The organism is Pseudomonas sp. BF-RE-22 (genome assembly GCF_019956155.1).
In the GTDB taxonomy this organism is placed as follows: Bacteria; Pseudomonadota; Gammaproteobacteria; order Pseudomonadales; family Pseudomonadaceae; genus Aquipseudomonas; species Aquipseudomonas migulae.
In genome coordinates, this window is sequence record NZ_JAHBDD010000007.1 from 1 (window position 1) to 113,237 (window position 113,237).

The following is a 113,237-nucleotide window of genomic DNA, read 5'->3' on the forward strand; positions in this document are numbered from 1 at the left end:
GCTTTTGATCTGAGCGCCCCCTCGAGAGGCCGAGCGCAGGTTCTGCGCAGTGGGCAACCCGGCATGGATGCCGGGTTAGCCGCCCCCGGCCATGGATGGCCGATGGCGGCGGGCCCACGGAGCAGGACCGGAGCGAGGGCATGGCGAGCATTAGCGAGCCACCGAACGAAAGGGGCAAGAGCCCTTGGTTACTTGGGGCTTTTCCAAGTGACTCGCCGTAAGGGCGAAACCAATAGCCGCCATAACCCCAGAAACGGATATACACACCAACACAGCAGACAAAAAAAACGGGAGCCCAAAGGACTCCCGTTTTTCAAACTACCGCCAACCCATCACTTAGCCTGGTAAATGATCCCCGGGCTGCACTGGACCATCTGGTAATGATCCGGCAAACCGTTCAGCGCTTCAGACGCGCCAAGGAACAGATAACCGCCCGGCTTCAACGTGCTGTGGATGCGCAACAGGATGTCTTTCTTCACCTCGGCGGAGAAGTAGATCAGCACGTTGCGGCAGAACACGATGTCGAACTTGCCGAGGCTCGCGTAGCTGTCCAGCAGGTTGAACGAGCGAAACTCCACCCGACTCTTGATCGGCGCCTTGATGGCCCAGCGCCCCGGCCCTTTCGGGTCGAAATAACGCTGAAGACGCTCAGGCGACAACCCGCGGCCGATGGCCAGGCTGTCGTACTCGCCAGTCTTGCAGTTGGTCAGCATGGTGCCGGACAGGTCAGTGGCAACGATCTGCACACCCATCTTCAACTGGCCCATATTGACCCGCTCGAACTCGTCGATGGACATCGACAGCGAATACGGTTCCTGACCCGACGAGCAGGCCGCCGACCAGATTCGCAAGCGTTGCCCCGGAGCCGCCTTGATCGCTTCGGGCAGTACCTTGTTCTTCAAGACTTCAAACGGATAGGTGTCACGAAACCACAGGGTTTCGTTGGTCGTCATGGCATCGACCACCAACTCGCGCAAACCGCTGCGCGGCTGGGTCTGGATGCGCTGAACCAGCTCACCCAGGGACTTGATGCCTTGCTGTTCCATCAGTTTGTTGAGACGGCTCGAGACCAGGTACTGCTTGTTTTCACCGAGCAAAATGCCACAGGCTTTTTCCAGGAAGACCCGGAACTGTTCGAAATCCAAATTACCCGTAGACAAAGATGCCGCCTCTTAAATCGTGTTAATCACCAGGGGCAAAAGGCCCCTAGCTGATGTCTGCTGCTTTGATCCGGTCAACTACCCGGGATGCCAGGTCATCAGGACGGAATTTGGCCAGGAAGTCATCGGCACCGACTTTCTTGACCATCGCCTGATTGAACACACCCGACAACGAAGTATGCAGGATGATATGAAGCTTTTGCATGCGAGGGTCGTTGCGGATCTCGGCCGTCAGGGTGTACCCGTCCATCTCCGGCATCTCGATGTCGGAGATCATCATCAGGAACTCTTCTTCCGGCTTCTTACCCTCGTCGGCCAGTTTGCGCAGGTAATCCAGCGCTTGCCGTCCGTCGTTCAACGCCACCACTTCAACGCCTACCGTTTGCAGGCAGCGCGTGACCTGCTTGCGCGCCACCGACGAGTCATCGACCGTCAGCACCCGCAGCGACAGCGCCTTGTGCTGGGTCTCGACATCGACCACGCCGACGGAAATCGCTTCCGGTGTCGGCGCCACTTCCGCCAGGATCTTCTCGACGTCGATGATTTCGACTAACTGATTGTCGACCCGAGTCACAGCCGTCAGGTAATGATCGCGTCCGGTGCCCTTGGGAGGCGGATGAATCTCCTCCCAGTTCATGTTGACGATGCGTTCCACCGAGCGCACCAGGAAACCCTGGGTCTTGGTGTTGTACTCCGTGATGATCACGAAAGGATTGCTTTGATCTTTAAGCGCCCCGGAACCAGTCGCCATTGCCAGATCAAGGATCGGAATGGTCGCCCCCCGGATATTTGCCACACCGCACACGACAGGACTGGACTTGGGCATCAGGGTCAGCTTGGGGCATTGCAGCACCTCGCGAACCTTGAACACGTTGATCCCGTACAGCTGCTGGCCGTCGAGACGGAACAACAACAGCTCCAGGCGATTCTGCCCTACCAGTTGCGTGCGCTGGTTTACCGAATCCATTACACCAGCCATGCCCAGACTCCTACACCAACGCTAAGTGTGTTGCGACGCACATTCATCACTAAACGGCACGGCGCTTGCTTTTTAACTTTTATGAACACAGAACCGACATTTTTCCGACGCCTGACATCACCTATCCGCAGATTGCTCTGTGCAGTGTCGGCCGTTTGCCTGTTCAACGCTGGCAGCCCTGCCTTTGCTGACGCAGTTACCTTGCCTGACATGCTTATCGGCGTCACCCAGGGCTTTCTTGAATTCACCGTAGAAGACTATCTGGCTACCAGTCAAACGGAAGGTCGCTACGAAATCCAGGTCAACCAGCTCGACCAGCGACTGCGCATGCCCATGTGCGACAAGGAATTGACAGCCAGCCTCGAGAGTCCAGCCAAGCCGCTGGGCCGGGTCACGGTCAAGGTTCGCTGCGAGGGGGCATCGCCCTGGACAGTCTTCGTACCCGCTCAAGTCCGCCTGTTTCGCGACGTTGTGACCGTCACCCGGCCCCTGCGCCGCGCAGGGATTGTCGAGCCCGATGACGTGACGCTGCGCGAGCGTGACGTCAGCCTGATTGGCCAGGGCTACTTCACATCCGTAGACCAGGCGATCGGCCAGCGACTTACCCGACCAATGGTCACCGACCAGGTGATTACCCTGGTTCATCTCGAACAGGCGGAAGTCATTAGCAAAGGCGATCAGGTGGTGATTACCGCCCGCAGTGGTACGCTCAGCGTGCGAATGCCCGGCGAGGCCCTGTCCAACGGCGGCATGGCCGAGCAGATACGGGTGAAAAACCTCAATTCCAAACGGGTCATCAAGGCGCAGGTTACCGCGCCAGGTCAGGTGGAAGTGTCCATGTAGGATTCTCTGTTCGTGAAGATGTGGCGTTGCCCGAGGCTGTTCCCTAAACTGTGCCGCATGCAGGAGAAGTGCTGGCGCATGCGGGCCCATTTGATAAATGGGTCTAAAGTTTTCACAGGGAGAGCCGAAAACATGGCAAGCGTCCAAATACTCAGAGGTTTTTTACCATGGTCATCGATTTCAGCCGTTTGAACAGCTCCTCGCCACTTACGGGCAGTACACGTACCAGCGTTGCCAAGGAAACTGCCGATGCCGGCAAATCCGCGCCGCTGAATACCCCGGCCGAACAGGCCACTGCCATCAAAAGCGGGGAATCGGTACACCTCAGCAATGAGGCTCAACAGTTGCAACAGGTCACTGACAAGCTGCGCGATCAGCCTGCCGTCGACAACGCCCGTGTGGCCGAGTTGAAAGCAGCGATTGCCGATGGCAGCTATAAAGTCGACAGCAGCCGTGTAGCCAGCAAACTGCTCAACTTCGAAGCCCAGCGCTAGGCTACGGCCCGCGCCAGGCTTTTGGACGCTTAAAACCCAAGGCCAGCCATGCAAGACACTAATTTACTGCAACTGATCACCGACGACTTTGCTCCAGCGCAACACTTGCTTGAGTTACTGCAAACCGAGTCCCTCGCCTTGCACGGTCGGGACATGCCACTGCTCGAAGAGATTCTGGCGCAGAAACAGGCATTGATCATTCTGCTTGAACAGCATGGCCGCAAGCGCAGCGAAATCCTCGCCAGCCTCAACCTGCCGACCAATCGCAACGGCCTGGAGCAACTCGCCAGCCATTCGAGCATTGGCGAGCAGTTGCTGGCCCAGAGCGATGTGCTGACCGATCTACTGGCTCAATGCCAAGCGGCGAACGCCAATAATGGCCAGTCCATCCTGGTCCAGCAGGCCGCCACGGCCAATCAGCTGAAAATCCTGACCGGCGGTGAACCGCCAGCGCTTTATGATGCCCGCGGATCAACCGCCAAGCTTGCGAAGCCGCGCCCGCTCAGTCAGGCTTAAGCCCGCAAATGACCGCGCCCTATCAAGACTCGCAACATGCTGGCAATATACTGGCCAGCCGTAGTCATATTTTGTCTGGAGATTGATGAACCGTGTCCAATGCCTTAAACGCGGAAGATGCCCCGCAGCCACCCAAGGTGCTCACCACACCGTTGGAAATCTCCGGCAACCTGCGCCAACTGCAAGAAAGCCATGATCCGCTGATCATCACCTTTCATGAGCGCACCCAGCGCTTCCAGAGCTATCTGGTGGACGTGGACCGCGAGCGCGGCACCATCGCGCTCGACGAAATGATCCCGCGTGACGGTGAACGCTTCATGCTGGCCGGCGAACCGTTCAAGGTCGAAGGCTTTCACGAAGGCGTGCGCATTGCCTGGGAAAGCAACGGTCAACTGACCATCGACGAGTCCGGTGACAGCCGCTGCTATCGTGGCCCGCTGCCGGATGAAGTGGTTTATCACCAGCGCCGCAATGCCTTCCGCGCAGCCTTGAAGCTGGCCCAACTGGTCAACGTCGATCTGGACGGTGAAAAGCTCAAGGCGCCGATCAGCGGCAAGCTGTTGGACATCTCCGCCACCGGCTGCAAGTTGCGCTTTGAAGGCGACATCACCGGCAGCCTGCAATTGGGCCAGGTCTACGACCGCTTCGCCGCCGCCCTGCCCTTTGGCAAAATGACGGCACCGGTCGAACTGCGTTACCTGCATTTCGAAGAAAGAATCTCCACCACCTTCGCCGGCATCCGCTTTCATAACATGAGCGGCCTGGTGCAGCGTCAGGTCGAGCGTTTCGTCTACCAGCTTCAGCGCGAAGCACGACGTTTCGACAAAGACGACCTGTAATTCAAGCACCCATAAAAAACGGGCAGTCCCTTGCGGTGACTGCCCGTTTTTTTATGCCCCGATTTAAGGCCTGGCCTCGGTGAAGCTTTGCTCGCGGCCCGCGTCAGGGTCCTCCGGAGGTGGAGTGGTGGGTGTCTCGGCCTCCGACTCAGGAGCCGGATCAGGATTGGCCGGGCTCTGCATCTGGTCCTGCACCACTTGCTCATCAACCCGTGGATCAAGGCAAGCCACCAGCGGCGAACTCGACATGCTGTCCGGCATGGCGACGTGATGCAGCGGCGCATCGTCCACCTGATGCAGGTTGGTCACCGCTTTCGGGCGGATCCGCCACACCAGCACCAACGCAAAGAAACTGAAGAAGGCGTAGAGCATCTGACTGCCGAACATCTTCATCAGTACCCCGGCGACCAACGGTCCGATACTCGCGCCGACACCGTAGGTCACCAGCAACATCGCCGTCAGTGACACCCGCCGATCAGCCTCGACGTGGTCATTGGAAAACGCGACCGCCAGCGGGTACAGGCAAAACTTCACCAGCGAGCAGATAAAACCGGTGATGAACAACACCTCCAGCGGCACCTGCTTCATGATCGCCAGCGGCAACGCGGCGAGGGCCAGTACCAGTGCAAAACAGCGAATCAACAGTGCCCGGTCATAACGGTCGGACAACCAGCCCAACGGCCACTGCACCAACAGGCCGGCAAAAATGCAGCTACCCATGAACAGACCGACCTGCTCCGTGGACAACCCTTGCTGCGAGGCATACAGCGGCGCCAGACCGTAGAACGAGCCGATGATCAGCCCCGCCCCCAGCACCGTACTCAACGACTGCGGCACGCGCTTGATAAAGAAGCGCGGCTCCATCGGCGCCGGATGCAGCGGCGCCGGGTGAATCCGCCGTGTCAGGGCCACCGGCACCAGGCACAGGGCAAAGCACAGGGCGACCAGCATCAGCAGCTCCAGACCGAGGCCCGGGTGCATGACCAGAATCAGCTGCCCCAGCACCAGGCCAAGATAAGAAGCGATCATGTAACCGCTGAACACCGTGCCGCGCTGCGAGGCTTCGGCCTGCTCATTGAGCCAGCTTTCGATGACCATGTACTGGCACATCATGCCGAGACCGACGATGACCCGCAGGAATATCCACGCCGGCAGCCAGTCCACCAGACCATGGCCCAGCACCGCCGCGCCGACAATCCCGGCACAGGCCGAATAAGCCCGGATATGCCCGACCCGGGCAATCAACCGGTGACCGATCTTGCCCCCCAGCACGAGGCCGAAATAGTTGGCCGCCATCAACGCACCGACCCACAGGCTGTCGACATGGTCGGCCGCCAGGCGCAAGCCCAGGTAAGTACTCAGCAAGCCAGAGCCGATCAACATCATCAGCGAGGCGAAATACAGCGCTCGAAAGGGTTTCCAGATTTGGCGCATCGGCGTTCCGAGCGGCTCCTTGCGGTAAGAAACGGGCTATCCGAAAGATAGCCCGAAGACGAAGGTTCGTCAGGCCTGGGCGGCTAAAACACGGCGCTCCCAGGGCGTAATTTCATCAAAGAAGCTGGTCAACTCCATGGTCTTCGAAGCGACGTAGCCTTCGATGAACTCCTTGCCGAACAGTTCCTTCGCCAATTGGCTACGTTTCAGACGCTCGAGCGCGGCATGCAAGGTACACGGCAACGAAAGATTATCCGGCACCTCGAATTCGCCCTGGATCGCGTCACTCGGCTCCAACCTGTTTTCAATGCCATACAACCCTGCCGCCAGGCTCGCTGCAATCGCCAGATACGGGTTGGCATCAGCCCCCGGCAGGCGATTTTCCACCCGACGCGCCACCGGCGAGCTGGCCGGGATGCGCAAACCGGCTGCCCGATTGTCGTGGGACCAGCAGGCATTATTCGGTGATGCGAACGGATGGCACAAGCGCTGATAGGAGTTCACGTTCGGTGCAAATAATGCCGTGAAATCCGCCATGCCGGCCTGCTGGCCACCGATGAAGTGACGGAAGGTCGCCGTCGGCTCGCCGGCCTCGTCGCTGAAGACGTTACGCCCGGTGGCGATCTCGACGATGCTCTGGTGAATATGCATCGAGCTGCCCGGCGTGTGCGCCAGTGGCTTGGCCATGCAGACCACCGTCAGCCCATGCTTGAGCGCCACTTCTTTAAGCAGATGCTTGAACAGCAATGTCTGGTCGGCCAGCAACAAGGGATCACCGTGCAGCAGGTTGATCTCGAACTGACTGACGCCCATCTCGTGCATGAACGTATCGCGCGGCAAACCGAGGGCCGCCATGCACTCATAGACTTCACTGAAAAACGGCCGCAAGCCGTTATTGGAACTGACACTGAACGCCGAATGACCGTCCTCGCGCCGCCCGTCCAGGCCTACCGGCGGCTGGAACGGTTGCGTCGGGTCGGTGTTGGGCGCGAAGACGAAAAACTCAAGCTCGGTGGCCACCACCGGCGCCAGCCCAAGGGCGGCGTAACGCGCGATAACTGCTTTGAGTTGACCACGAGTCGACAGAGGGGAGCTTTCGCCAGTCAGTTCGTCCGCATCGCAAATGGCCAAGGCACGCGGCTGTTTGCTCCAGGGCAAGCGATGGATCTGCGCAGGGTCGGGCACCAACGCCAGGTCGCCATCATCGCTGCCGTAAAAACGTGCTGGCGGATATCCGCCCATGATGCATTGCAGCAGCACACCCCGCGCCATCTGCAAACGCCGCCCCTCGTGAAAGCCTTCGGCCGTCATGACCTTGCCACGAGGCACGCCGTTCAAATCCGGCGTAACACATTCAATCTCATCAATGCCCGTCAATCGCTGCGCGAGTGAGCGCTGGCCACCGGTTGTCATGACGCAATCCTTTGTAGTTGTGCAAGCCGCGAACGGCGACCGTACAAAATAGGCTCCGCGTGTTCGGAATATCAAGCAGCGACGTACAAATACACCCTCACGGATCACGCCCACTCCCTGTAGGAGCGAGCGGTGCGGCGATCCGACTTGCCCGCGAAGGCGTTGTACCAGCCAATACTTGAATTAACTGACACATCGCCTTCGCGGGCAAGCCTCGCTCCTACAGGGGGATGCGGTGTTTTCAGGGGAGATAGAGGCTGAACACACCACCGCCCAACGGGCCACCGTTGCTGATTTCTGTGCGCCCACCGATGCCGTTGCGCTGATGCAAGGCGGCAATCCGTCCGGCGAAATACAGACCCAGGCCGGTGCTGCCGCTGCTGTGGTTGATGCCCTGCACGTAATCGGCCTGACGCTCGATCATCTCGGCCGGGTAACCCTCGCCATCGTCGTTAATGGTCAACACCAATTGCCCGGCCTCGTCGCTCACCGTGATCAACAATGCGTGACGGGCGTAACGGATGGCGTTGTTGATGCTGTTGGCCAGCACCGACGCAATCAGCTCACGGTCGAAAAAACCCAACGGGCTCAGCGGGTCCACTTCATAGGTCGCCATGATGCCGCGACTGGCGAACACGTCCTGATGGCAGGCCAGTTGCGCTTCGATGAAGTCATCCAGTTCGTGGTAAGCCGGCTGCAACGGCATCTGGTTGACGCCGAGTTTGTACAGCCCCAACAACTGCACCAGCATGCCGTTGAGGTGGGCGAACTCGAACTCGATCACGCCCTGCTCCGGGGTGTGCCGCTCCGGGTCGGGCAAGCGCGCCAGCCATTGGCTGTGTGCCTGCATCAGCATCGCCAGAGAGTTCTTCATGTCGTGCACGGTGGAAGCAATCACCGTGGAGAAATCCAGTGCCGGGTTGTCTTGGTTCATCCGCTGAACGCCTTGATTTTCAGTTTCTGATAACGCGCATATCGCGCATCGGTATCGGGCATCAGGCCGACCGTTTTCAGGCAGGCGCGACATTCTTCAAGCTCCGCCGATGGCGCGCTGGTGTCGGTGCCATGCAGCAGCGATTGCGCCATGTTCAACGCAATACTGATGTTCTTCGGTTGCAACGCCAGGGCTTTGCGGAACACCGCCCGCGCCTCCACCAGGTTGCCGGTCTTGTACACCCGCACGCCTTGACGGTTGAGTTCCGCCGCATCGTTGCCGGAGTTGAGGATGCTCGGGTCGTCGGTCAGCTTGGCGATGCCCTGCATCACTGTCGGATCGTCACCGTAGATTTCTGCGCAGTTTTTCAGCATCGACTTGCCTGCATCAGCCTGCCCGAGCATTTGCAGCTGCTTGGCCACCAGCAGCGCGGCTTCGGCACTCATGAATTGCTCCATGCCATCGAGGCGCAACATCGCCTGCTCGGTGAGCTTTTCCGCGGTTTCGGCGTCGTTGAGCAACAGGCTGGTGGCCTTCATCAGCCGCGCACGAATCTGCAGGCCCGGGTCGGAAGGGTTTTCCTTGGCCACGGCACTCAGCGTGGTGTTGATTTCCAGCCGGGTCCGGGTGTCCAGGCCCTTTTCGCTGCCCTTGCTGATCAACGCATGGGCGAGGCCGAGGTTGCTTTCGGCGTCCTTGAAACGTGACTGGGCACCCTGGCTGACGGCCTGACGATAAGCTTTGGACGCGGTATCGAAATCTTCGTTGGTCATCGCCAGCTTACCCAGCAGCGCTTGCCGGCGTACGGCCAGCGGCGACAAACGAATCGCCTCCTCCAACACCTGTTGCGCAGCCTTGGTGTCGCCCTCGGCGACCAGCACATCGGCCATGCCGTCATAGAGCGCCGGCATCATCGGGAACACTTTCAACGCTTTTTCGTAGACGCCCTTGGCCTGGCTGACCTGACCCCGCTTGAACAGCAACTGGCCCAGCCCGGCAAAGGCCCATGGCAAAGGCCGATCGGCAATGATGCTGTCGTAGAGTCGCTCCAGCGCTTCGTTCTGATTCAAGTCGCGCAAGGCATCGGCCCGGTAGCGCAAACACAGCGGCGAGTAGCGGATGTCCTGCTTGCACAAGGCGATGCAGGCATTGAGCACTTCAACCGGTTTACCGCGATCGAGCGCCTGCAGGATCGGCTTGAGCAAGGTCTTGCGCTGCTCCAGACGCTCCAGGCGCTGGGCCAGTCCGGAACGGTTGAAGGGTTTGGTCAGGTAAGCATCGGGCTCGTGTTCCAGGGCGCTGAGCACCATCGCCTGACTGGTCTCGGCGGTGACCATGACAAACACGGATTCGTGGCTGATCAGCTTCTCGACCATCAGGTCTTCGAGAACCTGCTGACCGTTCTTCTTGCCATCGCCGAGGTGGAAATCCTGGAGGATGAAATCGTAGGACTTCTGCGAACACATGCGCAGCGCCTGCTCGCCGGTGTCGGCGGTGTCCACGTCCTTGACGCCCAGCTCACGCAGCATGGACCTGACGGAACTGCGGAAATCCGAGAAATCATCGACGATCAAAAAACGCTTTTGGTGATACGACAGCATCGAAGATTTCCAGGCAATTTTAAGAAGAAGATCATGACTGTCCGGGTTATCGGCCAGCAGGGCCATTCACTTGAAGAATTGGAATGCATTTGCGCCGCTGGAGTCCAAATTTTAAAGGGCCGCGAATGCGGGCTAAATATTTGAAGGCGTTATTGAAAAACGGGATTATCCTGATTTATTGCAACGCGTCTGCTACCCCTCTTTCAGACCCAGACGCTCCCGTCGTCGGCACAGGCATAAGTTATGACCACCACCCCCAATCGCTCAGCGAATTCCAATGAGCGAAAGACCCTGATCCCCAGTACCCTGGATTTTCCGGTGGTGGGAATTGGCGCGTCGGCAGGTGGGCTGCAAGCCATCAAGCTGTTCTTCGAAAACATGCCACAGGACAACGGCATGGCGTTCGTGATCATTCTTCACCTCTCCCCCGATCACCAGAGCATTGCCGACAGGATCGTCCAGGAATCGACCGCGATGCCGGTTCTGCAAGTCACTGAAAGGGTGTCCATCGAGAAAAACCATGTGTACGTCATTTCACCGGCGCAACGCCTGTCGATGAACGATGGTTTTCTTGAGGTCAGTACCAGCGATACACGGGAATCCCGGCACGCCTCGATCGATCTGTTCTTCCGCGACCTGGCCGATGTCCATCGGGAACGAGCGTTCTGCCTGGTGCTGTCGGGCACCGGCTCCGACGGTGCCGTCGGTCTTTCGCGCATCAAGGAACAGGGCGGCGTCACGCTGGCGCAGGCACCGGAAGACGCCGAGTTCGACGGCATGCCCCGTGCCGCCATCGATACCCGCATGGTTGACCTGGTTTTGCCGGTCGTTGAAATGCCGCAAAAACTGCTGGAGCTGTGGCGTAACTCTCAGGAAATCAGCTTGCCCATTGCCAACGACCCCGAACCGCAGACCATTGTCGCCATCTCCGAACGCGAAGCGCTGGTGGCGGAGCAAATGCTGCACGACATTCTGATCCAGCTGCGCACCGGCACCGGCCATGATTTCAAACACTACAAACGCGCCACCGTGTTGCGGCGGATCGAACGGCGGATGCAGGTCACGTCTCAACCGGATCTGGCCTCCTATTTCCATTACCTGCAAAACAATCCCGAAGAAACCAAGGCCCTGCTCGGAGACATGCTGATCGGCGTGACCAACTTCTTCCGCGATCGCGAGGCCTTCGAAGCGCTGGAGCGCGATGTCGTGCCGCAACTGGTCAGTGCCGCCGTGTCGGCACAGCCAGAGAAAGAAGAAATTCGCGTCTGGTCTGCGGGTTGTTCCACCGGCGAAGAAGCCTACAGCCTGGCGATGTTGCTCAGCGATCAGTTGCAACTGGACGCCAGTGCGGCATCGCTGCAACTGTTTGCCACTGACATTGACGAGCGCGCCATCAGCGTCGGCCGGGCCGGGTTGTACCCGCAAGCCATCGTCACCGACGTGCCGCCCACGCGACTGCGGCATTACTTCCTCAAGGAAGATGACCACTACCGGATTCGCAAGGAAATCCGCGAAAAAGTCCTGTTCGCCAAACACAGCCTGCTGTCCGATCCGCCGTTCTCGCAGATCGACCTGATCGTGTGCCGCAACCTGCTGATCTATCTCGATCGCGAAGTGCAGCGCGAAATCCTGCAAATGTTCCACTTTGCCCTGCGCCCCGGTGGGTTCCTGTTTCTCGGCTCCTCAGAGAGCGCGGACGCGTGCCACGAACTGTTCGCCCCGGTGGACAAACGCAACCGGATCTTCCGCGCCAAGACCGGCACGGCCAACAGTCGCCGCACGCCGACCATGCCGCGTGGAGGCTACGTGCGGACCAACATTTCCCAGCAGCCGACGCACAGCGGTGTGCAGCGCAAAACCTCTTTCGCCGACATCCATCAACGTGCCCTCGAACAGTCGGCGCCACCGAGCGTGATCGTCGACGCCAACGCCGACATTCTGCACATGAGTGAAAGTGCCGGGCGTTTCCTGCGGCACGTCGGTGGTGAGATGTCGCGCAATTTACTGACGTTGATCCTTCCAGAGCTGCGCCTGGAACTGCGCACCACGTTGTTCCAGGTTCAGCAGAGCAGCCTGTCGGTCAAATCCCGCGAGGTGTCGATCAAGCGTGATGAGCGGCGTTATCTGATCGATCTGGTCGCTCATCCCTACAAGGATGAAGGCTCGGACAGCGAGTACGTGCTGGTGATTTTCGAGGAGGTCGAAGTCGATCCTTCAGAACTGGCGGCGACCACCGTGCTGCAGAACGAAAACCAGGTGCTGTCCAACCTCGAACGCGAACTGCAACGCACCAAGCTGCATTTGCAGGACACCATCGAACAATCGGAAGTCTCCAGCGAAGAGCTCAAGGCCTCCAACGAAGAAATGCAGGCGATCAACGAAGAACTGCGCTCGGCCACCGAAGAGCTGGAAACCAGTAAAGAAGAGCTGCAATCCATCAACGAAGAGTTGCTGACGGTCAATTTCGAACTGAAAACCAAGGTCGAAGAAACCGACAAGATCAACGACTACCTGACCAACCTGATCGCCTCCACCGACATCGCCACGGTGTTTGTCGATCGCAGCATGCGCATCAAGTGGTTCACCCCGCGTGCCACCGACATTTTCAGCATGCTGCCGGTGGACACCGGGCGCTCCCTGCTCGACATCACCCACCGCCTGCATTACGACAACCTGGCCGGTGACGCAGCGCTGGTGTTCGAATCGCTGAACATGATCGAGCGTGAAGTCAGCAGCACCGACAATCGCTGGTACATCGCCCGCCTGCTGCCCTACCGCTCCAGCGAAGACCACATCGACGGCACCGTGTTGACCTTCATCGACATCACCAAGCGTCGGGCGGCCGAAGAAGAGCTGCGCCTGGGCGAGGAGCGCATGCGCCTGGTCGCTGAAAGCACCCGCGACTACGCGATCATCACGCTCGATGAACAAGGTGTGATCACCACCTGGAACAAAGGCGCGGAGTTGATCTTCGGCTACAGCAAGGCCGAGGCCGAAGGCGCCTACTATGACTTCATTTTCTCTGCGGAGGACCGCGCGGCAGGCGTGCCGGAAAACGAGCTGCTGACGGTGCGCAACCACGGCCGCAGCGACGATGAACGCTGGCATTTGCGCAAGGATGGCAGCCGCTTCTTTTGCAGCGGCGAAGTGACTCTGCTCAGCGGCGATAACCTGCAGGGCTACGTGAAAATTGCCCGCGACCTGACCGGCCATAAACGCCAGCACGAAGAACAGAGTCAGGAGCTGGCCGAGACTCGTAACACCAATAACCTCAAGGACGAGTTCTTTGCGGTCATGTCCCACGAGCTCAAGCACCCGCTGAACCTGATCCAGCTCAACGCAGAATTGCTGCGGCGCTTGCCGGTGACCAAGTCGCTGGCACCGGCGGCCAGGGCGGTGAACACCATCTGCGACGCGGTCACCAGCCAGGCGCGGATCATCGACGATCTGCTGGATGTCGCCCGGGTCCGCACCGGCAAGCTCAAGCTGCAAACGGTCGCCGTCGACCTCGCCAGTGTGCTGCGCGATGTCCACACTGTCGTGCTCAATGACCAGCATGACGTCACGGTCGAACTGCTGGTGCCGTCCGATGCGTTGATGGTCCAGGCCGACCCGACACGGCTGGAACAAATCATCTGGAACCTGGTGAACAATGCACTGAAATTCACCCCGACCAAGGGGCGTGTGCAATTGATCGCCAGCCAGGCCGGGGACATGGCGCGGCTCGACATCAAGGACAATGGCGTCGGCATTGCCCCGGAAAACCTCGATCACGTGTTCGACCTGTTCGGCCAGGCCGAAAAACAACATGCCACCCATAACCGTGAAGGGCTCGGGATTGGTTTGTCACTGGTCCGTCAGTTGACCGAGGCGCAACGCGGTGCAGTCGAGGTGAGTTCTGCCGGCGTAGGCACGGGCTGCACGTTCACCGTCTACCTGCCATTGGCCAAAACCGCCGGCGAAGCGCAAGCCACTGCCCAGACCGAAGAGGCCTGCGGCAGACTGAGCGGACTGACGATTCTGTTGGTGGACGATTCTGCGGACGTGCTGGAAACCCTGAAAATGCTGCTGGAGATGGAAGATGCGCAAGTGATTGCCTTTGACCGCCCGGTGGCGGCGCTGGACGCGGCAAAAAGCACCCGATTCGACCTGATCATTTCCGACCTCGGCATGCCGGTCATGAATGGCCACGAGTTGATGAGCGCACTGCGTGAGTTGCCACTCGCGAAGGATGTACCGGCCATCGCCCTGACCGGCTACGGGGCTCACAGCGACATTCAGAAATCGCGACAGTCGGGCTTTGACCAGCATGTTGGCAAACCGGTGTCCTACGATGACCTGATCCAGACCATCGAGACGCTGCGCAACCAGCGCTGAAGCGCGCTCAGTTCAGATAGTCGCGCTGCACGCAGGCGCGCCGATCAATCGCCTGCCTGAGCCGCTCCTTGTGATCGGCCCAGGCCATAGGGTCAACCTTGGTGGAGCGCATCAAGACGAGCATGGCCTCCTTGGCGGCCAGGTACTCTGACCAGGCATCGGCAGACCTGAGCTTCAAGCGTTCACGCTCGGTCATCTCCATCCGGCGCAACGCGACGACCGACTCATCGGTAATCACCGGACTCAACGTCAGTTGCACCCGGTGCGGCGCGACGAACTCCTGAGTGTCCGCCACAATCTCCCTCGCCCGCTGGGTACCCCACTTCAATGCGGCGCAGTAATGCTCACCCGCCTTGAGGTCATGATGCTCCTCGCAAATCGGCCAGCCATCAGCGCCGTAGACACCTACAAAAATCTGGGTAACCCCTTCAACACTGATCCGCGCATGCACCTCGATTTGCACGCCACTGCCCAGCACTTCTTCGTGGGTGTGCAGAGGCAATCGTGTGTTGGTCCACAACCAGAATTGGGCGCCCCTGCGTCGCATCGATTTCGCTCCCTGTGTGGTCTTTGGAGTAAGGCACAGCAATGCGCGTCTATCAAATGTTGGTCGTCAGGTGATCGCACACGAAAAAGCCCCGCCGGATGCGAGATCCTGGCGGGGCTTTTTTGACAGCCACAGGGCTGGAAATTGATGGTGTCCCAGGGCAGGTTCGAACTGCCAACCTTCCCCTTAGGAGGGGGATGCTCTATCCAATTGAGCTACTGAGACACAAGTCGCCCGCGAGAAATGCGATGCGATGGACGGCGTGCATGTTAACGGGCGGGTCTGATTTTGTCATGTCGTCCGTAGGCTTTTTAAGTGTAGGCAGATGCCCCTCTACAGCACGGGATTTGTTAACCGTGCAAATTGCATCACCGCAAAAAGCCATCATTGCAAATTGCAATGAGACCACCTTGCACGATTATCTTAATTCTTTGTTTTTAAAGGATTTAATAGCCGTTAGACTCTTGGCACGTCGGCTGCTTCAGCTGTTCTCAAAGAACAACGGAGGTCAGCCCTCATGAACCGCGCCCTTTTACTCTCGAACGCGATCGCTTTGGCGGTTTTTTTGGGTTTTCATTTTGTCCCGCAGAGCGGTGCCGAGCCGGTTGCCCAACGAATGCCTCATTACCTCCAGGTACAGAAGGCACCTCAATTGGCGGTGTTGGGTAATCAGCAGGGTTTTGTCGGTCAAGAAGTGAGTCAGGAAAATGTCCTGCTGCCAGCGCAGTCTTCAGAACGCCTGGCATTTTGAACAACCCATCAGGAGCACAGCATGTCCAAATCAGCCGCAGGATTTTTCGTCCTCGCCCTGCTCAGCGGCATTCTTCATTTATCACTGGTAGAAGACGCAATCGTCACCCTGCCGTTGATTGCCTGCGGCGTTTTCAGTGCTTTGTTTGTGCTGGCGCTGGTCGCTGGCCGCAAGATCAAGTTTGATCCGGTGTTGCGCTGACTTGTAGCAGCTTCAACAGGCCGGCCACTGTGTCCGAAAGTTCGCCTGAATTGTCGAGTCGGTGGATAAGCGTCTCACCGACTGAGGCGTCAGCCGTGAACAGTTCATTTCTGCGCAATCTCGCCTCAATCTCCGCCAGACTTTCACGCCCTCGCCGCAGCAAGCGCTCTCGCAGCACGTCCTCCTTGACCGTCAACAGAATCGGCACCAACGCTGGATAGCGGCGTAGCGCCTGGGCCAAGTGCCCGCGGGAGCCGTTGATCAGGACATCCCTGCCCTCCTTGAGCCATTGATCGATCACGACGGGAATACCGTAATCCAGGCCATTGGCATGCCAGCACAGCGCAAAGTCGCCCTCTTCTTTGCGGCGCGCGAACTCTTCACGGGAAACACCGATGGCATCCTCGCCCACGGATTCGGCTGAACGCGTAATGACCCGACGCACCACTTCGCAGTTGATTGCCTGCAAAGGCGCACGAGCGGCCTCGATGAGACTGTCCTTGCCGGATCCGGAAGGCCCCATCAGGTAAATCAGTCTGCCATCCATCCTGAATTAGCCCCCCATGTCGTGGTTGCCACTAGTAAATCGGCCAATTGCCACTATTCTGTACGAAGTAAGGAATCGTGATCGAAATCCGCACAGCATGCACCTTCAGGCGTCCCAGGACATCTCCTGTCGTGCAATAGGACGCGGTCAGCGATACGGACATGGGTAGTCTTTTCAAACCAGTCCGCATTTCTGATAATTGGTGCTGGCATAACGCCTTTATCCAGTTCAATATTTGTCACAGAATTGACGCCAATGATCTGGCTTCTTTGAGGCATGATGCGAGCCTCTATCAATTCAGGTTGAACATTTGGCCAGAGTCCTTGTCCTATCAGACATCGCGCGGCCAATCCCGAGAACCGCTCCCCTGAACTAACCGGTTAAATATATGCGCCCATTGAAACAGGCAATTTATTCCAGCCGTACGGCTGACAAGTTCGTCGTACGTCTGCCAGACGGAATGCGTGAACGCATTGCCGAGGTGGCTCGCAATCATCATCGCAGCATGAACTCCGAAATCATTGCGCGCCTTGAGCAGAGTCTCATTCAGGAAGGCGCACTGGGTGAAGAGTTGAGCATGCGACTGGACAGCCCGGAGTTGTCACTGCACGAACGCGAACTGCTGCAGCGCTTCCGCCAACTCTCCCACCGTCAGCAGAACGCACTCGTTTCGCTGATTGCCCACGACGCCGAAATGGCCGCAGACGCCTCCTGATTCATCCGAACGCTCAAGCCAGCTTAATCGCTGGCTTTTTTTTGCCTGAAATTCAGCCACAAAAAAACCCGCCGATTGGCGAGTTAATTGATCTTGTAGGAGCCAGGCTTGCCGGCGAAGGCGGCCCTGAGATCGCCTTCGCCGGCAAACCTGGCTCCTACGAGCTGATTCGCGGGTTGCAGGCAGAGGGTAATCAGAGCAGGAAGATGGTCGCCAGCCCGAGGAAGATGAAGAAACCACCACTGTCGGTCATGGCCGTAATCATCACGCTGGCGCCCATCGCCGGATCGCGACCCATCTTCGCCAGGGTCATGGGGATCAACACCCCCATCAACGCCGCGAGCAACAGGTTGAGCGTCATGGCAGCGGTCATCACCACACCAAGGGACCAACTGCCGTAAAGCAGGTAGGCCACCGCACCAATCACCCCACCCCAGACCAAACCGTTGATCAAACCGACGGCCAGCTCCTTGCGCATCAGACGCGAGGTATTGCCGGTACTCACCTGGTCCAGCGCCATGGCGCGAACGATCATGGTGATGGTCTGGTTACCCGAGTTGCCACCGATGCCCGCCACGATCGGCATCAAGGCCGCGAGCGCCACCAGTTTCTCGATCGAACCTTCGAACAATCCGATCACGCGAGAGGCAATAAAGGCGGTGATCAGATTGATTGCCAGCCAGGCCCAGCGGTTGCGCAGGGATTTCCAGACTGACGCGAAAATATCTTCCTCTTCACGCAGACCCGCCATGTTGAGAACTTCGTTTTCGCTCTCTTCACGAATCAGGTCGACCATTTCATCGATGGTCAGACGGCCGATCAGCTTGCCGTTCTTGTCGACCACCGGGGCCGAGATCAAGTCGTAACGTTCGAACGCTTGTGCAGCATCGTAGGCGTCTTCGTCCGGGTGAAAACTCACCGGGTCGCTGGCCATGACTTCCGATACTTGTTTTTCCGGGTCGTTGACCAGCAAACGCTTGATCGGCAGCACGCCCTTGAGCACGCCGTCGTAATCGACCACGAACAGTTTGTCGGTGTGACCCGGCAGCTCCTTGAGCCGACGCAGGTAGCGCAACACCACCTCGAGACTGACGTCCTCACGGATCGTCACCATCTCGAAGTCCATCAGCGCACCGACCTGCTCCTCGTCATAGGACAACGCGGAGCGAACGCGCTCACGCTGTTGACCGTCGAGGGTTTCCATCAGCTCGTGGACGACGTCTCGCGGCAGCTCGGAGGCCAGGTCAGCCAGTTCGTCGGCATCCATGTCCTTGGCCGCCGCCAGGAGCTCGTGATCGTCCATGTCGGCGATCAGGGTTTCACGTACCGAGTCGGACACTTCGAGCAGGATGTCGCCGTCGCGGTCAGCCTTGACCAATTGCCAGAGCGTCAGACGATCGTCCAGCGGCAAGGCTTCAAGGATGTAGGCAACGTCGGCGGAGTGCAGGTCATCGAGCTTGCGTTGCAGCTCGACGAGGTTTTGCCGGTGAACCAGGTTTTCAACCCGGTCGTGATGCGGACCTTCCTGGCGATGAGTCAGGTCTTCGACCACCCGCTGACGCTGCAACAGCTCAATCACTTGAGCGAGGCGGTCCTGCAGGCTTTCTTGCGTTTTCTTTACTTCAACTTCGGACATAGGCGAACTCCACTCCCAGCAGCAGGGCACGCCGGAAGGATCAATCAGTCAATTCATGATTGGAAAAGCGGTTTACTGAATTACTACTGGGTAAGTCCATGGAGGTATTCCACAAGCCCCGGCGGGGCTGACGGGCGCAATGATACACCGCCCAACGGTTTTAAATGTTAAAAAATCGCGGCTGAAACAAGCGCTTGCGAGACAAACCTGAGCGCCGTCCTGATCCGTGAAAATGCGACGACTCATTCTGAAAAGAAAACACACCAGCGCTGAAAAATGTAGCGGCTACCCTTGAGTCAGACCGTCATGGAGGACGTTTGATGCCATTGAATGCCTGTTATTTTCTGCTGATCGCCCTGCTCTGCCTGCCGCCCCTGGCACTTGCCTCAACCGTTCACCGCTGCGAAGCAGCAAACGGCCGCATCACCTTCACCACGCTGAGTTGCACGACCGGGGAAAGCCTTTCGCTCCAGGAAGTGCGCACGCTTACCCCCGGCAGCACGGTGTCGCTGATGCCGGAAGCGGACTTTCGTGAAACATCACGTATGAATATCAAAAGGAGGGAGCCGACAGTCGTCGGCCAGGCAGAGGACAACTGTGGAAACCTGATCGATGCCCGGGAGCGCAGGGAAGCAATCATCAATCAACGGATTGTCGCCGGCATGACCCGGCAAGACGTCGAAAGCGCCCTCGGCAAGCCAGACAGGATCAGCATTCGCAATTCGGCCACGAGCTACCGATACGACACCAAGCGAGGTCGTAGCGCACACGTCGAGTTCGATGAGAGAGGTTGCACCAGAGGAAAAGCCAAATCCCAGACGGCAAAAAGCCCGCGTTAAACGCGGGCTTTTTGTTGTTTGGTGCACTCGACAGGATTCGAACCTGTGACCGCTCGGTTCGTAGCCGAGTACTCTATCCAGCTGAGCTACGAGTGCAATTTGTGTTTTTAGACCAGATCACAACTGGTTGAAACAGAGTAGCTCACATCACTGCAAACAACTCTTAAATGGTGCACTCGACAGGATTCGAACCTGTGACCGCTCGGTTCGTAGCCGAGTACTCTATCCAGCTGAGCTACGAGTGCATTTGTTGCCGCGCATTATAGGCCGTCGAATCTTTTTGTAAAGCGCTTTTTTCTAGTAATTTCAACAACTTACCGAAGAAGCCAGATTACAACGTACTACGCAAATAATGGCGGAGAACGGGGGATTCGAACCCCCGACACCCTTTTGAGGTGTACTCCCTTAGCAGGGGAGCGCCTTCGGCCACTCGGCCAGCTCTCCGCAACACGGGGCGTATATTAACCAGCTTCTTCCCCGTTTGCAAACATAAAAAACGATAAAAATTAATGGCTTGGTTCTTCGTCCTTCTCTTTCTTTATACGCAGGTAAATTTCCTCACGGTGGACCGCAACCTCTTTCGGGGCGTTGACACCGATACGCACTTGATTTCCTTTAACGCCGAGCACGGTCACGGTGATTTCTCCATCACCAATAATCAGGCTTTCTGCGCACCGACGAGTCAGAATCAGCATACCTTTCTCCTCACGCATTTCATTTCAGGGACAACAGTCTGCAAAAAAAAGGCACTCGACCTACAACCTGAAAGATCGCAGCCCTACATGCCTGAGTATTGACCAGCGCGGGCAAAAGAACAGCTTCAGGCCGCACCATTCAAAAAAACAAAAGGGCGCGGTCAGACCGCGCCCTTCGGCAAACGCATCACTCGCCCGTTCGGGCCGGCGCGTCCAGTTCGAAAGCCGTGTGCAGGGCGCGCACAGCCAGTTCCAGGTACTTCTCTTCGATCACCACGGAAACCTTGATTTCCGAGGTCGAGATCATCTGGATGTTGATGCTTTCTTTCGCCAGGGATTCGAACATGCGGCTGGCCACACCTGCGTGGGAGCGCATGCCGACACCGACGATCGAGACCTTGGCGATCTTGATGTCGCCAACGACTTCACGGGCACCGATCTCGCGAGCGGTGTTTTCCAGCACGGTTTGCGCGGCCTGGAAGTCGTTGCGGTGTACGGTGAAGGTGAAGTCGGTGGTGTTATCGTGCGCAACGTTCTGCACGATCATGTCGACTTCGATGTTCGCGGCGCTGATCGGGCCGAGAATCTTGAATGCAACGCCCGGGGTGTCTGGCACGCCACGGATGGTCAGCTTGGCTTCATCGCGGTTGAAAGCGATGCCGGAAATGATCGGCTGTTCCATGGTTTCCTCTTCATCAATAGTAATGAGGGTGCCCGGACCCTCCTTGAAGCTGTGCAGTACGCGCAGCGGAACGTTGTACTTGCCGGCGAATTCCACCGCACGGATCTGCAACACCTTGGAACCGAGGCTGGCCATTTCCAGCATCTCTTCGAAGGTAATCTTGTCCAGGCGCTGGGCCACGGACACCACACGCGGGTCGGTGGTGTAGACGCCGTCGACGTCGGTGTAGATCTGGCATTCGTCAGCCTTCAAGGCTGCCGCCAGCGCCACGCCGGTGGTGTCGGAACCGCCACGACCGAGGGTGGTGATGTTGCCGTGCTCGTCGACGCCCTGGAAACCGGCGACAACCACCACACGACCTGCTTTCAGATCACCGCGAATCTTCTGGTCATCAATCTGCAAGATACGCGCTTTATTGTGCGCGCTATCCGTCAGAATCCGTACCTGGTTGCCGGTGTAGGACACCGCTGGCACGCCGCGCTTGATCAGCGCCATGGCCAACAGGGCAATCGTCACCTGCTCACCGGTGGAGACGATCACATCCAACTCACGCGGAACCGGTTGACCGTCGCCACTGATTTGCTTGGCCAGATCGATCAGACGGTTGGTTTCGCCGCTCATTGCAGACAGCACAACCACCAGGTCATCGCCGGCATCGCGGAATTTCTTAACCTTGTCGGCGACCTGCTCGATTCTCTCGACAGTGCCGACCGAGGTGCCTCCAAATTTCTGTACGATCAAAGCCATTTCAAAGCCGCCTCTGCCCATGAAGGGCGCCCAAATAATCACTCAAACAGCGTTCCGGCCCACCACTAGACTGTGGGCCGGACACACTGCCTTATAAACCCTGCTCTACAAATGGAACAGTCAGGGCCAATGCCGCATCCAGTGCGCCAGCGTCAGTACCACCGCCCTGCGCCATGTCTGGACGACCACCGCCCTTCCCGCCCACTGCCGCAGCGGCTTGCTTCATCAAATCACCGGCTTTGAGTTGGCCAGTCAGGTCTTTGGTTACGCCTGCAACCAGAACGACCTTTTCCTCATGGACACTGCCGAGCAGGATCACTGCGCGGCCGAGTTTGTTTTTCAGTTGATCGACCAGCGCCAGCAGCGCCTTGCCGTCCTGACCGTCCAGACGCACGGCCAGTACTTTCACGCCTTTGACGTCCAGGGCGGAAGCCGACAGATCGTCGCCCGCCGCACTGGCAGCCTTGGCCTGCAACTGCTCGAGTTGCTTCTCCAGCAGACGGTTGCGCTCCAGCACAGCCGACAGCTTGTCGATCAGGTTGTCGCGGCTGCCCTTGACCAGGTTGGCCGCTTCCTTGAGTTGTTCTTCGGCAGCGTTCAAGTATGCCAGCGCTGCAGCGCCGGTGACCGCTTCGATACGACGCACACCGGAAGCCACACCGCCTTCGCTGATGATTTTCAGCAGGCCGATGTCGCCGGTACGGTTGGCGTGGATCCCGCCGCACAGCTCGACGGAGAAATCACCGCCCATGCTCAGTACGCGCACGTTGTCGCCATACTTCTCGCCAAACAGCGCCATGGCGCCTTTTTGCTTGGCGGTTTCGATATCGGTTTCTTCGGTTTCAACAGCCGTGTTCTTGCGAATCTCGGCGTTGACGATGTCTTCCAGCGCCTTCAGTTGCTCAGGCTTGATGGCTTCGAAGTGGCTGAAGTCAAAGCGCAGGCGCTGACTGTCGACCAACGAACCTTTCTGCTGAACGTGATCGCCCAGCACCTGACGCAATGCCGCGTGCAGCAAGTGAGTGGCCGAGTGGTTCAGCGAGGTCGCGTGGCGCACGTCGGCTTCGACGTGGGTCTCGACCGGCGAACCGATAGTCAGGCTGCCCAATGCCTGCACACCGTGGTGCAGGAACGCGCCACCGGTCTTGGTGGTGTCGCGCACGTCGAAACGGCCGATGTTCGATTGCAGGTAACCGCAGTCGCCAACCTGACCGCCGGATTCAGCGTAGAACGGGGTCTGATCGAGAACGATCACGCCCTCTTCGCCTTCACTCAAGACGTCGACGGACTTGCCTTCCTTATAGATGGCGACAATTTTCGCCGAACCACTGGTGGCCTTGTAGCCGGTGAACTCGGTGGCCACGTCAACCTTGACCAGCGTGTTGTAGTCCAGACCGAACGAACTGGCGGAACGGGCACGGACGCGCTGGGCTTCCATTTCGCGTTCGAAGCCGGCTTCGTCGACGGTCAAGTTGCGCTCGCGGGCGATGTCCGCGGTCAGGTCCATCGGGAAACCGTAGGTGTCGTAGAGTTTGAACACCACGTCGCCTGGCACCACGGTGCCTTTGAGTTCCAGCAGATCCTGCTCGAGAATCTTCAGGCCGTGCTCCAGGGTCTTGGAGAACTGCTCTTCTTCGGCCTTGAGCACGCGCTCGATGTTGGCTTGTTGCTTCTGCAGTTCCGGGAAGGCTTCGCCCATCTCGGCAACCAGCGCCGCGACGATCTTGTAGAAGAAGCTGCCGGTCGCGCCCAGCTTGTTACCGTGACGGCACGCACGACGAATGATCCGGCGCAGCACGTAGCCACGACCTTCGTTGGACGGCAGCACGCCGTCGGCAATCAGGAAACCGCACGAACGGATGTGATCGGACACAACCTTCAGCGAAGACTGATCGTCATTGGTGCAGCCAATGGCCTTGGCCGATGCGCTCAGCAGGTTCTTGAACAGGTCGATTTCATAGTTGGAATGAACGTGCTGCATCACCGCACTGATCCGCTCCAGGCCCATGCCGGTGTCGACCGACGGTGCTGGCAGCGGATGCAACACGCCATCGGCGGTGCGGTTGAACTGCATGAACACGTTGTTCCAGATCTCGATGTAACGGTCGCCGTCTTCTTCCGGCGAGCCCGGTGGGCCGCCCCAGATGTCGGCGCCGTGATCGTAGAAAATTTCGGTGCAAGGACCGCACGGGCCGGTATCGCCCATGGTCCAGAAGTTGTCGGAGGCGTAAGGCGCGCCTTTGTTGTCGCCGATGCGGATCATGCGCTCGACCGGCACACCGATCTGCTGGGTCCAGATGTCATAGGCTTCGTCATCCGAGGCGTAGACCGTTACCCAGAGTTTTTCCTTGGGCAGCTTCAGGACGCCGGTCAGGAAGGTCCAGGCGTAGGTGATTGCGTCGTGCTTGAAATAGTCACCGAAGCTGAAGTTACCCAGCATTTCGAAGAAGGTGTGGTGACGAGCGGTATAACCGACGTTTTCCAGGTCACTGTTCTTGCCACCGGCACGCACGCATTTCTGGCTGCTGGTCGCACGGGTGTACGCACGTTTTTCCTGGCCCAGGAAACAGTCCTTGAACTGGTTCATCCCCGCGTTAGTGAACAGCAGGGTTGGGTCGTTGCCCGGAATCAAAGAGCTGGAGGCTACACGAGTGTGGCCTTGCTCTTCGAAGAAGCGAAGGAAGGCTTCACGGATTTCTGCGCTTTTCATTAGGTTCTTCCACGGAGGCTGCGGCCAAAGGCCTGTGCGAAACGTCAACAGACGAAGCGACGGCAAAGGGCCGCATTATATCGGCCCAGCGCGCGGGGTACAGCGTGTTTATACGATAGAAACGGTCAATTGGACGGCTAACGCTGTCAGTTGCGCGAAAACTCGACGAATGTCGCGATGACTTGCTCGATTTGCGCGCGGCTCACGTCCATGTGCGTGACCATTCTAAGACGACCGGCGGCGCTGAGTTTGATCCCGCGCTCAGCGGCAAACGCCTTGATCGCCTCGGCCTTGTCGCCCATCTGCACATAAACCATGTTGGTTTGCACCGGTTCGACTTCGTAACCGGCTTTTCGCAGTCCGTCCGCGAGGAATTGCGCGTTGGCATGATCGTCCGCCAGACGCTGGACGTTGTTATCCAGTGCGTACAACCCCGCTGCCGCCAGAATCCCGGCCTGACGCATGCCTCCGCCGACCATCTTGCGCAGACGGCGCGCCTTGCCGATCAACTCGACCGAGCCGCACAACACCGAACCGATCGGCGCGCCCAGCCCCTTGGACAGGCAGACCGACACCGAATCGAAATGCTGGGTGATTTCCCGGGCATCGACACCCAGTTTGACTGCCGCGTTGTACAGGCGAGCGCCGTCGAGGTGCAGTTGCAACCCGTGTTCGCGAGTGAAACTGCGCGCCCGGGCCAGATACTCCAGCGGCAGCACCTTGCCCTGCATGGTGTTTTCCAGCGCCAGCAAGCGGGTGCGGGCGAAATGGAAATCGTCCGGTTTGATCGCGGCAGCCACCTGAGCCAGGTCCAGCGAGCCGTCGGCCTGCACTTCCAGCGGTTGCGGCTGGATCGAACCGAGCACCGCCGCGCCGCCACCTTCGTACTTATACGTGTGCGCCTGCTGGCCAACGATGTATTCGTCACCGCGCTCGCAGTGCGCCATCAGGCCCAACAGGTTGCTCATGGTGCCGGTCGGCACGAACAGCGCCGCGGCAAAGCCCAGGCGTTTCGCCAACTCGGCTTCCAGGCGATTGACCGTCGGATCTTCACCGTAGACGTCGTCACCGGTGGCCGCGTTGGCCATCGCGTCGAGCATCCCTGGAGTCGGCTGAGTGACGGTGTCGCTGCGAAGATCGATAACGCTCATGAATCTGGCCTCGGTAAGCAGGGGAAAATCCCTTTCGGAATGGAATTACTGCGGTCATGTCGACGAATAATCAACCCTTGGGCGAGGAAAAGACGCAGCAAGTGAGCGAAAAAGTCGATAGCAATCATCAGATAGCAGCAATGCACAGCTGAGAAATATGTGTTAAAAACGCTGCGCCGCCAGACAATCTGTCGGCAAAACGTTCTCAGGGCGGGGTGCAACTCCCCACCGGCGGTAATTGCGCGCAATGCGCATAGCCCGCGAGCGCTTGGCGACAGGCACGGCTTCGGCGGTGTTTGACGGCAAGGTCAGCAGACCCGGTGTGATCCCGGGGCCGACGGTCATAGTCCGGATGAAGAGAGAACGGGATTGGCGCCAAAGGGTCGTCCGCAGGCATTCTTGCGAGCGTGCGTACCCTTAAATCCCATTCGATTCATATGCCCTGTTTTATACATAAACAGGAGTCAGAACATGCAACCCACCGCAATCGACAGCAAAAGCAAACACCATCAGGGCGAGCGCGTTGCGTTCATCCAGGCCTGCTGGCACAAGGAAATCGTCGATCAGAGCCGTAAGGGCTTCGTCGCAGAAATGATTGCTCAGGGTTATCAGGAATCCGACATCGACTTCTTCGAAGTCGGCGGCGCCTTTGAAATGCCCCTGCACGCCAAGTTGCTGGCCAAGACCGGCCGTTATGCCGGTATTGTCGCGGCAGCCCTGGTTGTGGACGGCGGGATCTACCGTCACGAATTCGTCGCCCAGTCTGTGGTCAGCGGCCTGATGCAGGTTCAATTGGAAACCGAAGTGCCGGTGTTCTCGGTGTCCCTGACCCCGCACCACTTCCATGCCGGCGAAGAACATCAGAAGTTCTTCTTCGAGCATTTCGTACACAAAGGCCAGGAAGCAGCGAAGACGTGTGCGGATACGCTGAGCAAGATTCGGGCGTTGCGTCGTACTGAGCCACGCGCAGTAGCCGTCTAAACACCGCTCCTACAGAGTCAGCGTCGTCAGTTAGGCCAGGTTTTCGTCGGTGGTCGGCACGATCAGGATGCCGGCGCGCAGGCCGTTCTTGACCTTGGGGTTCGGGAAGATAATCCGCGCGCCCTCTTCTTCGATGATCCAGCGCGTCTGGGCGATGTCTTCGGCCAGCAGATAACCCACTTCCAGTTCCGAAAAGTTCTCGATGTCCGCCGGCAGGTTCAAGCGGAAGCTATCGCTGTGCTTGATGATTTCCCGTGCCACGCTGAACAACTGCAACCCATTCAGCGCCTCTTCGGTCAGTTCCGGCTCTGTGCCTTCGATGATCTGTTTAAGGCGGGTTTCAAGCAGGGAGACGTTGACCCCGTCGTTCTGCCCGAACGGCCGCGCCTTGCCCAACTCCAGGGTGAAAGACTCGGCACCCAGCTTGTCGTAGGTGTAGGAACTGAAAACGATGGACGGCTTGTTTTGCAGCAGCACCGCTTCCATGCCGGCAGCGCGCAGGCGAGCCAGTTCCTGACGGGAATGCTGGCGATCCTCTTTCCACGGATACAACGCAAACTGCTCGATCTTCGAGCCACGAATCGCCGTGTGCAGGTCGTAATGCAGACGATCGCGATCCGGCAGGCTGAAGAAACTGGCCGCCAGCCGCTCCAGTTCACAGGCGCGCAGGGCTTCGGAGCCGCTGGTTTGTTCGTGACGGCCGTTGAACAGCCGATTGACGTCCTGCTCGATAAAGCGCTCGCCCTTGCGAATCGCTTCCGGGTTGCCGAACAGGAACAGAATACGTGCGCGCGGCTTCAAATCGCCGCGAGCGATGTCATGCAACAGGCGATCGAGCAACTCGATCGGCGCTGTTTCGTTGCCATGGATCCCGGCTGACAGCAGCAGGTCCAGGCCATTGTCGCGAGCTTCAGGTGGCCGGACTTCCAGCGCACCTTCGCTCAACCAGCGCATGCGTACGCCTTCGACAGTCAGTTGAGTCTTCTCCGCCGGTTCGCGGCCGGCGAGGGTCAGTTCAAGCAGTTTGCCGAGGGCGAGCATAGAGCGGTTTCCTTAGTGGTCGTGGGCGCAATCCGGGCCGTGCACGTGGTCTTCGTCGCCGACTTCAGCCGGCTCCATTTCCAGTTGCAGACTTACCAGATTAGTCGCCAATGGGCGCAGCAGCAGGTTGGCGTATTCAGCGTCACCTTCTTCGACGTCCACGCCGATCAGCAATTGGCCGCGGCCATCGTGCTGAATCCACAGCTCTTTGCCTTGCCAAATGACAGCGACGCGGGTGCAGGAAGTTTCCAGTTGCGTGCCGTCGGTGTCTTCAAGGATCAGCTGCAGGGTATCGCTCATGTGTTTTACGCTCTCGACGTTCAATTGATCTGGAATGGATAAACCGCGCCCAGTTTAAGGATTTGCGTCAGTTCATCCAGTGCCGTCCGGCACTCAAGCAGCAATTGCGGGTCCGCAAGGTCGGTTTCGGCCATGCGGTCGCGGTAGTGCTTTTCGACCCATTCGGTCAGCGTGCCGTACAACGGTGCCGTCATGATAACCCCTGGGTTGACGGCCGCCAGTTCGGTTTCATTCAGTGCCACGCGCAAACGCAGGCACGCCGGGCCACCGCCGTTCTGCATGCTTTGCTTCAGATCGAAGACTTTGACTTCGCGGATCAGGCCGCCAGAACTGGTCAGGCTTTGCAGGTACTGCCAGACGCGTTCGTTGCCACGGCACTCTTCCGGCACGATCAACAGCATCGAGCCGTCAGGACGCGACAGCAACTGGCTGTTGAACAGGTAGGAACGCACCGCGTCTTCCACGGTAACCGCCGAACGGGGTACGCACACCGACTGGAATTTGCCGCCGACCTTGGCGAGTTTGCTTTGCAGCTCGGCCAGCATCTGCTCGGTGTCGAGGAACGCGTCCTCGTGATAGAACAGCACCTCGCCGTTACCCACCGCGATCACGTCGTTGTGGAACACGCCCTGATCGATCACCGCAGGATTCTGCTGGGCGTAGACCACGCCGTCATCGCTCAAACCGTGCAGACGAGCGACAGCTTGCGAGGCTTCGAGGGTCTGGCGCGCCGGGTATTTCTGCGGTGCCGGGTAGCGGTTATCGAACGCGCTGCGACCGAACACAAAGAACTCGACGCCGGCTTCACCGTATTCACGGCAGAAACGCGTGTGGTTGGCTGCGCCTTCGTCACCGAATTGCGCCACGGCCGGCAACGCCGCGTGGTGAGCGAAGTGCTTCTGGTCAGCGAACATTGCACCCAGTACACGACTGGTGGTCGGGTGCTCGATGCTGCGGTGGTATTTGCAGTTGAGGTTGGCGGCGGTGAAATGCACGCGACCGTCGGCGGTGTCGGCACTCGGGCTGACCGTGGCGGCGTTGGCCACCCACATGCTCGACGCCGAGCAACTGGCGACCAGCAACGGCATCGCGTCTTTCGCCGCTTGCTCGATCACTTGCGCGTCGGTGCCGCTGAAGCCCAGGCGACGCAGGGCGGCGACATCAGGACGCTCTTGCGGGGCCAGAACGCCTTGTTGAAAGCCCATTTCCATCAGCGCTTTCATTTTCGCCAGGCCTTGCAGCGCAGCTTCCTTCGGGTTCGAAGACTGCTGGCTGTTGCTCTGGGACGCGACGTTGCCGTAGGACAGGCCGCCGTAGTTATGGGTCGGCCCCACTAGACCGTCAAAATTGACTTCATAGGATTTCATCAGCGAGGCTCCACGAGAATCTGTTTTTATAGGCTTCAGTTACTGTTCAGTACGACCGCGTTGCGGTCATCGCCAGCAGGCTGGCTCCCACAGTGATTGGGTGGTACACAAAATGTGTGAACACCACCGAACCTGTGGGAGCCAGCCTGCTGGCGATGGGCATCACGCCATCTTCACGCCTGGCGTCAGGGCCGCTGGCAACGTCAGGCTCGGCGTTTCCAGCGAGGCCACCGGGTACGCGCAGTAATCTGCCGCGTAATAGGCGCTGGCGCGGTGGTTGCCCGAGGCGCCGACGCCGCCGAACGGTGCGCTGCTCGCAGCACCGGTCAGTTGTTTGTTCCAGTTGACGATACCGGCACGGCTTTCCAGCCAGAACTGCTGATAACGCGCTTCGGAATCCGACAGCAAACCGGCCGCCAGGCCATAGTCGGTGTCGTTGGCTTCAGCGATGGCCGCTTCAAAATCAGCGTAGCGGATCACTTGCAGCAACGGGCCGAACAGCTCTTCGTCAGGACGATCGGCAACGGCGGTCACGTCCAGAATACCTGGGGTCAGCAACGCGGCTTGTGCCTCAGGCTGAGTCATTTCCAGCAACGCCACGGCGCCATTGGCCAGCAGATGTTCCTGCGCATCCATCAGCGCTTTTGCCGCGCCAAGGGAAATCACCGAGCCCATGAACGGCGCTGGCTGCTGATCGAACGCACCGACTTCAATCGTCGAGCTGACCGCCACCAGACGCGCCAGGAGCGTGTCGCCCCAGGCGCCCTGCGGCACCAGCAAGCGGCGGGCACAGGTGCAACGTTGACCGGCAGAAATGAAAGCGGACTGAATGATGGTGTACACCGCTGCATCCAGATCAGCGACCTCATCGACCACCAACGGGTTATTACCCCCCATCTCCAGCGCGAGGATCTTGTCCGGACGACCGGCGAACTGCTGGTGCAGGTGATTGCCGGTGCGGCTCGAACCGGTGAAGAACAGACCGTCGATACCCGGGTTCGCCGCCAGGGCGATACCGGTTTCGCGAGCGCCTTGCAGCAGGTTCAACACGCCGGCTGGCAGGCCGGCTTCGATCCAGCACTTGACCGTCAGTTCGGCGACTTTCGGGGTCAGCTCGCTCGGTTTGAACAGCACGCTGTTACCGGCCAGCAGCGCCGGCACGATGTGACCGTTGGGCAAGTGACCCGGGAAGTTGTAAGGACCGAACACCGCGACCACGCCATGTGGCTTGTGGCGCAATACGGCGGTGGCGTCGCCCAGCGGGCCGCTCTTCTCGCCGGTGCGTTCGCGGTAGCTCTGCACCGAAATCGCAATCTTGTTGACCATGCTGGTCACTTCAGTCGCCGCTTCCCACAGCGGTTTACCGGTTTCTTCACCGATGCAACGCGCCAGTTCGTCAGCGTTGTTTTTCAGCGCGCCAGCAAAGGCTTCCAGCACCGAAATACGTTCTTCCAAAGTACGACGGGCCCAACCCGGAAACGCCTGACGCGCGGCTTGCACGGCAGACTCAACCTGAGCAGCGGTAGCGCCCTCGCCGGCCCACAGCACTTGCTGGGTCACCGGGTTCAACGATTGGAAGGCTTCACCCTGACCGGCCAGCCATTCACCTGCGATGTATAGCGAATTCATTATTTCGACTCCCGAGCAGCAGACAACGGAACGGCGCGCACTTGATCGCCGGCGTTGAGTTGAAGACGTTTGGCGGTCAGCGGATCGACTACCAGCGTACCGGCGGCAAGACGTGCGGGAGCGGCAGTGATCCGGCAGTCTTCGCGCTTGCGGTTGTGAATGATGAATGGCGTGGCGTCGTCACCCGGCGTGCCAACGGCCAACACCAGCGCCTGACTGTCTCGCACGGCGCGGATCTTGCCGGTTTCGCATTCGATGGCCGGGCCGGCGTCGAAAATGTCGACGTAACCCTGGTAGCTGAAACCTTCGCTCTTGAGCATGGCCAGCGCCGGCTCGGTGTCCGGGTGAACCTGACCGATCACGTTACGTGCATCCGGCGACAGGAAGCAGGTGTACAGCGGGAATTTCGGCATCAGTTCGGCGATGAACGCCTTGTTGCCCACGCCGGTCAGGTAATCGGCCTGGCTGAATTCCATTTTGAAGAAGTGTCGACCCAGGCTTTCCCAGAACGGCGAACGCCCTGCTTCGTCGGAGACACCGCGCATTTCGGCAATGATCTTGTTGCCGAACAGTTGCGGGAACTCGGCGATGAACAGCATTCGCGCCTTGGACAACATGCGGCCGTTGAGGCCGGTGCGGAAATCGGCGTGCAGGAACAACGAGCACAATTCCGAGTTGCCGGTCAGGTCGTTGGCCAGAAACAGCGTCGGGATTTCGCGGTAGATGTTCAGCTCTTGCGAAGCGCTGACCGTCAGGCCAACCCGGAAGTTGTACCAGGGCTCACGCAGGCCGACGGCGCCGGCAATGGCGGAAATGCCCACCACACGACCGTTGTCGTCTTCGAGGACGAACAGATAGTCCGCATCGCCGCGCCCGGCCTCGCCGCGAAAGGTCTTCTCGGCCCAGCCGACCCGATGGGCCAGACGCTCTTCGTTGGCCGGCAAGGTGGTCAGGCCGGTGCCGGTGCTACGGGCCAGGTCGATCAGAGCGGGTAAATCGCTGCTGCGTACGGGACGAACGATCATGCTATCTCCTCAAACGGGCCGCTTGCGCCACCCGCGAAACACTTGCTGCTTTCCAGGTTGAAAGCAGGCGTTAAACCGCCACCAGGCGCACGCTTGCACCTTCACCGACGCCCAGGGCTTCGGCCGCTTCCAGATCCAGGGTCACGGGTTTGCCCGGCGCGTAATCGAGCTCGAGCAACACGGCGCGGTAATCCTGCAACTGCGCATTGGCCACCAGGTACTGACGCCCTGCGCCTTTGACCGGCTCACCGATTTTCACCGGCACGACACGGCTCTGGGCGATCGAACGGATCCCCGAAACACGCGCATGCAACGTCGGGCCGCCGTCGAAAATGTCGATGTAGTGATCGGTCTCGAAGCCTTCGCGCATCAGGATGTCGAAAGTGATCTGCGCCCGTGGGTGCACCTGGCCCATCGCTTCTTGCGCGGAGTCCGGCAGCAACGGCACGTAGATCGGGTAATGCGGCATCAGCTCGGCGAGGAACGTGCGGCTCTTCAGACCGCACAGACGCTCGGCTTCGGCGTAGTTGAGGTCGAAGAAGTTGCGACCGATGGCGTCCCAGAACGGCGAGTCGCCATTTTCATCGCTGTAACCGACGATCTCGGTCACCACGGAATCGGCAAAGCGCTCCGGATGGCTGGCCACGAACAGCAAGCGGCCACGGGAGTTGAGCTCGGCCCACGGCGAACCCACCAACTCGCGCTGCACGTAGAAACTGGTCAGCAAGCTGTTGCCGGTCAGGTCGTGGCACTGGGAGAGCACGTGAATCTTGTTATGAATCTTCAGCTCGCGGGAGGCGTGCACGAAGGTTTCATTGCGGAAGCTGTAGAACGGCTCGGAATAACCGGCCGAGGCAACGATGGCCGAGCAACCGGCCAGTTTGCCGGTGGCGGTGTCTTCGAGGACGAAGAAATAGCTCTCTTCACCGTTGAAGCTGACTTCGGCAGCAAACGAGGCTTCGCTCGCGGCGATCTTGTCGCTCAGGCGTTCAACGTCATCCGGCAAGGAAGTGACACCAATCGGGCTGTCCGCAGCCAGACGCTGTACCTCGCCCAGATCAGCCATTTGCGCGGGGCGCATCACCAGCATGGTGTCACTCCTTTCTCTAAACTCTTTGAGGAAAATAAACCGGCCCGGTCTTTTGAAGACTTGGGTAGGAGCGAAGCTTGCTCGCGAAGGTGTGTCAGTCGACATCACTGTGACTGACACACCTTCGCGAGCAAGCTTCGCTCCTACAGAAAAGCGGGGCCGGCATCAAAATTGGGTTCGACGCCTGAAATCATCAGGCGTCGAAGGGTCTATCAGGCTTGCGTCAGTTTTGCTGCAGCGCGCTCGAAACGATCCAGGCCGGCATCGATATCGGCGTCTTCAACCACCAGGCTTGGCGCAAAACGCACCACGTCCGGGCCGGCTTGCAGGACCATCAGGCCTTCGCGCTCGGCGGCGTTGAAGATGTCCTTCGCCTTGCCTTTCCAGGCATCGCTCAGCACGCAACCGATCAACAGGCCCATGCCACGAACCTTGGTGAACAGGCCGTATTTCTCGCCGATCTGCTCCAGGCGAGCCTTGAACTTGTCGTGCTTGGCGTTGACGCCGGCCAGAACTTCAGGGGTGTTGATCACGTCGATCACCGCTTCGGCGACGGCGCACGCCAGCGGGTTACCGCCGTAGGTGGTGCCGTGAGTGCCGACGACCAGGTGTTTGGCCAGGTCTTCGGTGGTCAGCATGGCTGCGATCGGGAAACCGCCGCCCAGGCTCTTCGCGCTGGTCAGGATGTCCGGGATCACGCCGTAATGCTGGTAGGCGAACAGATGGCCAGTACGGCCCATGCCGGTCTGCACTTCGTCGAAGATCAGCAGCGCGTTGTGCGCGGTGCACAGGTCACGGGCGCCTTGCAGGTATTCGAGTTCGGCCGGGATAACACCGCTCTCGCCCTGGATCGGCTCCAGAACCACAGCGCAGGTCTTGTCGGAAATGGCGGCTTTCAGCGCGGCCAGATCGTTGTACGGCACATGGGTGATGCCGGTGATTTTCGGACCGAAACCGTCGGAATACTTCGACTGGCCACCGACGTTCACGGTGAACAGGGTACGGCCGTGGAAGCTGTTGAGCGCGGCGATGATTTCGTACTTCTCGCTGCCAAACCGATCATGGCCGACACGACGGGCCAGCTTGAAAGCGGCCTCGTTGGCTTCGGCGCCGGAGTTGCAGAAGAACGCACGCTCGGCAAAGGTTGCGTCGATCAGCTTATGCGCCAGGCGCAGGGCAGGCTCGTTGGTGAACACGTTGGACACGTGCCACAGCTTGTTCGCCTGCTCGGTCAAGGCACCGACCAGCGCCGGGTGCGCATGGCCCAATACGTTAACGGCAATCCCGCCGGCGAAGTCGATCAGCTCGCGGCCAGACTGGTCCCAAACGCGGGAACCGGCGCCACGCACAGGAATGAAGGCGGCAGGCGCATAGTTGGGAACCATTACCTGGTCGAAATCGGCGCGTTCTACCGCAGCGTGCTCAACGGACATCGGAGTCTCCTGAAGAGGAACACTCGCCGGAAACTGGCGAGCGATGGGGGGATTGTAAGGACAGTTTTCAGCCCGGCCTTGCCGCCAAGCGACAACTTCTTATAGCGCAAACCCCGGTTTCAGCCGGGTTTACGGCAATGCGACATATAGCGTCGCAAAGGCGCAGTTTAAACCGGCGGCACAGGTTATAGGCAGGCTTGTCGAACGGTGCGGTAAATATGTACCGCACACCGTGCTTCATCGTTTGTTTTCCTTGGGTTCCATCCAAACGCTAACGGACTAGCGCCATGATTCAGCATGACCCCGAGCTTACCGCTCAGCCAGACGCGCATTTCCAGCATGCGTTCCACAATCTGCCCGACTGGCTATTAACAGCATCGCCCGCTACGCGCACTGCACTGAAAAGCGCGCGGCTGGACCTCCCGGAATGGCACGCCCAGGCAACCCGCCAGCAGCACCAATCATTGAAAGCGGCCAGCACGCACTATCTGGCCCAGCGTAACCACCTGGAATCCATGCTGGATAAACTGCAGAACGCCCGGGACTTTGCCGAACCGCTTCTGCGTGACGCATTGAAAACCCGGTACGGCCTGGAACTGGACGTCAAGACGACCTTCCTGCGCCTGTACATCCCGCAGACCGTTCCGTGGTTCCCGATCAAGACCGGTGCCGCGCGCACCTGGACGGTCTCGCTGCTCGACGCCGCCCTGCACAACTTTCAGGATTCGGAAACCGAAGCGCAGGCTTACGAATCTGCCTCGACGTTCATCACCGAACCCTCGTCCACCGGGCAATTCGATACATTGCCGGCGATCAAGCGCCAACTCTCCATTCAGCACTTCACCCGGTTGTGCAGGGAACTGGATATCGGCGCTCGATACGAGGCCCACCTCAAGGAAAACCTGGGGTTTACCAACCCGGTCGCCGCTGCCGTGTTGAAGTCGAGCGTGATCAAGACGCACAAGGCCGCCCTGCTATCAGCCCTGCATCTGGCCCAGGTCCGTGGCGACCTGCCGCTGGATGCAGGGCAATCGATTCTCGACATGATCGAGGGCCGCGAAAACGTGGGGCTGGACAACTGGCGACTGCACTGTCACGACCTGAGCCTGATGTCTTCATTGCTGACCGGCATCGTCATTTTCGCGCCGCGACTTGAACTCACCTCCCAACGCTCGCGAATCATCGCCTACATCCCCGACGATCCGGAACACCCGCTCAAACAATACCCCGACACCCTGGCGTTCATGACCGAGCTGACCCGCAAACTGCGCTCGCCTGCTTACCAGGCGTTCTTCAGCCGGTTCATCGATCATCAGGAACGAGGCCACTTTTTCGCCGACCTCAACAGTCGCCTCCGCGCCGTGACCTGGCATGAACACCTGCGCGGCGATCCGCTGCCGAGCTGGCGCGACACCCCCATCGACAAGCCCAACCTGCAATTCTCGGTGAACCCGATCAGAAACGATCTGTGGACTCACCTCTACCAGCAGCAATTGAACAAGCTGCTCAATGACGCACGCACCCTTGCGGTTTCTACCGCCAGCGCCGACCGAGCAGCGCGATGGGCGGCGTGGGACGCCTTCAGCAATGTCGCCAAAAAGATCCTTGAAGTGGCGTCGTTCGTGGCCCTGCCCTTTGTTCCGTTTCTGGGCGAATTGATGCTCGCCTACATGGCCTACCAAGTGCTCGACGACACGTTCGAAGGCATCATCGACTGGGCCGAAGGCCTGAAAACCGAAGCGTTCGGACACTTGATGACGATCGCCGAGACGGTGGTTGAACTCGGGACGTTCGCGGTGGGCGGTGTCATGGCGGCCGGTGCGTTCAATGGCCTCATGTCTCGCGAGGCGGTGACGCTGATTTCCCCGCTCAAACCCATCAAGACAGCCGCAGGTAAAACCCGATACTGGAAACCGGATCTCACCCCTTACGAACAGTCCGTTGATCTGCCGGACGCTGCCAGCCCCGACCCTCTCGGTTTGTATCAGCATGAGGGCAAAACACTGGCGCGCGTTGAAGGCAAACTCTACTCGGTAAAACCGGACAGCAAGACTGGCCGCTTTCAGATTCAACACCCGCGCCGGGCCGACGCCTATCAGCCGGCCCTGCGACACAACAACCACGGCGCCTGGCAGACAACACTGGAGCGACCGCTGACGTGGGACCGGGAAACCGTGCTACGCCGCCTCGGCCAGAGCGTCGAATCGTTCAATACTGCCGAGCGTGAGCAACTCCTGCAGATCAGCGGTTTTCACGACAACGTGTTGCGCGAGATCCACGTCGAGAATCAGCGCCCGCCTTCGCTGCTGACCGACACGATCAAACGCTTCAGGATCGACCGTGACATTCAGGCACTGGTCGAGCAGACCGGCAGTGACCATCCCGACCGCTATCAGGCGCTGAACCAGCGCAGATCGCTGTTCCAGTCTCGCTACCGTGAACTTGAAAAAACCGACAATCGCCATGTTCAGCTACTGCAAGGCGAAGTACAGGGACTGCCCACGGACATCGCACAAGAACTGGTGAGCAACGCAAGCGGCACCGAACTGAAGCAAATGCACAACGGCCGCTTGCCCCAGCGCCTCAAGGATGTAGCGCTGAAAGCCATGGACGCGGTGCGTGTCGCCAGAGCCTATGAGGGGTTTTATCTGGAGGACATGGAAACGGTGGACACCCATCGCCTGGCCCTGCATAGCCTTGAGTCACTGCCCGGCTGGCCTGCCCGCCTGCGCATCGAAGTCAGGGAGTTCACCCATGAGGGGACGTTGCGCGACAGCATCGGAGACCCCGATGCGCCGACCCTCAGAACATTGGTGTACGCCGAGGACCACACGTATCAGGTCCATGAAAACATGGCTCTGCCGGGCGACTTTTATCAGGCCCTCCTGCAGACACTTCCCGACGCTGAACGCACGGCATTGGGTCTTTCTGCCGAAGACGGTCAACTACTCAAACAACGCATTGCCGAGCATGCGCAGAACAATCCCGCATTGCGCACGCTACTGGTGAAGCATCCCAACCGAAAACCCTTCTATGACCCGGCAACCATGCGCCTGCCCGGCGGATCGGAGGGTTACAAGCGAACAGGTCGTCCCATCCCCACACTGGATGACAGGGTTCGCGAGGTGTATCCAGGCCTGCCCCAGGAAGAACTACGCGCCGTCGTCGCCCGCCTGCAACGCCACCCCGATGGCGCTCGCGTGGAGCTTTCACGCCTGAGCAATGAACTCGAACGGCTGCATGAAGACCTGGATACCTGGATAAAGGAAGCCCCCACCGTCCACCCCGAAACCGGACAGCCATTGAGCGAGCTGGAGCAACAGGCCCAGCATCACAACCGCCGGTTGCTGGCTCAGGAAATCCAGCAGAGCTGGCGTCGGCAAACGCCACGGGACCTCGAATCGACAGAGCACAGTGATCGCTATGTATTGCGGTTTGCCGAGCCGATTCTGGGTGAGCTGCCGGTGCTGACGGCGGACTTCAGTCACGTATCGCTGGTCGCCCTCGAAGGCAGTCACGCGGAACAAGGTGTTCACGGTTTCCTGCAAAACTTCAGCGACCTTCGTCGTCTCGACTTGCGGCGCTTCTCCCTGACCACCCTGCCCGACGCCATCCCACGGATGATCAACCTCGACACATTGGTGCTGAACGAATGCGCGATCAGGATTGATGCCGACGCGTGGTCGAAACTGTCCTCTTTGAACAAACTGGTGATGCTGGACCTGTTCCGTAATCCGGTTGATGTGGTACCCGATGTCGGCGCATTTACCGAGCTCGTGCACCTGGACCTGAGCGCAACCGGGCTGACTGAAATCCCCGTCAGCGCTATCACGCACCCCAGACTCGATACGCTCATGCTGATCAATAACCGGATCACCGAGCTGCCCGAAGGGGTGTTCGACAGCGTGGTCTACGACAAGCGCGGCGTGCACCTGTCGGACAACCCGCTCGTCGACAGCGCTCGACAACTCGTCAAGCTTCAATACTTCGAAACCTCATACGATCTGGGCGTCTATGCCCCCGAGGCGGATATCGAACGAGCCAGGGCGCTCTACCCGAACATGGAAGTCGAGCAGGCCAGCGATTTCGTCTACGAACTGCCTGGCACACTGGAAGAGGGCCGAGAGGCGCTGACCCAACTGGAGGAAGAACTGGCTCAATTGAGCAACGATCTGACGACATGGACAGCCGATCTGCCACCGCGCCATCCGCTAACGGGTGAACCCTTCAGTGACATGCAACAGTTTGTCGAACACGCCAATCGCGATGAATTCAAAGAGGCAATGGAACGCTGCTGGCGGCATGACGCAGACCTGGATGATTTCAATGAGTCGCTTGAGCCGACATTCGAACTCTCCATCCGCCCGGTCATCACCGGGGAACTGCCGACCCTCAGCGCTGACTTCAGTCATGTCTCGGCGCTGGAGCTGCACTGTGTCGATGGCGTGACGCGCATCGGGCGTTTTCTGGAATCCTTCCCGAACCTGAGAAGCCTGAGGCTGCGCGACTTCAACCTCGGTGACATTCCCGATGCGGTGTTCAAGATGGGGCGACTCAGGTCGCTGTCGATTCCCAACTGCCGCGTCAGTCTGTCAGTGCAGTCGGTCGGCGCATTGGCGGGAATGGAACAGCTCGAATACCTCGATCTGGGCCTCAACCCCTTGGGGCTGACACCCGACCTGAGTCAGATGCCGGACCTGGCGACCATTCTGCTCAACGACAGCGGCATCACCGACATACCCGATGGCCTGCTACAACTGGCAGAACTGGACTGGGCAGACTTGAGTGGCAATGCAATCACCAACGTATCCAGCGACCTGTTGGAGTTGCCCGTGGAAGTGGCCGAGAACATTACGCTGAGGGGCAATCCGTTTACGGAGGAAAGCCTGTTGCGGCTGATCAGTTACTTCGAACGCACACGTGCCGACTTTGGCGTGGAAGAGGTGATCAATCGAGGTGAAATGTACGTATCCACCTCCGAGGGTTCCGAGATCGACGAATAGATCAGCCGCGCTCGGACGGCACTGACGACAACTCGAACGGGCTGCTGCTGCGCCGCTGGTTACGATCTTCCCGCGGCGTGGCGCCGAAGAAGTTGCGGTAGGCGCTGGAGAAATGTGGCCCCGAGGAGAAGCCGCAGGACAGGCCGATCTGGATGATCGACTTGCTGGTTTGCATCAACATCTGCCGGGCCTTGTTCAGGCGCAGCTCCAGGTAGTACTGGCTCGGCACACGGTTGAGGTATTGCTTGAAGATCCGCTCCAACTGGCGACGGGACACGCACACGTGTTGGGCGATTTCGTCGGTAGTCAGCGGCTCTTCGATGTTGGCTTCCATCAGCAACACCGCCTGGGTGAGCTTCGGATGGCTGGAACCGAGGCGGTTCTGCAGCGGAATGCGTTGGCGTTCGCCGCCTTCGCGGATGCGCTCGACCACCAGTTCTTCGGATACGGCGCCAGCGAGTTCGGCGCCGTGATCACGGGCCAGCACCGCCAACAACAGATCGAGTACCGACAGGCCACCGCACGCCGTCAGGCGATCGCGATCCCAGTCGAACAGATGGCTGGTGGCGATGACTTTCGGGAAACGTTCGGCGAAATCGTCCTGCCAGCGCCAGTGCACGGCGGCGCGATAACCGTCGAGCAAACCGAGTTGCGCCAACGGATAAACACCGGCGGACAAACCACCGATCACGCAACCTGCACGCACCAGTTGTTTCAGCGCACTGCTGAGCGCCGGCGCGAGGGTGGTCGGCGGCTCATCGGCGAGCAGGAACAGTTTCTGCAGGTTTTCGAGCTTGCCGGCCCAGGGTTCACCCGGCAATTGCCAGGCGCCTTCGGTCGACGGTTCGGCCTGCAGGAACGACAGTTCGTAGACCACGTCCGGATGCACACGCTGGGCAACACGCAAGGCCTCCTCAGCCAGCGCAAGCGTCAGTGCTTTAGTGCTGGGCCAAATCAGGAAACCAATTCGATGGGCAGTCATGGCGGGCAATCCGAAACGAAACAGTGATGAAGGCATGGGCCAATGCTAGCCCGTAAATGAACGCAAATCTCAAAACCAACGCAGATCAACTGTAGGAGCCGGCTTGCTGGCGATAGCGGTATGTCTGTGCCAGATATTTAAACTGACCCACCGCTATCGCCAGCAAGCCGGCTCCTACAAATCGGGGCCGGCCTCTAAATTGCGAAGCATGCACTATCCCGGTGCACAACGGCAGTCTTGATTATTTCAGGCTGCCAGAGAGGAATTGTTGCAGACGTTCGGACTGTGGATTGACCAGCACCTCACGCGGGTTGCCGCTTTCTTCGACGACACCTTTGTGCAGGAACACCAGCTGGTTCGACACTTCACGGGCGAAGCCCATTTCGTGGGTCACCACCACCATGGTCCGGCCTTCCTGGGCCAGGGCCTGCATCACCTTCAGCACGTCGCCGACCAGTTCCGGGTCGAGGGCCGAGGTCGGTTCGTCGAACAGCATCACCTCAGGTTCCATCGCCAGCGCACGGGCAATCGCCACGCGCTGCTGCTCGCCACCGGACATGTGGCCAGGGTAAGCGTCTTTACGATGTGCCACACCGACCTTGTTCAGGTAGTGCTCGGCTTTCTCGCGGGCTTCGGCCTTGGACATGCCGAGCACGTGGACCGGCGCTTCCATGATGTTTTCCATCGCGGTCATGTGCGACCACAGGTTGAAGTGCTGGAACACCATCGACAGACGCGAACGCATGCGTTGCAGCTGTTTCGGGTCAGCGGCTTTCAGCGCGCCGTCCTTGTTGGCAACCAGTTTCAGCTCTTCGTTGTTGAGCAGGATCTTGCCCGCGTGCGGCTGCTCCAGCAGGTTGATGCAGCGCAGGAAGGTACTTTTGCCGGAGCCACTGGAGCCGATGATGCTGATCACATCGCCAGCCGCCGCTTTCAGGGACACGCCCTTGAGCACTTCGTGACTGCCATAGCGTTTATGCAGGTCTTGGACTTCAAGTTTGTACATGCGGTCGGTTCTCACAAAAACAGTCAGTCAGTCGTTGAGCAAGCGCCCGTGACGCAGCGCTTCGCGCCCCGCCACCTTGGCCAGCCAGAAACCGGGTTGGGCATAACGCAGCCGTTCAATGGCAAACAGCACCCCGGACGTACCAGCACACACCGTGCTGACCCGATCCGATAACGGATCGATCACTTCAAAAATCTCGTCGCCGGCTTCGATCCACTCACCGGGTTTACGCAGAAAACTGATCACACCCGGATGCGGCGCGAACAGCAATTCGGTGCCTTCGAACGGCATGCCTTCACACGCGTCCTGCGCAGGTTTCGGCCATTCGCCGCTGATCAAGCCTTGCTCGGCGAGGAACGCGAGAATGCCTTCGGCGTGAGCCTCGGCGTCAGCGCGAGCGGTATCGGCCTGCCCCCCTAATTCAATAGTAGTCGCCAGGCACGCCAGTGGAATCTGCGCCTCAGGAAACTGACGGGACAGACGCAACCATGGCAGCGAGCAGGCTTCGTCGAAGGAGCTGCCGCCGGAATCTTCCGCCAGCAGGCCCACTTTCACATTCAGGTGCGCGGCGAGCGAACGCCATTGCGGCCAGTGTTGCGGCAACGCGTACATGTGCAGCGCGGCTTCGGCATCGCAGTGCAAATCGAGCACCACATCGGCGGTGCAGGCATGGCTGAGCAACACGCGCTGCATGCCTTGCAACTGGCTGCTCGCCTGCGGCAATGCCGCCAGGTGATCGCTCATGGCCTGACGGATCAAGCGGATGTTGGCGTGCGGATCGTCACCCAGATGTCCTTCGAGTTGGGCGGCCACTGGCGCGCTCAGTTCGACGAAATCGCGGTTGAAGTTCTTGCCGCTGCCCGCTTCGAAACGCCCTTGATGACTGCCTTGCAACAGTTGACCGAGGCCCAGTGGGTTGGCCACCGGCACCAGTTCAACCACACCGTTGAGCAAGCCTTGGGCTTCGAGTTCGGTCAGGCGCTTTTTCAGCTCCCAGGCCGTGCGCATGCCCGGCAATTCATCGGCGTGCAGGCTGGCCTGGATGTAGGCCTTGCGCTCGCCGCTACCGAAGCGGAACACCGAAATCTGGCGTTCGCTACCGAGATGGCTCCACGGCAATGGATGATCGATGCGTTCCATATCAGTGCTTCCGCGGGGCCAGGTAGCCCAGCCAGCGGCGCTCGGCCAGTTTGAACAGTTTCACCAGAATGAAGGTCAGGCACAGGTAGAACACACCCGCGGTGATGTACGCTTCGAACGGCAAGTAGAACTGAGCGTTGACCGTGCGCGCGGCACCGGTGATGTCGATCAGGGTCACGATGGACGCCAGACTGGTGGTCTGCAGCATCATGATCACTTCGTTGCTGTATTGCGGCAGCGCCCGGCGCAGGGCCGATGGCAGCAGAATCCGCTTGTACATCTTGAAGCGCGACATGCCCATGGCCTTGGCCGCTTCGATCTCACCGTTCGGCGTAGCGCGCAGGCTGCCGGCGATGATTTCTGCGGTGTAGGCGCTGGTGTTGATCGCGAAGGCCAGGCACGCACAGAACGTCGCGCTGGACAGCCACGGCCACAGGAAGCTTTCCCGCACCGCCTGGAATTGCGCCAGACCGTAGTAGATCAAAAACAGCTGCACCAGCATCGGCGTGCCGCGGATCACGTAGGTGAAGAGCCAGGCAGTCATATTGACGGCCGCGTTCTTCGAGACGCGCATCAGCCCCAGCGGCAAGGCCGCCAGCAGACCGAAAAACAACGACAGTGCGAGCAATTTGAGGGTGGTCACCAGGCCGCCGAGGTACAGCGGCAGGGCCTCCCAAATGACGTTGTAGTCGAAGATCATAGATCAGCCGCCCTTACGCCTACCGAGTAGCGCTTCTCAAGGTGACGCAATGCCAGCAATGAGACACTGGTGATCACCAGGTACATCGCGGCCACTGCGAGGAAGAAGGTGAAAGGCTCGCGGGTGGCATCTGCCGCCTGCTTGGCCTTGAACATCATGTCTTGCAGACCCACCACCGAAATCAGCGCGGTGGCCTTGGTCAGTACCAACCAGTTGTTGGTGAAGCCCGGAATCGCCAGGCGAATCATCTGCGGCACCAACACCCGGAAGAACACCTGGAAGCTGCTCATGCCGTACGCCATACCGGCTTCGGCCTGACCCTTCGGAATCGCCATGAAGGCGCCACGGAAGGTTTCCGACAGGTACGCACCGAAGATGAAACCCAGGGTGCCGATACCGGCGGCCAACGGGTTCAGGTCGATGTAATCGTCATAGCCGAGCATCGGTGCGACGCGGTTGAGCAGGTCCTGACCGCCGTAGAAAATCAGCAGGATCAGCACCAGATCGGGAATCCCGCGGATCACCGTGGAATACAGATCGCCCAGCCAGGCCAGCCAACGCACCGGCGACAGACGCAGCGCAACGCCGATCAGCCCCAGGACGATGGCCAGGGCCATGGACGACAAGGCGAGCTGAAGCGTCAGCCATGCGCCATCGAGGATGACAGCCCCGTAGCCTTTCAACATGATTCAGATCCTCGAAAGTTGGGATGAAAAAATGGCGCAAACCTCAGAGATCCTGCTGCTTGCGCCATTCGGACTTGTCGCCGGGACGTGTTACTTGCCGTAGATATCGAAGTCGAAGTACTTGTCCTGGATCTGCTTGTACTTGCCGTTCTCGCGAATGGCGGTGATCGCGGTGTTGACCTTGTCTTTCAGCGCATCACCCTTGCGAACAGCAATACCTACGCCGTCGCCAAAGTATTTGACGTCGGTGAAGGCCGGGCCCACGAAAGCAAAACCTTTGCCGGCGTCGGTTTTCAGGAAACCGTCATTCAGCAGCGTAGCGTCTGCCACGGTGCCGTCGAGGCGACCGGCAGCGACGTCGAGGTAAATTTCGTTCTGCGAACCGTACGGCTTGACCTCGGCACCCAGCGGGGCCAGGACTTCGCGGGCGAAACGCTCGTGGATCGAACCACGCTGCACGCCGATGTTCTTGCCCTTCAGCTCGGTCAGGCCTTCGCTGACTTGAGTGCCGGCCTTCATGACCAGGCGAGCCGGGGTGTTGTAGTACTTGTTGGTGAAGTCCACGGACTTCTTGCGGTCTTCAGTGATCGACATGGACGACAGGATGGCGTCGATCTTGCGCACTTTGAGTGCCGGGATCAGACCGTCGAACTCTTGCTCGACCCAGACGCACTTGACCTTCATCTCTTCGCACAATGCGTTGCCGATGTCGTAGTCGAAACCAACGATGCTGCCGTCCGGTGCTTTGGAAGCAAACGGAGGGTAAGCCGCTTCGATGCCAATTTTCAGAGGCTTTTCATCGGCGAAGGTTGGCAGGGACAGCACGGACAGTGCCAGGGCGCCAAGCAGCACGAGTTTCTTCATCTTGGGACTCCATCGGTAAAGGGCTAAAACGGCAGAGTGAGCAACAGCCCATTATGCGAATGAGTAAAACCGGAAAGCGGTTGCTGCGTCCTGGGAAACCGGCGTTGTTTTCAACGCGAGCAACGACGAGCGAGTGATCGGCATTCTAACGACAGGCCCGAAGCCGATATTTCTTCAATGCGACAACAAATTACAGAAGCACCGAGAAAGCCGTTTAGGCACGTTGACAGCCTTGCAATTTCATGCAAGAGCAAAAGACAGTGAACCGATCTATATTGCAAATTGCGGGCCTATTATTCGCAAAGCCTTCTAATCCGGCAAGCGCAGCGTGGGTTCTTATTTTTTTGCGGGGCTGAAATGCACGGATGCGAGGTTATGGCGTTTCGCAATGCCCCGTATCGGCGCGGGCGGTTACACATTCAGTTACTTGAAGGGTGGCGGGTAACAGTGGGAAATGGACTACAGGGGAAGCCGATAATTATTGGGCGTTGTTTATGCGGTGTCTGACAGTCCGCCTTCGCGGGCAAGCCTCGCTCCTACAGGATTCAGGTACACCTCCCCCCCTGTAGGAGCGAGGCTTGCCCGCGAAGAGGCCCTAACTGCCAATACAAAACCTCAGGCAATAAAAAGCCCCACCAGACTCATCACCTGGCAGGGCTCCAATAACGCCAAACGCTACTTACGCAACATTCATCGTCTTGTGCGTATCAATCAAATGCTGCACCACACCCGGATCCGCCAGGGTCGAAATATCCCCCAACCCATCATATTCAGCAGTCGCAATCTTGCGCAGAATCCGGCGCATGATCTTGCCCGAACGCGTCTTCGGCAGCCCCGGCGCCCACTGGATCACATCCGGCGAAGCAATCGGGCCAATCTCTTTACGCACCCAGTTCTTCAGCTCCAGACGCAATTGCTCGCTCGTCTCTTCGCCAGCGATCAAAGTGACGTAGACATAAATGCCCTGCCCCTTGATGTCGTGCGGTACACCGACCACGGCGGCCTCGGCGACTTTCGGGTGCGCAACCATCGCGCTCTCGATCTCGGCGGTGCCCATGCGGTGGCCGGACACGTTGAGCACGTCGTCCACACGGCCGGTGATCCAGTAGTAACCGTCCTCGTCACGACGCGCACCGTCACCGGTGAAGTACATGCCGCGGAAGGTCTTGAAGTAAGTGTCGACGAAACGGTCATGGTCGCCATACAGCGTGCGTGCCTGGCCTGGCCACGAATCGAGGATCACCAGGTTACCCTCGGCGACGCCTTCGATGATGTTACCCAGGTTGTCCACCAGCGCCGGCACCACGCCGAAGAACGGACGTGCCGCTGAACCAGGTTTCAGCGCGTGAGCGCCTGGCAACGGGCTCATCATGTTGCCGCCGGTTTCGGTCTGCCACCAGGTATCGACGATCGGGCAACGGGATTGACCGACGTTTTTGTAGTACCAGTCCCACGCTTCCGGGTTGATCGGCTCACCGACCGAACCCAGCAGACGCAAGCTGCTGCCGTCAGCACCTTCAACAGCGGCCTTGCCCGACGCCATCATCGCGCGGATCGCGGTCGGCGCGGTGTAGAGGATGTTGACCTTGTGCTTGTCGACGATCTTCGCCACCCGGGTGATGTCCGGGTAGTTCGGCACACCTTCGAACAGCAGCGTGGTCGCGCCGTTGGCCAGCGGGCCGTAGACAATGTAGCTGTGGCCGGTGACCCAGCCGACGTCGGCGGTGCACCAGTAGATTTCGCCCGGGCGGTAGTCGAACACGCGCTCGTGGGTCATGGCCGCGTACAACAAGTAGCCGCCAGTGGTGTGCTGCACGCCCTTCGGCTTGCCGGTGGAACCGGAGGTGTAAAGGATGAACAGCGCTTCTTCGGCGCCCATCTCTTTCGGCGCGCAGACACTGCCCGCCACTTTCATCAGGTCTTCAAACCAGATGTCGCGATGCTGGTTCCACTTGATGTCGCCACCGGTGCGCTTGCACACGATGACTTTCTGAATGCTGCTGGTTTCCGGGTTGGTCAGCGCGTCGTCGACGTTGGACTTGAGCGGGATTTTCTTGCCGGCACGAATGCCTTCGTCCGCTGTGATCACAACTTTGGAGCGGCAGTCGATGATGCGACCGGCCAGGGCTTCCGGCGAGAAACCACCGAACACCACCGAGTGAATCGCGCCGATCCGGGTGCAGGCCAGCATGGCGACCACGGCTTCGGGGATCATCGGCATATAGATAGTCACCACGTCGCCGCGGTGCACATCCTGGCCGCGCAAGGCGTTGGCGAACTTGCAGACTTGTTCGTGCAGCTCGCGGTAGGTGATGTTGCGGCTTTCGGAAGGGTCATCCCCTTCCCAAATGATCGCGACTTGATCGCCGCGCTCGGCCAGATGACGGTCGAGGCAGTTGTAGGAAACGTTCAGGGTGCCGTCGGCGAACCATTTGATGTCGACATGGTGATCGTCGAAGGACGTCTGCTTCACCGTGGTGAAAGGCTTGATCCAGTCGAGGCGCTTGGCTTGCTCGCGCCAGAAACCGTCAGGGTTGACGACCGACTGCTGGTACATGGCTTTGTAGGTTGCCTCGTCGGTCAGCGTGTTGGCTGCTACCTCGGGACGAACGGGATACAGAGAAGCCGCACTCATCTTTCTTACCTCGGTGGAATAGTTGTTTTTGTATGGCCCTGTTGTAGCCCGGGCCGGGCCTATAGAACCATTCGACGATGGTAGTAACAAGCCCCTACAAATTATCGTGATAAGCCCCAATTGCCTCCGCTAAACCCTGTAGGAGCCGGCTTGCTGGCGATCATGACGACTCGGTTTATCAGATACGCCGCTATCGCCAGCAAGCCGGCTCCTACAAGGTGATGATCGTTCCGCCAACAGGTTATTCGGTGATTGTTACGAAATCTGTCAAAGGTGTTTATCAAAACCCCACCTATATGAATGCCACCCCCACGCCTAAAATCCACCTCGCCAACAAGGCAAACCCTGATTAACCAAGTTGCAGCCCCCACGAAGGCAGTTAATCAAAAACCCGGTAACCAAGTTCCACACGCAACCCCAAAAAGGTTGCGTGACCCCACTCGACCTCTAAAAGGTAAAACCGAAATGAAAGCTTTATTAGTTCTGGCCCTCTCCAGCCTGTGCGCAACCGCCATGGCAGACGAGGTCCCGACTGATGTCGCCCAGCAACAACCGGTCATCGAGGAATACACTTACTCCACTCACCTCGATATCGCCAAAGTTGTCTCCATGAGTGAAATCCCCAATGTGTGCGAAGTTGTCCCCATGAAAATGGAATACGACGACTCCAAAGGCCAACGCCACATCCTGCGCTACAGCATCATGGGTAACGGCTGCTCCAACGGCTGATCACCCGCACTCCCCTAAACGGTTCGACCCAATGCCCGATCATCACACCGACCTGTAGGAGCCAGCTTGCTGGCGAAAGCAGTCGACGCAATGTTCCAGGCAGTCAAAGCGCCGAACCGTATAGATCGATTTATACGATAGCTTTAAGCATTTATTTGCGCTTTTTAATCGAATCCATCGGCGTAGTATGAATTCCACACCAAGGCACACAACGCCAACGAACCTGGAGCAACGACCATGAAAACCAAACTGATCCTCGCCCTGACCCTGTCTGTACTGGCCGCCAACACCTTCGCCGCCGACGGTTACGACCGCACGGGCTCGGCCACTTTCACCACCGAAGCCGCTGTCGCTTCTGACGGTTACGACCACACCGGCTCGGCCAAAGTCGCCGCCGATGGTGCCGATCACGTCGGTGCAGGCAAACTCGCTTCCGATGGCTTCGATCACACCGGCGCCGCCAAAGTCGCTGCCGATGGTGCCGAGCATGTCGGTGCAGGCAAACTCGCCGCCGATGGCGCAGACCACGTCGGTGCCGCTCGCCTGAGCTGATCATCGAGCGTGACTGACAGCCCGACTTCGGTCGGGCTTAGTTGTGTCTGAGGCCAGCGAAAACCGACTCAAAACACAACATGTAGTGAAAAACCCGATTTTTTGGCTATTTTTTGAACAAAAAAGTAGCACGTCAAAATTTAAGAAAAAAAATCTGCGCCCGCGATCTCCAGCCAAAGCCCTGTAAACCCTCGCTCCGACCGAAAAACCCTCCTTCTCGACCGCTCCATGCGCGGATTCGCCCCACCACGGCCGCAAAAATTTCCCTATAATGCCGGCTTAAACGGGCCTGCAATATTCCCTTACAGGGATGACAGCCAGTCCGAAGCCCAGGCCGACGTCGTCAACGACTGCAGCGCCATCAGCGGCTCTCGGAACCCCGTACAAAATTATGTTTATTTGCCTGCGTGTACCGCTGCAAAAAACGCTATCAAACGCGGCCAGACCGGTCGTGTGAAAAACCAACCAATCAGTTTTCACACGGGCATCTGGCCCTCACGCAGGAGACGACACGTCATGCTGAGCTGGGACGAATTCGACAAAGAAGACAGCGGCGAGACCGTGGTAAAAGGCGCCAACGCCGGCCACGCGACTGAAGCCAACATGGACCGCCTCGACACCGCCGGTGGTGTTGCCGCTCAAGAAGCTCGCGCTGTAACCGCGTCCGACTCCGCCGCCATCGCTCGCGCCAAGGCTGCCCTCGACAACCTCGACATCGCCGAAGGCCTCGCCGAACTCGAAGGCGCCTCCGCCCGTGTCGCCGTTGACGAAAAGCGCATGATCAACTGCCGCGCCGACCTCAACCAACTCGTACCGTTCAAGTACGACTGGGCCTGGCAAAAGTATCTGGACGGCTGCGCAAACCACTGGATGCCGCAAGAAGTCAACATGACCGCCGACATCGCCCTCTGGAAAGACCCGGAAGGCCTGACCGACGACGAGCGCCGCATCGTGATGCGCAACCTCGGCTTCTTCTCCACCGCCGACTCCCTGGTTGCCAACAACCTGGTCCTGGCCGTGTACCGCCTGATCACCAACCCGGAATGCCGCCAGTACATCCTGCGCCAGGCGTTCGAAGAGGCGATCCACACCCACGCCTACCAGTACTGCATCGAATCGCTGGCCATGGATGAAGGCGAAATCTTCAACATGTACCACGAGATCCCATCGGTCGCGAAAAAAGCCACCTGGGGCCTGAAGTACACCCGCTCGATCTCCGATCCGAAGTTCGAAACCGGCACCGTCGAAACCGACAAAGAACTGCTGCGCAACCTGATCGCCTACTACTGCGTTCTGGAAGGCATCTTCTTCTACTGCGGCTTCACCCAAATTCTCTCCATGGGCCGCCGCAACAAAATGACCGGCGTCGCCGAGCAGTTCCAATACATCCTGCGCGACGAATCCATGCACCTGAACTTCGGCATCGACGTGATCAACCAGATCAAAATCGAAAACCCGCACTTGTGGGATGCCGAGATGAAGGAAGAGGCTTCGCAGATGATTCTGCAGGGGACTCAGCTGGAGATTGAATACGCTCGGGATACTATGCCTCGCGGTGTGCTGGGGATGAATGCGGCGATGATGGAGGATTACCTGAAGTTCATCGCTAACCGTCGTTTGTCGCAGATTGGTTTGAAGGAAGAGTATCCGGGGACTACTAACCCGTTCCCTTGGATGAGCGAGATTATGGACTTGAAGAAAGAGAAGAATTTCTTTGAGACTCGGGTTATTGAATACCAAACCGGTGGTGCGCTTAGCTGGGATTGATTTCCGAGCTCGCCACGATTTGATGATTGCAATCTGAATCGTCGAATCGAAAAAGCAAAAGCCCCGATCTGATCGGGGCTTTTTTGTTGGGGGATGAGTAATCCTTTTTAATCCCTACGTCGCTACGCCAAAACTCCTACAGATCTTCCAGCCACTTCCGCATTGATGCCCATTCAAAGCACCTCTAAGCTCAATTGCAGGTGCCTAAGAAACGCCCAACGTAGAAGCTACTCCGTCAAACAGTAATCGCGCATGTCTCGAAGACTTACGTACGATTTTCTGTTTGAAGAGAACGCTTGTTGGGATTTTTTTAAGTCCTCTACGTCGGGTTTTGGCCCTCTCAAAATTCACACGTAGAGGTAATGGATATGCCGACACAAAGACCACTCCGCTCATCCTCCTTCCCGGAGATCGGTCATGTCTGATCCGATCATTCCAACACGTTTCGTACGCCAAAACCTCCACCTCCATGCGCTCCTTTTGGAAAACCAGCCATGGCTCTGCGCCCGCGATCTGGGTCGGCTGATGGGCTTCCATCTGAGTGATCGTGTAGTCAACAAACTGGATCAGGATCAGCGGCGGACCTTGCGGATTGAATATTACGGACAATTTGAGCAGCGGTTAATGCTCAGCGAATCCGGGGCTTATGCGCTGTTGGTGTATCACTACGCGCCGGGGAACCGGTTGTTGCGTGAGTGGTTGACCCACCAAGTGGTCCCGGCCTTGCGCGATGCGGGCCAGCCGAAGAATACGGATCGGCCAATGTTAAGTTTGTTGGATTGGCCGGAGATGTCGTTGAGTCTGTTGCATTGGCAGGATGAAGGTTGGATTCGGCTGCGGGACATGCCCTACCTCTTGCACGATAAGCCGCAACTACAAGTTATGGGGGTTGATCCTTGGTGGCGGAGGGTTGTGCAAATGCTTCTATCGTCGAAGCATTTACCTAGGTTAAATCGTCGAAAACCCATCGACCATTGAGAAGACCTTTCAGTTGCTCAACGCTCAGCAACTGTTGGGGTTTCCTATGAACAATCGCGTGGCAATTCGCACAGAGTGGGATCAAGTCAGTCGCTGGATCGACAACCTGGTCCTCGTCAAATTCGGAAATGGGCTTCACATGGTGCACATGAATAAAGCCTTTTGCATGTGCGCCATACGCTTTCTCGAAATCAAAATCACAGGCTTTGCATCGAAGCCCATGAATAGCGATTGCCTGAAGCCGAAGCTTTGGGCTGCGCTCATACCTCACACCGTAATAGGCGATTTTTTTCCCTTCAGTCCCGATAACACTAGTCTCAAATTCCTGCGCACTATCGATTAGGCTGAAATCGAAGGCCTGCTCCACCTGTAGCTTCGCATGGGAACAGATGTCGTCAAACACCATCTGGTCAATAAACCGGACACCATTACGCCAGTAATTACTCTTCAGTTTTTCGGGAATCTGCTCGAGGTATTCTCCGTCGAGTTTAATGGGAACCGCAGATTCAAAGCGCCTGAAGCCCTCAATGACAGCGAACAAATCACCTCGTGTGCTGTTCTCATCCGCATGAACCTTTCCGATTCGAGCAACACCAAAATAATGAGGGCTGGCACTCAGACGCTGATCCGAAAAAGCCTTGTTTATCATCTTCCCTTTGTAATACAGCACCGCCGTTCCTTCAGTCAGAATTGCTCGATACTGTTTCGGAAAGTGATATAGGACACCGGTTTCATCGGCCCACTTCGATTCATCATTTTCGGCAATGACAGCTGGCATCCACTCATCCCCCTATAAGAGGATGAAGACTACCAAAATTACGGAATTCTCCTACACGATTAGCGGAAAGATTTCGCAATCAGTTCAATCCAGAATCTCGAGAGCAGCGGCGGCGCATACGTCGCACCTACAGCTCTCACCAGGCTATGACATCGTGTGGAAAATGAAGATGTTGGCGCGACTAAGATGAATTAAAAGGTGCGCCATCACCCGCCTCCCGCTATTAATACCCGTCCCCACTCAAGGACCCGAGCCCGCCATGAAATTCGACCTCGCCTACTGCCTCAGTCTCGACGACAAGTTGTCGATCTATGACGTGCGCGATTTGAATTTCGACGAGACCATGGATTTCGATTCCGCCAAGGAACATTTCCAATGCCCCAATGACGCATGCAGGGCGGCCTTCGATGCGGCAAACGTGCTGACGACGTTCAACGCCAAAAACGTGAATTACGTTCGCACCCCGCACTTCAAGAACACGCCCAGCACCCGGCATGCGGCGGATTGTCCATATGTCAGTCTCAAAGCGCCTGCGTCGGGTGTGGACGCGGACGGTGCGGAAACGGATGACAGTCGCGAGGAGCATTTTCCGTCGGAGTTGTTGCTGACTCGACGTCAGTATGTACGTAAGCCGTCGACCCCGGCGGTGGCGGCAGATTTCACGCGGGACGATCCGAAACCTCTTACAACGCCCAGCGATACCGAGCACCCAAGCCACGAATCAGCGCCGGACAAGACCAGCGTCTTCGCTCACCCGGTGGAGTGCTTTGTGTCGAACTTCGAGGACAAGGAGCTGCTCAAGCGCGTGCCGCTGAAGATTGGCGAGCACACGGCGCCTTATGGGTCGTTCTTCAAGAAGATCGAATACCTGACAGACAACAAGGGGCTGATTTACTGGGGCAAGATCAAGGAGATCAAGGATTACACGCAGAGCTTTCGCATCGATTTCGAGCAGAAGGTCTGGTTCAAGCAAGGGGATGAGGCGAAGAAGAAGCCTTATTCGGTCAACGTTTACCTGAGCAAGAAGTTGATCGAGAACTACCGCAAGCGCAAAGCGTTTCTGGAAGAGATCAAGCACGCCATTGAGAGTGAAGCGGAGTTGTTTTGTTTCTTTTATGGCGTGACGCCGGAGTTGAAGCAGGTGCCGAGCAAGAAAAAACCCGAGCAAACGTTCGGGGTGTTCAGTGCGAATATCGAGAACCTGGATCACTTTATTATTCGTGAGGCGACGGGGTTGGCTGATAAGTAAATTCGTCTCAGGGCAGTTGCAGCGCTACGCCACCGGGGTGTTGTTTGACGAGGTTGTAAGGCAGGACGCCCCAGCCAATGTTTCGGCACACGGCCGCCACGTGAGGGAAGGATGGCTCTAACTTGATGCCTTTTTCGGTGAAGTACCAACCCGGATAGTGCCACGGGTAATCATCGTTGTAGCCGCAATCGTTCTCCCCCTCTGGCGTTGTCGTCATTTCAGTGGGATAGAGCTTAAGCAGTTGTGCCACCAGCCACGGCGCCAGCTCTTTATTGCGGTAATCAGAATAAGCAGTGGATGACTCGGACGAAGAGTTATAGACGTCGTAGTCTTCCTCGTAATGCATTGGTTTGCCCTGCCCCACCCACAGCACATCTTCAAGCGTCAGGGATTTGCCCGTTTTGGTATCGAAGTTGATTGAGTCATTGACCTGATCCGGATAAGCACCGCCACAAAAGTACTCGGTTGACACCCGAACGCTCATCACGGACGGCGTCATCCACAGAGGCTGACTGATCTGTGAGTAATAGGCATCAGCGTAATTGGCGAAACATCCGTAATACCCCACGACTTCTCGCCACAAACGGCCCATCAATTGCTGGTTGATTTGCTGACGCTCTTCGGCGCTGTAACCCGAAATCACTTCAAATAGCTCGGCGTTTGATTGTGGCTCGCTCCACCATTGCAGCGTGTATCCCATGAAGGTTTCGGTCTTGCCTGGGATGAGCTTCATACCTTGTAAGCGCAGGTATTCGTAAGGCGCCTTGTCGTGAAGTCTGACGAGATAGGGCAAGGTATCAGCGGGAACCGGAGGAAGGTTTGCTGGCTGCAACTGGACCTTCAAAACCTTCCCTTTAGGGCTGACCCATTCACCGGACCAACCGTTGGATTCGGGCTGTAAGCGAATTGTCGGAAGAGGTTTGTACTCTCCATAACGCTGGTCACCTTCTTCGAGCACCAGCGTTTCCCCTTCCTTTGAGCCACTAAGCACCAAGTCCTTGCGATACTTTTGGTAGAAGTAGCGGCCCTCACTGCCGTCGGCGTTCACTTCCAACACAATCGGCATTTTGCCCAGCGTCCCGGTGTAGACCTGCTTGCCGCTGTCCGCCCACAACAGTGTGGAAAACGTTGAGCACATCAACACGACAATGCCAGGCAGACGAATCAATCCTTTAAACATCAAATCATCCTTGAATGCAGCGAACATTGGTTCGCGGGAAATAGCCGCGAATTATGGCGAAGCTTCGTCTGCGAATCGATGAAAAGCTAGCTTGATAGCGATTAACTCCAACACATGCTGACCATCACCAACACCAACAAACCAATATAGATACGCGCATGTATCCGATCCGGAATCCGCCCGATCCACGGCGTGGCCAACCGAATCCCCACCAACGACCCCATCGTCAAAACCGCAAACGCCAGCAAATCCACATAACCAACAAACCACGCCCCCAAATCAAAATCGCTAAACCCCGCCATCGCCATGTAAGTCACCGTCCCGGCCAACGCCACGGGCAGGCTTAGTGGATTAGCCATCGACGTCGCCTGACTCATGCTCAACCCACATCGCCGCAACAACGGCACGGTCATGACGCTGCCGCCTACACCGAGAAACGTGGCGATGGCGCCGATTCCTACGCCGCCACAAGACACTTCCGCCCTCCCCAATCGCCGTGGGATTCCATTACCTGCGTGTGTAAGAAAACCGCGTCTGAACAGGCAATCCACAATGGTCACGCCCAGGTAGGCAATGAACGCATACCGAATTACCTCACCACTCACCCACATCGCCGCCACGGCACCGACCACCGCGCCCAGCCCGATAAACCCGCCCAACGGCCACAGGTAATGGCGAATCAGATTACCTGCTCGGTGATGTTTTCCAGTGGCGACCAGGGCGTTGACGATCATCACGCAGGTCGAGGTGGCGACGGCGATGTGCATCGCCGATTGGCCGATGGGGTCGTCGGCACCGTGGCTGGCCATGAGCATGCGGTACAGCAATGGCACGACGACGAAGCCGCCGCCGAAGCCGAACAGCACGGCGGTGATGCCGGTCATGCAGCCGAAGAGTGTCAGCAGGAGGTAGAACATTGCGCGTCGTCCGTTGGTTGAGAGTGGTCGACGATAGAGCGATGTGGCTTGGCCTGCTTCAGCAAGTCAGCCAATAATGTTTGTGTTTACGCCAACTGCTGGAAGCCGCTTGATGCGCAATGTTTCGATTAATGTGCTGGATGACACGCCACGGTCGGTGGTGGCGATCGGTACGGATTATTCCTACGGGCATGTGTTGCCTAGTCATACACACCGACGGGCGCAGTTGTTGTACGGCGCCACCGGGGTGATGCAGGTCGGCACGCACGATGGCAACTGGGTGGTGCCGCCGCAGCGGGCGGTGTGGATTCCGGCGGGGGTGGCACATGAGGTGTTGATGCTGGGGGTGAGCACTCGCAGTTTGTACATCGAGCCGGGTGCAGTGGATTTGGGCGAGTGTTGTCAGGTGATCAGTGTTTCGCCGTTGATGCGGCATTTGCTGATGGAGGCGGTGGAGGTTCCGCTGGCGTACGACGAGGCCGGGCGCGATGGCGCGTTGATCGAGTTGCTGCTGCATGAGCTGGCGCGCAGTGCTCACCTGCCGTTGCACATTCCGCTGCCGGTCGATGCGCGGCTGCTTGGGTTGTGCCAGGGCTTCTTGCAGCGACCCGATGTTCATCAATCGCCGCAGCAATGGGCGGATCAGATGCACGTCAGTCTGCGCACGTTCAATCGGCTGTTCCGCCAGCAGACCGACCTGAGTTTCAGCCAGTGGCGCCAGCGCGCCTGCGTGGTGCTGGCGTTGGCGCGATTGGCGGTGGGTGAGCCGGTGACGCGGATTGCGCTGGATTTCGGTTATGACAGCCCGGCGGCGTTTTCGACGATGTTTCGTCGTGTGTTGGGTCAGGCACCGTCCGTCTGGTTGGCAGGGGCGAAATAGCAGAATTCAAAAAATGAGTTTGATCCGGGCGCAAAACAACTGTACAAAAACACAGTACATTTTGAATCAGCACTCTCGAGCCCGGAGAACACCATGGCCTCTTATGCGATGAAAATCACCCTGGAACGTATCGCCCTCTTCCAATTCACCCCCACCCATTGCGCCCAGGCCCGGGCGATGTTGGGTTGGAGCGTTGATGAGCTGTCTCGGGAGTCTGGCGTTTTGGTTGATGTGATTGAGCGATTTGAGGCCAAACGTGAGGTGCCGGATGCTGATCGACTGGCGCTGGCGTATCGGTTTGAGTCGCAGGGGTTGGTGTTTTTCCCGGGGTTTGCGCCGGGGCGGGGGATGAGTGTTAGAGGGACTGAGTCGAATTCGGTGGGGCGGGCGGATTTTGCGATGGTTGAGTGAGGTGTCGGCACGAGCCGCTTGCATCACAAGCGGCCGGGCTTCAATACGTCATGCGTTCTGGACTTCCACCTGATCGCTGACGTTTTCCATCCCCAACCACCAAGCACTCCCCCGCTGCGGATACATCACGTTAAACGCCTCACCCATCTGCGGCGTGGTAATCGAAACACTGCGCTCCCAGGCCAATGCCAGTATCCGGTCAAACGGTTCAAACCAGGCGTGCATCGACAGATCGAAGGTGCCGTTATGAATCGGCAGTAACCAGCGGCCTTTCAGGTCGATGTGCGCTTGCAGGGTTTGTTCGGGTTGCATGTGCACATGCGGCCACTCGACGTTGTAGGCGCCGGTTTCCATCAGTGTCAGGTCGAACGGGCCGTACTGTTCGCCGATGCGTTTGAAGCCGTCGAAGTAGCCGCTGTCGCCGCTGAAGAAGATTCGTGTGTCGGCGTCGATCATCACCCACGAGGCCCACAGTGTGCTGTTGCCATCAAACAGCCCACGGCCGGAAAAGTGCTGCGACGGGGTGGCGACGAATTGGATGCCGTCGACTTCGGTGCCTTGCCACCAGTCGAGTTGGCGCACTTTGCTGGCGTCGATGCCCCACTTGATCAGGGTGTCGCCGACGCCCAGCGGCGTGAGGAAGTATTTGGTTTTGTCCGCCAGTTTGAGCACGGCCTGATAATCGAGGTGGTCGTAGTGATCGTGGGACAGGATTACCGCTTCAATCGGCGGTAGTTCTTCGAGGCTGATCGGTGGTTGGTGGAAGCGTTTCGGGCCGGCCCATTGCACCGGTGAAGCGCGTTCGGCGAAGACCGGGTCGGTGATCCAGAATTTGTCCCGCAGTTTCAGCAATACCGTGGAATGACCGAGGCGATAGACGCTGTGGTTGGGCGCCGCGATCAACGCGTCGTGGGTCAGGCGTTGTACCGGAACAGCCGCCGTCGGGCGGGTGTTGCGCGGTTTGTGGAAGATCATGTTCCACATGATGCGCACCATTTTGTGCAAGCCTTCTCGTTGCACAGGCGCATGGTTGCGGAAGTGCCCTTCGGCCTGACGGGACGCTTCAGGTGCAGAAACGTTAATGGAATTGGCCATGACTGAATGACTCCAGGAAACCGCACGATGTGCAGTTTCTACGGTGGGACGATAAATGGCCAAGGCACGCACGCATCAGCCGAACACTCTATTTTTGGCTGCGCAGGATTAACGAAACATTACACTGCACAGTGTAGTTTCTAGGTTGCATCAAAGCTGATCACAAGTAAACTGCCAAGTGTAATTCTTAATTTCTTCTGCCGAAGCGTACTTATGACAGCTCCACAGCGCCTGACCGACCGAAAACGCGAAGCGATCATTCAAGCGGCGATTGCCGAATTCCGGGCCAACGGTTTCGACATCACCAGCATGGACAAGATCGCCGCCACCGCTGGCGTGTCGAAGCGCACGGTGTACAACCACTTCCCCAGCAAGGAAGAGTTGTTCGCCGAAATCCTCAATCAATTATGGGCCCGGGTGACGGCGGAACAGGAAACAGCCTACCGCCCTGACTTGCCGCTGCGCGAGCAGATGCGCCGCATGCTGATGGCAAAATTGCAGATGCTGGGCGATGACAATTTTCTCGACCTGGCGCGGGTCGCCATCGCAGCCACCATTCATTCCCCCGAGCGCGCGCAGAACATGGTCGAGAGAATGGGCAAGCGCGAAGAAGGCCTGACCGTGTGGATTCGCGCCGCTCAGGCCGATGGGCGATTGAAGCCGGTCGACCCGGAGTTTGCTGCGCAACAGATTCAGGGGATGCTCAAATCTTTTGCGTTCTGGCCGCAGATTTCCATGGGGCTGCCCGGCCTGTCGCCTGAGATGCAGACCACCGTCGTGGACTCTGCGCTGGACATGTTCCTCGCCTGCTACCAGCTCTGAATCAAGCGCCTGCAAGCATTACAGCAATTTCAACGCCCGCCCCAATTCATCGAACAACGTCACCACCGAACGCAAGGCGCGACAGTCCGGGCGAGTCAGCAACCACAGCGCGGTGTCGTAACCGTGCAACGGCTCACTCAACGGTTGCAGCCCGTCATCGATCAGAAAGTCCGGCAATGCCGCGACACCGAGCCCGGCTCGCACCAGCTCAGTCACCGACAACATGCTGTTGCAACGATAACCCGGTGTGACGCCGGGCAATTGCTGACGACGCCACGCGACGGTGGGGTGATCGGGGAGGAAGTCGTCCGGGGCGATCCATGTCAGCGCGGCCAAGTCTTCGGCATCGACCGTTTTCAGATACGCCGTGCTCGCACAGACGCGATACGACACCTGCGCCAGACATCGGCCCACCAAGTGTTCCGGCGGATTCCGGGTCAGGCGCAAGGCGATGTCTGCGTCCCGCCGGCTGAGATTGGCGAAGTCGTTGGACGTGCTCAACTCGATCGTCAGCGCCGGATAGCCGGGCATGAACTGCGCCAGCGCCGGCAGCAACAAACCTTGTAAAACCGAATCGGTGCAGGTCAGGCGCACGGTGCCGCTGATGACTTCACCGCCCTGCTCCACGCCGATGCGCGCTGCCTCCAGCGCTTGTTCGGCGCGCTCGGCCTGTTCGGCCAAGGTCTGCGCAAGACTGGTGGGCAAGTAGCCGGCGCGGCTTTTTTCGAACAGTTGCTGGCCCAGCGCGGCTTCCAGTCGGCGCACGGCGCGGAACACGGTCGAAACGTCGACCTTCAACAGTGCCGAGGCCCGGGCCAGTGAGCCGCCGCGCACGAGGGCGAGAATCAGGGACAGGTCGGGGTAGTCCAGTCGATAGTGCGTCGCTGCATTGATCACTTGGGATAACGCCAATATTGAGTGCGTGAACGCCAATCTATAGTGGGCTCCAGGAATCAACAAGCGACGAGAGCCCTCATGGAAAACAGCGCCATCCACATCGCCCTGATCGGCGATTACGACCCGCAAGTCACCGCCCACCAGGCAATTCCCGTCGCCCTCGGCATGGCTGCCGAACACGCCGGACTGGACGTGCAGTTCCAGTGGCAGGCCACCGACGGCATCAACGACGACAAGCCGCTGCAAGACTTCGACGGCTTTTGGTGCGTGCCCGCCAGCCCTTACCGCAATGAAGACGGTGCGCTGCGAGCGATTCGCTTTGCCCGCGAACAACAGCGACCTTTCCTCGGTACATGTGGCGGTTTTCAGCACGCGGTACTCGAATACGCCCGCAACGTTCTGGGATGGGGAGATGCCGAGCACGGCGAGACATCACCCGATGCCACGCGAGCGTTGCTCACGCCGCTGACTTGCTCGCTAGTGGAAGCCGTCGACAGCATTCATCTGGTTGAAGGTTCGTTGATCGCCAAGGCGTACGAAAATTCGGAGATTCGTGAAGGCTATCGCTGCCGTTATGGTGTGAATCCGCAGTTTGAGCGGGATTTGCTAAGCCTGGAATTATCCGCGGTGGGACACGATTCGACGGGGGATTTGCGAGCGGTGGAATTACGCGGGCATCCGTTTTTTGTCGCCACGTTGTTTCAGCCTGAACGTGCCGCGCTCAAAGGAATTGTGCCGCCGCTGGTGAGTGCATTGATCGACGCGTGTGTGAGGCAGAAATCATGATTGCCCAGACACCGAAACCGCCCTACTACGCGGTGATTTTTACTTCGTTGCGCACCGACGGCGATCAGGGTTACGCCGAGGCTGCCGAGCGCATGGTTGAACTGGCGCGTGAGCAGCCGGGATTTCTCGGTGTGGAGTCGGCGCGGGGTGAGGATGGGCTCGGGATTACGGTTTCCTATTGGGCCAGTGAAGCGGCGATTGTGGCGTGGAAACATCATCCCGAGCACAGCGCGATTCGTGAGCGTGGGCGCTCGACCTGGTATGCGGCGTGCAGTACGCGGGTGTGCAGGGTTGAGCGGGCCTATGAGTTCAAGCAGTAACAGTTGCGGTGTCCTTTAAGCCGCCTTCGCGAGCAAGCCCGCTCCCACAGGTTTTGCGAATGACACATATCCCTGTGGGAGCTGGCTTGCCAGCGATGAGGCCATAACAATCACCGCAAACCATCACCCTTGCACCAAACTCCGCACCGCCGAAATCTCCGGCACTTCCCGCCGATTCATGTACACCCGCAACGGCTCGGTAATGTTGATCCGGTCATCGATGTTCTGGTCCAGCAACAACTGAATCAACTCGCGCTTCAGCGTCATGACCTGCTCCGGCCCCGACGCCCAGACGAATTCACTCACAGGAATGATGCCGTCATCCGCCACGTCCATGCCGAAGGAGTCTTCGCTGAAACGCACGATGTATTGGCCGGTTTTGCGATTGAGACCGACGAAGCCTTTGAGTTGGTCGGCGGCCTGGCAGATGAGTTCGGAAGTGATGCGCATATAAACCTCACACAAGTGATCGATGGTTTACACGCAGGGCAAGATGAAGGGCGTTCCCTCTGCCGGGGAAGCTGCCGGGGCCAAGAGTACTGCAAAGAACCGCACAAATGTGCTGAAAAAATCCGCTTTAAACACGTTTATGTCGGTCTCGCGATAGCGCAAGCAGCGTTCAGTTGTTAAAAGGGACGTCTTTGAAAACACTCTGCGAAAGGATCTCGACCATGCCTGTAACTTTCACCAAGAGCGCCCTGCTGCTGAGCATGCTGCTCGGTCTCGGCCAGGCGCAGGCCGCCAGCGAGCCAAGCCCAACTTCACTGGCCACACATGCAGGCATTCCGCACCCGGCGGTGATTGCCCACCGTGGCGCGTCCTTCGATGCACCGGAATCCACCGCCGCCGCCTACAAACTGGCGCGCGACCTGGGTGCCGATTACCTGGAACTCGACCTGCAACGCAGCAAGGACGGCGTGCTGTTTGCCCTGCACGACAACAACCTGCAACGCACCACCGACGTCGCCAGCAAGTTCCCTGAGCGCAAGGACAGCCCGGCCAATGCGTTCACCATCGCCGAGCTGAAAACCCTCGACGCCGGCAGCTGGTTCAACACGGCTTACCCGGATCGTGCGCGTCCTTCCTTTGCCGGTCTGAAAATTCTGACCCTCGATGAAATCATCGACATCGCCCAGGGCAATCCGCTGCACAAGCCTGGCCTGTACATCGAAACCAAGGAGCCGAAGCAATTCCCCGGCCTCGAGCGTGACCTCAAGGATAAATTGCAGGATCGCGGATGGCTGAGCCCGGCCGGTTCGAAACTGGCGAAAAGCGAACTCGCCGTCGGCCAGGGCAAAGGTAAGGTGGTGCTGCAAACCTTCGAGAAGAGCAGCCTCGAACTGCTGGAAAAGGAAATGCCGCAAGTGCCGAAGATCCTGCTGTTGTGGGTCGGCGAAGGCAGCATCGAGCCCAAGTCCAAGGTGACGTTCGCCGAGTCCGGCGACAAGGACAAAGCCACGTACTACGCCAAACAGGAACCGAAGGACAAAGCCGAATTCCAGCAATGGGTCGAGTACGCCAAGGCTCAAGGCGCGATCGGCACCGGCCCTTCTGCCGCACTGACCAAGGGTGGCGATCAGAGCTACTCGGACCTGGTCAAACCATGGATGAACCAGTACACCCACGATCAGGGTTTGCTGGTGCACGTCTACACCATCGATGATGCGGTGGATTACCAGAAGGTCATGGACGCCGGGGTTGATGGCATCTTCACCAACCGTGCCAGCGAGTTGTTGAAGTTCTACAAACGCCCGGCGGCGGGTACGGTTGCGCAGTTGTTGCAGAACAACGGGTATTGATCCGCGGCAACAAATGCACCGCGAAGCTTTTACAAACGACACGTTATGGGAATTAAGGGTGAATTAAGTTGCCCCGGTTAATCTGGCGCCACTTAAACAGCTCACCAAGGAAAGAACCTCATGAAGACTTTGACTGCCCTGTTCACCGCTGCCGCCCTGACCCTCACTGCTGGCCTGGCGCAAGCTGATGTTCGCATCGACCAGATCCCTGAGCTGGTCAAGAGCGGCAAGATCAAGCCGCTGGAAGAAATGAACCAGGCTGCCCTGAAACTGCACCCGGGTGCGACCATCACCGACACCGACCTGGACAACCACTTCAATGGCTTCGAGTACGAAGTGGAACTGAAAACCGCTGACGGCAAAGAATTTGACGTGGATTTCGATGCCACCACTGGCAAAGTCCTGAGCAACAAACAAGACACCTGATACGCGCACAACAAAGCCGCACGATTTTCGGATCGTGCGGCTTTTTTGTGTTCCGTCGAAGCGACTCGCGACCTGCCTCGATTTCAGCACCGACACAACATCTCCTGCACATTCGAAAAACCGTCACAAAACTGTCAAGACGCCTTGCGATGATGCGGCTCAAGTGAACCTGTGAAACCCGCGACAGGCCGCCTCCTCACAGCGAGACCTCATGAACCACAGCATCGACCAAAGCCATCGCGACCCGGACCTGTTCGGTCTGCTGTACGGTTTCAGTTTTCGTCCCGGCGAACGCGGTCGGGAAATCGATTCGGCCATGGCGTTGCGGTCCCTGCAACAACCGGACGACAGCGACGAATTTCTCTGGCTGCACCTGAACCTCGCTCATGCCGCGTGCGAGCGCTGGATGAAAAGTCATCTGGAATTGCCCGACGAGTTTTTCGAAGCCTTGCATGAAGGCTCGCGTTCGACGCGCATCGAGCATGTCGATTCGGCGTTGCTGGCGGTGGTCAACGACGTGGTGTTCAACCTCAGCAGCATGGTCTCTTCGGATGTGTCGACGCTGTGGGTGTGTGCGCGCAGTCGGCTGATCATCAGCGCACGCCTGCAACCGCTGCACTCGGTGGACAAGTTGCGTTCCTCGGTGAAGGCCGGTGAGCGTTTTCGCTCGCCGCTGGAATTGCTCGTGCATTTGCTGCGCGACCAGGGCGAAGTGCTGACGCAGATCGTGCGCAAGACCAGCCTCAGTGTCGATCAGATCGAAGATGAATTGCTGTCCTCGCGGCTGTCGACCAACCGCGCAGAGCTGGGCGCCAATCGCCGGGTGCTGGTGCGCTTGCAACGGCTGCTGGCGCTGGAGCCGGGCTCGTTGCTGCGCCTGCTCAATCGCCCGCCGCAATGGTTGCAGAAGGAAGACGTGAAGGAGCTGCGCAAATCCACCGAGGAGTTTGCGCTGATCATCAACGACCTCACGGCGCTGGGTGAGCGGATCAAGCTGTTGCAGGAAGAGATTGCCGCCAACCTCAACGAGCAAAGCAACCGCACGCTGTTCACCTTGACCGTGGTCACGGTGCTGGCGTTGCCGATCAACATCATTGCCGGTTTTTTTGGCATGAACGTGGGGGGCGTGCCGCTATCGCAGGACCCGGAGGGGTTCTGGATCCTGGTGGCCTTGGTCGCGACGTTTACGGTGATTGCGGGGCGTTGGGCATTCAAAAAACGCGAGGATTATTAAGCAACCACCCTGCCCTGTAGGAGCGAGGCTTGCCCGCGAATGGAACACCTCGGTTTAACTGAATGACCGCGTTATCGTTCTTCGCGGGCAAGCCTCGCTCCTACAGGGACGTGTGTGTTCGGATCGGTGGTATCGGCAAAAAACCCAAACACTGACCCAACGCAGCCTCCCTGTAATATTTAGCAACGATCATGACCGACACACTTCCCTCCTCAGGATTGTCCGGCATGGCTACTCCTTCCTTTTCCGCTGCCCAGGCGCCCGCCAGCAGTGCCAGACCGCAGCTCGACAAGAAACCCAACCTGTTCACCCTGGTGATTTTCTTCGGTGTGCTGGCCAGTGGACTGTTGTTCACCGCGTACAGCCTGATGCACGACATGAGCGAACTCGGCACGGTGGTCACCACCTGGACGCCGTTTCTGTTGCTGGGCGTGGCGCTGCTGATCGCGCTGGGCTTTGAGTTCGTCAACGGTTTCCACGACACCGCCAACGCGGTGGCCACGGTGATTTACACCAACTCGATGCCGCCGAATTTCGCGGTGGCCTGGTCCGGGTTCTTCAACTTCCTGGGGGTGTTGCTGTCCAGCGGCGCGGTGGCGTTCGGCATCATCGCCCTGCTGCCGGTGGAGCTGATTTTGCAAGTCGGTTCGTCCGCCGGGTTCGCGATGATTTTCGCCCTGCTGATCGCCGCGATCCTGTGGAACCTCGGCACCTGGTGGCTGGGCTTGCCGGCGTCGTCGTCGCACACGCTGATCGGTTCAATCATCGGTGTCGGCGTGGCCAATGCCCTGATGCATGGCCGCGATGGCACCAGCGGCGTGGACTGGGCGCAGGCCACCAAGATCGGTTATGCGCTGTTGCTCTCGCCGCTGGTCGGCTTTGGTTTTGCCGCGCTGCTGCTGCTGGCCTTGCGCGCCTTCGTCAAGAATCGTGCGCTGTACAAGGCGCCAAAAGGCAACACGCCGCCACCGTGGTGGATTCGCGGCATGCTGATCGTGACCTGCACCGGCGTGTCGTTTGCCCACGGTTCCAACGATGGCCAAAAAGGCATGGGCCTGATCATGCTGATTCTGGTCGGCACGCTGCCAATGGCTTATGCGCTGAACCGCACCATGCCGGCCGATCAGGCTTTGCAGTTCGCCGCCGTCGCCGAAGTCACCCAGCAAGCGCTGGTGAAAAACTCGCCGCTGCCGGCACCGGCCGACCCGCGTGCGGTGTTGTCCGACTACGTGCGCAGCAAGGAGGCCGTGCCGCAACTGATCCCGGCACTCGCCGCGCTCACCGGCCGTATCGGCGCCGAGGTCAAGGGTTACGGCTCGTTGTCCAAAGTGCCCGCCGAAGCCGTGGGTAACGTGCGTAACGACATGTATCTGGCCAGCGAAACCATTCGCCTGATGGACAAGAACAAGGTCGGCAACTTCGACGCCGACACCAGCGGCAAGCTGCAACTGTTCAAGCAGCAGATCGACAATTCGACGCGGTTTATTCCGCTGTGGGTGAAGATCGCGGTGGCGATTGCCCTGGGCCTGGGCACCATGGTCGGCTGGAAACGCATCGTGGTGACGGTCGGCGAAAAGATCGGCAAGACCCACCTGACCTACGCACAAGGCGCCTCGGCTGAAACCGTGGCCATGCTGACCATCGGCGCGGCGGACATGTTCGGGCTGCCGGTGTCGACCACCCACGTGTTGTCTTCAGGGGTGGCCGGGACCATGGTCGCCAATGGCGGCGGCTTGCAGATGAAGACCATCCGCAATCTGCTGATGGCGTGGGTGTTGACCTTGCCGGCGGCGATTGTGCTGTCGGGCAGTTTGTACTGGTTGTTCACCCAAATCTTCTAGTTTCAACACTCCCCTCTGTAGGAGCGAGGCTTGCCCGCGAAGGCGGTGTGTCAGTCGACAACATTTGTTGAATGACACACCGCCTTCGCGGGCGAGCCTCGCTCCTACAGGGGATTTTTTTGTCTGGAGAATGCTTTTCGTCGCAAATTCAGGGGATTGCGCTTTTATTGGTCCTCCGCCCACCGGATTGCACTTCAGTTTGCTAACGTGTGGCCGACTCTTAAGAGACTCGATGTATTCAGGAGAGGAACCGTGAATCTGTACATCAATCAGCTTCAACACAAAGCTGACTTCAAAGAAGCCATCTATGGCGGCGACATCTTCCTGAACACACAACTGCGCGCCGCCAAAGAGCTGTGCGCGTTCGCCCAGGAAAGCATCACCGCTGCCTTCGACGGCGAGACCAACCACCAGGCGCTGCACACGCTGATGCCGGTGGAAGAATTCGTCGTACTGGTGACGCGCCTCAAGGGCCAGTTCACCAACAGCCTGCGTGCCAAAGAACTGATTCGCAGCTTCACCGAAGAGATCGGTGCCGCCCCCGAAGAATTCATCTTCGACGTACCGCGCATCCGCGTCGTGCCCAACTACGACTACCTGCATGCGGGCGTCAGCTATGCCTACAAGCCGCATCGCGATACCTGGTACGGCGGCGTCGATTGCCAGATCAACACCTGGATGCCGGTCTACACGATCCAGCCTGACCAGACCATGATGATCAACCCGGCCTACTTCGATGCCCCGGTGAAAAACACCTCGGCGCAATGGAGTCTGTCGGACTGGATTGGCGTACAACGTCAACGCGCCAAGGACAACGTCAAGGAAGAGGCACGCCAACACCCGGTGCCCACCGAAGCGATCAACACCGCGTCCGAAATTCGCATCGCCGGCAACACCGCCGAGATGCTGGTTTTCTCGGGCTCACACCTGCACGGCACGGTGCCCAACTACACGCAACAAACCCGTTTCAGCGTGGATTTCCGCCTGATGCACCTCGACGACCTCAAGCACAAGCGCGGCGCGATCAACGTCGACAGCGCCTGCCCTGATGTCGGCGCAGGTTTCAAAGACTATTTCCACGCCCACGACTTTTCTAATTTCCAAGGAATCGAAGCATGACCAAGCGTCGCATCACGCCTGCCGAGGCCCAGTACAACGAAACCCGTGCCAACGTTCTGAAACGGGTCGATGCCGAGTACGTGGCCGACGCACCGTTCGTCTTCGCCAACCGCATCGGCGTGACCGCTGCACTGTCGCGTATGGAACTGTTCAAGAAAGTCGCTGAAGTACCGGGCGCGATCATCGAGTGCGGCGTGTACAAGGGCAACTCGCTGATGCTGTACATGCACTTGTCGATGATCCTGGAACCGTACGCGATCAACCGTTCGATCGTGGGCTTCGACACCTTCGAAGGCTTCCAGAGCATCGACAAGAAAGAAGACCCGGCCGACGTCAACGAGACCATGTTCGCCGACACCGACCAGTCGCTGATCCAGGACATGATCGACGCCAACGACCTGCTGCGCCCGGTCAACCGCATCCCGCGTTGCGAACTGGTCAAGGGCGACATCGTCAAGACCGTGCCGGAGTGGGTCAAGACCCGTCCGGACCTGGTTGTGGCCATGCTGATCCTCGACACCGACCTGTACGAATCGACCAAAGTCGCGCTGGAAACCTTCCTGCCGTACATGCCAAAAGGCGCGATCGTGGTGCTGGACGAAGTCGCTTACCGCAACTTCCCGGGCGAAACCAAGGCCCTGCGTGAAGTGCTGGACCTGAACAAGATCGAGCTCAAGCGCCTGCCGTTTGACAGCTGCGTAGGCTACTTCCACGTCTAACGCTCCCTTGTAGGAGCCAGCTTGCTGGCTCCTACAGGGTTTGTTTTCAGGTTTCGCAAGACTCTCGCATCACCATTCGTTCGCGCACTACGTCATACACCCAGTGGTAAACGTAGGTGTACGGCAGGAAAAACAGCAACACCCCGATATCCAGCAAGAACGCCTGCCACAGGCTGACGTTGAGCCACCAGGCAATCAGCGGCACGCCGACCGCCACCAACCCGCCTTCAAACAGCAGCGCATGAACGACTCGCGTCCAGGCGTTGTGCGCAATCTCGAATCGCGTCAGCACGCGGTCAAAAATCCCGTTGAAGATCACGTTCCAGGCCAGGGCCAGCGCCGCAATGACAACGGTGACGACGCCCATGTCGAGCATCGGCTTGTCCATGATCCACGCCAGCAACGGGGTGCAGATCACGATGGCCAGCAGCTCAAAGCCGATGGCCTGGAAAATACGTTCAGTGATGGATTTGTTGGCGTTCATGAGCAGAACTCCCTGAGTGACTGTGGTTGCCATGATCCATCCTCACGCCGATACTTCATAACCAATAACCATCGATCAAGGCGATAGTTCATGGCCTCTCAGGAAGTGTTGCAGGCGTTTGTGCAAGCGGCGACCCAAGGCTCGTTTTCCGCGGCGGCGCGCAAACTGGGGCGCAGTCAGTCGACCATCAGTGCTGCGGTGGCAAGCCTGGAGATCGATCTGAATCTGGTGTTGTTCGACCGCAGCAGCCGCAAGCCCACGCTGACGCCGGCCGGGCACGTGATGTTGCAACGGGCCGAGGAAATCCTCGCGGCCACCAGCCGCCTGGAAATGACCGCCAGCCAACTCTCTCAGGGTGTCGAGCCGAAGCTGACCGTGGCGATTTCCGACACCTATCAGTCCGACCGTTTCGAAGCGGCGCTCAGTGCATTCGAGCAGCGTTACCCGGACCTGGAACTCGAATGCCTGATCGCCGAATGCGATGACCTGGTGGCGTTGGTGCAAAGCGGTCGGGCGCATGTGGCGTTCGCCGAGCAACAGGACAGTTACCCGCCGGACCTGGTCAGTTCGACGGTGCAGGAACGCACGGAAATCGCTTTGTTCGTGTCGCGTGAGCATCCGCTGGCGACCCTGACTGGAATCGATCAGGAGCTGTTGCAGCAGCACCGGGAGCTGCGTCTGGCGACCATCGTCAATCCGTATGAAAGCCGGGCGAAGGGGCGTGTGTGGTCGGCACCGAGTTACTTGATGCTGCTGGAAATGGCTCAGGGTGGATTCGGCTGGGCGCCGTTGCCGCGATGGCTGGTGGGGCGGTTTGATGCCGGGACGTTGCAGGAGTTGAACGTGCGAGGGTGGCCGAAGCCGCTGTTCGTCGATGCGTTGTGGTCGCGGCTGCATCCGCCGGGGCCGGCGGGGAGTTGGTTGTTGGGCAAGATGCTGGAATAGCGGTGCGGCCATTCGCGGGCAAGCCTCGCTCCTACGAAAGGTGTGATGAACCTGTAGGAGCGAGGCTTGCCCGCGAAGGGGGCCGGCAAATTCACCTCACTTTAACGCCCTGATCCGCGCCTCGATAAACCGCCGCTCCGGCATCTGCTGCGTCAATTCCAACGCCCGCTCATACGCCGCCCGCGCCTCCTCCACCCTGCCCAACTGCCGACAAAACTCCGCCCGCGCCGAATGCGCCAGGTGGTAATCCAGCAATTCGCCGCGATTCAGAATCCCTTCAACCAACGTCAACCCCGCCAACGGTCCATCCCGTTTGGAAATCGCCGCCGCGCGATTCAGCTCAATCACCGGTGAAGGCACCGCCGCCAACAGCACATCATACAAACCCGCAATCTGCGCCCAGTCCGTCTCCCCCGCCGTCGGCGCTTCGGCATGCACCGCCGCAATCGCCGCTTGCAGGCAGTAAGGCCCGAATCGCCGCGAGGTCAACGCCCGCGCAATCAGCGCGCACCCTTCGGCAATCAACCCGGCATCCCACAGCGTACGGTCCTGCTCATCCAGCACAATCAGCTCGCCACTCGCCGACGTTCGCGCCGGGCGTCGTGACTCATGCAACAGCATCAGCGCCAGCAGGCCCATCACTTCGGGTTCGGGCAGTAATTCCATGACCAATCGGCCGAGCCGGATGGCCTCGCGGGTCAGATCCTCGCGAGTCAGTTCAGCACCGATGGACGCCGAGTAACCTTCGTTGAACACCAGGTAAATCACCCGCAGCACGCTGTCGAGACGCTCGGGCAATTCCGCCAGGGTCGGCACCTGATAAGGGATTTTCGCGTCGCGGATTTTCGCCTTGGCACGCACGATGCGCTGGGCAATGGTGGCCGGTGCCGAGAGAAACGCCCGGGCGATTTCTTCGGTAGTCAGGTCGCAGACTTCGCGCAACGTCAGCGGCACTTGAGCATCCGCCGCGAGTGCCGGGTGACAGCAGGTGAAGATCAGGCGCAGGCGATCGTCTTCCACGTCTTCGTCACTCCAGTCGGCCTGCTCCAGCGCTTCCAGTTGCGCGATCAGCATCGGCCGGGACGCGGCAAACCGCGCGCGCCGACGCAAGCCGTCGATGGCCTTGAAGCGCCCGGTGGACACCAGCCAGGCACGCGGATTGTCCGGCACACCGTCACGCTGCCAACGTTCGACCGCGATGAAAAAAGCCTCGTGCAGGGCCTCCTCGGCCAGATCGAAATCACCGAGCAAACGGATCAGGGTCGCGAGGATTCGCCGCGAGTCTTCGCGGTAAACCTGCTCGACCCGAGCCTTGACCGACACGTCAGCCATCAGTGCCGATGGCCTTCAATCACCCACATCACCACGCAAACCTCCTTATCAGGGATTCAATTGACGAACCGGTCGCACCTCGACACAGCCGACTCGGGCCGCCGGAATGTTGCCGGCAACCTGGAGGGCTTCATTGAGGTCCTTGGCGTCGATCAGGTAGAAGCCGGCCAACTGCTCCTTGGTTTCGGCGAACGGGCCGTCGGTGATCGACACTTTGCCGTTGCGCATGCGCACGGTGGTCGCGGTCTGCACCGACTCCAGCGCTTCGGCGGCGAGCATGCGGCCGCTGCCCTGGATCGATTCGGCGTAGGCCATGCACTCGGCGTCGTTGGGACTTTCGGGCAGCGAGTGCAACTCCTGTTCGTTGCTGTAGACCAGGCATAAATACTTCATGGGGCTCTCCGGATCGAACTGATCAACTATGGCTGCAGTTTGGCGCGTGGGGGGCACTTCCCGACGATCAGGGCTGCAGACCGAACAGCGCGGTGCCGCTCGTCATGTCGAACGGTGCCGACCAGTGTTCGTGGACGATGCGCCATTGCCCGACCTCGCGCCGATAGCAGCCGGTCACGCGCATCCAGCAGGCCTGGGTTTCGCCCTTCTCGTTGGTACCGCCGCAATGGGCCAGCCAATGGGCGAAGGCGATGTGCTCGTCGGCCACGATGTTCATCTGGTCAAAATCAAAGGTGTGCGGGCCCTGGCACATTTCCATGCATTCCAGCCAATGCGCGCGGTAGGCCGCCTTGCCGCGAAACTGCAGTGCCTTGACCGCGTCGTAGGAGACGATGTCCTCGGCATACAACGCCATGATTTTCTCGAGATCCTTGGTGATGACCGCCTGACGATAGGTGTCGATCAGGGTCTGGATTTCGTGGGTAGCGTTCATGGTGGTTCTCCGTGTTTTTTGTTGTGAAGACACCCTTAGTCGCCTGGCAAAACGCCAAATCGACAGTCAAATTAAAAATAATCCATGGGCGCAAACTCGCTAGAATCCGAGGCTCATTTCTGTTGGAAAAAGGACACTCCAGTGACAACCCGACTCGTGCCTTACGAAAGCCTGAACGCGAAGCAGCGCCAGGAGGTGGAGGCCATCGAAGTTCACCAGGAACAGATCAAGTTCTCCGGTGACATCCACGGTGCGTTGCACACCCTGCTGTCCAAACCTGGCCCCGGCGTCAAAGGATTCGCCCTGCTGGTCGAGGATGTCCCGGTAGCTTTCCTGCTGCTCAAACGCCCGCCAGTGCTGCCGGCCTGGGCCGACGAACACAGCGCCACCCTGCATGCGTTGCAAGTCGATCAGCGTCATCAAGGCAAAGGTTATGGCAAGGCCTGCCTGCAAGCCTTACCGGAGGTCGCGCGTCAGGCGTTTCCGGAAATACGGGGGCTGGAGTTGTCGGTGGATGCGGACAACGAAGCAGCCATCGCGCTGTATGCAAAATTCGGCTGGGTCGACAGCGGCGAGGCCTACAAGGGCCGGATCGGTTACGAACGGCGGATGGGACTGATTTTCTGAGGTGGTTATGCTCGACAGCATCGAAGCACTGGAAGCAATTTACGGCCAACCCCACGAACGCGCGGTACGCAAGCAAATCGCCTTTCTGAACGAGGATTATCAAGCGATGGTCCGCGCCTCGCCGCTGGTGATCATCAGCTCGGTCGGCCCCGACGGCCTGGACGGCTCGCCGCGCGGAGACACACCGGGTTTCGTGCGAATCATCGATGAGCGCACCCTGGCGATCCCGGATCGCCCGGGCAACAACCGCATCGACACGCTACGCAATGTGGTGTTCGATCCGCGGGTGTCGCTGTTGTTCATCATCCCGGGGATCGGCGAAACCTTGCGGGTCAACGGCGCAGCGCAGATCAGCAATGAGCCGGCCTTGCTGGAAAGCTTCGCGGTCAACGGCAAATCGGCGCGTACGGTGATGCTGGTGACGGTGGAGGCGGCGTTTTTTCACTGCTCGAAAGCGATTGTGCGTTCGGATTTGTGGAACCCGCAGAAGCACCTGGATCGCTCGGCGCTGCCGACGGTGGGGGCGTTTCACAAGCGTTTGAATGATGGGCAGTTTGATGCAGAGACGTATGACCGGGAGGCGCCGGTGAGGGTGCGGGACAGTCTTTATTAGATCGATGTGGCGACTTTTGGATTGCCTTCGCGGGCAAGCCTCGCTCCTACAGGTTCATGGTGAATTCAGGAGCACACCAAACCTGTAGGAGCGAGGCTTGCCCGCGAAAGCATTTCACACCACACCGCATCAATCAGAGCACCAACACCATCTCATGCCACGCCATTCCGCCATGGTCCGATGCGGAAGGTTTGACGTAGGCAAATCCAAACCCGGCGTACAGCGGAATATGCCGCTCCTTGCACATCAGGTTGATGCTGGCCTTGCCCTGCGCACGCATGCGCTCGATGAACTCGCCCATCAGACGTTTCGCCAAACCCTGCCCCTGATAATCCGGATGCACCACCACCGACATGATCACCACGTGCGGGCCGGCCGGGTCGTGGCCGATCAGTTCCTTGAACGCTTCGTCCGACATTTCCACCTGAAACGCAGCACCGGAGTTGATGAAACCGGCTACAACGCCGTCCACTTCGGCGACGATAAAACCTTCAGGCCAGGTGGCGATGCGCGTGGCGATTTTTTCTCGGGTGGCAGCTTCGTCACCTTCGTAGGCAACGGTTTCGATGGCGTAGCAGCGGTCCAGGTCAGCGGGGGTGACGTGGCGGATGACGGTGTTCATGGCGGCTCGGAATCAGCGGGGAAAGGCTGGGGATCATAAATCAGCCTGGGCATGACATCGAGAGGCGCATCGTTGATCCGCCTCCCGACGTACACTTCACGCTTTGATCGGCACCCAGATTTCCAGTTTTCCGGTGTTGAGCTTCGGGTTGAAGTCTTCGCTGTAGCGCTCATATTCCGGAGCATCCAGCACTTCATGCCCGGACTGCGGTTGCCAGGTGCCGAAGATGTGCTGAAACAGCTGCGGCAATGCATCTAGCGGCCCTTTATGCTCGAACACCGCGTACAGCTGAGGCTGGACTTCTACCCAACGGTACTGATCCGGCAAGTCGTCGAGCTTGCTGATCTCGACGCCGGCGATGTAGTCGAAGCCGCCCTTGCCATCGAAATTGCAACACACGCCGTAGGTCACTTCGCCCTTCTGGCCCGGAACGTTTCCGATGTGCGGAATGAATTTTTCCCAGAGCGCTGGAATGCCCTGGGTGGTTTGCTGAGTAAACCGTCCACCAAGCCCCGCAATGAGCAGGAAGTGCCCATGTTCGAAGCGTGGACCCGGGATTTCGACGCTATTTTTATCATCCATGACTCGGCTCCTGGTACAAAAAGTGGGTTCGGCTAGGAGTATAGAAGCCAAACCCGATTCGCCCAATTACAGCGTATGCAACGCCTCGGCGGCGCCAGCGCCAATAAACTCGTTGTACCCCGATAGGATCACGTACACCGCGAAATAGCAGAAGATCGCCGCCGATGCCATGTACGAATAACGCAGCAGCTTGTCGCCCAGCAACTTGCCGCCATGGCTCGCGGCGAAGCACAGGCCTGCCGACCACAACAGTCCGGCACAGAGAAATCCGCCGAGGAACAATGCCGAGCTGAGCGCCCCGCCACCGCCAGACCGCGCGATCAGTGTGCCGCCCACCGCCGCGAACCAGAGAATGGCGCTGGGTGACGACATGGCCAGGAAGATCCCGCGAAAGAACTCTTTGCGGTGCGAGTTGTGGCCCACGTCGGCGGTCTCGGCCAACAGTGCCTCATGGTGGATCGCCGAATAGATCATCTTCGCCGCGAAATAGATCAGCAACGCCGAACCACCAATCCACAACACCCAGCGCACGGTTTCGTACTGCAGCAAAACGGTCATGCCGGCCAAGGCCAGCACGGCGTAGATCAGGTCGCCGACACAGGTACCCAACCCCAGCGCAAAGCCTTGAAAATAGCCGCGCTGCATGGCCAGCGTGATCATCGCGATGTTGGCTACGCCGATGTCCAGGCACAGAGAAAGGCTCAGCAGAAAGCCGCTGCTAAATTCCATCGACCGATTTCCTTCGGAAAAAAAATTATTTACGTGGAGGCTGGACAGTCTGCCACAGCTGCCCTTACATTCCGCCACAGGTCACCGCAGTGACCAGCGTCGCTCGGACGGTTCCGGGCGCTTACGTTATCCGAGGCAACAATGGCCGAACAAGGTTCGCCGCGCCGCTTTGCGCGCATAGATCGACTCCCCCCTTACGTATTCAACATCACCGCCGAGCTGAAGATGGCCGCCCGTCGTCGTGGCGAAGACATCATCGACTTGAGCATGGGCAATCCCGACGGCCCGACGCCGCCGCACATTGTCGAAAAACTCGTCACCGTCGCCCAGCGCGAAGACACCCACGGTTATTCCACGTCCAAGGGCATTCCACGTCTGCGCCGGGCGATTTCCAACTGGTACAAGGAACGCTACGAGGTCGACATCGACCCGGAAAGCGAAGCCATCGTGACCATCGGTTCCAAGGAAGGCCTGGCGCACTTGATGCTCGCCACCCTGGACCAGGGCGACACCGTGCTGGTGCCGAACCCGAGCTACCCGATTCACATCTACGGTGCCGTGATTGCCGGCGCCCAGGTGCGTTCGGTGCCGCTGATTCCGGGCGTGGACTTCTTCGCCGAACTGGAACGGGCGATTCGCGGCTCGATTCCAAAACCGAAAATGATGATTCTCGGCTTCCCGTCCAACCCCACCGCGCAGTGCGTTGAGCTGGATTTCTTCGAACGGGTGATCGCCCTCGCCAAACAGTACGACGTACTGGTGGTGCATGACCTGGCCTACGCCGACATCGTCTACGACGGCTGGAAAGCCCCGTCGATCATGCAAGTGCCCGGCGCCAAGGACATCGCGGTGGAATTTTTCACCCTGTCCAAGAGCTACAACATGGCAGGCTGGCGCATCGGTTTCATGGTCGGCAACCCGGAACTGGTCAACGCCCTGGCGCGGATCAAGAGCTACCACGACTACGGCACTTTCACACCGCTGCAAGTCGCGGCAATTGCCGCACTGGAAGGCGATCAGCAGTGCGTGAAAGACATCGCCGAGCAGTATCGGCAGCGGCGCAACGTGCTGGTCAAAGGCCTGCATGAACTGGGCTGGATGGTGGAAAACCCGAAAGCGTCGATGTACGTCTGGGCGAAAATTCCCGAAGCGTATGCACACCTTGGCTCGTTGGAGTTCGCCAAGAAACTGCTCGCCGAGGCCAAGGTCTGCGTCTCGCCGGGTGTCGGGTTCGGGGAATACGGGGATGATCATGTGCGCTTCGCGCTGATCGAAAACCAGGACCGGATTCGTCAGGCCGTACGCGGGATTCGCGGGATGTTCAGGGCGGATGGTTTGGTCAGCAAAACCACCGGCTAGAGAAACCAACTCGGGAGCGGCCACGTCCGTGTCCACTCCCGATTTGATTCAATTGTCTTCAGGCATTATTAGAAAAAACCTGTCCCTGAAAGCAAACGGTTAGCCGACAACAGTAAAGGTCCGCAACTCTGTCCACTCCGAATCGACGCCCCCCACGTTTTGTCTAGCCTTGACTTGGTACTTCCCCAATTTCCACGAAGAAGGTGAAGTCACTAGCCATTGACCTGAAGACATCACGTCAACCGACCCCTGCACCGTTCCGTCACGTAGCGCAACAGTTACCTTCCCCCCGACGGTCCCCGTCCCAATAAACCTTGGTCTTAGATTCTCCTCAGCACCTTCAATAGGAAGGGTAATTTGGGGTTTCTCAACAATCGGCGTGCTCATAGAGTCTGCTCCTCATCCATGATTCAACGATCAAACAGGAACCCGTGACTGGCGCTCCTTTCAAGAAGGGATGTTCGACGTGTCTATGCGGGGCGTCTACCTGTGAGAAATGACAGTTCCGACAACCGGTTGTGTCATCGGTACCCAAAAGATTTGGCTTGTCGCAGATTCCTGCCCATAAAAAAAACCGCATAAATGCGGTTTTTTGTTATCGGGAATGATCGAAACCAGCGTCTACGGGGGTTCGACAATCCATGTAGGAGCCGGCTTGCTGGCGATGCAGGCCACTCGGTTTAACTTCTTGACCGAGTCGATGCCATCGCCAGCAAGCCGGCTCCTACACATGCGTTGCGGTGTTGCTTAGACGAACAACGACAACAGCAGGATAAAGCCAAGGCCAACCACGGACAGGATGGTTTCCATCGCCGTCCAGGTCTTGAAGGTTTCCGCCACGGTCATGTTGAAGTACTGCTTCACCAGCCAGAAACCCGCGTCGTTGACGTGAGACAGGATCAACGAACCGGCACCGGTCGCCAGCACCAGCAGTTCACGGTTCACACCCGGAATCATCCCCACCACCGGCACCACGATGCCTGCGCCAGTAATGGTCGCCACGGTCGCCGAACCGGTCGCAATACGGATCACCGCAGCCACCAGCCAGGCCAGGAGGATCGGCGAGATTTGTGCGGCCACCGCCATGTTGCCGATGACATTACCCACGCCGCTGGTCACCAGCATCTGCTTGAAGCCACCACCGGCACCGATGATCAGGATGATCGCGGCGGTTGGCGCGAGGCTCGCATCCAGCCATTTGAGCATCTGGTTGGAGCCAATGCCCTGCTTGTAACCGAAGGTGTACAGCGACAGCAGCAACGCCAGCAGCAGGGCCGAGATCGGGTGACCGATCAGGTCCATGAAGGTGCGGAAGAAGTTGCCGTCCGGCAGCACCACGTCGGCGAAGGTCTTGAGCAACATCAGGAACACCGGCGACAGCACGGTGATCAAGGTGATGGAGAAGCTTGGGAGATCGGCAGAATCGTTCTCACGCGCCAGTTGATCCACCAGTTCCTGGTTGGGATGACCGGGAATGTATTTGGCAATGAAAGTGCCGTAGATCGGGCCGGCGATGATGGCCGTCGGCAGAGCAACGATCAGGCCGTAGAGAATGGTCTTGCCGATGTCGGCACCGAACACGCCGATGGCCAGCAATGGACCCGGGTGCGGCGGAACAAGACCGTGCACGGCGGACAGACCGGCCAGCAGCGGGATACCGATCTTGATGATCGACACGCCGGTACGCCGGGCGACGATGAACACCAGCGGGATCAGCAGCACAAAACCGATTTCGAAGAACAGCGGAATGCCGACCAGGAACGCGGCGAACATCATTGCCCACTGCACTTTGTCCTTGCCGAACGCGCGAATCAGCGTCTGGGCAATCTGATCCGCCCCGCCCGACTCGGCCATCATTTTGCCGAGCATCGTGCCCAGCGCGAGGATGATGCCGACGAAACCGAGCACGCCACCGAAGCCGTCCTGGAACGCCTTGATGATGGTGCCGATCGGCATGCCGGAAGTCAGCCCGAGAAAGGCTGCGGCAATGATCAGGGCAATGAACGGGTGAAATTTGAACTTGGTGATCAAGACGATAAGCCCGATCACCGTGACCACTGCATCGAGCAGCAGGAACGTCTCGTGGGACATGCCAAACATTAGGGGTGTCTCCTGGTTGTTGTTGTTATTAAAACGGGTAATTCGAAAGCCATAAGGACAGCGCTATCTCTTCAAGCAAAATTTAACCGGCGCGTTTCAGGCCGTGTTCCAGCCACCAGGCGTGGGCTTGCTTCGCCAACTGGTCGACGCTGTGGTTCGAGGCGTCGAGGGCCAGGGTCAGCGGCTCGCCAACCGGGGATTCAAGGGTGGCGAACTGGCTGTCGATCAGGGTCGACGGCATGAAATGGCCCGGCCGATGGGAGACGCGATCGGCCGCCACTTCAGGCGTGAGCTCAAGAAACACAAAACCCAGGCCCGGCAAGGCGCTGCGCAAAACTTCGCGGTAACTGTGTTTGAGGGCCGAGCAGGTCAACACCGGGTGCTGGCCTGTGGCGTCGACGCGGCGCAATTCATCGCACAGGCTGTCGAGCCAGCCGGCACGGTCGTCGTCGTTCAGGGGGATACCCGCGCTCATCTTTTCGATATTGGCGGCAGGGTGGAAAGTATCGCCTTCAATGGCAGTCGCGCCGCTGAGCTGGCACAAGGCTTCGCTGACGCAGGTCTTGCCGCAACCGGCAACGCCCATGATGACCAGGGCGGTGATGGGATGATTCATGTAACACCTCAGCGCGCAGACAGCGCTACCTTTGCCAGTTATGACACTAGACGAAAAGTAGAAGTTGCCGACGCCTTCTTGTCATTTTTGTGGGTTGCAGCATGTTCGTTCCGGACGCCGAAAAGCGAGGTTCAGGCAAAACTCGCTTACGCATTTGCAGCTGCATCGGGACAGCGCTACCTTAGTGCCTTGAATTTTGTTTGGCAAGCCGCCCGATGACCTCTCCTAAAAACGATAAAAATACGCGAACCACTGGCCGTCCTACCCTCAATGAAGTAGCCCGACTGGCCGGCGTCAGCCCGATTACCGCCTCCCGCGCCTTGCGCGGCGTGAGCACGGTGGCCACCGAACTGGTGGAAAAAGTCCAGAAAGCCGCGCTTGAACTCAACTACGTGGTCAACCCCGCCGCCCGTGCGTTAGCCTCGGCCCAGAGCCATTCCGTGGTGGTTTTGGTGCCGTCGCTGTCCAACTTGCTGTTCATCGACACCCTGGAAGCCATTCATCAGGTTTTACGACCGAAGGGCTTCGAAGTGCTGATCGGCAACTTCCATTACTCGCGTGACGAAGAAGAAAACCTGCTGCGCAATTACATGGCCTATCAGCCACGCGGTTTGCTGCTGACCGGGTTTGATCGCACCGAAAGTTCGCGGCGGATGATCGAGGCGAGCAATATTCCCTGCGTGTACATGATGGAACTCGACAGCGCTGCGGGCCTCAATTGCGTGGGTTTCTCGCAACTGGCGGCCGGCGAAACGGCAGCGGAGCATTTGCTGTCCCGTGGTCGCAAGCGCCTGGCGTACATCGGTGCGCAACTGGATCAGCGCACGTTGCTGCGCGGCGAAGGGTTTCGCAAAGCCCTGCAAAAGGCCGGTCGCTATGACCCGGACCTGGAAGTGTTGACGCCCCGCGCCTCCTCCGTCGGCCTGGGTGGCGAGCTGTTCCTGCAACTGATCGCCAGTCATCCCGATGTCGACGCAATATTCTTCGGCAACGACGACCTGGCCCAGGGCGCGCTGCTGGAAGCGATGCGCTGCGGAATCAAAATTCCCGAACAAGTGGCAGTCCTCGGTTTCAACGACCTGCCGGCCTCGGCGCACATGGTCCCGCGCCTGAGCAGCATCAACACCCCGCGCGAGGCGATTGGCCGGCGAGCGGCAGAGCAGATGCTGACGTTGATGGCGGGCAACACCGTGGCGAAACCGGTGCAGGACATGGGGTTCGAATTGAAGGTGCGCGAAAGCACGTAGCCCTGTAGGAGCCGCCCACAGCAAGCCGGCTCCTACAGGGGTATTCTGATCTTCCGGAAGCATCGAATCGCTAAAGGAGCCGTTCCATGGAACATGCACTGAAGATTCTCGGCAAAGCCTCATCCATCAACGTCAGAAAAGTCCTGTGGACCTGCGACGAGCTGGGCCTTTCCTACGAACGCGAGGATTGGGGCAGCGGGTATGCGTCGACCCACAGTCCCGAATTTGTCCGGCTCAACCCCAACGCACAGGTGCCGGTGATCATCGATGAGGCCGGCGTGCTGTGGGAGTCCAATACTATCTGCCGCTATCTGGCCGGCAAACACCCACACGCTGAACTGTTGCCGCACGAACCGGCGGCGCGCGCCCGGGTGGAGCAGTGGATGGATTGGCAAGCCACCGATCTCAATTCGTCCTGGAGCTACGCGTTCACGGCGCTGGTACGCAAAGACCCGGAGTTCCAGGACGCGCACCGGATTGCCACGGGCTTGCGCGGCTGGAATCAGAAGATGGGCATCCTCGAACATCAGCTCGCGACCACCAAAGCCTATGTTGCCGGGCCACGGTTCACGCTGGCCGATATCGTCATCGGGCTGTCAGTCAACCGTTGGCTGATGACGCCGATGGATCGACCGGACTTCCCGGCCATCGACGAATATTTCCAACGCCTGGCGCAACGCCCCGGGTTCCTCAAACACGGCTGCAACGGCCTGCCTTGATCGGTCGACCTCTGCCGTCGGGCGGCAAAGGTTGACCGCAACGCTTTCGTTTTCTGCACAAGCAAAAATATAACCAATTGAAAATAATAGGTTTTATTGCCTGGGCACGCTAATTGCTCAGGTCGCTGCACCGCAAACACCTACAAGGTCTACTCATCATGTTGGTCAGTGCAAAGCAAAACCTAGTGACGCCGCTTCCCAAAAAGCCGGGCGACGAACCGAGCGCGGACGCCGCCGCAGGTCTTCAAGGTGGCCTGCAAGCCGCGTTGATGCAGAGCGTGCAAAACAATATCCAGCTGCAGAACGTGAAGAATGCCGGGATGGTCCAGGCGTCTGCGTCCAAGCTCGCCACGGAACAGGTCAACGCCGCCAATAAAATCAGCGACAACGTCGATGAAGCGTTCGCCAAGACCCGTGTCGCGCTGCAAGCCACCGATGCCTCGACAGTGCCAAAGGCCGGTGAAAGCACCGCCATGGCCGACTTCAAGGACTACATGAGCAAAACCCCGGAACAGCGGTTGCGCGACAGTATTCTGAAAGAGATGGGGATTACCGAAGAAGACCTGAAAGCCATGCCGCCGGAGAAACAACTGGCGGTCGGTAAAGAGATTGCCGAGCGTCTGCAAGACAAGATAAAACTGGCGCAGGCCGAGAAAGAAAACGGCAGCAGCAGTGAGAAAAGCGGCGCCCAAGTGGTCGACAAGTTCCTCGCATCGCTCTGACCACGCGAATGCTTCTGTAGGAGCGAGGCTTGCCCGCGAAGAGGCCGTCACATTCAACATTAATGTCGACTGACGCACCGCTTTCGCGGGCAAGCCTCGCTCCTACAGTTCATGGGTGAACCCACAATCCAGAATCCGTTACGATTCCCTGTAGGGGCGTTTCAATTCAATTGCAGCGTTGAATTGAACTGGCTGATCGCGTCCACCACATGCCGCGAGCCTTGCTGGATTTCCAGGATCACCTCCCCCGCCTCGTTCGCCAGTTCCACCCCAAGGCCAGTGCGGCTCAAACTCGACTGCATGCTCGACACCGCGCTCAACGACAAATCGTGGTTTTTGCGCACCACGTCGACAATCTCCAGCGTCGCCTGGCTCGTGCGTGCCGCGAGGCTGCGAACCTCATCCGCCACCACGGCAAACCCTCGGCCGTGCTCCCCGGCCCGCGCCGCCTCGATGGCCGCGTTGAGCGCCAGCAGGTTGGTCTGGTCGGCAATGCCGCGAATGGTCTGAACGATGGTGCCGATGATGTCGGACTGTTTGCTCACCGCATCAATGCTCAGCGCCGCTTCGTTCAAGTCCCTGGAAATGTCCTGGATGATCTGCACCGTCTGCTGCACCACCTGAGATCCCTTCTGCGCGCAGGCGTCGTTCTGCACCGAAGTGCTGTGGGCCGACTCCGCAGCCGTTTGCAGCGTGGTCACTTGCTGCGTGATGTCGCTGGCGAACTTCACCACTTTGTACAAACGGCCCTTGGCGTCGAACAACGGGTTGTAGGACGCTTCGAGAAAAATCGTATGACCATGCTTGTCTCTGCGTTCGAAACGGTGCGAGTGATATTCGCCGCGATTCAGTGAAGCCCAGAACCCTTTGTAAGACGGCGATTCGGCTTCGGCGCGGTGGCAAAACAGGCTGTGATGCTGACCGACGATTTCGTTGAGCGCGTAATGCGTGGTCTTCAGGAAGTTTTCATTGGCGGTGATTACATTGCCAGCGGGGGTGAATTCGATCACCGCCATCGAACGACCGATTGCCGCGAGCATGCTTTCGTTTTCGTGTTCCTTGTTCACCCTGTCCGTAATGTCGGTGGCGACTTTGATCACACTGCTGACTTGCCGGTCGGGACCGATAACCGGCATGTAACTGGCTTCGAGCCAGATCTCCTTGCCGCCCTTGTTCAAGCGCAGGAAAGTCCCGCTGAGCGACTCGCCACGGGCCAGGTCACGCCACAATTTGGCGTAGGCTTCGCTGCGATAAAACGTTTCCTCGCAAAAGATCCGGTGATGTTTGCCGCGCACTTCTTCGGCGCTGTAACCCATGGCTTTGCAAAAGTTGTCGTTGGCATCGAGCACGATGCCGTCAGGGGTGAACTCAATCATCGCCATCGAACGACTGACGGCCGCCAACTTGGCGTTGGCCTCGGTCAGCGCACAGCTGTAGCGCTCGATTTCCTGCAGGTCAGCCTTGTGATGTAGGTTAAACATGGTCGTATCACCCTAAGCGCGGTCGTTTGATTGATGAAAGTTCTTCGGTCTTTCAACGTATCCACCACAACGTTCCATGGAACAGGCACACGCATTCCTCCACGGGAGGAACTGTCAGGTGATCAATGATGTTGAATCGGAGAGTCCATGTGGCAACGCTCTTATCAAGACATCCGTCTCTTGATAGCCCGGGACCGGGCCAGCCCTAACGTTTTCATAAGTAACTCCCTTTATCGTAAAACTCCTTGCCGCTCGCATCGGTGCCTTGGGGTGCGCACTCTGAAGCGTGCATGCCGGCCTTCACATGGCGACCGACATGGTTCGTCAGGACTGAGCATAGCCAGCCGCAATAGGCTTGCAAGGCCACTAGTCGGCCAGTATTGAGGACAAAAACGGTTCAGCTTGATTCAGTGTTCAGCCAGCATGCTCAACAACGCCTGCACCGCTGCCGAGGGTTGTTTGTTTGCGGCGACCACCAAGGCAAACTCACGATCGATACGCGGTTTGACCGGCACCACACGCAGCCCCTGGAGATGGCTGGGCAAGGTCATTTCCGGCACCAGGGTGATACCGATGTTTTCGCGCACCAGCGTGAACGCACTGCTCCACTCGCGGACCTCGACCCGAACGTCGCGCAATTGCAGACCGGCATCGGCGGCCAGGCTGCGGGCGTTGGTTGAACAGCCGCCCGTGGCCAGCACAAACGGCTGGTCTGCCAACTCCGCGAGGGTGACGCCTTGTTCAATCGAGCGGCGCGCCAAGGGATGGCCGCCGGGCAACACCGCGACCCAGGCATCGCGCCCCAAACGCCCGGCATTGCGCTCCGGCGCCGGGTTCAGCACCACACCCACATCCACCAGGCCGGCGCCGAGCAGTGCTTCCACTTCATCGTCGCTGACTTCCAGCGCGACCACCTGAATGCCGGGGTAAAGCCGGCTGAATGTGCGCAGCAGCGGCGGCAGAAAGGTTGCCAGCACCATGGGAAAACTCGCCAGGCGAATCGTCCCGCGCTGGATGTCTTTCGCGGCATCGACGGTGCTGCGGATGTTTTCCAGGGCGCCGAGCATGGTCCGGGCCTGCTCGATGACCGGCAGGCCGATAGCGGTCGGCAACGTTTGGCGATTCTCCCGAGTGAACAGCTGAACGCCGAGGGTTTCTTCGATCAGCGCCAACGCTTGGCTCGCGCCTGACTGGGTCATGCCGACCCGTTCGGCCGCGCGGGTAATGTTGCCCGTATCGGCCACTGCCACCACCATTCGCCAGTGCATCAGATTCATCATGGCAGTAGCTTTCCTTATGGCAGTTTTCTGAAAGATTAATTTTACCGAGGGCGCCGCGCACTATGACACTGGCGCAAATCCCCAACCAGAGCCCTGCCGATGAAGTTGTATTACGCCCCTCAAGCCTGCTCGCTGGCACCGCACATTGTGCTGCGTGAACTGGACCTGCCGTTCGAGTTGATCCGCGTCGATAACCACACCAAACGGACCGCGAACGGTGCCGATTTCCTCGCCATCAACCCGAAGGGTTACGTCGCGGCGCTGCAACTCGACAACGGTGACGTGGTGACTGAAGGCCCGGCGATCCTGCAATACCTGGCGGACCTGCGACCCGAGGCGAACCTGGCGCCCGTGAACGGGACGTTCGAGCGAGTGCGGTTGCAGGAGTGGCTGAATTTCGTTTCGACGGAGATTCATGGCGGGCTGGGTTGGCTGTTCAACGCGCAGTTCCCCGAGGAGGTGAAAGCGCTGATCAAGGAGAAGTTGTTCAAGCGCTTTGCGGTGTTGTGTCAGACGCTGGAGCGCCAGGATTATCTGCTGGCGGATGGGTTCAGCGTGGCGGATGCTTACTTGTTTACGGTGTTGCGGTGGGCGCCGTTGTTTGCGATAGATTTGGATCAGTGGCCGGTGTTGGCACGGTTTCAGGCGCGGGTTGATTTGCGCCCGGCGGTGCAAGCGGCGTTGGCCGTGGAGTTGGTGTAAGGTTTTAGATTGATTCGCGGGCAAGCCTCGCTCCTACAGGATTAACGATACCTTTGTAGGAGCGAGGCTTGCCCGCGAAATCGATGTAACAGACGCCGAAAAATTACAAACTTGCACTCACCTTGGTCGCCACCTCACCCGGCACCCAACCCTTCCAGATCTGCGGCTGATCGCGCAAAAACGCTTCCGCCACCTGACGCGGTTGCTGGCGTTTTTCGCTCATCTGCGCCAGCGTCTGGTTCAGCAGATCGATCGGGAAATCGACTTTCTCGAAGAACGATACCAAGTCCGGATACTGCGTCTTGAACGGTGCAGACACGCCGATCGCCAGGCTCGCCGGCATCGAGCGCGTGCCTTTGGGGTTTGGGTTGTTGGCATCGGCCAGGGTCTTCCAGGCTTCGGCGTCGAACGGCGGTTCTTCGAGTTTCACCAGTTTGAAGCGCCCCAATAACGGCGTCGGCGACCAGTAGTAGAACAACACCGGTTTGCCGCGACGGATCGACGAGGCCACTTCGGCATCCAGCGCCGCGCCGGAGCCGGTGCGGAAGTTGACGAAGCTGGTGGTCAGGTCGTAGGCCTTGAGTTTCTGACTGTTGACGATCTCCGAAGTCCAGCCGGTCGGGCTGTTGAGGAAGCGTCCGCGACTCGGGTCTTCGGGGTCGCGGAACACGTCTTTGTAGCGCGCCAGATCGGCGACGGATTTCAGCTCCGGCGCCAGCGGTTTGATCCCGCGTTCCGGGTCGCCCTTGATCACGTATTCCGGCACCCACCAGCCTTCGGTGGCGCCTTTGACGGTGTCGCCCAGCCCGAACACTTTGCCTTCCGACGCAGCCTTGACCCACGCCGGACTGCGCCCGGCCCACTCTTCGCCGATCACTTGAATGTCGTTCTTGGCCAATGCCGCTTCGAGGCTGACGGTGCTGCCCGGCAAAGTGTCGGTCGGGTAGCCGTAACCTTTTTCGACGATCAGCCGCAGGATCTCGGTGATCAGGCTGCCGCTTTCCCAGGTGATGTCACCAAAGTGGATCGGCTTGGTTTGTTCCGCGGCGGGAACGTGGGTCGCCACAAGGCTCAGGGCCAGCAGCGAACTGCCGAGCAGGGTTTTGATCGATTTCATGCGGACCTCTGGTGCAAGGGTTCATTGGCGCTGTGCTGGGCGCACAACGCTTGGGAGCGGGTCATGTAGACGCTGACCGAGCGCTGGGAAATGCCCAGTTCGGCAGCGATTTGCGGGTACGTCAGGCCATCGATGCGCGACAACAGGAACGTCGCCCGGACTTTGCCCGGCAAACGCTCAAGCGTTCGGTCGAGGCGGTGCAACGCCTGGGTCAGTTGCAGCAATTCCTCGGGCGAGGACGCTTGGGGCTGATCGAGGTGTTGCAGTTGATCGAGGTGCTGACGCTCCAGATCGCGGCGGCGCCAGAGCTGATAAATCAACCGGCGGGCGATGGTGGTGAGCAAGGCGCGGGGCTCGCGGATCGGGGTCAGACCCGGCGATTCGAGCAGTTGCGCGAAGGTCTCGGCGGCGATGTCTTCGACGCTGGAACTGGCCCCGAGAAACTGGCGCAACCGAGCGCAGAGCCAGGGGTAATGGGCGCGGAACAATCCGCCCACGTCGTTTCGATGGGATACGTCGGTGCCGGACATAGAGGCTCCAAGGGTTAGGGTCGCTGAATGTCCGGTGGTCCGGTGAGGCGAATCCTAGCAAGGAGCCTTATTCTTTAATAATACTTAAAATGCATTTTTATATTCATTTAAGGAATTAAAGTGGAATTTGATGGATCGCCTTCGCGGGCAAGCCTCGCTCCTACAGGATTTGTGTCGATCTCTGGATTGATGATCGACACAAAACCTGTAGGAGCGTGGCTTGCCCGCGAAGGCGATCTCTACTCAACGCAACCGCCCAAACCCCAACGCCTCAGCTTCCTGCTGATAATTGAGAACAACCTGATAGTCACTCTCGCTGGCCGGCAACACCTCGTGCAACCCGAGGACTTCGACGACATCGGGCAATTCCCGCAACGTCTCGTTCATCACCTGCCGCAGCGCCTCTACCTGTTCATCGGTCGCCGTCGCAACGGTGATATACGGCAAGGTCGGGCTGAACGCGCTACGCACCACCACGCGCAATCCCGCCACTTCCTCTTCGGCGTGCCGCGCCAGGTAGGCGAAGGTCACGCTGTCGATGGCGGCGAGGTCGGCTTGATCTTCACGCAGCCAGCGTAGGCTCTCGCGGTGGCTGCCGCTGATGCCGACGCCGGCGAAAAACTGCCCGTCGCGGTGCAACGGCGCGAGTCGTTGACGCAGCAGGTTCATGCCGCTGTTGGAGTCTTCGCCGTTGATCACGCCACGGCTGCCGAAAAACGCGGGCAAGGTCCGGCGTGAATCATCGGCACGGCTGAGCAGCAGGCTGCAATGGTTACCGCCGCTGCTGTCCGGCAGTTCGTAACGAGGCCGGCCGATGACCCGAACCTGGCCGCGCAATGCGGTCATCAGCGGATAGCCGCAGGTTTGGGTCAGCAGCAACTGCGGGGACAGCCACAGGTCCATCAGCGACAGCCCTTCGGCGTTGCGGCGGGTGGCGCCCAGACGTTCGAGGATTCGCGTCAGCCAACGCTCGTTGGCCTGGCGGATGGGTTCGGGGGCGACGTACATCAGTAATTCGGTGATGTGTTGAGTCATCAAAATCTTCCCATACAACAAAATTCCCCGTGTAGGAGCCGGCTTGCTGCGGGCGGCGTTCCGACGATAGCGGTGTGTCATGTTGCATTGATGGGACTGATACACCGCCATCGCCAGCAAGCCGGCTCCTACAAGGGGATGCGTTGGCAATCAGTGGAAGGGGTGTTTCGGGCTGTCGATCGCCTTTATCCCGTTCTCACGCCACAACTGAGCATAACCCTGCACCAGAAACCCGCCGCTGCGCGCCACCCATTGCTCGCGGCGTGCGTGGTAGGCGCGGGGCAAGTCGTACCAGGGCAGGCCCGGCAAATCGTGATGCACCAGATGAAAATTCAGGTTCAGGAACAGCCAGCGCCATGGCCAGCCGGCTTCATTGAGCACGGTGCGTTGCTCGGGTTGCGCATGGGGACGGTGCTCATAGTAGGAGCGGATCATTGCAATCGATAGCGCCGGCACGCTGATCAGCAACAGGTAATGCCACACCGGCACCACGCTGTAATGGGCGATGAACAGCAACATCGACACGGTCAGTGCGCCGTGGGTCAGCCACATCAACCAGGCCTGTCGATCACCCGATCTCAAGCGCTGCAGTTCTTCGCGCGCCAGCGCCAGCAAGGCCAGCGGCGCACCGATGATGAAGCGTCCGAGTACGGTTTTGTTCAGCCAGTGCAGACTCTGTTCGAATACGGAACTGCCCTGCCACCGCTCGGCACTCAGGTAACGGCTTTCCGGATCGATGCCCGGCAAGGTCAGGTCTTCGTCGCGGTGATGCAGCAGATGACTGTCGCGATACAACGTGTAGGGGTACCAGACAGCGAACGGTGCGTAGCCGAGGATTTTGTTCAGCGTGGTCCAGCGGGTGGGATGACCGTGAAGTAATTCGTGCTGCACCGACAACCACAGCACCACCAGCGGAATCATCAGCAACGTGCTCCACCAGACGCCCAATCGATTGCTGGCCAGCATGATGCCGAACCAGCCGCCGTACACGCCGATCAGCAGCAACCAGGTCGGCCACTCGGTGCGAGCGGTCAGGCGTTGGCGCAGGGTTTCGATTTCTTCTCGGTGGGCACTATCGAAGTAATGGGGCATGGCGTTGCTCAGATCGGGGACCAGTCCCCATCTGTGCAATGGCATCGGGAAATCTTGCAGATTATTTGATGATCGTTCCCGCGCTCACGTGGGAACGATCGATTAAAGCGGGATCAATGGCCGAACACACCCACCTTCTTGGCCTTCTTGTCCGCGCGTTTTTCATCGGCGGTTTTCGCCGGTTTCTTCTTCGCTGCTTTTTTTGAATCCATGCCTTTGGCCATGATACGTACTCCACTCATACGGGATGTGAGATCAGGTATACACCTATCCCCGGCCGCCCGTTCTTTTATAATCGCCCGCTTTGCGCACACACAGACCCGCCCCATGACCGACACTCAATACACCTTGCTCGACGAGCCGTTATGGCCCCTGATGAACAAGTTTTATCGCGCCCACCAATCGTCGATGAAAGCGGTCCGCGACGCTCAATTGTGGGTGGCCCGGCGCAACGAGATCATTGCGGCGCTGTGCTTGCGTCCGGTCTCGGGCGGGCATTGGTTGACTGGTTTGTTTGTCGACCCGGCCTGTCGTGAACAAGGGATCGCAGCGGCGCTGATTGCCGAAGCGGTGAACGGTCTCGACCAACCGGTGTGGCTGTTCTGCCACCCGGACTTGCGGGGCTTTTATGAGCGTCGCGGGTTTACCTTCGATCCGCCCATGCCCTACGCGATGGTCGAACGCTTGAGCCGTTATGCGCGCAGCAAACCGATGATTGCGATGGGGCTGGATCCGGTCTCACTCCCACATTAGTTTTGGGGTGGCTTTAGTCGTCGGCGTTGGGATCTAGATCCGGAAACATCACTTCGGTGAACCCGAATTTGCTGAAGTCGGTAATCCGCGACGGGTACAACCGCCCGATCAGGTGATCACATTCGTGCTGCACCACACGGGCGTGAAACCCTGAAGCGATGCGCACGATCGGCTCGCCTTTCGGGTCAAAACCTTCATAGCGAATTTGCTGGTACCGACTCACCGCGCCGCGTAATCCGGGCACCGACAGACAACCTTCAAACCCCTCTTCCATCACCGGGCTCAACGGCGTGATCAGCGGATTGATCAGGATCGTCTGCGGCACCGCTTCAGCGTCCGGATAACGCTCGCTGTGCTCGAAGCCGAAGATCACCAGTTGCAGGTCAACGCCGATCTGCGGCGCGGCCAGGCCCACCCCGCCGACGCTTTCCATGGTCTGGAACATGTCGTCGATCAGTTGCCACAGCTCCGGGCTGTCGAACATCTCGGCGGGGACCGGCGGCGCAATGCGCAGCAGGCGCTCGTCGCCCATTTTCAGGATTTCACGGATCATTTGATGACTTCGTCAGTGGGTGGTTTCACCGAGTGATCCCGGCCCAGTCCGGAAACGTGATGTTTCTCTTCGTGGACAGGACCGTGCTCGCCGGGGACCTTTTCGCCAGGGTCCTTGCCTTCGGTCGACATGTGTTCGATCACCGCATTCATTTCCGCGCCGAGCAACAGCACCGCCGCGGAAATGTAGAAGTACAGCAACAGCACGATGATCGCGCCGATACTGCCATACATGGCGTTGTAGTTGGCGAAGGTCTTGACGTAAAACGCAAAGCCCAACGACGCGATGATCCACACCACCACCGCCAGCACCGAGCCTGGGGTGATGAAACGAAACTCCTGTTTGACGTCGGGCATGACGTAATAGATCAGCGCCACGGCAATCATCATCAGGATCACGATGACCGGCCAGCGAGCGATGGTCCAGACCGTGACAATAAAGTCTTCAAGGCCGACCTGCGCGGCGATCCAGCCCATCACTTGCGGCCCGAGCACCATCAGCGCGGCGGCAATCAGCAACATCCCGGCAATGCCGATCGTGTAGAAAACCGACAGCGGAAAACGCTTCCAGAACGGCCGGCCTTCGACCACGTCATACGCAGCGTTCATCGCGCTCATCATCAGTCGCACGCCGGCCGAGGCCGTATACAGCGCGATGACGATACCGACCGAGAGCAAGCCGCCCTTGGATTGCTGGAGCTGGTCGATCACCGGGTTCACCTGCTCCAGCGCCTGGGGCGGCAGGACCAGTTCCGATTGCAGGCGCAGCCAGGAAAAAAAGTCCGGCAGGTGCAGGAAACCGATCAGGGCAATCAGGAAAAGAATGAAGGGAAACAACGAAAACAGCATTTGATAGGCCAACGCCGAGGCATAGGTCGACATCTCGTCGGCGACGAACTCGGTGACCGTGCGCACCATCACGCGATGGAGGGGCACACCTTTCATGTCCGGGAAAATCATTAGCGTCTCCTTTCGCCGCAATGGGGTTGAAGTCGTGGCGACTCAGGGGCCGTTTTCTACATCAAAGTAGCCTACTTGGCGACTTTGAAACAATTTCCGTGTGCAAGTTCAGACTGACACAAAAACGACATTTCATCGTTCCGTGCAGGTTGGGCTTTATGTTTGCCGACCAACCCCCGAGAATGCGCAACGTATTCAGGCCACGGCCCTGAAGATCCAATCCCGTAGGAATGTTATGAAACTCGATAAAAAGCAGGCCATTGCCCGCAGAAACCAGGAACTCGGCGGTGCTGTGCTTGGCGTCAACAACTGCCATTTCGCCGAATTGAACCGTAACCGCAACATCTGGTGGTTCGATCTCCCGGTGGCGCGCCTGGCCATTGGTCAGTACGAATGGATTCACCTGCTGATGCACACGCCGGACACCGACGAACTGCTGCACCTGAAAGTGCCGACGGTGTTCCTGCGCGAGAAACTCGAAGGGCTGGTGGTGCGCAACCAGGGCAAGCGCAAGGCTGCGCTGAGCCTGGAACTGAGTGCGGACAAGGATTCGTACCTGCAGGACATGCGCCCGGCGGGCACCAACGTCAATTTCGCGCCGTTCCGCCAATAACCCAAAAGAAAATCAAAAGCTTCGCGAGCAGGCTCGCTCCCACAGTTGATCGCATTCATCCTGATAGAACGCGGACAAAAATGTGGGAGCGAGCCTGCTCGCGATGGCAATCGATCAGACAACGAACCTTTCAAGTCAGCCAACAAAAAGCCCCGCATCTGCGGGGCTTTTGTTTGTTACGCGCCTACTTTCTTCGCGTTGATCTTCTTCAGCTCTTCATCACGCAATTCCCGACGCAGGATCTTGCCAACGTTGGTCGTCGGCAGCGCATCGCGGAACTCGACGGCTTTCGGCACTTTGTAGCCGGTGACGTTCGCACGCATGTGCTCCATCACTTGCTCTTTGGTGAGGGTCACGCCCGGTTTGGCGACGATGAAAATCTTGATCGCCTCGCCCGACTTCTCGTCCGGCACGCCGATGGCCGCGCATTGCAGCACGCCCGGCAGGGTCGCGAGCACGTCTTCGAGCTCATTCGGGTACACGTTGAAACCGGACACCAGGATCATGTCTTTCTTGCGATCGACAATGCGCATGTAGCCGTCAGGCTGGATCAGCGCGATGTCACCGGTCTTCAACCAGCCTTCGCTGTCGAGCATTTCGTCGGTGGCTTCCTGACGCTGCCAGTAGCCCTTCATCACCTGCGGACCTTTCACGCACAGTTCGCCGATTTCGCCCAACGGTTGTTCAACGCCGGCATCGTCGATGACTTTGCACAGGGTCGACGGCACCGGAATGCCGATGGTGCCGATCTGGATATTCTGGATCGGGTTCACGGTGGCCACCGGGCTGGTTTCGGTCATGCCGTAACCTTCGCAGATGGCGCAACCGGTGACCGCTTTCCAGCGTTCGGCCGCGGCCAGTTGCAGGGCCATGCCGCCCGACAGGGTGACTTTCAGCGCCGAGAAATCCAGCTTGCGGAAGCCTTCGTTGTTGCACAGGGCCACGAACAGCGTGTTCAGACCGACGAAGCCGCTGAACTTCCACTTCGACAGTTCCTTGACCATCGCCGTCAGGTCGCGCGGGTTGCTGATCAGGATGTTGTGGTTGCCGATCAGCATCATCGCCATGCAATGAAAGGTGAAGGCATAGATGTGGTACAGCGGCAGCGGCGTGATCAGGATCTCGCAACCTTCATTCAGGTTGGAACCCATCAGCGCCTTGCACTGCAACATGTTGGCGACGAGGTTGCGATGGGTCAGCATCGCGCCCTTGGCCACGCCGGTGGTGCCGCCGGTGTATTGCAGCACTGCCACGTCGCTGCTGGCCGGGTTGGCTTCAGCCACTGGCTGGCCATGGCCCTTGCTCAACACGTCGTTGAACTTGATGGCTTTGGGCAAGTGATACGCCGGGACCATCTTCTTCACGTACTTGATGACGCTGTTGATCAGCAGGCGCTTGAGCGGCGGCAGCAGGTCGGCGACTTCGGTGACGATGACGTGCTTGACGCCGGTTTTCGGCACGACGGCCTCGGCCAGATGCGCCATGTTGGCCAGGCAGACCAGGGCTTTGGCACCGGAGTCGTTGAACTGGTGTTCCATTTCCCGCGCGGTGTACAGCGGGTTGGTGTTGACCACGATCAGCCCGGCGCGAATGGCACCGAACACAGCGACCGGGTACTGCAAGACGTTGGGCAGCTGCACGGCGATTCGATCGCCCGGCTGCAAGTCGGTATGCTGTTGCAGGTAAGCGGCAAAGGCACCGGACAATTCGTACAGTTCACCGTAGGTGATTGTCTTGCCCAGGTTACTGAATGCCGGCTTGTCGGCGAAGCGTTGGCAGGACTGTTTCAACACTGCCTGAATATTCGGATACTCGTCCGGATTGATGTCGGCAGCAATCCCGGCAGGGTACTTATCCTTCCAGAAGTCTTCGATCATGGAAGCCCACTCCTCAGCAACGCGAATTCAAATACCGCATTTGATGCGATTATTATTGGTGTTTGATTATTGGTGAGTCTGGGCTTTTTACAGAGGCCGAGAGGTCACAAAGCGCGCCGAGAGTAGCAGCTTTGCCAAGGGCCGACTAGAGCCAAAAGCGGCCTCTACAGTCACATTAGTGACTCAAGAATGACAAGCGGTCATTTTAGAGCAAAAAACCTATATGTCGCTGAAAGCCCCGAAAATCGGGGCCTCCGCCTTAAAAGCTTCGCGGGCAAGCCTCGCTCCTACAGGTTTTGTGTCGTTCAACACTGACCTTGTAGGAGCGAGGCTTGCCCGCGAACTGTGCGAAGCGCGGCCATTTATCGGTTACGCGATATCCCGCAACTCCCGCCGCAGAATCTTGCCCACCGGCGTCATCGGCAACGACTCACGCAACACGATGTGCTTGGGCACTTTGTACGCGGTGAAGTTTTCCTTGCAGTAAGCCTTCAACTCTTCAAGGCTGACCCCCGACTCACGCGCCACCACAAACAACTTCACCGCCTCGCCCGAACGTTCGTCCGGCACACCGATGACGGCGCAGTTGGCGACTTTCGGGTGAGCCATCACCACATCTTCGATCTCGTTCGGGTACACGTTGAAACCCGAGACGATGATCATGTCTTTCTTGCGATCGACGATGCGTACAAAACCGTCCGGGTCGATCACAGCAATGTCGCCGGACTTGAACCAGCCTTCGGCATCCAGCACTTCGGCGGTGGCTTCGGGTTTCTGCCAGTAGCCCTTCATGATCTGCGGGCCCTTGATGCACAGTTCGCCGCGCTCGCCCAACGGTTGCTCGACGCCCTCGTCGTTGATGACTTTCAGCGTGGTGCCCGGCACCGGCAGGCCGACCGTGCCGATCCGCGATTTGTCGCCGTACGGGTTGGTGCACGCCACCGGCGAGGTTTCGGTCAGGCCGTAACCTTCGGTGATGCGGCAACCGGTCAGTTGCTCCCAGCGCTCGGCGGTGGCCTTGACCAGCGCAGTGCCGCCGGAGTTGGTGAGCTTGAGGCTGGAGAAATCCAGGGTCTTGAAGTCCGGGTGGTCCATCAACGCGACGAACAGCGTGTTGAGCCCCAGCAACGCCGAGAACCGCCAGTTTTTCAGTTCCTTGATGAAGCCCTTGATGTCTCGTGGGTTGGTGATCAGCACGTTGTGGTTGCCGGTCACCATCATGCACATGCAGTTCGCCGTGAATGCATAGATGTGGTACAGCGGCAGCGGCGCGATCATCACTTCCTGCCCCTCGCGCAACAACGGCTGACCGTCAGCGCCGAACTGGCCGAGGCAGGCGCGTGCCTGCTGCATGTTCGCCACCAGGTTGCCGTGGGTCAGCATCGCGCCCTTGGCCAGCCCGGTGGTACCGCCGGTGTATTGCAGCACGGCGATATCGTTGAGGCCGGCGTTCAACGGCTTGATGCCCAGGCCCCGGCCCAGACGCAGCGCGCTCCTGAAGGAGATCGCCTGCGGCAAGGCGTAGTCCGGGACCATTTTCTTGACCTTGCTGACCAGCGTGTTGACCAGCCAGCCCTTGGCGGCAGGCATCAGGTCGCCCATCTTCGCTTCGATCAGGTACTGGATGTCGGTGTCGGCCAGCACTTCCTGGACCTTCTGCCCGAATACGTTCAGGTAAACCAGTGCCCGGGCACCGGAATCCTTGAACTGATGACGCATTTCCCGCGCGGTGTACAGCGGGTTGGTGTTAACCACGATCAGCCCGGCGCGCAACGCACCGAACACGGCAATCGGGTAATGCAGGACGTTGGGCATCTGCACCGCGATGCGATCGCCGGGCTCCAGGTCGGTGTGGGCTTGCAGGTAACCGGCGAACGCGGCGCTGTAGCGTTCCAGTTCGGCGTAGGTCAGGGTGACGCCCATGTTGCTGAAGGCCGGGCGGTCAGCAAATTTTTTGCAGGAACGCTCGAACACCTCGATCACCGACTTGTAAGCCCCTTGTTCGATGTCCAGGGGTACGCCGGCCGGGCGTTTGTCATTCCAGAAATCAGGTTGCATTGTTCTTGTCCTCTTTACCTGAACCTATCCGGGGCCGCTTTTGTGTCACCTTTGAAAAAGCGGAGCTTCACGGACACTAGCAGCTATGGCGAATCAGGCAAATATGCCAACAACCGTCATTGACCGTGTGAATCTCGGTGCCGTGGTGCGGCCTGATCAGACGGCAAGCGCAGGATGCGCTATACAATGGGCCGAGCCCATGCAAAGGAATCGCCATGATCCACGACACCTTCTGGCTGACCGCGAGTGACCGCAGCCGCCTCTTCGTCAACCAGTGGCTGCCCGCAGCGCCGTTGAAAGCGGTGATCCTGCTGGCCCACGGCATGGCCGAACACAGCGGTCGCTATGCGCGCCTGGCAGAAAAGTGCTGCGCACAGGACTACGGTGTGTACGCACCGGACCTGCGTGGACATGGCAAAACTGCCGAAAACGGGACACTCGGTCATTTCGCCGACGACGATGGCTGGTGCAAGGTGGTCGGCGACCTCGCCAGCCTCAATCAGCACATTGGCCAGCATCATCCCGGCGTGCCGATCGTGCTGCTCGGCCACAGCATGGGCAGCTACATCGCCCAGGCTTATCTGCTGCATCACAGCGCCAGCCTGCACGGCGCGGTGCTCAGCGGTTCGAACTTCCAGCCCGTGGCGCTTTATCGTGCGGCGCGGCAGATTGCCCGCCTGGAACGACTGCGCCAAGGGCCGAAGGGCCGCAGCGCGCTGATCGAATGGCTGTCGTTCGGCTCGTTCAACAAGGCCTTCAAACCGGCCCGCACCCGGTTCGACTGGCTTAGCCGCGACCCGGCGGAGGTCGACCTGTACGCCAACGACCCGCTCTGCGGCTTTCGCTGCACCAACCAACTGTGGATCGATTTGCTCGGCGGCTTGCAGCAAATCAGCAAAGCGTCCAATCTCGCTCAGATCGATCCGGGCCTGCCGTTGCTGGTGATTGGCGGTGAATGTGATCCGGTGAGCGAAGGCAAGCGTCTGAAAGATCTGGCCGATGCGCTACGCGCCGCTGGCAGCCAGAGCCTGCAACTGACGATTTACCCGCAGGCACGGCACGAACTGTTCAACGAGAGCAACCGCGATGAGGTGACGGCCGATGTGCTGGGCTGGATCGCACAAGCCCTGAGCCACCGCCGCCCGCCCCGATCCGAATAGTTTTTTGTGGTTTTTTTATTTGTCACAGGAATTGAAACAGATGACCCAGGTTACCAACACCCCGTACGAAGCCCTCGAAGTCGGCCAGACCGCCAGCTACAGCAAGACGGTCGAAGAGCGTGACATTCAGCTGTTCGCCGCCATGTCGGGTGACCACAACCCGGTGCATCTGGACGCCGAATTCGCCGCCGGCACCATGTTCAAGGAACGCATCGCGCACGGCATGTTCAGTGGCGCGTTGATCAGTGCTGCGGTTGCCTGCGAGTTGCCTGGGCCGGGGACTATTTATATCGGTCAGCAGATGAGCTTTCAGAAGCCGGTGAAGCTTGGCGACACGCTGACGGTGCGCCTGGAGATTCTGGAGAAGTTGCCGAAATTCCGTGTGCGCATTGCCACCCGCGTGTTCAACCAGCGCGATGAGTTGGTGGTGGATGGCGAGGCGGAGATTCTGGCGCCGCGTAAGCAGCAGACCGTGACGTTGACTAGTCTGCCGGCGATCAGCATCGGCTGAGTCCGGCGCTCAACTGTAGGAGCCGGCTTGCTGGCGATGCGTACGCCTCGGTATCTCAGGGAAACCGCGTTGATCCCATCGCCAGCAAGCCGGCTCCTACAGTGGCTGCGATCTTTTGATCTTATGGTCCTTCCTGCACCTGCACACTCGCCGTCATCCCCGAACTCAAATTGATCCCCTCGGGCACCTTGTCCAGTTTGATTCGCACCGGAATCCGCTGCGCCAGTCTCACCCAGTTGAATGTCGGCTCCACCTCCGCCAACAACTGTCCATCCGGTGTGGTGTTGCGATCGGTAATCCCGCGACTGATGCTTTCCACCTGCCCTTCCAGCGCCTCGCCCGCGCTCATCAACCAGACCTTCACCGGATCGCCGACGCGAATCCGCGGCAGTTTGGTTTCTTCGAAATACGCCTGCACATAAAACGTTGAATCATCGATCAACGCCATCACCGGTTGCCCGGCATTCACGTAATTGCCCTGGGCCAGACGCAGGTTGGTGATGTGGCCGCTGCGGGGTGCGTGGACCTGACTGCGGGCAAGATTGAGTTCGGCGACCTTGGCTTCGGCCTGGGCTTCACGCAGTTCGCCACGAGCGATGCCGGCGTTGATTTGCGCATTTTCGCGCAGCTCGGCACTGATCGCTTGCGGCCCGAGGCTGGCGCGACGGCTGGCTTCGCGCTCGCGCAGGTTGAGTTGCTGTTGACGGGTTTGCACCACCGCTTGCGCCTTCTCCAGCGCCGCTTCGAAACGGTCGCGGTCAATGCTCAACAACAGATCGCCGGCCTTCACCGGCTGGTTGTCGAAGGCCTTGAGTTCACGCACCCAGCCCGACACATCCGGGGCGATGACCACCACGTCGGCGCGAATCCGCGCGTCTCGGGTCCACGGCGTGAGCATGTAGTACTGCCACAAATGGAAACCGGCAAAAATCGCCACCGCCACCAGGCACAGGGTTACCGCGACACGCACGGGTGTACGCATGTTCAACTCCTTATAAAGGTCCGAGGACGACGGTGATCAGGGTCAATGCACAGACGTACAAGGCGCAATCGAATAACGCTTCGTGCCAGATCCAGCGACCGGCCGGGGTCAGGCGCAGCAGCAGGCGCAAGCCCCCGGTGACCAGCAGCGCCAGCACCACATAAATCAGAAACGGGCTGAGCAGCACGCCGCCCACCGACCATTCACGCAAGCCCATGGCTTTGCTCCTGTTGATGGCACCAGGCGCGCCAGCTGTTCTGCAATTGCAGCACCGCGCCCTGGGCCAGTTTCACCGGGTCGCTGGGTGGCAACGCGTACAAGGTTTTCAGGAATTCTTCGCTGGGTTGTTCCAGCGCATCCGCGCAGTGGCCGGCCGGGCCTTGTTCGAGGATGTTTTCCAGTTGTTCGAGATAACGCCGCTGCGCGGCATTGACCGGTGCTTGCGCCGCCGCCAGGCTCAAGCGCAAATGCAGCAGCTCGTCGCCGATGTCGAGACCGAGCAAGCCGTCGTCCCAGCGGCTGCGCGCCGGTTCCGGCAGCTCCGGGTAGTGCCGCGCCAGTTGCAGCAAGCGGTCGGCCATGCGTCCGCCGAACCAGCTTTCGGCACCGCGCAGATTGCGCCGGGTCAGGCGTACCAGGTCGTCGAGGGTCGCCGCCAGCAAACGCCGACCGTGCCACGTCGGGTTGCGCAGGATCAGCAAGTGGAAGGCCAGCACCGCCGCACCGACGCCCACCACCATGGCTTGAGCGCTGTTGAAGAACATCGCGACATCAAACTTCATCGCGTTGAGCGGTGATACCAGCACGATGAAATGCAGACAGAACGACGTGGCCGTGGCGCCGATCTGCGGCCTGGCCATGCCCAGCGCACCGAAAAACAACGGCACGCCCATGCCCATGCAGAGCAGCGCAAAACCACTCCATTGCGGCAGCAGAATCTGCCCGACGAAAAACGCCGCCGGGATCGCCAGAAAAATCCCGCGCATGAAACTCATGCCGATTTGCGCGCCGTTTTCGCGACTGGCGAACAGGCTGCACACCACACACGTCAGCACCAATGCGCCCGAAGCGGCGGGCCATGCAGTGGCCAGCCAGAAACACGACACCACCAGAAATGCCAAGGCACTGCGCGCGCCGAACACCAGCGCCAACGACAGGTCGCGATGCGGTGTCAGGGTACGCGGCGGGTCGACGGTTTCCTTGCCCTCCTCCACCGCCGTCAATGCCGCGCTCGCCGCCATCGCGGTATCCATCAGCAAGGTGAAACGGACCAGACAATAACTCTGCGCAGAGCTGATCTGCGGGTCATGGCTGGCGTCGAGCAAGCGCGGGCGCAAGGTTTGCAACATTGCGGTGTCCGGGCTGGCGAGCGCTTGCTGAACCTCGGTCATCCACGGCATCAATTGCTCGGCTTCCTGCGGTTCAAGCTGCTTCCACTGCCGGCGCACCGAGCGTGCGATGCGCAGCAACATCAACAGTTTCTGGCTCAATCCGCTGATGGCCCGCGCACGTTGCCGGCCCAGCCCGCCTTCGAACCAGGCATGTTCGCGCTGGGCATCCACCGCGACGATGCGACCGAGGATTTCCAGCAGCCCCTTGCGCGCCTGACCGTCGCCGGCCAGGGTTGCGCGTGCGGCGTTCATCCCACTCTGCCACGCCGTTCGCGCCTGATCCGCCAGTTGCCGTTCGACGCGCATCGGCCATAGCAGCGCGCTGGCGGCGGTGGCGCAGAGAATGCCCAGACAGATTTCCGTGCAGCGCGCCACGGCTTGGTCGAACACCGTCAGCGGGTGGCTGATGGCGGGTAATGCGATGATCGCCACCGTGTAACCGGCCAGCACAAACGAATAGGACCAGGCACTGCGCAGCAGCGTCGAGCTCGCCGTACACAACCCGAGCCACAACGCCAATGCCAGCAAAAACAGCCACGGCGTCTGGGCGAACAGGCCCATGAACACCACCGACATGAACGTCCCGATCAGCGTCCCCAGCAGCCGCGCCAAACCCTTTTGCACCACCATCCCGGACAACGGTTGAGCGACGATGAACGCTGTCATCAACGCCCAGGCCGGTTGCTCCAGGCCCCAGCGCAACGCCAGCCACAATGCCAGGCCGCCACCGAGTAACGTCTTGATCGCGAACTGCAAGGCGCGGCGGTCAGGCGCGAATAAAGCCTGCAAAGTGATAGGCACGTAAAGCACTCTTGAAAGGACGATTTAACGATAGTCGGGTTCATCGAAGTGACCGGCAAATCAAATTATTAGCTGGCTATCTATCAGGCGTCCAGCGCTAAAACCCAGGCACAAAAAAACGCCAGGCTGGCTGGCGTTTTTGACAGGCTTTACGCGCTTACGAGCGTGCGCGAGCCTGGTTGCGCAGGGCTTTCACCTGATCGTGATTGCGTTGCACGCCGTGATACTGACGTTCAACCAGGTCACGAATGCCCACCAGGTTGTGTTTGTTGATTTTCTCGATGGCTGCTCGGTAAGCCTTCAGTGCATGGTCTTCACCGCGTTCGGCTTCGTTCAGAACGGCTTCTTCATCCTTGCCGGTGAATACTGATTTCACGTCGACCCAGCGGCGGTGCAGGTCACCACTGACGCTGGTGGAAGTTTCCGGATCGCCGCCCATCGAACGCACCGCAGCCTGCAGTTCGGAAGCCGCAGTGGCGCAGTCGGTCGAGCGAGTGATGAACAGTGTTTTCAGTTCTGGATGCTTGATGTCTTCAGCGCAAGTCTTGAACCCTTCCTGACCGTCTTTGCTGGTTTCAATCAGGTCGTTGAGTACAGAGATCGCTTCTTTATTAATGTCGGTCATTTTTCAATTCCTTGCGGGTTGATGAAAGATGCAATAGGTATTGCACCCTGCATGCCAGCCTTGAACTGATAATTTATTTGTTAATTTTCAACAACTTAGTTTTAAAGAGAAAATCTGTATCCGTTTTTTTTGCATGATCTGTCAATTGGCCTGCATGCAGAATGCCTGTATTTTCCAAGGCTGTTGAATCAAGACGATCGATTGATGAACCCTGAAAAACTCGAACTGCTGATTACCCGCGAAATGCCCTTCGGCAAATACAAGGGCCGCATCATTGCCGACCTGCCCGGCCCCTACCTGAACTGGTTTGCCCGGGAAGGTTTCCCCCATGGCGAACTGGGTGGGCTGTTGGCCCTGATGCAGGAGATCGATCACAACGGCTTGTCGGAACTGCTTGAACCGCTGCGCGCCAAACACGGCAAACCCGCCCCTCGCCACTGAGCCGTCCCCATGCCCGATAACACCCGCCGTGCCCGTGATGAAATGTTCTGGCAAACCTTTGCCGACCGCTATGCCGTCGAACCCGGCCCGATCAACCTCGAGAACGGTTACTTCGGCCGCATGTCGCGCACGGTGATCGAGGAATACCAGCGCAACATCGAACTCATCAACCGCGGCAACTCGGTGCATGTGCGCCAGCGTTTCGAACAGGGCGAAAACCTGGCGATAGTGAAACGTCTCGCCGACCTGATGGGCGTAACAAGCGAATCCGTCGCCTTCACCCGCAACGCCTCGGACGGCTTGCAATCGCTGATCCGCAATTACAATCGCCTGCAACCCGGTGACCAGGTGCTGATCTGCGACCTGGAATACGACACGGTCAAAGGCGCCATGCGTTGGCTGGCCCGGCATCGCGGCGTGGAAGTGATCGAGATCGAGCACGCCCACCCCGCCAGTTTCGACAGCCTGCTGGCGACTTACCGCGACGCCTTCGTGCGTTACCCAAAGCTCAAATTGATGGCCCTGACTCACGTCACTCACCGCACCGGCCTGGTGATGCCGGTGCAGGCGATTGCGGCCGCCGCCAGGGAACACGGGATCGACGTGATCCTCGACGGCGCCCATGCGCTCGGCCAGATCGAGTTCAGCCTCGATGACCTCGGCATCGCGTTCGCCGGTTTCAACCTGCACAAATGGATCGGTGCGCCGCTGACCCTGGGCTTCATCTACATCGCCCCGGAGCGCCTTGCCGATATCGACCCGGACATGGGCGAGATGCATTTCCCGATCACCGACATTCGCGCCCGTACGCCGTACAGCACCCCCAACATCCCGGCGTTACTGACCCTGCCACTGGTGTTCGAAGAACATCGGGCGATGGGCGGTTCCGCCGCCAAGGGCGCCCGGCTCAATTACCTGCGCAACCGCTGGGTCAGCGCCGTACGTGACTTGCCGGGCATCGACGTCATGACCCCGGACGATCCGCGACTGTATTGCGGCATCACGTCGATGCGCTTTACCCGGCATGCCGACCAACAAGCAATGGCCGGGCGGCTGCTCAAGGACTTCAACCTGTTTACCGTGGTGCGCAGCGGTGCAGCGAGTGGCCCGTGTATCCGCATCACGCCGGGGCTGACCACCACTGCAGCAGACATGGATGCGCTGAGCGAGGCACTGAACGAGCTGCGCTGACGTCACACGGTGTACTTGTCGAAGTCCTCCGGCTTGAGCTGTGATGAAATCGCGAACGTGTCGATGCCAATGGTCATCTGCCCGAAAAAACCGTCTTCTTTCGAATCTCGACCGAGGGTGTGAACGTTCAGGGTCGAGGCTTCGCCACCCATGCTGGTGTAGAAATAGTCTTCGTCGTTGGTCAGCGCGGTGACGGTTCGGCCGCTGTATTCCCTGGCATTGAGCACCGAGCGCGAGGCCACTTCGGGGAAGTACAGTTGGCCGACCCAGGCAACGTGGCGCTCTTCGAGATAGTTGTTGCCGGCGGTCACGCGAATCGCGACGTGTATGTGCAGCGCGCGACCGGCATAGAACCCCGGATAGATCGTGGTGAAACGCACGATGCCCTTCTGGTCGGTGAATTGCCCGCCGCGCAGATACGTGTCGTCGTCGGTACGCGGGATCGCGCCGATATCGCCGACATCGACTTCCTTGTCCGGGTTGACCTTGCTCCACCCCGAATAGGCACCGCGGGCATTGCAATGCCAGATATCGACGATGGCCCCGTTGACGGGCTCACGGGTCATTGCATCGATGATCGTCAACCGTAGCACCAGCGGAATACCGTCCAGGCCTTCGCTGATGTTTCGCCTGATCAGTTTCGGGTTGCGAAAATACGGACCGGCGATCTGTTCGGGTGACAGCAGGTAAGCCGGTTGTGCGGATGTCACTGAGGTGTTGTCGTCCATGACGTTCTCTCTTCCATAAGATGAACGCAGGTTAACGCGGGACCGGCGGCGAGATGCGGTAACTATGTATCGCATGATGTCCTTGTAGGAGCGAGGCTTGCCCGCGAAGGCGTCGATACAGTCAGCATCGGATGTGACTGGACTGACGCCTTCGCAAGCAAGCTTTGCTCCTACAGGGGCTTTCTTTGGGCAAAAAAAAACGGTGCACCGACCAAGCGCACCGTAAAGCCGTAGAACACACAACGAAGTGTTGGGTAAAAGCAGGTCAGTCCAGCAGCGCCAAGGCCTCGGCGGTGCATTCCTGAATGCGGGCCCAGTCGCCGTTCTTGATCCACTCCGGATCAAGCATCCAGCTACCGCCCACGCACATCACGTTTTTCAACGCCATGTAGCTCTTGATGTTGGCCGGGCCGACGCCGCCAGTCGGGCAGAATTTCACTTCGCCAAACGGGCCGCCCAAGGCTTTGATTGCCGCAACGCCGCCGCTGACTTCCGCCGGGAACAGCTTGAAGCGGCGATAGCCCAGACCGTAGCCTTCCATGATGCCCGAGGCGTTGCTGATCCCTGGCAGCAGTGGAATCGGGCTGGCGACACTGGCTTCGAGCAGGTCACGGGTGATGCCCGGTGTCACGATGAATTGCGAACCGGCGGCTTCGGCAGCGGCCAGCATCTGGCGATCGAGCACGGTACCGGCACCGGTCACCAGTTCCGGACGCTGCTCGCGCAGGATCTGGATGGCCTTGAGGCCGAACTGCGAACGCAGGGTCACTTCCAGGGCTGTAAGACCACCGGCAGCCAGGGCGTCGGCCAATGGCAGCACGTCCTGTTCGCGAGCGATGGTGATCACCGGCAGAATCCGCGCCTTGGCGCAGAGGCTGTCGATCAGGGCAACTTTGTCCGCCATGGAAACGGTCGGGGATGGGGTTGTCATAGCGGCTGTTCCTTGGCTCATGGGCACCAGTAAATCTCTAACGTGGGTTGCAGAAACGCGCGGATCGGCATTTCGGCGACATCGTCACCGGCCAGCGCGAAACTCAGGGTGGTCAGCTTGGACTGACCGGAAATCGACAGAATCTTGTGTTTGGCCGAGGCCAGCAGCGCACGACTCATGGTCAGGCGCTGATGCGGCACGGTTGGCGCCAGCATCGGGTAGCAACGACGCTTGCCGTCGGTTTTCAAGGCATCGGCCAGGTTCGGGCTGTTCGGGAACAGCGACGCGGTGTGGCCGTCATCGCCCATGCCCAGCACCAACACGTCAATCGTCGGCAGCTCGGCGAGCAGGCGATCAGCCTGTTCGGCCGCTTGCTCCAGGTTCGCGGTGGCGCTGTACAGGCTCAGGAACTGAGCCTTGGCCGCCGGGCCTTGCAACAGGTAACGCTTGAGCAGACCGGCATTGCTGTCGGCATGTTCAACCGGCACCCAGCGCTCGTCTGCCAGGCTGACCACCACGTTCGACCAGTCCAGCGTCTGCTTGGCCAGGTGCTGAAAGAACGCCACCGGACTGCGCCCGCCGGACACCACCAGCGTGGCCGTGCCTCGAGCATCGATCGCCTCGCTCAGCTGCCTGGCCACCTGCAGTGCCAGGCCTTCGGCCAGCAGCACCGGGCTTTTGAACGCATGGGCGCTGACACCCTGCGGCAATTGCAAATTAGATATCGCCATACCACGACCTCCCGTCCCGCGTGATCAGAGCAATGGAGCTCATTGGTCCCCAGGACCCGGCCGCGTACGGCTTGGGCGCATCACCGGATTTTTTCCACCCGGCGATCAACTGGTCACACCACTTCCACGCGGCTTCGATTTCATCTTTACGGACAAACAGGTTCTGATTGCCACGCATCACTTCCAGCAACAACCGCTCGTAGGCATCGGGGATCCGTGCGCTGCGCCAGGTGTCGGAAAAATTCAGCTGCAACGGACCGCTGCGCAGCTGCATGCCCTTGTCCAGGCCTTGTTCTTTGGTCATCACACGCAAGGAAATGCCTTCGTCCGGTTGCAGGCGGATAATCAGCTTGTTGCTGATCTGCAGGCGCTGCTCCGGGGCGAAGATGTAGTGCGACGGTTCCTTGAAGTGGATGACGATCTGCGACAGCTTTTGCGGCATGCGCTTGCCGGTACGCAGGTAGAACGGCACGCCGGCCCAACGCCAGTTGCGGATGTCGGCACGCAGGGCGACGAAGGTTTCGGTGTCGCTCTGGGTGTTGGAATTCGGTTCTTCCAGGTAGCCAGGAACTGATTTGCCTTCGCTGTAACCGGCGATGTACTGGCCGCGCACCACTTGCGTGGTCAGGCCTTCCGGGCTGATCGGCGCCAGCGCCTTGAGCACTTTGACTTTCTCGTCACGGATGCTGTCGGCGGACAGGTCGGCCGGCGGGTCCATGGCGATCAGGCAGAGCAGTTGCAGCAGGTGATTCTGGATCATGTCCCGCAGCTGACCGGCCTTGTCGAAGTAGCCCCAGCGGCCTTCGATCCCGACCTTCTCGGCCACGGTGATTTCCACGTGGGAAATGTAATTCTGGTTCCACTGGGTTTCGAACAGGCTGTTGGCGAAACGCAGGGCGATGAGGTTTTGAACGGTCTCTTTGCCCAGGTAGTGGTCGATGCGGTAGGTGCGGTTCTCCGGGAAGAACTGCGCCACGGCGTCGTTGACCTTGCGCGAGGATTCGAGGTCCGAACCGATAGGCTTTTCCAGCACTACGCGGGTGTTCTCGGCCAGACCGACCTTCGCCAGGTTCTCGCAGATCGCGCCGTAAACGGCGGCCGGCGTGGCGAAATAGGCAATCACCCGCTGGGCGCTGCCGGCCAGTTCGGCCAGGGCGAGGTAATCGTCAGCCTTGAGGAAATCGACGTGCAGGTAGCTCAAACGAGACAGGAAGCGCTCGACCACCGCCTCGTCCAGCTCTTTGGCCCCGACGTAGCGGCGCAGCTCGGACGCGATGAACGCCAGATGCTCCTGTTCGCTACCGGGCTCACGGGCCAGCGCGATGATGCGCGTGTCCTCATGCAGCAGGCCTGCGCCATCGAGTTGATAGAGGGCAGGAAACAGCTTGCGCAGGGCCAGATCGCCAAGCGCGCCGAACAAGGCAAAGGTGCACGGTTCAACCGTAATCGAAGGCATGATGTTTGTTCTTTTATCAAGTTAAGCTACAAATACCTTTTTTCAAGGCATCGCTCAAGAGAAAATGTAGTAATAACCACAACATTTTCGCAAAATACAGATTCCGAGTGGTGGTCGGTTGGTGCCATCAGTAGGATAGGCCACCGCTTGGGGCCCTATCAAAGGCCCAATTTGCATAGCAACACCCTTATTTGCATCGCAGTGCACTCTTGTAGGCGCACCAAGGAAATCATATGGACCGCGTGCGAAATTTACTGGAACAGATCCAGAATCGCCTTGAAGACCTGAACAAGGCTGAACGCAAAGTCGCCGAGGTGATCCTGCTCAACCCACAGCAGGCCACCCGGTTCAGCATCGCCGCCCTCGCCCAGGCCTCCAAGGTCAGCGAGCCGACGGTCAACCGTTTCTGCCGTTCGTTCGGCGTCAGCGGCTACCCGGAACTCAAGCTTCAGCTCGCCCAGAGCCTGGCCAGTGGCGCGGCGTATGTCAGCCGTGCGGTCGAGGCCGACGACAATCCGGAAGCCTATACCAAGAAGATTTTCGGCAGCGCCATCGCGTCGCTGGACAGTGCCTTGCAGGCGCTGGACCCGAACCTGATCAGCCGCGCCGTCGACTTGCTGATCCAGGCCCGGCAGATCCACTTCTTCGGCCTCGGCGCCTCAGCCCCGGTGGCGCTGGATGCGCAGCACAAATTCTTCCGCTTCAACCTGGCCGTCACCGCCCATGCGGACGTGCTGATGCAGCGCATGATTGCCTCGGTGGCCCACACCGGCGAGTTGTTCGTGATCATTTCCTACACCGGTCGCACCCGCGAGCTGGTGGAAGTGGCGCGTATCGCCCGGGAAAACGGTGCATCAGTGCTCGGCTTGACCGCTGAAGGTTCGCCGCTGGCCAAGGCCAGCACCTTGAGCCTGAACATCCCGCTGCCGGAAGACACCGACATCTACATGCCGATGACTTCGCGGATCATTCAGCTCACCGTGCTGGACGTGCTGGCGACCGGCATGACGTTGCGCCGTGGCGTGGATTTCCAGCCGCATTTGCGCAAGATCAAAGAAAGTTTGAATGCGAGCCGGTATCCGATTGGGGATGAGTTTAATTAATCCGGAATCTCTCGTGCCTGCTCGGGCCTCTTCGCGGGCAAGCCTCGCTCCTACAGGTTCAGGGTGACCTGTAGGAGCGAGGCTTGCCCGCGAAGAGGCCCGCCGATCCACCGCAACCCCCTGAACTAAACCCCGACCCGTGCCTGCAAACTCAAATGCGCCTTCTGCCCCGGCGCCAGGCTCAGGCTATCGGTCCCGCCGCTCGCCGCTTCCACACACACAAACTCGGAAATCTCGTTCCAGCTCACGCCCAATAGCGGACGCGCCCCCGGGTGCCAGACCACCGTGTCCGCATCATCCCCGGTATCGATGCACAACTGCCGCTGCCAGGCGTGGTCCTTGAGCTGCAATTCGCCGTCATGCTGGAACACCCGCTGACAGCCACCCTCTACCCGCAACTCGCCTTCCTGCTGACAAACCTGGCGGTTCAACTGGTCGTAACCTTGCGCCCCGTCGAGCCCAGACAGCGCTATCTCACCGACATCACCAATACGCCAATAGGCGTGCAATGCCTGGCTCAATTGGCACGGCAGGCTGTCCTGATGCTCGGTGCTCAGGCGCAACTCCATGCGCTCACCAAGGTGGGCATGCAGGTCCACTTGCCAGTCGCACAACTGCAATTGCCAGTGCAGGCGCACGCCGTCATCGTCATGACGGCTGTCGAGCAGCTTCCAGTCCAGCAAGCGCGCCCAGCCATGGGACGGCCAGGCGTTTTCGCTCGGATGGCGGCCATACCACGGCCAGCACACCGGCACGCCGCCGCGAATCGCACCGACATGCGGCCACTTCGCCGCGCACCAGAGCCAGGGCTTCTGGCCCTTGGGCTGAAAGTGCAGCAACTGCGCGCCCTGACGACTGAACACCGCCTGACACAGCGGGTGATCGATCACCAGAACGTCGCGCATCTGATAGCGCTCCCACGCAAACACTGGACGTTCGCGCAAGGATTTGAAGAAGCGTTGTAGCGGATGCTCATGCATGTGCCACGGTCCTGAAAATCAGCTGTCACCGGGGTGTGCCGCCCCCCAAAAAAAAGCGGACAGCCTGGGCTGTCCGCAAAAATGCGCACATAGAGAGGAGCTTATCGCAACAGCGTTAGAACACCGACTGAATTTTCAGGCCGGCGACCAGCGCGTTATCGACTTCATCCACACCGCCCGGGTGAGTGATGTATTGCAGGTTAGGACGCACGGTCAGCCAGTTGGTAACGTGGAAGCCGTAGTTGATCTCGTAGTTGTATTCGGTGGTACGCAGTGGCGAGAACCGTGGATCGTTGTAGTCCGTGACATTGTTGGCGGCGTTGACCAGCTCGGCGTTTTTCTTCACGTCATCGTTGACATGGATACGCGCGAAACCGATACCGACGTCATCTTTCGGACGAGCATCGAACGGGCCTTTGTACACAAACATCAACGACTGGTAGTTGTCGACGAAGTTGGTGTCCTTGTCGTGGAACGTGGCGTTGGCCGAAACGGTCAGGCCGCGGCTCTTGTCACCGTTGTGGTCGGTCAGCTGTTGCTGCGCCACGAACCAGTAGCCGGACTTGCTGCTGTGGCTGCGGTAAGCGTTGCCGCTGGTGGCAGCATCAGCACCGTTGTCGTCTTCACGAACGTCATCGGCATCGGCCGTGCTTTTGTAGTAACCGACACGGTATTCGCCCGGCAGGTTGTTAGGGTTAGGCAACCAGACCAGCTCCACCGGCAAAACGGTGCCCTCTGTACCACTGCCGCTGAGCTTGAAGCCGTTACCGTGCTCCAGTTGAGTCGGGTTCTGGTTGTACGCGCCGATCTGCGCATAGAACTCAGGCGAGATGTTGTACTTCACGCGGATCGCGGCCTGGCTGATCGGCCAGTTGTACCAGATGTTGGTCGCCCAGTTACCCACTTGGGAACCGCAGAACGCCAGGTTCTGGAACTCGCAAGGGAAGGTGTTGAAGTCTTCGCCTTCGCCGAAGTAACCGGCCTTGACGTCCAGTTTGCCGTCGAGGAACTGGTGCTTGATCCACAACTGGGTCAGACGGACCATATGGCCGCGACCGTAGACTTCCTGGGAGGAACTCAAGGTGCCGGCACGCGGGTCGCCGACACGGTCATTGGAGATGTTCTCGCCGTTACGGTTGGTCAGCTGGATCTTCGCCTGGGTGTTATCCCAGCCCCACAGTTTTTGCAGGTCCAGCGCCACGCCCAAGCCAAACTGGTCGGCATAACGCGCTGTCTTGTCGTCGTTGAATCCGCCGTGAAGGTTGCTGCCCACTTCACCGACGTAGTCCATCTTGATGTCGATGCCTTGCTCGATCAGCTTGGTCCGCTCACCACCCCAATCACCGGTCATCCATTCGGAATCGGCGCTGAACGCGTCAGCCGCGTGCACACTACCGGCCAACATCATTGCCGCAATTGCCGACAACTGGCAGATAAGCTGAGCGTTGTTGTTCTTCTTCATCCCTACATCCTCGTTTTATTGTTATTAACTGTTTTTATCTAACGCGGTTACATCGGTTGCGATGCGCGACAGGCCGCCCACCGCATATCCCCCCTGTAGGAGCCAGGCTTGCCGGCGAAGGCGTCACTGAAATCGCTTTCGCCGGCAAGCCTGGCTCCTACAGTTTTTGATCTTCAGCGGTTTTTGAACTGGGTGACGTTGGCGCTGTGAACTTCGGTTTTTGGCAGACCGGCCACCCCCAGGCGCTCCCCGGTCTTGGCATCGAACAGCAGCACTTTCGATGGATCGAATTGCAGGGTCAGGGTCTCGCCCACGGCCGGCGCAACGTCCGGTGCCAGGCGGCAGCAGACTTTGGTTTCATTCAGATTGACGAACACCAGCGTGTCCGGACCGGTCGGTTCAGTGACCTGCACTTCGGCGCGAATGGTCGGCAAACCATTGGCCTCGCTGCCCGCCAGCACGATCTGCTCAGGGCGCATGCCGAGGATCACTTCGCGATCTTCCAGACCGGCGTCCTGCATGCCCAACGGCAATTCGCAGCGCGCCTGACCGCTGTCGAGCAGCGCCAACAGACGACCGTCCTTGCGCTGCAAACGCAGGGGGATGAAGTTCATCGGCGGCGAACCGATGAAGCTCGCCACGAACAGATTGGCCGGGTTGTTGTAGATGTCTTTCGGCGTGCCGAACTGCTGAATGATCCCGTCCTTCATCACCGCCACTTTGTCGCCCAGCGTCATCGCTTCGATCTGGTCGTGGGTCACGTAGACCGTGGTGGTTTTCAGGCGCTGGTGCATCAGTTTCATTTCGGTGCGCATCTCGACGCGCAGCTTGGCGTCGAGGTTGGACAGCGGTTCGTCGAACAGGTAAATCTTCGGCCGCCGCGCCAGGGCGCGGCCCATCGCCACACGCTGTTGCTGACCGCCGGAGAGCTGGCCAGGCTTGCGGCTCAGCAGGTGTTCGATCTGCAACAGCTTGGAGACGCGAGCGACTTCTTCATCGATTTCGGCGGCGGGCATTTTGCGAATCTTCAGGCCGAAAGCGATGTTGTCGCGCACGCTCATGGTCGGGTACAGCGCGTAGGACTGGAACACCATGGCGATGTCGCGATCCTTCGGGCTCATGCCGCTGATGTCGGCGTCATCCACCAGGATCGCGCCGCCGCTGATGGTTTCCAGGCCGGCGATGCAGTTCATCAGCGTGGATTTACCGCAGCCCGACGGGCCGACCAGGATCAGGAATTCCCCGTCATCGATCTTCAGTTCGATGTTCTTCAGGGTGTCCGGCAAACCGGCGCCGTAGGTCTTGTTGACGTTGCGTAATTCGAGAGTTGCCATGTTTCTACCCCTTGACCGCGCCGGACGTCAGCCCACGCAGGAAATACTTGCCAGCGAATATGTAGACCAGCAGTGTCGGCAGCCCGGCGATCATCGCGGCGGCCATATCAACGTTGTATTCCTTGGCCCCGGTGCTGGTGTTGACCAGGTTGTTCAGGGCCACGGTAATTGGCTGGGCATCGCCACTGGCGAAGACCACGCCGAACAGGAAGTCATTCCAGATCTGGGTGAACTGCCAGATCAGGCAGACCATCACGATCGGGATCGACATCGGCAGCAGGATCTTCCAGAAAATCGTGAAGAAGCCTGCGCCGTCCAGGCGTGCAGCCTTGACCAGCGCATCCGGGATGCTCACGTAGTAGTTACGGAAGAACAGCGTGGTGAACGCCAGGCCGTAGACCACGTGCACCAGCACCAGACCGGTGGTGGTGTTGGCCAGGCCGAACTTGCCGAGGGTGAACGAGGCCGGCAGCAGCACGGTCTGGAATGGCAGGAAGCAGCCGAACAGCAACAGGCCGAAGAACAACTGCGAGCCACGGAAGCGCCACATCGACAGCACGTAGCCGTTCATGGCACCGATGAAGGTCGAGATAAAAACCGCCGGCACGGTGATTTTCACCGAGTTCCAGAAGTACCCGCCGACCACGTCCCAGGCCTTGATCCAGCCGATGCCGTCAATGACGGTCGGCCAGCTCAGCAGGTTGCCGGTACGAATGTCTTCCGGGGATTTGAAGCTGGTCAGCAGCATCACGATCAGCGGAATCAGGTACACCGCAGCGGCCAGCAGAAGCGTGGCGTAGATCGCGATGCGGCTGAAACTCAGCGTCGGTTTTCCGAGTTGATTAGTCATGGCGTTTGCCTCGCAGCTCGGAGTACAGGTACGGCACGAGGATGGTCAGCACGGCACCGAGCATCAGCATGGCGCTGGCCGAACCGATGCCCATCTGGCCACGGCTGAAGGTGAAGGAATACATGAACATCGCCGGCAGGTCGGACGAGTAGCCGGGACCGCCCGCCGTCATCGCCGCCACCAGGTCGAAGCTCTTGATCGCGATGTGCGCGAGGATCATGAAGGCGCTGAAAAACACCGGGCGCAGGCTCGGCAGGACGATCTTCAAATAGATGGTCGGCAGGCTCGCACCGTCGACTTGCGCGGCACGGATGATCGATTGATCGACACCGCGCAGACCGGCCAGGAACATCGCCATCACAAACCCGGAGGCTTGCCACACGGCAGCGATCACCAGGCAGTACACCACGCGATCCTGATCCACCAGCCAGTCGAGACGGAAGCCTTCCCAGCCCCAGTCACGCAGCATCTTGTCCAGGCCCAGGCCAGGGTTGAGCAGCCATTTCCAGGCGGTACCGGTGACGATCATCGACAGCGCCATCGGGTACAGGTAAACGGTGCGAATGAAGCCTTCCTTGCGAATGCGCTGGTCCAGCAGCACCGCGAGAAACACGCCCAATACCAGGCTGATGCCGATGAACATGCCGCCGAAGAGCGCGAGGTTCTTGCTCGCGACCCACCAGCGATCGTTGTCCATCAAGCGCATGTATTGCTGCAGGCCGACCCATTTGTAGC

The 113,237-nt window shown here is 59.1% G+C and carries 107 protein-coding genes, 4 tRNA genes, 1 pseudogene and 1 riboswitch (1 of these 113 running past the window's edge); of the genes and pseudogenes, 42 read left to right on the plus strand and 70 right to left on the minus strand.

Features of this window, described 5'->3' with window-relative positions; translation table 11 throughout:
• Positions 1-332: 332 nt before the first annotated feature.
• Positions 333-1,160 (minus strand): protein-glutamate O-methyltransferase CheR, encoded by an 828-nt coding sequence (gene cheR, locus KGA82_RS04595; RefSeq protein WP_192227950.1) that lies wholly within the window; start codon positions 1,158-1,160, stop codon positions 333-335.
• 46 nt (positions 1,161-1,206) lie between these two features.
• Entirely contained in the window at positions 1,207-2,139 is a 933-nt protein-coding gene (locus tag KGA82_RS04600) for a chemotaxis protein CheV (RefSeq protein ID WP_008033048.1), read from the minus strand.
• An 81-nt stretch (positions 2,140-2,220) separates the two neighbouring features.
• On the opposite strand from KGA82_RS04600, the gene flgA reads away from it, so the two are divergent.
• The 4 genes from flgA (at position 2,221) to KGA82_RS04620 (ending at position 4,831) form a co-directional block, all read left to right on the plus strand.
• Positions 2,221-2,982, plus strand: a complete 762-nt coding sequence (gene flgA / locus KGA82_RS04605; protein WP_032832449.1) for a flagellar basal body P-ring formation chaperone FlgA — start codon at positions 2,221-2,223, stop codon at positions 2,980-2,982.
• Between the two features lie 167 nt (positions 2,983-3,149).
• A complete protein-coding gene (gene flgM, locus KGA82_RS04610; protein ID WP_008033053.1) occupies positions 3,150-3,476 on the plus strand; it encodes a flagellar biosynthesis anti-sigma factor FlgM in 327 nt (108 codons plus the stop codon).
• A 48-nt stretch (positions 3,477-3,524) separates the two neighbouring features.
• Positions 3,525-3,992 carry a flagella synthesis protein FlgN gene (locus KGA82_RS04615; protein ID WP_008038443.1) on the plus strand — a complete coding sequence of 156 codons (468 nt, stop codon included), beginning with the start codon at positions 3,525-3,527 and terminating at the stop codon, positions 3,990-3,992.
• A 92-nt stretch (positions 3,993-4,084) separates the two neighbouring features.
• Positions 4,085-4,831, plus strand: coding sequence for a flagellar brake protein (locus tag KGA82_RS04620; RefSeq protein WP_223449731.1), 747 nt, complete (start codon positions 4,085-4,087; stop codon positions 4,829-4,831).
• A 63-nt stretch (positions 4,832-4,894) separates the two neighbouring features.
• Here the strand turns inward: KGA82_RS04620 and KGA82_RS04625 are convergent, their stop codons facing one another.
• The 4 genes from KGA82_RS04625 to KGA82_RS04640 form a co-directional block, all read right to left on the minus strand.
• Positions 4,895-6,265 carry an MFS transporter gene (locus KGA82_RS04625; protein WP_223436521.1) on the minus strand — a complete coding sequence of 457 codons (1,371 nt, stop codon included), beginning with the start codon at positions 6,263-6,265 and terminating at the stop codon, positions 4,895-4,897.
• Between the two features lie 69 nt (positions 6,266-6,334).
• Positions 6,335-7,576 (minus strand): glutamine synthetase family protein, encoded by a 1,242-nt coding sequence (locus KGA82_RS04630; RefSeq protein WP_223449771.1) that lies wholly within the window; start codon positions 7,574-7,576, stop codon positions 6,335-6,337.
• Positions 7,577-7,919: 343 nt separating this feature from the next.
• A complete protein-coding gene (locus KGA82_RS04635) occupies positions 7,920-8,612 on the minus strand; it encodes a sensor histidine kinase (protein ID WP_008038447.1) in 693 nt (230 codons plus the stop codon).
• Positions 8,609-10,213 (minus strand): tetratricopeptide repeat-containing response regulator, encoded by a 1,605-nt coding sequence (locus tag KGA82_RS04640; protein WP_207285402.1) that lies wholly within the window; start codon positions 10,211-10,213, stop codon positions 8,609-8,611. The genes KGA82_RS04635 and KGA82_RS04640 overlap by 4 nt, the downstream gene beginning before the upstream one ends.
• A 243-nt stretch (positions 10,214-10,456) precedes the next feature.
• Here KGA82_RS04640 and KGA82_RS04645 point away from each other — a divergent pair, with 243 nt between their 5' ends.
• The gene (locus KGA82_RS04645; protein WP_223449732.1) at positions 10,457-14,590 is read left to right on the plus strand and encodes a CheR family methyltransferase; all 4,134 of its coding nucleotides are present in this window, start codon (positions 10,457-10,459) and stop codon (positions 14,588-14,590) included.
• A gap of 7 nt (positions 14,591-14,597) precedes the next feature.
• Here KGA82_RS04645 and KGA82_RS04650 read toward each other — a convergent pair whose 3' ends face one another.
• Both KGA82_RS04650 and KGA82_RS04655 read right to left on the minus strand, forming a co-directional pair.
• Positions 14,598-15,137, minus strand: a complete 540-nt coding sequence (locus KGA82_RS04650; RefSeq protein ID WP_223449733.1) for a hypothetical protein — start codon at positions 15,135-15,137, stop codon at positions 14,598-14,600.
• Positions 15,138-15,285: 148 nt separating this feature from the next.
• A tRNA-Arg gene (locus KGA82_RS04655) sits at positions 15,286-15,362 on the minus strand.
• Positions 15,363-15,654: 292 nt separating this feature from the next.
• Here KGA82_RS04655 and KGA82_RS04660 point away from each other — a divergent pair.
• Entirely contained in the window at positions 15,655-15,888 is a 234-nt protein-coding gene (locus KGA82_RS04660) for a hypothetical protein (protein ID WP_223449734.1), read from the plus strand.
• A 21-nt stretch (positions 15,889-15,909) separates the two neighbouring features.
• Positions 15,910-16,089, plus strand: coding sequence for a PA3371 family protein (locus KGA82_RS04665; RefSeq protein WP_008033091.1), 180 nt, complete (start codon positions 15,910-15,912; stop codon positions 16,087-16,089).
• Here the strand turns inward: KGA82_RS04665 and phnN are convergent.
• The gene (gene phnN, locus KGA82_RS04670) at positions 16,064-16,636 is read right to left on the minus strand and encodes a phosphonate metabolism protein/1,5-bisphosphokinase (PRPP-forming) PhnN (RefSeq protein ID WP_223449735.1); all 573 of its coding nucleotides are present in this window, start codon (positions 16,634-16,636) and stop codon (positions 16,064-16,066) included. The two genes, KGA82_RS04665 and phnN, sit on opposite strands and share 26 nt — an antisense overlap.
• Before the next feature lie 388 nt (positions 16,637-17,024).
• Here phnN and KGA82_RS04675 point away from each other — a divergent pair, with 388 nt between their 5' ends.
• Positions 17,025-17,351 carry an Arc family DNA-binding protein gene (locus KGA82_RS04675; protein ID WP_003178899.1) on the plus strand — a complete coding sequence of 109 codons (327 nt, stop codon included), beginning with the start codon at positions 17,025-17,027 and terminating at the stop codon, positions 17,349-17,351.
• A gap of 193 nt (positions 17,352-17,544) precedes the next feature.
• Here KGA82_RS04675 and mgtE read toward each other — a convergent pair whose 3' ends face one another.
• Positions 17,545-18,987, minus strand: a complete 1,443-nt coding sequence (mgtE, locus tag KGA82_RS04680) for a magnesium transporter (RefSeq protein WP_008033095.1) — start codon at positions 18,985-18,987, stop codon at positions 17,545-17,547.
• 320 nt (positions 18,988-19,307) lie between these two features.
• On the opposite strand from mgtE, the gene KGA82_RS04685 reads away from it, so the two are divergent.
• On the plus strand, positions 19,308-19,826 hold the full coding sequence (locus KGA82_RS04685; protein WP_223449736.1) for an outer membrane protein assembly factor BamE: 519 nt from the start codon (positions 19,308-19,310) through the stop codon (positions 19,824-19,826).
• Between the two features lie 19 nt (positions 19,827-19,845).
• Here KGA82_RS04685 and KGA82_RS04690 read toward each other — a convergent pair.
• The 7 genes from KGA82_RS04690 to ltaE all read right to left on the minus strand — a co-directional run bounded on the left by KGA82_RS04690 (position 19,846) and on the right by ltaE (position 25,811).
• Positions 19,846-19,922, minus strand: a tRNA-Arg gene (locus tag KGA82_RS04690).
• A 72-nt stretch (positions 19,923-19,994) separates the two neighbouring features.
• Positions 19,995-20,071: transfer RNA gene (locus KGA82_RS04695), tRNA-Arg, on the minus strand.
• 108 nt (positions 20,072-20,179) lie between these two features.
• Positions 20,180-20,270: transfer RNA gene (locus KGA82_RS04700), tRNA-Ser, on the minus strand.
• Between the two features lie 62 nt (positions 20,271-20,332).
• A complete protein-coding gene (csrA, locus tag KGA82_RS04705) occupies positions 20,333-20,521 on the minus strand; it encodes a carbon storage regulator CsrA (RefSeq protein ID WP_002554426.1) in 189 nt (62 codons plus the stop codon).
• A gap of 187 nt (positions 20,522-20,708) precedes the next feature.
• The gene (locus KGA82_RS04710; RefSeq protein WP_008033100.1) at positions 20,709-21,950 is read right to left on the minus strand and encodes an aspartate kinase; all 1,242 of its coding nucleotides are present in this window, start codon (positions 21,948-21,950) and stop codon (positions 20,709-20,711) included.
• 91 nt (positions 21,951-22,041) lie between these two features.
• Entirely contained in the window at positions 22,042-24,660 is a 2,619-nt protein-coding gene (gene alaS / locus KGA82_RS04715; protein ID WP_008038457.1) for an alanine--tRNA ligase, read from the minus strand.
• Between the two features lie 146 nt (positions 24,661-24,806).
• Positions 24,807-25,811 (minus strand): low-specificity L-threonine aldolase, encoded by a 1,005-nt coding sequence (gene ltaE, locus KGA82_RS04720; protein ID WP_008038459.1) that lies wholly within the window; start codon positions 25,809-25,811, stop codon positions 24,807-24,809.
• 197 nt (positions 25,812-26,008) lie between these two features.
• Positions 26,009-26,180, plus strand: a riboswitch (FMN riboswitch).
• Between the two features lie 102 nt (positions 26,181-26,282).
• Here ltaE and KGA82_RS04725 point away from each other — a divergent pair.
• A complete protein-coding gene (locus KGA82_RS04725) occupies positions 26,283-26,792 on the plus strand; it encodes a 6,7-dimethyl-8-ribityllumazine synthase (protein WP_008033105.1) in 510 nt (169 codons plus the stop codon).
• Positions 26,793-26,822: 30 nt separating this feature from the next.
• Here the strand turns inward: KGA82_RS04725 and astE are convergent, their stop codons facing one another.
• The 7 genes from astE to KGA82_RS04760 all read right to left on the minus strand — a co-directional run bounded on the left by astE (position 26,823) and on the right by KGA82_RS04760 (position 34,677).
• Positions 26,823-27,833 carry a succinylglutamate desuccinylase gene (gene astE, locus KGA82_RS04730; protein ID WP_008033106.1) on the minus strand — a complete coding sequence of 337 codons (1,011 nt, stop codon included), beginning with the start codon at positions 27,831-27,833 and terminating at the stop codon, positions 26,823-26,825.
• Between the two features lie 12 nt (positions 27,834-27,845).
• Positions 27,846-28,133 carry a hypothetical protein gene (locus tag KGA82_RS04735; RefSeq protein WP_008033108.1) on the minus strand — a complete coding sequence of 96 codons (288 nt, stop codon included), beginning with the start codon at positions 28,131-28,133 and terminating at the stop codon, positions 27,846-27,848.
• Between the two features lie 20 nt (positions 28,134-28,153).
• Positions 28,154-29,500 (minus strand): N-succinylarginine dihydrolase, encoded by a 1,347-nt coding sequence (gene astB, locus KGA82_RS04740; RefSeq protein ID WP_008033110.1) that lies wholly within the window; start codon positions 29,498-29,500, stop codon positions 28,154-28,156.
• 162 nt (positions 29,501-29,662) lie between these two features.
• Positions 29,663-31,132 carry a succinylglutamate-semialdehyde dehydrogenase gene (gene astD / locus KGA82_RS04745; RefSeq protein WP_192227969.1) on the minus strand — a complete coding sequence of 490 codons (1,470 nt, stop codon included), beginning with the start codon at positions 31,130-31,132 and terminating at the stop codon, positions 29,663-29,665.
• Positions 31,129-32,154: an arginine N-succinyltransferase gene (gene astA, locus KGA82_RS04750; protein WP_207285408.1), complete on the minus strand. Its 1,026-nt coding sequence runs from the start codon at positions 32,152-32,154 to the stop codon at positions 31,129-31,131. Before astA ends, astD begins: the two co-directional genes overlap by 4 nt.
• A gap of 70 nt (positions 32,155-32,224) precedes the next feature.
• Positions 32,225-33,244 (minus strand): arginine/ornithine succinyltransferase subunit alpha, encoded by a 1,020-nt coding sequence (gene aruF / locus KGA82_RS04755; RefSeq protein WP_008033116.1) that lies wholly within the window; start codon positions 33,242-33,244, stop codon positions 32,225-32,227.
• A 212-nt stretch (positions 33,245-33,456) separates the two neighbouring features.
• On the minus strand, positions 33,457-34,677 hold the full coding sequence (locus KGA82_RS04760) for an aspartate aminotransferase family protein (RefSeq protein WP_223449737.1): 1,221 nt from the start codon (positions 34,675-34,677) through the stop codon (positions 33,457-33,459).
• A 287-nt stretch (positions 34,678-34,964) separates the two neighbouring features.
• Here KGA82_RS04760 and KGA82_RS04765 point away from each other — a divergent pair, with 287 nt between their 5' ends.
• A complete protein-coding gene (locus KGA82_RS04765; protein ID WP_223449738.1) occupies positions 34,965-39,680 on the plus strand; it encodes a dermonecrotic toxin domain-containing protein in 4,716 nt (1,571 codons plus the stop codon).
• 1 nt (position 39,681) lies between these two features.
• Here KGA82_RS04765 and argR read toward each other — a convergent pair whose 3' ends face one another.
• From argR to acs, 7 genes are all read right to left on the minus strand, one after another.
• Positions 39,682-40,662 carry a transcriptional regulator ArgR gene (gene argR, locus KGA82_RS04770; RefSeq protein ID WP_008033121.1) on the minus strand — a complete coding sequence of 327 codons (981 nt, stop codon included), beginning with the start codon at positions 40,660-40,662 and terminating at the stop codon, positions 39,682-39,684.
• A gap of 241 nt (positions 40,663-40,903) precedes the next feature.
• Positions 40,904-41,668 (minus strand): ABC transporter ATP-binding protein, encoded by a 765-nt coding sequence (locus KGA82_RS04775; protein ID WP_008034888.1) that lies wholly within the window; start codon positions 41,666-41,668, stop codon positions 40,904-40,906.
• A gap of 27 nt (positions 41,669-41,695) precedes the next feature.
• A complete protein-coding gene (locus KGA82_RS04780; RefSeq protein ID WP_223449739.1) occupies positions 41,696-42,808 on the minus strand; it encodes a M14 family metallopeptidase in 1,113 nt (370 codons plus the stop codon).
• 1 nt (position 42,809) lies between these two features.
• Positions 42,810-43,508, minus strand: a complete 699-nt coding sequence (locus KGA82_RS04785) for an ABC transporter permease (RefSeq protein WP_008034884.1) — start codon at positions 43,506-43,508, stop codon at positions 42,810-42,812.
• On the minus strand, positions 43,505-44,194 hold the full coding sequence (locus KGA82_RS04790; protein WP_007951063.1) for an ABC transporter permease: 690 nt from the start codon (positions 44,192-44,194) through the stop codon (positions 43,505-43,507). The genes KGA82_RS04785 and KGA82_RS04790 overlap by 4 nt, the downstream gene beginning before the upstream one ends.
• A 90-nt stretch (positions 44,195-44,284) precedes the next feature.
• Positions 44,285-45,058 carry an ABC transporter substrate-binding protein gene (locus KGA82_RS04795; protein WP_008034882.1) on the minus strand — a complete coding sequence of 258 codons (774 nt, stop codon included), beginning with the start codon at positions 45,056-45,058 and terminating at the stop codon, positions 44,285-44,287.
• Between the two features lie 679 nt (positions 45,059-45,737).
• Positions 45,738-47,693 (minus strand): acetate--CoA ligase, encoded by a 1,956-nt coding sequence (gene acs, locus KGA82_RS04800; protein WP_008034880.1) that lies wholly within the window; start codon positions 47,691-47,693, stop codon positions 45,738-45,740.
• Positions 47,694-48,158: 465 nt separating this feature from the next.
• Between acs and KGA82_RS04805 the strand changes: the two genes are divergently transcribed.
• The 4 genes from KGA82_RS04805 (at position 48,159) to KGA82_RS04820 (ending at position 51,719) form a co-directional block, all read left to right on the plus strand.
• Positions 48,159-48,422 (plus strand): DUF2790 domain-containing protein, encoded by a 264-nt coding sequence (locus KGA82_RS04805; RefSeq protein ID WP_008034878.1) that lies wholly within the window; start codon positions 48,159-48,161, stop codon positions 48,420-48,422.
• A gap of 237 nt (positions 48,423-48,659) precedes the next feature.
• Entirely contained in the window at positions 48,660-48,974 is a 315-nt protein-coding gene (locus KGA82_RS04810; protein WP_223449740.1) for a hypothetical protein, read from the plus strand.
• Between the two features lie 516 nt (positions 48,975-49,490).
• Positions 49,491-50,741 carry a ribonucleotide-diphosphate reductase subunit beta gene (locus tag KGA82_RS04815; RefSeq protein ID WP_008034875.1) on the plus strand — a complete coding sequence of 417 codons (1,251 nt, stop codon included), beginning with the start codon at positions 49,491-49,493 and terminating at the stop codon, positions 50,739-50,741.
• Between the two features lie 417 nt (positions 50,742-51,158).
• Entirely contained in the window at positions 51,159-51,719 is a 561-nt protein-coding gene (locus KGA82_RS04820; protein ID WP_223449741.1) for a Bro-N domain-containing protein, read from the plus strand.
• Here KGA82_RS04820 and KGA82_RS04825 read toward each other — a convergent pair.
• On the minus strand, positions 51,685-52,497 hold the full coding sequence (locus tag KGA82_RS04825) for an HNH endonuclease (protein WP_223449742.1): 813 nt from the start codon (positions 52,495-52,497) through the stop codon (positions 51,685-51,687). The two genes, KGA82_RS04820 and KGA82_RS04825, sit on opposite strands and share 35 nt — an antisense overlap.
• A gap of 259 nt (positions 52,498-52,756) precedes the next feature.
• Here KGA82_RS04825 and KGA82_RS04830 point away from each other — a divergent pair, with 259 nt between their 5' ends.
• Positions 52,757-53,746, plus strand: a complete 990-nt coding sequence (locus tag KGA82_RS04830; protein WP_223449743.1) for a hypothetical protein — start codon at positions 52,757-52,759, stop codon at positions 53,744-53,746.
• A gap of 7 nt (positions 53,747-53,753) precedes the next feature.
• On the opposite strand, the gene KGA82_RS04835 is transcribed toward KGA82_RS04830, so the two are convergent.
• Both KGA82_RS04835 and KGA82_RS04840 read right to left on the minus strand, forming a co-directional pair.
• Positions 53,754-54,926 carry a hypothetical protein gene (locus KGA82_RS04835; RefSeq protein ID WP_223449744.1) on the minus strand — a complete coding sequence of 391 codons (1,173 nt, stop codon included), beginning with the start codon at positions 54,924-54,926 and terminating at the stop codon, positions 53,754-53,756.
• A 101-nt stretch (positions 54,927-55,027) separates the two neighbouring features.
• Entirely contained in the window at positions 55,028-55,843 is an 816-nt protein-coding gene (locus KGA82_RS04840) for a sulfite exporter TauE/SafE family protein (RefSeq protein ID WP_223449745.1), read from the minus strand.
• Positions 55,844-55,955: 112 nt separating this feature from the next.
• Here KGA82_RS04840 and KGA82_RS04845 point away from each other — a divergent pair, with 112 nt between their 5' ends.
• Both KGA82_RS04845 and KGA82_RS04850 read left to right on the plus strand, forming a co-directional pair.
• Entirely contained in the window at positions 55,956-56,723 is a 768-nt protein-coding gene (locus KGA82_RS04845) for an AraC family transcriptional regulator (protein ID WP_223449746.1), read from the plus strand.
• A 93-nt stretch (positions 56,724-56,816) separates the two neighbouring features.
• Complete coding sequence (locus tag KGA82_RS04850) at positions 56,817-57,134, plus strand: hypothetical protein (RefSeq protein ID WP_008034837.1); 318 nt, start codon at positions 56,817-56,819, stop codon at positions 57,132-57,134.
• 48 nt (positions 57,135-57,182) lie between these two features.
• Here KGA82_RS04850 and KGA82_RS04855 read toward each other — a convergent pair whose 3' ends face one another.
• Positions 57,183-58,229, minus strand: coding sequence for an MBL fold metallo-hydrolase (locus KGA82_RS04855; protein WP_223449747.1), 1,047 nt, complete (start codon positions 58,227-58,229; stop codon positions 57,183-57,185).
• A 213-nt stretch (positions 58,230-58,442) separates the two neighbouring features.
• Between KGA82_RS04855 and KGA82_RS04860 the strand changes: the two genes are divergently transcribed.
• Positions 58,443-59,051, plus strand: coding sequence for a TetR/AcrR family transcriptional regulator (locus tag KGA82_RS04860; RefSeq protein WP_008034835.1), 609 nt, complete (start codon positions 58,443-58,445; stop codon positions 59,049-59,051).
• 18 nt (positions 59,052-59,069) lie between these two features.
• Here the strand turns inward: KGA82_RS04860 and KGA82_RS04865 are convergent, their stop codons facing one another.
• On the minus strand, positions 59,070-60,011 hold the full coding sequence (locus KGA82_RS04865) for a LysR family transcriptional regulator (RefSeq protein ID WP_223449748.1): 942 nt from the start codon (positions 60,009-60,011) through the stop codon (positions 59,070-59,072).
• Between the two features lie 15 nt (positions 60,012-60,026).
• On the opposite strand from KGA82_RS04865, the gene KGA82_RS04870 reads away from it, so the two are divergent.
• Together KGA82_RS04870 and KGA82_RS04875 are read left to right on the plus strand one after the other, a co-directional pair.
• Positions 60,027-60,734: a CTP synthase gene (locus KGA82_RS04870; RefSeq protein WP_223449749.1), complete on the plus strand. Its 708-nt coding sequence runs from the start codon at positions 60,027-60,029 to the stop codon at positions 60,732-60,734.
• The gene (locus KGA82_RS04875) at positions 60,731-61,054 is read left to right on the plus strand and encodes an antibiotic biosynthesis monooxygenase family protein (RefSeq protein ID WP_223449750.1); all 324 of its coding nucleotides are present in this window, start codon (positions 60,731-60,733) and stop codon (positions 61,052-61,054) included. The genes KGA82_RS04870 and KGA82_RS04875 overlap by 4 nt, the downstream gene beginning before the upstream one ends.
• 123 nt (positions 61,055-61,177) lie before the next feature.
• Here the strand turns inward: KGA82_RS04875 and KGA82_RS04880 are convergent, their stop codons facing one another.
• Positions 61,178-61,504 (minus strand): DUF2025 family protein, encoded by a 327-nt coding sequence (locus tag KGA82_RS04880; protein ID WP_223434894.1) that lies wholly within the window; start codon positions 61,502-61,504, stop codon positions 61,178-61,180.
• A gap of 221 nt (positions 61,505-61,725) precedes the next feature.
• Here KGA82_RS04880 and KGA82_RS04885 point away from each other — a divergent pair, with 221 nt between their 5' ends.
• The 6 genes from KGA82_RS04885 (at position 61,726) to KGA82_RS04910 (ending at position 68,192) form a co-directional block, all read left to right on the plus strand.
• Positions 61,726-62,853: a glycerophosphodiester phosphodiesterase gene (locus tag KGA82_RS04885; protein WP_008038520.1), complete on the plus strand. Its 1,128-nt coding sequence runs from the start codon at positions 61,726-61,728 to the stop codon at positions 62,851-62,853.
• A 120-nt stretch (positions 62,854-62,973) separates the two neighbouring features.
• Positions 62,974-63,279 carry a PepSY domain-containing protein gene (locus KGA82_RS04890; RefSeq protein ID WP_223449751.1) on the plus strand — a complete coding sequence of 102 codons (306 nt, stop codon included), beginning with the start codon at positions 62,974-62,976 and terminating at the stop codon, positions 63,277-63,279.
• 211 nt (positions 63,280-63,490) lie between these two features.
• Positions 63,491-64,513 (plus strand): transporter, encoded by a 1,023-nt coding sequence (locus KGA82_RS04895; protein ID WP_008032555.1) that lies wholly within the window; start codon positions 63,491-63,493, stop codon positions 64,511-64,513.
• A gap of 227 nt (positions 64,514-64,740) precedes the next feature.
• Positions 64,741-66,354, plus strand: coding sequence for an inorganic phosphate transporter (locus KGA82_RS04900; protein WP_223449752.1), 1,614 nt, complete (start codon positions 64,741-64,743; stop codon positions 66,352-66,354).
• A 252-nt stretch (positions 66,355-66,606) separates the two neighbouring features.
• Positions 66,607-67,473, plus strand: coding sequence for a hypothetical protein (locus KGA82_RS04905; RefSeq protein WP_008038531.1), 867 nt, complete (start codon positions 66,607-66,609; stop codon positions 67,471-67,473).
• Entirely contained in the window at positions 67,470-68,192 is a 723-nt protein-coding gene (locus KGA82_RS04910; protein ID WP_008038533.1) for a TylF/MycF/NovP-related O-methyltransferase, read from the plus strand. The genes KGA82_RS04905 and KGA82_RS04910 overlap by 4 nt, the downstream gene beginning before the upstream one ends.
• Positions 68,193-68,238: 46 nt before the next feature.
• Here KGA82_RS04910 and KGA82_RS04915 read toward each other — a convergent pair whose 3' ends face one another.
• Positions 68,239-68,676 carry a multidrug/biocide efflux PACE transporter gene (locus KGA82_RS04915; RefSeq protein ID WP_192229143.1) on the minus strand — a complete coding sequence of 146 codons (438 nt, stop codon included), beginning with the start codon at positions 68,674-68,676 and terminating at the stop codon, positions 68,239-68,241.
• A 90-nt stretch (positions 68,677-68,766) separates the two neighbouring features.
• Here KGA82_RS04915 and KGA82_RS04920 point away from each other — a divergent pair, with 90 nt between their 5' ends.
• On the plus strand, positions 68,767-69,621 hold the full coding sequence (locus KGA82_RS04920; RefSeq protein ID WP_008032563.1) for a LysR family transcriptional regulator: 855 nt from the start codon (positions 68,767-68,769) through the stop codon (positions 69,619-69,621).
• Between the two features lie 96 nt (positions 69,622-69,717).
• Here the strand turns inward: KGA82_RS04920 and KGA82_RS04925 are convergent, their stop codons facing one another.
• The 3 genes from KGA82_RS04925 to KGA82_RS04935 form a co-directional block, all read right to left on the minus strand.
• Positions 69,718-70,953, minus strand: a complete 1,236-nt coding sequence (locus KGA82_RS04925; RefSeq protein ID WP_223449753.1) for an RNA polymerase sigma factor — start codon at positions 70,951-70,953, stop codon at positions 69,718-69,720.
• Between the two features lie 48 nt (positions 70,954-71,001).
• A complete protein-coding gene (locus KGA82_RS04930; RefSeq protein ID WP_008032567.1) occupies positions 71,002-71,346 on the minus strand; it encodes a YciI family protein in 345 nt (114 codons plus the stop codon).
• A 67-nt stretch (positions 71,347-71,413) separates the two neighbouring features.
• Complete coding sequence (locus KGA82_RS04935) at positions 71,414-71,839, minus strand: YybH family protein (RefSeq protein ID WP_223449754.1); 426 nt, start codon at positions 71,837-71,839, stop codon at positions 71,414-71,416.
• A gap of 141 nt (positions 71,840-71,980) precedes the next feature.
• Between KGA82_RS04935 and KGA82_RS04940 the strand changes: the two genes are divergently transcribed.
• A complete protein-coding gene (locus KGA82_RS04940) occupies positions 71,981-72,466 on the plus strand; it encodes a GNAT family N-acetyltransferase (protein ID WP_008038541.1) in 486 nt (161 codons plus the stop codon).
• Positions 72,467-72,473: 7 nt separating this feature from the next.
• Complete coding sequence (locus tag KGA82_RS04945) at positions 72,474-73,079, plus strand: pyridoxamine 5'-phosphate oxidase family protein (protein WP_223449755.1); 606 nt, start codon at positions 72,474-72,476, stop codon at positions 73,077-73,079.
• A gap of 133 nt (positions 73,080-73,212) precedes the next feature.
• Here the strand turns inward: KGA82_RS04945 and KGA82_RS04950 are convergent, their stop codons facing one another.
• The 3 genes from KGA82_RS04950 to KGA82_RS04960 form a co-directional block, all read right to left on the minus strand.
• A complete protein-coding gene (locus KGA82_RS04950) occupies positions 73,213-73,701 on the minus strand; it encodes a GNAT family N-acetyltransferase (protein WP_223449756.1) in 489 nt (162 codons plus the stop codon).
• Positions 73,702-73,797: 96 nt separating this feature from the next.
• On the minus strand, positions 73,798-74,283 hold the full coding sequence (locus tag KGA82_RS04955; RefSeq protein ID WP_192229138.1) for a GyrI-like domain-containing protein: 486 nt from the start codon (positions 74,281-74,283) through the stop codon (positions 73,798-73,800).
• Between the two features lie 66 nt (positions 74,284-74,349).
• The gene (locus tag KGA82_RS04960) at positions 74,350-75,012 is read right to left on the minus strand and encodes a LysE family translocator (RefSeq protein ID WP_008032579.1); all 663 of its coding nucleotides are present in this window, start codon (positions 75,010-75,012) and stop codon (positions 74,350-74,352) included.
• Positions 75,013-75,153: 141 nt separating this feature from the next.
• On the opposite strand from KGA82_RS04960, the gene alaC reads away from it, so the two are divergent.
• Positions 75,154-76,371: an alanine transaminase gene (gene alaC, locus KGA82_RS04965; RefSeq protein WP_008038550.1), complete on the plus strand. Its 1,218-nt coding sequence runs from the start codon at positions 75,154-75,156 to the stop codon at positions 76,369-76,371.
• Positions 76,372-77,118: 747 nt separating this feature from the next.
• On the opposite strand, the gene KGA82_RS04975 is transcribed toward alaC, so the two are convergent.
• Together KGA82_RS04975 and KGA82_RS04980 are read right to left on the minus strand one after the other, a co-directional pair.
• Complete coding sequence (locus KGA82_RS04975; protein WP_008038555.1) at positions 77,119-78,471, minus strand: GntP family permease; 1,353 nt, start codon at positions 78,469-78,471, stop codon at positions 77,119-77,121.
• A gap of 82 nt (positions 78,472-78,553) precedes the next feature.
• Positions 78,554-79,087: a gluconokinase gene (locus KGA82_RS04980; protein WP_223449758.1), complete on the minus strand. Its 534-nt coding sequence runs from the start codon at positions 79,085-79,087 to the stop codon at positions 78,554-78,556.
• Between the two features lie 215 nt (positions 79,088-79,302).
• Between KGA82_RS04980 and KGA82_RS04985 the strand changes: the two genes are divergently transcribed.
• The 3 genes from KGA82_RS04985 to KGA82_RS04995 all read left to right on the plus strand — a co-directional run bounded on the left by KGA82_RS04985 (position 79,303) and on the right by KGA82_RS04995 (position 81,775).
• Positions 79,303-80,334: a LacI family DNA-binding transcriptional regulator gene (locus KGA82_RS04985; RefSeq protein ID WP_008032586.1), complete on the plus strand. Its 1,032-nt coding sequence runs from the start codon at positions 79,303-79,305 to the stop codon at positions 80,332-80,334.
• A gap of 86 nt (positions 80,335-80,420) precedes the next feature.
• A complete protein-coding gene (locus KGA82_RS04990; RefSeq protein ID WP_008038561.1) occupies positions 80,421-81,053 on the plus strand; it encodes a glutathione S-transferase family protein in 633 nt (210 codons plus the stop codon).
• Between the two features lie 158 nt (positions 81,054-81,211).
• Positions 81,212-81,775, plus strand: coding sequence for a hypothetical protein (locus KGA82_RS04995; protein ID WP_223449759.1), 564 nt, complete (start codon positions 81,212-81,214; stop codon positions 81,773-81,775).
• A gap of 161 nt (positions 81,776-81,936) precedes the next feature.
• Here KGA82_RS04995 and KGA82_RS29430 read toward each other — a convergent pair whose 3' ends face one another.
• The 3 genes and pseudogenes from KGA82_RS29430 to KGA82_RS05010 form a co-directional block, all read right to left on the minus strand.
• A complete protein-coding gene (locus tag KGA82_RS29430; RefSeq protein WP_268945229.1) occupies positions 81,937-82,506 on the minus strand; it encodes a methyl-accepting chemotaxis protein in 570 nt (189 codons plus the stop codon).
• A pseudogene (locus tag KGA82_RS29435) lies at positions 82,480-83,256 on the minus strand (PAS domain-containing protein); the annotation flags it as partial. The pseudogene KGA82_RS29435 and the gene KGA82_RS29430, both read right to left, overlap by 27 nt.
• Positions 83,257-83,663: 407 nt before the next feature.
• A complete protein-coding gene (locus KGA82_RS05010; RefSeq protein WP_192229130.1) occupies positions 83,664-84,536 on the minus strand; it encodes a LysR family transcriptional regulator in 873 nt (290 codons plus the stop codon).
• A gap of 99 nt (positions 84,537-84,635) precedes the next feature.
• Here KGA82_RS05010 and gstA point away from each other — a divergent pair, with 99 nt between their 5' ends.
• The gene (gene gstA / locus KGA82_RS05015; RefSeq protein WP_223449760.1) at positions 84,636-85,238 is read left to right on the plus strand and encodes a glutathione transferase GstA; all 603 of its coding nucleotides are present in this window, start codon (positions 84,636-84,638) and stop codon (positions 85,236-85,238) included.
• A gap of 103 nt (positions 85,239-85,341) precedes the next feature.
• Here the strand turns inward: gstA and KGA82_RS05020 are convergent, their stop codons facing one another.
• The 4 genes from KGA82_RS05020 to KGA82_RS05035 form a co-directional block, all read right to left on the minus strand.
• Positions 85,342-86,355: an ABC transporter substrate-binding protein gene (locus tag KGA82_RS05020; RefSeq protein WP_008033013.1), complete on the minus strand. Its 1,014-nt coding sequence runs from the start codon at positions 86,353-86,355 to the stop codon at positions 85,342-85,344.
• Entirely contained in the window at positions 86,352-86,885 is a 534-nt protein-coding gene (locus KGA82_RS05025; protein WP_008038576.1) for a sigma-70 family RNA polymerase sigma factor, read from the minus strand. The genes KGA82_RS05020 and KGA82_RS05025 overlap by 4 nt, the downstream gene beginning before the upstream one ends.
• Positions 86,886-87,128: 243 nt before the next feature.
• Positions 87,129-87,920: a phosphate/phosphite/phosphonate ABC transporter substrate-binding protein gene (locus tag KGA82_RS05030; protein ID WP_223449761.1), complete on the minus strand. Its 792-nt coding sequence runs from the start codon at positions 87,918-87,920 to the stop codon at positions 87,129-87,131.
• A gap of 150 nt (positions 87,921-88,070) precedes the next feature.
• Positions 88,071-89,012, minus strand: a complete 942-nt coding sequence (locus tag KGA82_RS05035) for a fatty acid desaturase (protein ID WP_223449773.1) — start codon at positions 89,010-89,012, stop codon at positions 88,071-88,073.
• A 327-nt stretch (positions 89,013-89,339) separates the two neighbouring features.
• Here KGA82_RS05035 and KGA82_RS05040 point away from each other — a divergent pair, with 327 nt between their 5' ends.
• Complete coding sequence (locus KGA82_RS05040; protein WP_223449762.1) at positions 89,340-89,765, plus strand: GNAT family N-acetyltransferase; 426 nt, start codon at positions 89,340-89,342, stop codon at positions 89,763-89,765.
• Positions 89,766-89,778: 13 nt separating this feature from the next.
• On the opposite strand, the gene def is transcribed toward KGA82_RS05040, so the two are convergent.
• Both def and KGA82_RS05050 read right to left on the minus strand, forming a co-directional pair.
• Positions 89,779-90,318 carry a peptide deformylase gene (gene def / locus KGA82_RS05045; protein WP_008032999.1) on the minus strand — a complete coding sequence of 180 codons (540 nt, stop codon included), beginning with the start codon at positions 90,316-90,318 and terminating at the stop codon, positions 89,779-89,781.
• A complete protein-coding gene (locus tag KGA82_RS05050) occupies positions 90,315-91,277 on the minus strand; it encodes a YihY/virulence factor BrkB family protein (protein ID WP_008032998.1) in 963 nt (320 codons plus the stop codon). The genes def and KGA82_RS05050 overlap by 4 nt, the downstream gene beginning before the upstream one ends.
• Positions 91,278-91,512: 235 nt before the next feature.
• On the opposite strand from KGA82_RS05050, the gene KGA82_RS05055 reads away from it, so the two are divergent.
• A complete protein-coding gene (locus KGA82_RS05055) occupies positions 91,513-91,890 on the plus strand; it encodes a hypothetical protein (RefSeq protein ID WP_008032995.1) in 378 nt (125 codons plus the stop codon).
• A gap of 176 nt (positions 91,891-92,066) precedes the next feature.
• On the opposite strand, the gene fadD1 is transcribed toward KGA82_RS05055, so the two are convergent.
• Positions 92,067-93,767, minus strand: coding sequence for a long-chain-fatty-acid--CoA ligase FadD1 (fadD1, locus tag KGA82_RS05060; RefSeq protein ID WP_008038583.1), 1,701 nt, complete (start codon positions 93,765-93,767; stop codon positions 92,067-92,069).
• 369 nt (positions 93,768-94,136) lie between these two features.
• Positions 94,137-95,825, minus strand: coding sequence for a long-chain-fatty-acid--CoA ligase FadD2 (gene fadD2 / locus KGA82_RS05065; protein ID WP_008032992.1), 1,689 nt, complete (start codon positions 95,823-95,825; stop codon positions 94,137-94,139).
• A 215-nt stretch (positions 95,826-96,040) separates the two neighbouring features.
• Here fadD2 and KGA82_RS05070 point away from each other — a divergent pair, with 215 nt between their 5' ends.
• Both KGA82_RS05070 and KGA82_RS05075 read left to right on the plus strand, forming a co-directional pair.
• Positions 96,041-96,985, plus strand: coding sequence for an alpha/beta hydrolase (locus KGA82_RS05070; protein WP_008032991.1), 945 nt, complete (start codon positions 96,041-96,043; stop codon positions 96,983-96,985).
• Between the two features lie 40 nt (positions 96,986-97,025).
• Positions 97,026-97,496, plus strand: coding sequence for a MaoC family dehydratase (locus KGA82_RS05075; RefSeq protein ID WP_008032990.1), 471 nt, complete (start codon positions 97,026-97,028; stop codon positions 97,494-97,496).
• 121 nt (positions 97,497-97,617) lie between these two features.
• Here KGA82_RS05075 and KGA82_RS05080 read toward each other — a convergent pair whose 3' ends face one another.
• The 4 genes from KGA82_RS05080 to KGA82_RS05095 form a co-directional block, all read right to left on the minus strand.
• A complete protein-coding gene (locus tag KGA82_RS05080) occupies positions 97,618-98,478 on the minus strand; it encodes an HlyD family secretion protein (RefSeq protein ID WP_223449763.1) in 861 nt (286 codons plus the stop codon).
• 10 nt (positions 98,479-98,488) lie between these two features.
• A complete protein-coding gene (locus KGA82_RS05085; protein WP_223449764.1) occupies positions 98,489-98,695 on the minus strand; it encodes a DUF1656 domain-containing protein in 207 nt (68 codons plus the stop codon).
• A complete protein-coding gene (locus tag KGA82_RS05090) occupies positions 98,682-100,670 on the minus strand; it encodes an FUSC family protein (RefSeq protein WP_223449765.1) in 1,989 nt (662 codons plus the stop codon). The genes KGA82_RS05085 and KGA82_RS05090 overlap by 14 nt, the downstream gene beginning before the upstream one ends.
• Positions 100,671-100,827: 157 nt before the next feature.
• Entirely contained in the window at positions 100,828-101,295 is a 468-nt protein-coding gene (locus KGA82_RS05095; RefSeq protein WP_223449766.1) for a ferritin-like domain-containing protein, read from the minus strand.
• Positions 101,296-101,499: 204 nt separating this feature from the next.
• Here KGA82_RS05095 and KGA82_RS05100 point away from each other — a divergent pair, with 204 nt between their 5' ends.
• Both KGA82_RS05100 and KGA82_RS05105 read left to right on the plus strand, forming a co-directional pair.
• Positions 101,500-101,736: a DUF3820 family protein gene (locus KGA82_RS05100; RefSeq protein WP_003213031.1), complete on the plus strand. Its 237-nt coding sequence runs from the start codon at positions 101,500-101,502 to the stop codon at positions 101,734-101,736.
• 9 nt (positions 101,737-101,745) lie between these two features.
• Complete coding sequence (locus KGA82_RS05105; protein ID WP_223449767.1) at positions 101,746-102,927, plus strand: aminotransferase class V-fold PLP-dependent enzyme; 1,182 nt, start codon at positions 101,746-101,748, stop codon at positions 102,925-102,927.
• A 2-nt stretch (positions 102,928-102,929) separates the two neighbouring features.
• On the opposite strand, the gene KGA82_RS05110 is transcribed toward KGA82_RS05105, so the two are convergent.
• The 4 genes from KGA82_RS05110 to zwf form a co-directional block, all read right to left on the minus strand.
• Entirely contained in the window at positions 102,930-103,655 is a 726-nt protein-coding gene (locus KGA82_RS05110; protein WP_192417067.1) for an intradiol ring-cleavage dioxygenase, read from the minus strand.
• 265 nt (positions 103,656-103,920) lie between these two features.
• Complete coding sequence (locus tag KGA82_RS05115; RefSeq protein WP_008032978.1) at positions 103,921-104,586, minus strand: bifunctional 4-hydroxy-2-oxoglutarate aldolase/2-dehydro-3-deoxy-phosphogluconate aldolase; 666 nt, start codon at positions 104,584-104,586, stop codon at positions 103,921-103,923.
• A gap of 17 nt (positions 104,587-104,603) precedes the next feature.
• Positions 104,604-105,317 (minus strand): 6-phosphogluconolactonase, encoded by a 714-nt coding sequence (gene pgl, locus KGA82_RS05120; RefSeq protein WP_008038595.1) that lies wholly within the window; start codon positions 105,315-105,317, stop codon positions 104,604-104,606.
• A complete protein-coding gene (gene zwf / locus KGA82_RS05125) occupies positions 105,304-106,773 on the minus strand; it encodes a glucose-6-phosphate dehydrogenase (RefSeq protein ID WP_008032976.1) in 1,470 nt (489 codons plus the stop codon). Before zwf ends, pgl begins: the two co-directional genes overlap by 14 nt.
• A gap of 242 nt (positions 106,774-107,015) precedes the next feature.
• Between zwf and KGA82_RS05130 the strand changes: the two genes are divergently transcribed.
• Positions 107,016-107,876 (plus strand): MurR/RpiR family transcriptional regulator, encoded by an 861-nt coding sequence (locus tag KGA82_RS05130; protein WP_177318169.1) that lies wholly within the window; start codon positions 107,016-107,018, stop codon positions 107,874-107,876.
• A gap of 125 nt (positions 107,877-108,001) precedes the next feature.
• On the opposite strand, the gene KGA82_RS05135 is transcribed toward KGA82_RS05130, so the two are convergent.
• The 5 genes from KGA82_RS05135 to KGA82_RS05155 form a co-directional block, all read right to left on the minus strand.
• A complete protein-coding gene (locus KGA82_RS05135; RefSeq protein WP_223449768.1) occupies positions 108,002-108,856 on the minus strand; it encodes a D-hexose-6-phosphate mutarotase in 855 nt (284 codons plus the stop codon).
• Between the two features lie 115 nt (positions 108,857-108,971).
• Positions 108,972-110,318 carry a carbohydrate porin gene (locus KGA82_RS05140; protein WP_008032973.1) on the minus strand — a complete coding sequence of 449 codons (1,347 nt, stop codon included), beginning with the start codon at positions 110,316-110,318 and terminating at the stop codon, positions 108,972-108,974.
• A 173-nt stretch (positions 110,319-110,491) separates the two neighbouring features.
• Positions 110,492-111,652: an ABC transporter ATP-binding protein gene (locus KGA82_RS05145; protein WP_223434882.1), complete on the minus strand. Its 1,161-nt coding sequence runs from the start codon at positions 111,650-111,652 to the stop codon at positions 110,492-110,494.
• Positions 111,653-111,656: 4 nt separating this feature from the next.
• On the minus strand, positions 111,657-112,502 hold the full coding sequence (locus tag KGA82_RS05150) for a carbohydrate ABC transporter permease (protein WP_008032971.1): 846 nt from the start codon (positions 112,500-112,502) through the stop codon (positions 111,657-111,659).
• Positions 112,495-113,237: the 3' portion of a carbohydrate ABC transporter permease gene (locus KGA82_RS05155; RefSeq protein WP_008032969.1), read on the minus strand. 166 nt of this gene lie beyond the right edge of the window; the window shows 743 of its 909 coding nt (coding positions 167-909); its start codon lies beyond the right edge, outside the window — the gene reads right to left on this strand; it ends in the stop codon at positions 112,495-112,497. Before KGA82_RS05155 ends, KGA82_RS05150 begins: the two co-directional genes overlap by 8 nt.

What these genes read in the sequence shown, in the direction of transcription:
- KGA82_RS04960 (WP_008032579.1), bottom strand. Translation starts at nt 75,012, where the DNA reads ATGGAATTTAGCAGCGGCTTTCTGCTGAGCCTTTCTCTGTGCCTGGAC.
- KGA82_RS04675 (WP_003178899.1), top strand. Translation starts at nt 17,025, where the DNA reads ATGCGCCCATTGAAACAGGCAATTTATTCCAGCCGTACGGCTGACAAG.
- KGA82_RS04635 (WP_008038447.1), bottom strand. Translation starts at nt 8,612, where the DNA reads ATGAACCAAGACAACCCGGCACTGGATTTCTCCACGGTGATTGCTTCC.
- KGA82_RS05075 (WP_008032990.1), top strand. Translation starts at nt 97,026, where the DNA reads ATGACCCAGGTTACCAACACCCCGTACGAAGCCCTCGAAGTCGGCCAG.
- KGA82_RS05010 (WP_192229130.1), bottom strand. Translation starts at nt 84,536, where the DNA reads ATGATGAATCTGATGCACTGGCGAATGGTGGTGGCAGTGGCCGATACG.
- KGA82_RS04820 (WP_223449741.1), top strand. Translation starts at nt 51,159, where the DNA reads ATGTCTGATCCGATCATTCCAACACGTTTCGTACGCCAAAACCTCCAC.
- KGA82_RS05040 (WP_223449762.1), top strand. Translation starts at nt 89,340, where the DNA reads ATGACCGACACTCAATACACCTTGCTCGACGAGCCGTTATGGCCCCTG.
- gstA (WP_223449760.1), top strand. Translation starts at nt 84,636, where the DNA reads ATGAAGTTGTATTACGCCCCTCAAGCCTGCTCGCTGGCACCGCACATT.
- KGA82_RS04980 (WP_223449758.1), bottom strand. Translation starts at nt 79,087, where the DNA reads ATGAATCATCCCATCACCGCCCTGGTCATCATGGGCGTTGCCGGTTGC.
- KGA82_RS04600 (WP_008033048.1), bottom strand. Translation starts at nt 2,139, where the DNA reads ATGGCTGGTGTAATGGATTCGGTAAACCAGCGCACGCAACTGGTAGGG.
- KGA82_RS04810 (WP_223449740.1), top strand. Translation starts at nt 48,660, where the DNA reads ATGAAAACCAAACTGATCCTCGCCCTGACCCTGTCTGTACTGGCCGCC.
- KGA82_RS04945 (WP_223449755.1), top strand. Translation starts at nt 72,474, where the DNA reads ATGCTCGACAGCATCGAAGCACTGGAAGCAATTTACGGCCAACCCCAC.
- KGA82_RS05100 (WP_003213031.1), top strand. Translation starts at nt 101,500, where the DNA reads ATGAACCCTGAAAAACTCGAACTGCTGATTACCCGCGAAATGCCCTTC.
- KGA82_RS04830 (WP_223449743.1), top strand. Translation starts at nt 52,757, where the DNA reads ATGAAATTCGACCTCGCCTACTGCCTCAGTCTCGACGACAAGTTGTCG.
- KGA82_RS04765 (WP_223449738.1), top strand. Translation starts at nt 34,965, where the DNA reads ATGATTCAGCATGACCCCGAGCTTACCGCTCAGCCAGACGCGCATTTC.
- KGA82_RS04630 (WP_223449771.1), bottom strand. Translation starts at nt 7,576, where the DNA reads ATGACGGCCGAAGGCTTTCACGAGGGGCGGCGTTTGCAGATGGCGCGG.
- KGA82_RS04645 (WP_223449732.1), top strand. Translation starts at nt 10,457, where the DNA reads ATGACCACCACCCCCAATCGCTCAGCGAATTCCAATGAGCGAAAGACC.
- alaS (WP_008038457.1), bottom strand. Translation starts at nt 24,660, where the DNA reads ATGAAAAGCGCAGAAATCCGTGAAGCCTTCCTTCGCTTCTTCGAAGAG.
- KGA82_RS04650 (WP_223449733.1), bottom strand. Translation starts at nt 15,137, where the DNA reads ATGCGACGCAGGGGCGCCCAATTCTGGTTGTGGACCAACACACGATTG.
- KGA82_RS04625 (WP_223436521.1), bottom strand. Translation starts at nt 6,265, where the DNA reads ATGCGCCAAATCTGGAAACCCTTTCGAGCGCTGTATTTCGCCTCGCTG.
- KGA82_RS04615 (WP_008038443.1), top strand. Translation starts at nt 3,525, where the DNA reads ATGCAAGACACTAATTTACTGCAACTGATCACCGACGACTTTGCTCCA.
- KGA82_RS04835 (WP_223449744.1), bottom strand. Translation starts at nt 54,926, where the DNA reads ATGTTTAAAGGATTGATTCGTCTGCCTGGCATTGTCGTGTTGATGTGC.
- KGA82_RS04790 (WP_007951063.1), bottom strand. Translation starts at nt 44,194, where the DNA reads ATGTTGAAAGGCTACGGGGCTGTCATCCTCGATGGCGCATGGCTGACG.
- KGA82_RS04935 (WP_223449754.1), bottom strand. Translation starts at nt 71,839, where the DNA reads ATGAACGCTACCCACGAAATCCAGACCCTGATCGACACCTATCGTCAG.
- KGA82_RS04855 (WP_223449747.1), bottom strand. Translation starts at nt 58,229, where the DNA reads ATGGCCAATTCCATTAACGTTTCTGCACCTGAAGCGTCCCGTCAGGCC.
- KGA82_RS04760 (WP_223449737.1), bottom strand. Translation starts at nt 34,677, where the DNA reads ATGTCCGTTGAGCACGCTGCGGTAGAACGCGCCGATTTCGACCAGGTA.
- KGA82_RS04850 (WP_008034837.1), top strand. Translation starts at nt 56,817, where the DNA reads ATGGCCTCTTATGCGATGAAAATCACCCTGGAACGTATCGCCCTCTTC.
- KGA82_RS04955 (WP_192229138.1), bottom strand. Translation starts at nt 74,283, where the DNA reads ATGGATGATAAAAATAGCGTCGAAATCCCGGGTCCACGCTTCGAACAT.
- KGA82_RS05070 (WP_008032991.1), top strand. Translation starts at nt 96,041, where the DNA reads ATGATCCACGACACCTTCTGGCTGACCGCGAGTGACCGCAGCCGCCTC.
- KGA82_RS04665 (WP_008033091.1), top strand. Translation starts at nt 15,910, where the DNA reads ATGTCCAAATCAGCCGCAGGATTTTTCGTCCTCGCCCTGCTCAGCGGC.
- KGA82_RS04805 (WP_008034878.1), top strand. Translation starts at nt 48,159, where the DNA reads ATGAAAGCTTTATTAGTTCTGGCCCTCTCCAGCCTGTGCGCAACCGCC.
- pgl (WP_008038595.1), bottom strand. Translation starts at nt 105,317, where the DNA reads ATGGCGATATCTAATTTGCAATTGCCGCAGGGTGTCAGCGCCCATGCG.
- KGA82_RS04915 (WP_192229143.1), bottom strand. Translation starts at nt 68,676, where the DNA reads ATGAACGCCAACAAATCCATCACTGAACGTATTTTCCAGGCCATCGGC.
- KGA82_RS04775 (WP_008034888.1), bottom strand. Translation starts at nt 41,668, where the DNA reads ATGTACAAACTTGAAGTCCAAGACCTGCATAAACGCTATGGCAGTCAC.
- KGA82_RS05080 (WP_223449763.1), bottom strand. Translation starts at nt 98,478, where the DNA reads ATGCGTACACCCGTGCGTGTCGCGGTAACCCTGTGCCTGGTGGCGGTG.
- KGA82_RS05105 (WP_223449767.1), top strand. Translation starts at nt 101,746, where the DNA reads ATGCCCGATAACACCCGCCGTGCCCGTGATGAAATGTTCTGGCAAACC.
- KGA82_RS05145 (WP_223434882.1), bottom strand. Translation starts at nt 111,652, where the DNA reads ATGGCAACTCTCGAATTACGCAACGTCAACAAGACCTACGGCGCCGGT.
- KGA82_RS04975 (WP_008038555.1), bottom strand. Translation starts at nt 78,471, where the DNA reads ATGTTTGGCATGTCCCACGAGACGTTCCTGCTGCTCGATGCAGTGGTC.
- KGA82_RS05115 (WP_008032978.1), bottom strand. Translation starts at nt 104,586, where the DNA reads ATGACAACCCCATCCCCGACCGTTTCCATGGCGGACAAAGTTGCCCTG.
- argR (WP_008033121.1), bottom strand. Translation starts at nt 40,662, where the DNA reads ATGACTGCCCATCGAATTGGTTTCCTGATTTGGCCCAGCACTAAAGCA.
- KGA82_RS04875 (WP_223449750.1), top strand. Translation starts at nt 60,731, where the DNA reads ATGATTGCCCAGACACCGAAACCGCCCTACTACGCGGTGATTTTTACT.
- KGA82_RS04920 (WP_008032563.1), top strand. Translation starts at nt 68,767, where the DNA reads ATGGCCTCTCAGGAAGTGTTGCAGGCGTTTGTGCAAGCGGCGACCCAA.
- KGA82_RS04710 (WP_008033100.1), bottom strand. Translation starts at nt 21,950, where the DNA reads ATGGCTTTGATCGTACAGAAATTTGGAGGCACCTCGGTCGGCACTGTC.
- KGA82_RS04780 (WP_223449739.1), bottom strand. Translation starts at nt 42,808, where the DNA reads ATGGAACGCATCGATCATCCATTGCCGTGGAGCCATCTCGGTAGCGAA.
- KGA82_RS04845 (WP_223449746.1), top strand. Translation starts at nt 55,956, where the DNA reads ATGCGCAATGTTTCGATTAATGTGCTGGATGACACGCCACGGTCGGTG.
- KGA82_RS04925 (WP_223449753.1), bottom strand. Translation starts at nt 70,953, where the DNA reads ATGGCTGACGTGTCGGTCAAGGCTCGGGTCGAGCAGGTTTACCGCGAA.
- zwf (WP_008032976.1), bottom strand. Translation starts at nt 106,773, where the DNA reads ATGCCTTCGATTACGGTTGAACCGTGCACCTTTGCCTTGTTCGGCGCG.
- KGA82_RS05135 (WP_223449768.1), bottom strand. Translation starts at nt 108,856, where the DNA reads ATGCATGAGCATCCGCTACAACGCTTCTTCAAATCCTTGCGCGAACGT.
- KGA82_RS04995 (WP_223449759.1), top strand. Translation starts at nt 81,212, where the DNA reads ATGTTGGTCAGTGCAAAGCAAAACCTAGTGACGCCGCTTCCCAAAAAG.
- KGA82_RS04825 (WP_223449742.1), bottom strand. Translation starts at nt 52,497, where the DNA reads ATGCCAGCTGTCATTGCCGAAAATGATGAATCGAAGTGGGCCGATGAA.
- KGA82_RS04795 (WP_008034882.1), bottom strand. Translation starts at nt 45,058, where the DNA reads ATGAAGAAACTCGTGCTGCTTGGCGCCCTGGCACTGTCCGTGCTGTCC.
- KGA82_RS04890 (WP_223449751.1), top strand. Translation starts at nt 62,974, where the DNA reads ATGAAGACTTTGACTGCCCTGTTCACCGCTGCCGCCCTGACCCTCACT.
- KGA82_RS04990 (WP_008038561.1), top strand. Translation starts at nt 80,421, where the DNA reads ATGGAACATGCACTGAAGATTCTCGGCAAAGCCTCATCCATCAACGTC.
- KGA82_RS04640 (WP_207285402.1), bottom strand. Translation starts at nt 10,213, where the DNA reads ATGCTGTCGTATCACCAAAAGCGTTTTTTGATCGTCGATGATTTCTCG.
- acs (WP_008034880.1), bottom strand. Translation starts at nt 47,693, where the DNA reads ATGAGTGCGGCTTCTCTGTATCCCGTTCGTCCCGAGGTAGCAGCCAAC.
- KGA82_RS04930 (WP_008032567.1), bottom strand. Translation starts at nt 71,346, where the DNA reads ATGAAGTATTTATGCCTGGTCTACAGCAACGAACAGGAGTTGCACTCG.
- KGA82_RS05035 (WP_223449773.1), bottom strand. Translation starts at nt 89,012, where the DNA reads ATGCCCCATTACTTCGATAGTGCCCACCGAGAAGAAATCGAAACCCTG.
- KGA82_RS05085 (WP_223449764.1), bottom strand. Translation starts at nt 98,695, where the DNA reads ATGGGCTTGCGTGAATGGTCGGTGGGCGGCGTGCTGCTCAGCCCGTTT.
- KGA82_RS05150 (WP_008032971.1), bottom strand. Translation starts at nt 112,502, where the DNA reads ATGACTAATCAACTCGGAAAACCGACGCTGAGTTTCAGCCGCATCGCG.
- KGA82_RS04870 (WP_223449749.1), top strand. Translation starts at nt 60,027, where the DNA reads ATGGAAAACAGCGCCATCCACATCGCCCTGATCGGCGATTACGACCCG.
- csrA (WP_002554426.1), bottom strand. Translation starts at nt 20,521, where the DNA reads ATGCTGATTCTGACTCGTCGGTGCGCAGAAAGCCTGATTATTGGTGAT.
- KGA82_RS04880 (WP_223434894.1), bottom strand. Translation starts at nt 61,504, where the DNA reads ATGCGCATCACTTCCGAACTCATCTGCCAGGCCGCCGACCAACTCAAA.
- ltaE (WP_008038459.1), bottom strand. Translation starts at nt 25,811, where the DNA reads ATGAGCGTTATCGATCTTCGCAGCGACACCGTCACTCAGCCGACTCCA.
- KGA82_RS04725 (WP_008033105.1), top strand. Translation starts at nt 26,283, where the DNA reads ATGCAACCCACCGCAATCGACAGCAAAAGCAAACACCATCAGGGCGAG.
- KGA82_RS05020 (WP_008033013.1), bottom strand. Translation starts at nt 86,355, where the DNA reads ATGAAATCGATCAAAACCCTGCTCGGCAGTTCGCTGCTGGCCCTGAGC.
- astE (WP_008033106.1), bottom strand. Translation starts at nt 27,833, where the DNA reads ATGCTCGCCCTCGGCAAACTGCTTGAACTGACCCTCGCCGGCCGCGAA.
- KGA82_RS04950 (WP_223449756.1), bottom strand. Translation starts at nt 73,701, where the DNA reads ATGAACACCGTCATCCGCCACGTCACCCCCGCTGACCTGGACCGCTGC.
- mgtE (WP_008033095.1), bottom strand. Translation starts at nt 18,987, where the DNA reads ATGTCCGAAGTTGAAGTAAAGAAAACGCAAGAAAGCCTGCAGGACCGC.
- KGA82_RS04840 (WP_223449745.1), bottom strand. Translation starts at nt 55,843, where the DNA reads ATGTTCTACCTCCTGCTGACACTCTTCGGCTGCATGACCGGCATCACC.
- KGA82_RS04685 (WP_223449736.1), top strand. Translation starts at nt 19,308, where the DNA reads ATGCCATTGAATGCCTGTTATTTTCTGCTGATCGCCCTGCTCTGCCTG.
- flgA (WP_032832449.1), top strand. Translation starts at nt 2,221, where the DNA reads ATGAACACAGAACCGACATTTTTCCGACGCCTGACATCACCTATCCGC.
- KGA82_RS04815 (WP_008034875.1), top strand. Translation starts at nt 49,491, where the DNA reads ATGCTGAGCTGGGACGAATTCGACAAAGAAGACAGCGGCGAGACCGTG.
- KGA82_RS05030 (WP_223449761.1), bottom strand. Translation starts at nt 87,920, where the DNA reads ATGACTCAACACATCACCGAATTACTGATGTACGTCGCCCCCGAACCC.
- def (WP_008032999.1), bottom strand. Translation starts at nt 90,318, where the DNA reads ATGATCCGTGAAATCCTGAAAATGGGCGACGAGCGCCTGCTGCGCATT.
- KGA82_RS04910 (WP_008038533.1), top strand. Translation starts at nt 67,470, where the DNA reads ATGACCAAGCGTCGCATCACGCCTGCCGAGGCCCAGTACAACGAAACC.
- alaC (WP_008038550.1), top strand. Translation starts at nt 75,154, where the DNA reads ATGGCCGAACAAGGTTCGCCGCGCCGCTTTGCGCGCATAGATCGACTC.
- KGA82_RS04900 (WP_223449752.1), top strand. Translation starts at nt 64,741, where the DNA reads ATGGCTACTCCTTCCTTTTCCGCTGCCCAGGCGCCCGCCAGCAGTGCC.
- phnN (WP_223449735.1), bottom strand. Translation starts at nt 16,636, where the DNA reads ATGGATGGCAGACTGATTTACCTGATGGGGCCTTCCGGATCCGGCAAG.
- KGA82_RS05140 (WP_008032973.1), bottom strand. Translation starts at nt 110,318, where the DNA reads ATGAAGAAGAACAACAACGCTCAGCTTATCTGCCAGTTGTCGGCAATT.
- KGA82_RS04895 (WP_008032555.1), top strand. Translation starts at nt 63,491, where the DNA reads ATGAACCACAGCATCGACCAAAGCCATCGCGACCCGGACCTGTTCGGT.
- KGA82_RS04660 (WP_223449734.1), top strand. Translation starts at nt 15,655, where the DNA reads ATGAACCGCGCCCTTTTACTCTCGAACGCGATCGCTTTGGCGGTTTTT.
- KGA82_RS05055 (WP_008032995.1), top strand. Translation starts at nt 91,513, where the DNA reads ATGAAACTCGATAAAAAGCAGGCCATTGCCCGCAGAAACCAGGAACTC.
- KGA82_RS05110 (WP_192417067.1), bottom strand. Translation starts at nt 103,655, where the DNA reads ATGGACGACAACACCTCAGTGACATCCGCACAACCGGCTTACCTGCTG.
- KGA82_RS04785 (WP_008034884.1), bottom strand. Translation starts at nt 43,508, where the DNA reads ATGATCTTCGACTACAACGTCATTTGGGAGGCCCTGCCGCTGTACCTC.
- KGA82_RS05050 (WP_008032998.1), bottom strand. Translation starts at nt 91,277, where the DNA reads ATGATTTTCCCGGACATGAAAGGTGTGCCCCTCCATCGCGTGATGGTG.
- KGA82_RS04860 (WP_008034835.1), top strand. Translation starts at nt 58,443, where the DNA reads ATGACAGCTCCACAGCGCCTGACCGACCGAAAACGCGAAGCGATCATT.
- KGA82_RS04985 (WP_008032586.1), top strand. Translation starts at nt 79,303, where the DNA reads ATGACCTCTCCTAAAAACGATAAAAATACGCGAACCACTGGCCGTCCT.
- flgM (WP_008033053.1), top strand. Translation starts at nt 3,150, where the DNA reads ATGGTCATCGATTTCAGCCGTTTGAACAGCTCCTCGCCACTTACGGGC.
- fadD1 (WP_008038583.1), bottom strand. Translation starts at nt 93,767, where the DNA reads ATGATCGAAGACTTCTGGAAGGATAAGTACCCTGCCGGGATTGCTGCC.
- aruF (WP_008033116.1), bottom strand. Translation starts at nt 33,244, where the DNA reads ATGCTGGTGATGCGCCCCGCGCAAATGGCTGATCTGGGCGAGGTACAG.
- fadD2 (WP_008032992.1), bottom strand. Translation starts at nt 95,825, where the DNA reads ATGCAACCTGATTTCTGGAATGACAAACGCCCGGCCGGCGTACCCCTG.
- astB (WP_008033110.1), bottom strand. Translation starts at nt 29,500, where the DNA reads ATGAAATCCTATGAAGTCAATTTTGACGGTCTAGTGGGGCCGACCCAT.
- KGA82_RS04885 (WP_008038520.1), top strand. Translation starts at nt 61,726, where the DNA reads ATGCCTGTAACTTTCACCAAGAGCGCCCTGCTGCTGAGCATGCTGCTC.
- astA (WP_207285408.1), bottom strand. Translation starts at nt 32,154, where the DNA reads ATGATCGTTCGTCCCGTACGCAGCAGCGATTTACCCGCTCTGATCGAC.
- KGA82_RS05025 (WP_008038576.1), bottom strand. Translation starts at nt 86,885, where the DNA reads ATGTCCGGCACCGACGTATCCCATCGAAACGACGTGGGCGGATTGTTC.
- KGA82_RS04735 (WP_008033108.1), bottom strand. Translation starts at nt 28,133, where the DNA reads ATGAGCGATACCCTGCAGCTGATCCTTGAAGACACCGACGGCACGCAA.
- KGA82_RS05095 (WP_223449766.1), bottom strand. Translation starts at nt 101,295, where the DNA reads ATGACCGACATTAATAAAGAAGCGATCTCTGTACTCAACGACCTGATT.